We start from the raw sequence: 109,959 nt of genomic DNA on the forward strand, positions 1-109,959 counted from the left end.
GTCGGTGACAAGGTCACCGTCGAGATCGGCAAGCCCATCCACGAGCTGAAGGCCTCGGGTGCCATCACCCGCGGCCAGAAGCTCGAGACCGCCGCCGCAGGCGCCGTGCGCACGCTCGCCGCCGGGACTGCGGTCTTCCTCGCCCTTACGTCCGCCGCCGATGGTGCGCTTGTGCGCGCTATCCAGCTCTGAGAAAGGAGAGCAAGATGCAGACCTACCCGCTGACCCCGAGCCAGCAGGCCAGCACCACCGCGGCCGATGTGATCGCGTTCCTGAAGTCGCCGACGCTCGTCGCCCGCCGCTTCGCGGAGATCCTGCAGGCCCAGCAGTTCCTCGGCCTGTACCTGCTGCAGGGCCGGTACACGATTACGGGCGGCGCGATCGGCGTGCCGATCAACGAGGTCATCCGCGCCCAGCGTGGTGCCGAGATCGTCGCCCCCGGCGGTGAGTACAAGCTCACGCCCATGTCGCAGGAGGAGTACGAGTTCTACTCCGCCGTGAAGGAGGGTCTCGCCACCGAGATCACCGACGAGCAGGTCGGTCGGCTCCTGCGTCAGCCGGTCGACGACGCGTTCACGTTCCTGCAGACCGAGCTGGTCTTCTCCGCGAACGAGGCCGCGCTCGGCGCGGTCGCCTCGTCGGTGACGAACACGCTCGCCGCAGGCGCCGCGTGGACCACGGGCAAGCAGATCTACAAGGACGCCCTGCGAGTCAAGGCGGCCGTGCGTCGCCAGAAGCTCGGCTACGACGTCGACGTGGTCGTGCTGCCCAGCGAGCAGTACGCCGAGGTCATCCCCGAGCTGCTCGACATCCTCCCGAAGGACAGCGGCCAGGCGCTCACCGACGGCTTCCCCACCGTGGGCGGCCTGACGTGGATCCCCGACGACGGCGACGACATCGCCGACCCGCTGTTCGTGGACCGCCGTCGCCTCGGCGGCATCGCCCGCGAGCAGATCCCCTCGCCGGAGTACCGCGCCATCGGCGGCGACACCGGCGTCGAGATCGCGAGCATCCGCGAGCCGAAGGCGGACAAGACCCGCCTGCAGGCGCGCAACGTGCACGTGCCGATCGTCACGAACCCGCTCGCCGGGTTCTACCTGACCGGGACGGAGGCCCCGTGATGAGCACCCAGCACATCGTGAGCGCCGCCGCGGCGAAGGTCTCGATCGGTGCCGCCGGCGGCAACCGCATCGGCGTCATGCTGCGCCGGGGCGACATCGTCCCGCAGGGCGTCGCCGAGGAGCAGCTCGAGCGCCTGGTCGGCCGCGGCCTGATCGAAGCCGTCGAGGTCGAGGAGCCCTCCGCCGCGGAGACCGCCCCGACGCAGGAGACCGTCGAGATCCCCGAGGGCGACCCCTCCGAGGAGTGGACGGCCAAGCAGCTCGACGCGTACGCCGCCGCGAAGGGCATCGACCTGGGCAGCGGCAAGAACAAGGCCGAGAAGCTCGCGGCGATCGCCGCGGCTTCGGCCTGACAGAGAAAGGGGGCGGTGCCGTGATCACGCACGACAAGGTCGGCGCGGATGAGGATCTCGCTCGCGAGGTGCTCATCATCGCTCGCGACATCGCCCCCTGCCTCGACTCGTTCCCCGACGAGTCGGAGCAGCAGAAGGACGCCCTGGCGATCCTGCGCCGCGTCTACAAGGACATCACCGCGCGCGGCTCCCGGTTCATCAAGGGCCAGAGCATCGGCCCCGCCCGCGTCGAGTACACCGACCTCGGGTCGGCGTTCGACGGCCAGCCCCGCCGCGCCCTGCGGGCCCTGTGCGGGTCGGCCGCGTCCGCAGGTGCACCGGTGGGATCGTTCCCGACGGAGCGCCCGATCGCGCGCCTGTGGCCGGAGCGGTACTGATGGACTTCCCATTCGGCCACAAGGTGTATCGGTTGCGTGCTCGGCCGAAGACCGACCCGTACTCGGGGGAGCAGGTGCCGGGCGACTGGTCCGCGCCCGAGGAGTTGCCGATCGAGGGCGCGTTCGTCGCGCAGACCTCGACGTCGATGCTCGGCGACGCGACCCGCGAGCAGGCGCTCGAATCGAAGTCGCTGTACTGCGACGGCGCGCTCGATATCCGAAAGGGCGACCGGATCCGCGACGGCGAGGACGGCGCCCCGATCTACAGCATCGACGGCATCCCTCCGGCGGCGGACACGAACCCCTGGACGGGATGGACGCCGCCGAGGGAGATCCCGCTGACCCGCGGGGTCGGCTGAGCAAGGAGGCCCGCCATGGCCCGCAGCGGCGACACCGATGTCGAGTTCAATCCGCGCTTCTTCGAGACCGTGCTGCGCCAGCCGAAGGTCGAGCAGCTCACCGACGCTGCGGCCGAGCGCGCGCTGTCGAACATGAAGGCCAACGCCCCGGTCGACACCGCCGAGTACCGCGACGGGCTGCACATCGAGCACCGTGAGTCCCGGTTCCGGCGCGTCACGCGCGTCGTCGGCGACGACGAGAAAACGCTGCTGATCGAGTCCAAGCAGGGCGTGATGGCCCGCGGCCTGAAGGCGGCGAAGGGATGAGGGTCACGCCCCCGGATCTCGAGCTGTGGCTGACAGGGTACGTGAGAGCGCTCGCGGCCGGCGAAGGCCTGGTGGTCGACGTCTCGAACAAGGAGCCGCCGACCCTTTCGCTGCCGCTGAAGCGGCCGCTGATCGTGATCCGTGACGACTCCGGACCGCGTCTCTCCCACGTCACCTTCGACCGGTCGATCGGCGCATCCGTGCTCGCCGGGTCGAAGCAGGACGACAAGCCCGCGAACGACCTCGCCCGATGGCTGGCGGCGGTGCTGTTCGACCTCGACCTGCCGCTCGCGGATAACTCGCCGATCGCGGCGGTCGACCCGAGCGGGTGCAACGGCCCGTATGCCGTTGACGAAGAACTCGACGTGGCACGCCGATACCTCACGGCGCAGTACGTCGCGGCCGGCTCCTGGTGAGCCACCCCACAACCCACAAGCCCGCATCGCGGGAGAAGGAGGTACCGCTGTGGTAGCGGACAGCCAGGGGAACGACCTCACCGCGGTCGGCGTCCCCATCACCGGTATGGCGGCGTTCGCGCCGCTCGAGACCGCGAACGTGATCGCGAAGAACGCGCTGGGTGCGAGCCCGCTCGTGCTTCCGACCGCGGCGAAGCGCCTCGGCCTGTACAAGGTCGACGGCGGCCCGGCCCCCTCGCGCGAGAGCGGCGACGCGATCGAGTTCTTCCAGAAGGGCTACACGCTCGCCGGCGACGGCACGCGCGCGGTGGCGATCACGCTCGCCGAGCAGAACGCCGCGGTGCAGTCGCTCATCGAGGGAGCCACCCCCGACGCGAACGGCGTCATCGAGGTGTCCTCGAGCCTGCCCGACAACCGCTTCATCCTGTACGTCGTCACCCGCTACCGGAACGGCATGGAGAAGCGCCAGGAGGGCGTCGCCGCGGTCACGGCCGTCGAGCCCGACCAGCAGACCCGCGGCGAGGTTGAGGGCGCGGCGGTGACGTTCACCTGGCAGGAGGACGAGCTGTTCAACGGCGCCCCCTTCTGGCAGTGGGGTCCCGCGATCCCCGGTGCCGTCGAGGAGCCCGCGGGCTGACACAGACCGGCTGGCCGGGACGCTATCGGGTCGCCCCGGCCAGCCCCATAACCCGAACCCGAGAATCCCGATTGGAGGGCCACCATGGCCGCACGCAACACCACTCCCAAGCCCAACGCGGACGCCGCGCCCGAGTACGACTTCGACTCCTGGTCGGCGGAGGACGAGGCGAAGGCGATCGAGGCGCTCAAGCCCGACATCCGCCACATCATCGTCGAGGGCGACTTCATCGGCCGCTTCACCAACGGCCAGACGGTCCGGCTTCCGCTGAACCTCAGCGTCGACCAGATCGACGACCTCGCAGCCGAGTCCGACAACCCTGTCGACCAGCTCAAGAAGCTGCTCACCGACATCGCCGGCGCGGAGGCCGCGGCGGACTTCACCCGCCGCAACCTCACCGAGACCATGGCGATGGCCGCCCGGTTCTTCAACGTCTTCGAGCGCATCGCGAAGGCATCACTCCCGGAATGATGTCCGTCGCCCGGATCATCAAGGACAGGCCCCGCACCGTCGCACGCACTCTCCGGGAGACATACGGTGTGGGGCTGTCCGATCTGGGCGGCGCGCTCACGTGGGGAGAGGCCAAGCTCCTCCTCGAGGAGGCCGCATCCGACCCGTCCACGGCGCTTGGGGCCGAGCTCGCGAACTGGGCCTACCCGGCATCCCTCCCGGACCTGCTGGCGCTGATCGCGCAGATCGGGAACGAGAAGGCCGCGCGCAAGGTCATGCCCTGGGCGATGCCGTCGCCAAAGGCCAACGGATCCGGCGCGACCTCTGACGAGGTCGCCGCCGCGGTCGCGGATCTCGAGAGCGGGATCGTGTTCTCCACCTAGGAGGTGTCATGTCGTCCGAGGTTGGCTCCGGTCACGTCAGCATCTTCCCGGTGCTGACGGGCTTCAAGTCCCGCGTCACGCGGGAGACGAAGGCCGCGGGAGCTGCGGGCGCGAAGACCTTCGAGGGCGGCTTCCAGGGCGCCGGCGCTCGCGCGGGCCGCGCGCTCGGCAAGGACATGAAGGCCACGCTGGCCAGCGCCGCCGGAGACCTGGGCGCCGCCGAGACGAGGAAGCTCACCGCCTCGGTGGCCTCCGCCTCTGCCGCCCTGGCGAAGGCGCGGCTGAAGCAGCAGGACGACGCCGGCCGCGTGCGGGTGGCTGAGACCCGCCTCGCCGAGGCGATCGAGAAGTCCGGCGCGGGCTCTTCCCTGGCGGTTGCCGCGGAGGAGCGCCTCGCGGCCGTGCGTCGCGTGCACGCTGGATCCACCGAGGCCGCCGCGGACGCGACCGAGCGCCTGCGGGCCGCGCAGGAGGGTCTGCGCCGCGTGCAGCTCGGCGTGGACGAGACGGCCGCCAGCTCGAGCCGGAACCTGCGGGCACTGGCAGGGAGCCTCCGCGACGGATGGCGCGACGCCACGGCCGCACGCTCGGCGTTCTCTGGAGCTGCGGGTTCGATCGGCGGCATCCTTCGTGCGACCGCCGACATCACCGGCCTGACCAGGCTCGGTCGCCTCGCGCGACTGCAGGCGCAGCAGGCGGCCACCGCTTTCACGTCCCTGGCCACGATGGTCGGCGGGCGCCTCGCCTCCGCGTGGAACGCCTCGGCTCGATGGGTCTCGGGCGTCGGGGCGACCGTCCGCGGTGCGTTCGCTCCGATCGGACAGTACGCCCTGGCGGCGGGGACGCTCATGGCCTCCCCGTTCGTCAACCTGGGTCGTCGCGTCGGCACGTGGATGTCGCCGCTCACCTCGCAGGTGTCGGCCGCGTTCCGGACGATGACCGCGGCAGCCGGCCCGGCCGCCTCTCGGCTCGTGTCGAGCTTCGGTGCGGGGCTCGCCCGGATCGGATCGACGGCGTCTTCCGCGTTCCGGTCGGTCGTCACGTCGGCATCCCACGCCGGAGCGGCCGCGGGGCGGGCGCTCGGCGCAAGCGTCCAGGCGATCGGGACCGGTGCGGTCACCGTCGCGGCCGCCGGGATCGGCATCGCGTTCGCGAAGGGCTTCGGTCGTCTCACGGCGATCGACACGGCCCGCGCGAAGCTGACCGGTCTGGGCAACGACGCGAGCACCGTCCAGGCGATCATGGGCGATGCCCTCGCTTCGGTGCGGGGAACCTCCTTCGGGCTCGGTGAAGCCGCGACGGTGGCCGCGGCCGCTGTCGCCGCGAACATCAAGCCGGGCGAGGAGCTGCAGGGTCACCTGAAGCGGATCGCGAACAACGCCTCCGCGGCGGGCCTCTCCATGGAGGAGATGGGCTCGATCTTCAACCGAGCCGCCACCCAGGCCAACGGTGTCCAGAACGACGTCATCGCGCAGCTCGCCGACCGCGGGATCCCCATCTACCAGGCACTCGCCAAGCAGATGGGCGTCACCGCCGGCGAAGTGTTCAAGATGGCCTCCGAGGGCAAGGTCGACTTCGAGACCTTCTCGAAGGCCGCCGAGGCTGCCGCCGGCACCGTCGCCGCCGAGATGGGCAAGACCGTTCCGGGCGCGGCGAAGAACTTCTTCGCCGCGATGGGGCGCATCGGTGCGAACGCGCTCGAGGGCATCTACGGCAAGATCGGGCCGCTCCTCCAGGCGGCCACCAGCGCCCTCGGTCCGATCGAGGAGCGGGCGAAGGCGTTCGGCGGCGTGCTGCTGAACACGATCGGTCCCGCTCTGGACTGGCTCACCAACCTGTTCAACTCGATCGGCTCCGGGGCAGGGCTCGCCGGAAGTGGGCTGGAAGGCCTCACGGGCGTTCTCGCGCCGCTTGCCGGCGTCCTCGTCGCCGTCGGCGCGGGCGGACTTGGCGGTCTGCTCAGCCGCATCCCGCTGCTCACCACGATGCTCCCCGGTCTGACCGGGGCGCTGGGGATCCTGGGCGGGCCGCTCGGGATCGTCGCGGCCGGGCTCGCGGGCTTCGCCCTGTCCGGGGGCGACGCGGGGGCCATCGTCCAGACCCTCACTGGCGTGATCGGTCAGGTCGTCGCGGCTCTGCCAGGACTCGTCCAGCAGTTCGCGACGTTCGTCCCGCAGGTAGTGGCCTCGATCCTCTCGCAGGTGCCGGATCTGCTGGGAGCGGCTACGCAGATCGTCACGGCGCTGGTGTCCGGCATCGTCACGGCGTTGCCTGCTCTCGCCTCGGGCGCGGTGCAGATGGTCACCGGGCTGGTCACTGCGCTGGTGAGCATGCTGCCGTCGATCATCGACGGCGGGATGCAGCTGTTCATGGGCCTGATCCAGGCCCTGATCACGGTGCTCCCGGTGGTGGTGGGCGCCCTGTTGGGCGCGCTGCCGCAGATCGTGACGGCGCTCGTCAGCATGCTGCCGGTGCTGCTGACGGCCGCGATCGGCCTGTTCATGCAGCTGGTGCTCGCCTTGGTGCAGGTGCTCCCGCAACTGCTCACGACCCTCGTGGGCATGCTGCCGGAGATCCTCACGACGCTGATCGGGATGATCCCGGCCTTGCTCGGCACGGTCATCAACCTGTTCCTGCAGCTCGTGCTCGGTCTGCTGACGGTGCTCCCGCAGCTGCTCGTCGCGATCGTGGGGATGCTGCCGCAGATCATCTCGACGCTGATCGGGCTGGTCCCGACGCTGCTGACCGCGGCGGTCGAGCTGTTCAAGGCGCTGGTCCTGGCGATCCCGGAGATCATCCCTCAGCTCGTGCAGACGCTCAGCGACATGGGCCCGGAGATGGTCAACGCGATCATCGCCCTCGGGCCGGCGCTGCTGCAGGCGGGTAAGGACATCATCCAGTCGTTCATCGACGGCATCGGGTCGATGTTCTCCGCCGTTGGCGACGCGGTCGGTGGGGTCATGGACTTCGTCGGCGGGTTCTTCCCGCACTCGCCCGCCAAGCGCGGCCCGTTCTCGGGCAGCGGATGGCGCGCGGTGCGCACCGGTGGCGAGGCGCTCGCCGAGCAGTTCGGTGCGGGCTTCGATGATCCGCCGGACTTCGGGGACGCGCTGGTGCGTATGGCGAGCACCGCGTCGGCTCGGGCGCAGAAGGCGGTGGGGTCGGTGACCGCCACGGTCACCGCGCCTGCCGAGGCGCGCCGCGGTGGGCCCGCGGGCACCGCCGCGGCCGATCCGGCGAGCGGGCCGCAGGGGCCGCTAGTGCAGATCGACGCGCACGGTGCGGACGCGACGGAGATCGGGCAGGTCGCAGGCCACACGGTCGCCGACCTGCTGAACGCGAGAGGACAGTAACCGATGACGCTGCTCCGGCTGCTCTCCAACGAGCTCGACATCCGGCAGTCTCCGCAGGGGGAGAGCCGGGTCGAAGGGCTGTACGTGCGGCGCGACGCGTTCGACGGGTGGGACGACGGTGTCGCGATGCGATCCGACACCGTCGCCCGCCCGCAGGCGCACGGCGACTTCGACATGCCCGGATTCCTGGCCGGGCGGCTGATGCCGTTCAGCGGGTGGGCGATCGCCGAGCGTCCGGCATCGCTCGAGATGCTGCGGGATCGTTTCATCGGTCACGGAGCCGACGGCGCCAAGTTCCGGGTCACCGTGATCCGCAACGGCCGCGAGCTGTGGGCGGATGCGCGCCTCGCAGCCGGTCAGGTCCCCACGTTCAAGGACGTAGGCACCGGGCGCCGTGCGGCATGGAAGACGGCCTGGTGGTTCCCTGACCCGCGCAAATACGGGCACCTGCACACCTTCGGGCCAGCGGCCACGGTGCAGGCCTTCCACGAGGGCAACTTCCCTGCGCTCTCCGAGCTCGTCGTCACCGGTTCCGCCGCCGGCGGCTACACGATCACCGGTCCGGGCGGTCGGGAGATTGTCATCTCGCGGCCGCTCGTCAGCGGCACGCCGCACCGATTTGAGATGCGCACCGGTCGGCTGTACGTGGGCGGATCACGCGTGATCGGCGGGGTGGCCCGGGCGGAGCTGTTCACGATCCCTTCGGGGCTACCCGCGACGGAGATCAGCGTTTCGGCGGGGCTGCTGACCGTCGAGGTACACGACACCTACATCTGAGGAGGCGACGGCAATGGCGGAGGGCCCGTGGTCGTGCGTCATCTGGGATGCGCAGTCCGGCGACCGGCTGGAAGAGGTAGAGGCGTCTGCGGGATCGTGGCAGCGGGGGAGTGTGACACAGCAGACGCACTCCTTCCCGCTGAAATCGCTCGGCCTCTCGCGCTCAGACGCGCACGATCTGTTCGGGAAGGATCGGCCCCGCGATCGCGTGCTCGCGCATTGCTGGAACGGCGTGCCGGTCTACCACGGGCTGATCATCGACTCGAAGTACCACAAGACGACCGGGATGCTCGAGGTCATCCACAACGACGTCCGCGAGCTCGCGGCGGCGCGGTGGCTGTACGGCATCGGCGGGTATTTCCCGGCGCTGCGTTTCCACTGGACCGGGCTGTCCTGGCGGGGCATGGCTTCGAGGGTCGCGCGCATCATCTTCACCGACCCGATCTCCGCGGCCTGGCCGCTGCCGGTCACGATCCCCGCTGACGAGGCGGGATCCGAGGAGATGGACATCTGGGCGTGGCAGTTCCGCTCGGGCGAGTCCCTTCTCAAGGAGATCGAGGAGATGCCGGACGGTCCGGACCTCGACTTCCACCCGCGGGTGACGGGGACGCAGTTCGGGTGGGATCTGCGCATCGGCGCACCGACCCTGTCGGGCCCCACGTTCGAGGTGCCGATGCACGCCCCCGAGTCCCCGCTGACCGATGTCGTCGTGCACACGATCGGCGAGAAGTACACCGGAGTCTTCGGCATCGGTGAGGGCGAGGAGCGAGACCTGAAGGTCGGTGGCGCGGCCGCGTCCGTTTCCGCTGGCCTCGCGCGCGACACGAAGCTCACCGTGAAGTCCGGCAACAAGTCGGTGATCGACAACCGCTCGAGCGCCTACCTGAACTCGCGGCTCACCACGACCGACCAGTGGTCCTTCAACGTGAAGACCACGGCGGTTGACCCCGACGGAGGAATCGACCCGGCGCAGCTGCGCCTCGGCTCGATCATCCGCGTCGAGGAGCGCGACGACGTCTGGATCGACGACGGGTGGACCGAGCACCGCGTGCTCGGATTCTCCGGATCGCTCGACGACCCGCACACGATCAAGCTGACCTTGGAGACGATCTGATGGTTTCCCGCCCTCGCCCTGACCGACCTGAGGACGCGATCTGGCGGATCCTCGAACGTCTCGACCGGCTCGAAACCGCCGCGAACCTGCGCTCCGCGTCGGTGCACGACGGGCAGACCCGCTTCGTTGGCAACGAGTCGATCCTCGTCCAGGGCTCCGGCAAGGTCGAGGGCTGGTGGATCGTCACCGGCACGCAGCGCGTCACCGGGCGCCTCGAAGGATCCGGCACTCTCGACTGGACCGGACCCTGGGCGCTTTCCGGCGACGGAGATATCACCGGCAGCGTCGACATCACCGGCATCCTCCGGCTGCTATCCGACCTCAACGTCGAAGGCGGCGGCGAGATCAACGTCGGCGGGATCAAGCTGACCCCGCTCGGCGGAGGCCGCATCCAGGTCGGCGGCGATGGCGGCATCATCATCGACTCCGCATCGAAGTCGATCACGATCCCGGGCACGAACCCGATCACGATCAAGACCGAGGGTGGGGTCGCGAAGATCGACCTCGGCGTCGCCGACGTCATCTCTAACGGCGATCAGGCGGGGATCGTCGCGGGCAACTATTGGGTGGGCGCCGAGAACGGGTCAGCATTCGTCGGGCAGAGCGGCGGCAGCATGTTCGTCGTGATCGGCGGTCAGCCCAAGGTGCGGGGAACGCTCGCGCCAGGGTCCGGCGTGGGCGCCGTCACGGCTCTGGGAGTCGACGAGGCGGACAACCTGGTCCGCATGACCTCGCCCGTCTAGCCAGCGAGGACTTCGACGAGCGAACCGTCAGCCGCGAGCGTGCACGTGAAGGTGTAGTCGCGGGTCGTGCTCCCACCGGGGCCGCCCTTTGCGGCTGAGCCGTCGAGCTTCCACGTGACGATGAGTCCGCCGTCGGCGCTCTGCTCGGTCGCCCAGTCGGTCTCCCGCTCGGCGGGGTACTCGGCGTTCTGCCACTTCGAGGCCACGTAGTCCCGGCACGTCTCCTGGTCGGGAGTGACAGACGGAGCCGAGCCCGCCGCGGGCGTCGGCTCGGACGCTTCCGGAGTCGCGCTCTCAGTCGGCGTGGGCGTCGGCGTCTGCGCTCCCGCCGAGTTGGTCGTCTCGGCCGGGGCCGGCTGGCTCATGGCGTACGCCGCGCCTCCGCCGACCGCCGCGAGGGCGAGGACGCCGACGAGCGCGGCGGTGGTGCTGGACTTCATGACTGCTCCCTGGGGGTGGAGTGGGCGTAGCGGGTGTGTGCGGCCTGGCGAGTGAGGCCGAGGATGTCGCCGATCTGCTGCCAGGTGAGACCCATGCTGCGGGCGTCGTGCACGCGGTTCGCAAGGTCGGCGTCGACGAGCTTCGCGAAGGCGGCGTAGCTCGCCAGGACGGCTGCGGCGCTGGCGTCCATGTCGTCGGTGCGGAGGGCTGCTGCCCCATCGATGATGTGCTGTTCTGCGCTCATGCTGTCAAATCTATTTGACAGATACGGCTTTGTCAAGAACTTTTGACAACTAGAGAGAGGGTCCGCATGGCGACCTACACCTACCTCGGCACCCTGACCGATGTTGGCGTGCACGGGCTCGCCGACTTCATGCCGCGTCTGACCGTGCGCCCCGAGGTCGAGGCCTGGGGGCCGGACGGACTGGTGACGGACCAGCGCGTGGTCGTCCCCGTCACAGGGACCACGTTCTCGATGGAGCTGATTCCGTCGAGCGAGCTCGTCGGAACGAACGGCAAGGTCGGCGTGCAGTACATCCTCGAGGTCGTCCTCTACGGCGAGACGGCCAGCGGCGGCCGCTGGCGCGTCTGGCAGAACGAGTGGCGGTTCTCCGCACTCCCTGGAGGCGGTGCCATCACGCGCATGGGTGACGTGCCCGCGCTGGGCTTCTACGTCGGCCCGAACTGGCCGGCGACCCCGCTACCCGGGGCGTACTACGACCCATCGAGCGGGGACCTCGGCTACTACGCGATCGGAGTCAACTAATGGCGCTTCCCTGGTACGTGATCTGGCTCGCCAACCTCAGGGGGCCGAAGGGCGACAAGGGCGACCCGGGCTCGTTCGGCTTTCTGACGGGGGAGTATGTCGGCTGGGATGAGCCCTTCCATGCGGAGATGCTCGGCCCGGCATCGAACCGCGGCGCGCACATCCGCCTCCCCATGCCGCTGCCGAGCCCCGAGACCGTAAACAACGACGATGCCACCGAGGCGCTCGTGCTGAGCCCGACGAAGACGGGCGCGGCCGTGGCGGCAAGGGCCGCGGCGGTGGCGCGAGAGACACCGAACTACGCCAACGAGGCGACCGCGGGCAACCTGCGCGGGGTGATCTCAAAGCTCGAGCGCGGCGTGTCGAATGTGACGCTGTTGTGGATCACGGACTCGCTCGGGTCGGGGCTCAACAAGCCGCCGCACCTGAACTGCCTGTGGCTCGCTGACCAGTTCCCCGCGTACACCGTGCAGTACGTGTTCTGGGACGAGGTCTCCGAGATCGCTTACCAGGACCCGGTGACGGTGCAGACGGGCACGGGCCCCTACGTGCTGCGCGTGTACATCGCGTGCCGGTCCGGGGGCGTGCCGGAGTACGTGCTGGGTGGGCGCTATGCCGCGGCGATCGCGGCTGTGAGCCCGGATGCTGTGATCGTGCTGCAAGGTCACAACACAGGCGGCCCGCTCGAGACGGTCGACGCGCAGGCCCTGCAGCGGAACAAGTGGCTCGCGGTGACCGAGTCCGTCACAGCGACTCATCCGCTCGCGGGTGTCGTCCTGTTCTCGCAGAACCCGTCGCTCATAGTCGGTCGGGAGACATGGCAGGCGCACAAGGCGCAGGTCGTCGAGGCCGTGGCCGGCCTCCGCGGGTACGGGTTCATCGACGCGCACCAGGCGTTCACCGACACGCCGGACTGGCAGACGGTACTCATGACGCCCGCGACGGATCGCACGCATCCGAATGCCGCTGGCTACGCGTTGATGGGTGACCTCATCAACGCGGCGATGGCGTCGGCGCGCGGCGCCACGGCGACGCGCCTCGAACCGTCCGCGCTGCTCCGCTCCGCGAAGAACTACGTGGTTAACGCGGACTTCTCCGCGTGGACGGGGGCGAGCCCGGACAACTGGACGCCGACGAACGCGACCACGTCGAAGGACGTCGCCTCGTACGAGACCGGCGCGCACGCGATGAAGATCACCGGCACCGCTGTTTCGGGTGCCGCTCAGGTCTTCCAGATGCTCGGGGCGGCGAAGACGAAGGAGCTGCGCGGCTCGTACGTGACCCTCGCCGTACGGCTCACCCAGCCCGTCTCGAACGACCAGCAGGCAGCGGCAGGCATTTTCCAGATCGGAGCAGGCCAGGCCCGCACGGACGTGCACGCCACGTCGCGCGGTGGCTACCAGTGGGTCCTCGCGACTATGCGCATCGCGGAAGCTGCGACGGACATCTACATCCGCCTGTACTCACGCCTCGCGGGAACCGCGGGGGTGGAAGCATCCGTCGATCGTGTCTACCTCGTCAAGGGTGTCCTGCCGCTCGCCGGTTCCTGAACCACCGTCCGAAAGGAAATCCCCATCAGGATGACCCGCGAAGAGTTCTTGGCCTGGCAGCGCCAGTTCGCCTCCGCTGGGCGGTGGGGCCGCATCGAGTCGGGCGAGCTCGTCGTCGTCGCGTGCGGGTGTGGCGAGTCAGGGTGCGAGGGCTGGGCCGTCGTGACGCCGGCTGATGCCGCGGGATGGGATCCCGAGGTGGGCAGAGTGACCGACTGGGACGCGTATGACGCGGCGCTGGAAGAGGGGTGAAGCCGCGCAGTGCGCCCCGCTCAAGCCCCTCGAGTGCGTGCGCTGGATCGCTCGCCGCGACGCGGGCCTGCTCCAGCGGCTCGCCGAATACTGAACACCAGTCGGGAGGCCATCTACGGGTGGCCTCCCGACCTTCTGCAAGCCGTCCTCTTGGGCGGCTTTCGTCATGAGAGGGGGCCGTCATGGCCACGCAGCAGGAACGCGAAGCCGAGGTGCTGTCGCTGATGAAGCAGGCGAAGGATCCGAGCAACCCGTACGACGGCAGCGACGCGATGTCGCGGCCCGAGGGCGACCGAGGGGAGGAGGACTGATGGGCATCATATCCGGGGCGTGGTGGACGTCCGATCACTCGCCCCGCACCCGCAAGGTCGGCGGCGTCGTCCTCCACCACGCGGCCATGGTCAAGCAGCCCGGCATCCTGGTGCGCGCCGCGCTGCGCCTCTTCCGCGCCCTCGCGAACCTCCTCGGGCTGATGCAGCCCGGCGGCCGCCAGGTGTCGGCGCACGTCGGCATCGAGGACGGCCAGGTCGTGCAGGCGGTTCCGTTCGATCGGCGCGCGTGGTCGCTCGCTGACGCCTACTGGGACAGCTGGGCGGTCACGGCCGAGTGCATCAACTCGAGCGCGAACGGCTGGACCCTGTCGGCCGCGACGCACGAGTCGATCGCGCAGTACGTCGCCGAGATGGCGCGCCGCTTCGGCTTCTACCCGCACCGCAACGGCAACCCGAAGACGTGGACCGTGATCGGTCACCGCGAGGTGTACACGATCCACGGCGGCTCCTACGCGACGGCCTGCCCGGGCGGCATGGACCTGAACTGGATCACGAAGCGCGCACAGCAGATCCTCGGCGGCAAGGTCCCGGCGCCCGCGGCGCTGCCCGCCGCCGAGAAGCCGACGTGGGCCGGGTACCCGATCGAGGACATCCAGAAGCTTCTCGGCAAGCACGGCTTCCCGACCGAGGTCGACGAGATCTACGGGCCCGACACCACGCGCCAGGTGCGCGTCCTGCAGGAGGCATACGGCCTCGAGCCGGACGGCGACGTCGGGCCCGACACCTGGAAGGTGCTCAATGGCCCGGTGAAGACGAAGACGCCGAGCAAGCCCAAGCCGACGAGCTCGAAGGCGCCGGCGTTCCCCCTCCCCGAGGGCTGGTACTTCGGGCCCAAGGAGGGACCGATCCAGTCGGTCTCCGGCTACTACGGTCACCGGGCCGAGCTGAAGCAGTTCATGGCGCAGATGGAGCGGCGCGGCTGGGACTTCTCCGAGCACGGCATCGACGGCCTGTACGGCGACGAGCTGCGCGGCAACGTCATCGCGTTCCAGGAAGAGAAGGGGCTGACCGTCGACGGCTTGATCGGGCCCGAGACCTGGGCGGCCGCCTGGGAAGCGCCGGTCACGTGAGGGTGCTCGGCTGGCTCGCCGCGGCCACGGCGGTCGCCGTGGCGCTGACCGTGATCGCCTTCTCGGCCGTCTACCTGTGGGCGGTCGTGCAGCTCGGGATCGCGGTCGTCTTCCTGATCGGAGGTGCAGCCTCATGAGCGTAGAGCGCATCCGCGAGCACGCCGAGGAGGGCCTCAGCGGCGGAGCTGTCTGCGCGGGCCTGATGTACAAGTACCTCGGCCTCGCCGCGTACGGCGCCTGGGCGATGATCGTCGAGATCCCGACGTTCACGATCGTTGCGGGAGCATCCTTCGCCTTCGCATGGGCGGCCGCCGTCACCGCTCTCGCGTTGCTCGCGGCGGCCGCCGTCGCACGCACGTGGACGACCGGTCGGTATCGGTTCGAGCAGCTGGCGACCTGGCTGCTGATCATGGTGTTCCTCGGGTACAGCGGCGCGCTGCTCGGGCGCGGCGGCGGGGCCGCGCCCCTCGCTGCCATCCCAGCCATCTTGGTCGGCTTCCCGGCGATCCGTGTCTTCTCGCTCGCCCGTCGCCGGAAGGGGTCGCAGGATGCCGCTGGTTGACATCGCCTCGACACTGGCCGACGACGTGCCGAGCGTGCCGGGCGCGGTGTGGATCCTCGGCTCGACTCTGGTGACTGCGCTGCTGCTGTGGGTCGGCAGCTTCATCGCGAAGAAGACTCGCGAGCCGATCGACTACTCGACCGTCCTGACGCAGCTGGACAAGCTGACGAAGGCGGTCTACGGCGACCCGGAGAAGGACGAGCCGGGGCTGCTGTCTCGAGTGGCGAAGGCAGAACGCCGCGCCGACGCCGCCGGGCGCATCGTCAAGGCGACCGCCCAGCAGTGGCCGAAGAACGTCCCGCCCCCGCGCCTCAACCCGTCGGACATCGAGGAGCTCGAGGTCGACACGCTGCCGCCGCACTGGATCCGGGAGCGGGCGTCATGACGCCCCGCGTCTCGGCCGGTGAGGGCGACCGCTGGTTGTTCTGGTGCCCGGGGTGCGACCACGCCCACGTGATAACGGTGCCGCCGTGGACGTTCGACGGCGATCGCGAGCGGCCGACCGTCAGCCCGTCGGTCCTCGTCCAGGGCGTCCAGTGGGCCGCCGAGCACCCGTTCTACGACACGGCGCACGCCGGCGTCCCGGAGGGCGGCGCGATCATCTGCCACTCGTTCGTGCGCGACGGGCGGATCGAGTACCTCAACGACAGCACGCACGCACTCGCTGGCCAAACCGTCGACCTGCCGGACTGGCCGCCCCGATTCGAGGAGGAAGCATGACCATCACCACCCGCCTGGCGGACATCGCCTGGTGGCGCGCGGCTCTATGGCGCGCGCTCTACACGGCCGTCACCATCGCCGTACCCTACTTCGGCGGGTCGCTGCTCGCCGAGATCCCGTGGGCGGCTCTCGCCCTCGCGGCGGGCTTCGGCTTCGTCTCGTCTATGGTCACCTCGCTGGCAGGCCTCCCGGAGGCGGTCGGCACCGACCTGCCGTGGTGGCTGGCCGCGGTGGAGCGCGTCGTGAAGACGTTCTTCCAGGCCCTCGGCGGCGGCCTCACGGGCGCCGTTCTCCTGACCGACGTCGACTGGGCGTTCGTGCTGCAGTCGGCGCTCATCGCCGCCGGCCTGTCCCTTCTGCGCCTGGTCCTCGCAACCCTGCCGCAGGACCCCACCAAGGGCACGCCTCCTACGCGCACCGTGAACCAGACGATCGTGCTGCCCGACTCGGCGAATCCGACCGAGGTCGCAGAGCTCGTGGCGAGCATCACCGCGGACAGCACCCGATCGCCGCGCTAGTAACTCGACTGAAAGAACCGCCCTCCCTGGGTGAGCTACTGACACCGTCTGACGGTGGCTGGCTCCCTGGGGAGGGCGGCTTTTCGTGTTGGCTGGGGCTACCGAGTGACGGCCAGCGGCAGGGCTGGGGCGTCTTCCGGTGCTCGTTCGGGGGCGCTGCGGGGATGGACTGCGAAGAGGACGAACATCAACGCGAACCCGAGGCTGAATAGCGCGGTGAAGGGGCTCGCGTTGGCGATGGCGAACACCGGCAGCAGAGCGGTGGGGATCACGATCGCGATGGGGATGCCTCGGCTCGCGCTATCGACGAACACCAGCAGCAGGACGAGGAACGCAGCCTCGATCGCGATACCGACCAGGCCGAGGTTCGCATAGCCGTCCGCGAACAGGCTCGCGTTGGCCTGCACTTCCGGCTGCCCGAACGCGACGAGTCCGACGTGGAAGCCGGGGCTCATCGTGTACGGCGTGGTCACGAAGGGGCCGAGGAACGAGTAGTCCCACAGTGCCCACGGCTGGCCGTCGTAGACCTGGAGGAAGAACGGCACGAGGTGTCCGGCCATGATGAACACGCGGCTCACGAACAGGTCGACGATGCCGAGGGCGGGGGCGATGCGGTCGATGATGATCGCGCCCCACACGAGCAGGGTCGCGCCGACGAACACCGTGATCCCGGAGAACTGCTTCCGCTTGCGGAGGACGAAGGCGAGGGCGATGCACAGCGGGATCGAGATGAGGACCGTCTTGTACCCGGCGGTGGAGTAGAGGATCAGCTGTCCGATGACGCCGAGCGCGACGGGCATACACCGGCGGCGGAACACACCGATGGCCATCAGCAGCGGGTTGACGACGTTGCCCTGGTTGAAGATGAGGTAGCCGACCAGGGGGCCGCTGCTGGCGAGTCCGTCGCGGTAGTCGAGGCGGGTGTCGTACACGTCGAACACGTTGACGACGTTGAAGCTGATGCCGAACGAAACGTAGACGCTGACGTAGGTGGCGAGTGATACGAGGACGATGCCTGTCCAGAGCAGGCGGGAGTCGGTTCGGAGCCTCACAGGCACGATGGTGGGTGTCTGCCTGCGGCGGATGATGAGTGCGACGCCGGCCCAGATCGCGGCGCAGTAGCAGGCGAACAGGAACGTATCGCCGGGGTCGCGGGTGCTGTTGTACAGCGGCACGGTGGCGACGGGGACGACGACGGCTGCATAGAGGAACCAGACTGCGAAGCCGGAGAAGCGGTCGGTTCGGCGCGGCAGGAACAGCGCGGTGATGAGCAGCATCAGGTAGGTGGCGAACATCCACTCGGCGGCGGGCTCGTGGTAGACGTAGCCGAGATACCCGAAGCGGGGAGCCATGCGGTTCGCGTAGGCGTACTCGAGGCCACCGATGAACGCGGCGAGGGCGACGGCGAACAGCAGACCGCCGCCGAAGTGTCGAGCGATCGCGTTCGCGTCGGCCTTGGACGTCACAGCAGCCATGAGGGACAGACTATTCCCTCGCTCGTTCCTCGCCTCCGTGCGCAAGGTCCGTTCGGATCCTAGGCTGGGGCACATGAGCGAGTCCCTGCGCCCCGACGTCGCGCTCGGAGTCCGCCTGTCCGCCCGGATCGCCCGCGACCAGTTCACGGCAGACCCGCGCCCGGTGATCGACGAGCTGCTCGAGATGGCGGCGGGGCATCCGGAGGTGCTCGCGCGTGAGGCGGGCATTTGGGCGGGCGCTCACGAGAACTCCGAGCATCACCGGCCGATCGCGTCGGCGCTCGCGGGGATCCCGGGCGCCCGGCAGTGGATGGCGTTGGGCCGGAAGCGGGCCGGGATGGGGCATCGCACCATCGACCCTCGATAGCCGCCGCGGCCGCGGCGTGGCTCAATGTCGGTGGTTGGTGGCAGAGTCGAGTCGCTATGCCGACTCCGCCGCCTGCCGCCCTGCTCGACTTCGAACGCGCCCACCCGCGCCACTCCGGATGGAAGGAAGAGGCGATCCGTCGTGAGCTTGGCTTGTCGCCGGTGCGCTTCTACCAGCTGCTTGGCCGCGCCGCGGAGACGCTCGAGGCGATGGCCCACGACCCGGTGACCGCTCGACGGATCCGTGACCGCGGGCGCCGCGCGGCCTGACGACGAATATCGGACAGCGGCGTTTGCGGGGGTCCTCGTGGTCATCATGCGCTCGGGCGAGGTGCGCGAGATCCTCACCGATCTGGTGCGCCGCGCGCTCACGGTGGCATGAGCGTGCGCGGTGGGGAGCGCGGACCAACAGCGGGGGAGCGCGGATCCGTCGCCGCCGAGCTCGCGGTCGCGCTCCCCGCCGTGCTGCTTGTGCTCATCCTCGGGGTCGGCGCGCTGTTCGCCGCGTCCACCCAGGTGCGGTTGCAGGATGTCGCCGCCGACGGCGCGCGACTGGTCGCCCGCGGCGAGCCCGAGGCGCGCGCCTCCGCCGTCGTCGCCCAGCTCGATGGCGCGCGCACCGCCGTCTCGTGGCGGGGCGACCTCGTCTGCGTCACGGCGCACGCCACCGCGCGGGTGGCGGGTGTGGGGGTGCCCCTCAGTGCCGTCAGCTGCGCCCTCGGCGGAGGGCTCTGACGTGGCCGGCTCGGCGATCGCGGCCGGAGTGGCAGGAGCCGCCGCCGTGCTGATGCTCGGCCTCGCGGCCGCCGGGGGAGCGGCCGCCGAGAGCCAGCGCCTCGCCGGAGTCGCCGACGCGGCCGCGCTCGCCGCGGCCGACGCGGCGAGCGGGGCGAGCGCGGGCGACCCCTGCGCGCGCGCCGCCGAGGTCGCCGGCGCGCAGCGCGCAGCCGTGACCGCATGCGCGCTCGACGGGCTGATCGCGACGATCACGGTGTCGTCGACCTTCGCGGGGCTCGCGGCGGAGGCGAGGGCACGGGCGGGCCCGCCGCCTGACCCGGGGTGATCCGACGTCGAAGGAGCGCGAGCGGATCCACGGGACTCCTTATGTATTGTGTGCAACGACGAAAGGACACCCGTTGTCAACTGGCAAGAAGCTCGTCATCGTCGAGTCCCCGACGAAGATGAGGTCGATTCAGGGGTATCTCGGCGATGACTACGAGGTGCTCTCCTCGGTCGGTCACATCCGCGACCTCGCCGACAAGCGCGACATCCCCGAGAAGGATCGCGCCGCGTACGGCCGGTACTCGATCGACATCGACAACGGCTTCGACCCGTACTACGTGGTGTCCGACCGCAAGACCAAGACGGTCTCCGAGCTCAAGCGCGCGCTGAAGGGGGCGAGCGAAGTCCTGCTCGCCACCGATGAAGACCGCGAGGGCGAGGCCATCGCGTGGCACCTGCTGGAGACGCTGAAGCCGAAGGTGCCGGTCAAGCGCATGGTGTTCCACGAGATCACCAAGGACGCGATCCGCGCCGCCGTCGACAAGACCCGCGATCTCGACCTGGCGCTCGTCGACGCGCAGGAGACCCGTCGCATCCTCGACCGCCTGTACGGCTGGGACGTCTCGCCCGTGCTCTGGCGCAAGATCGGCACCGGCGCCGGCGGGCAGGCGCTGAGCGCCGGTCGCGTGCAGTCGGCCGCCACGCGTCTCATCGTCGAGCGCGAGCGCGAGCGCATGGCGTTCGTCGCCGCCGACTACTGGGGCATCTCGGCCACCGCGGCCCGCGACGAGCAGGGCTTCTCGGTGCGTCTTGTGCGCCTCGACGGCGCACCGCTCGCGACCGGTCGCGACTTCGACGACCGCGGTCAGCTCAAGCGCGCCGTCATCGTGCTCGACGAGACCGCCGCCCGCAAGCTGTCGTTCGCGATCGAGGCCGCCGGCGAGGCGAACGTCACGAAGGTCGAGGCGAAGCCCGGCAAGCGTCGCCCCTACGCGCCCTTCACGACGTCGACGCTGCAGCAGGAGGCGGGCCGCAAGCTCGGCCTCTCCGCCAAGAACGCGATGTCCGTCGCGCAGAGCCTGTACGAGCGCGGCTACATCACCTATATGCGCACCGACTCGACCAACCTCAGCGCTCAGGCCGTCAAGGCCGCTCGCGAGCAGGCCGTGTCGCTGTACGGCGAGCGCGCCGTGCCGCTGAAGCCCCGCGTCTACGCATCGAAGAGCAAGAACGCGCAGGAGGCCCACGAGGCGATCCGTCCCTCGGGCGACGTCTTCCGCACGCCCAAGCAGGTCGCGGGCGAGCTGGGTCGCGACGAGCAGCGCCTGTACGACCTCATCTGGAAGCGCACCGTCGCCAGCCAGATGGCCGATGCCGAGTTCGAGACCACGACCGTCACGCTCGAGGCCCAGGCCGACGGCAAGACCGCCGAGTTCACCGCGTCCGGCACCGTGTACACCTTCAAGGGCTTCCTCGAGGCGTATGAGGAGGGGCGCGACGAGCGTCGCCGCGACGCCGACGAGATCGAGAACCAGTCGCTGCCGCAGGTGGCAGCCGGCGACCGGGTCGCGCTCTCCGAGGCGGAGGCCAAGGGCCACTCGACCACCCCGCCGCCGCGCTTCACCGAGGCCAGCCTCGTCAAGGCGCTCGAGGAGAAGGGCATCGGCCGCCCGTCGACCTTCGCCAGCATCATCGGCGTGGTGCTCGATCGCGGGTACGCGACCAAGCGCGGGCAGGCCCTGGTGCCCTCGTGGCTGGCGTTCAGCGTGATCCGTCTCCTGGAGGAGCACTTCGCGACACTCGTCGACTACGACTTCACGGCCGAGCTCGAGGACGACCTCGACGCCATCGCCCGCGGCGAGCAGAAGCGCGTCGAGTGGCTGCGCTCCTTCTACTTCGGTGCGGACGACCACCCGGGCCTGCGCGGCATCGTCGAGAACCTCGGCGAGATCGACGCGCGCGCGTTGAACTCCACGCCGCTCACCGACACCGTCACGCTGCGCTTCGGAAAGTACGGCCCGTACCTCGATGTCGTCGATCCGGCCGACCCCGAGGGCAAGACCCGCATCGTCAACGTCCCTGAGGACCTCGCGCCCGATGAGCTCACTCCCGCCAAGGTGCAGGAGCTGATCGAGGCTCCGGTGGCCGGCGACCGCGTGCTGGGCGAGAACCCCGAGAACGGCAAGATCGTCGTCGTCAAGGACGGCCGCTTCGGCCCCTACGTGCAGGAGCAGGATCCGGTCGATCCCGAGGCCGTCGACGAGTCGACCGGCGAGGTCGAGGAGGCGCCGAAGAAGCGCGGCGCCAAGAAGGCCGCCGCGCCGAAGCCGCGCACCGCGTCGCTGTTCAAGTCGATGTCGGTCGACGACATCGACCTCGACACCGCGCTGAAGCTGCTCTCGCTCCCGCGCACGGTGGGCACCGACCCGGCCACCGGCGAGGAGATCACCGCGCAGAACGGCCGCTTCGGTCCGTACCTCAAGAAGGGCACCGACTCCCGCTCGCTCGAGAGCGAGAGCCAGATCTTCGACATCACTCTCGAGAAGGCGCTCGAGCTCTACGCGCAGCCGAAGTACGGTGCCCGCCGCGCCTCGTCCGCGCTCAAGGAGTTCGAGGCCGATCCGGTCAGCGGCAAGCCGATCCGGATCCGCGACGGCCGGTTCGGCGCCTACGTCACCGACGGCGAGACGAACGTGACGATCCCGCGCGGCACCACCGTAGAGGAGATCACCTTCGAGCGAGCCGTCGAGATGCTCGCCGAGAAGCGCGCCAAGGGCCCGGCTCCCAAGCGCGGCCGCGCCGCCGCCAAGAAGCCGGCGGCCAAGACCACCGCGTCGAAGACCACGGCGTCCAAGACCACCGCGGCGAAGAAGACGACCACCACGAAGAAGGCCCCGACCAAGGCTGTCTCCGCTGCGCGTTCCGAGGCCGCCAAGAAGGCCGCCGCCACGCGTGCGGCGAACCGTGCGGCGGCCGCGGCCGCCGAGGCCGCCGGCGAGTGAGCGCGGTCGCGTGAGCTCCGGGCTCTGGATCACGTTCGAGGGCGGCGACGGCTCGGGCAAGACCACCCAGGCGCGACTCCTGCAGGAGTGGTTCGAGGGCACTGGGCGCACCGTCGTGCGCACGCGCGAGCCGGGCGGCACGGAGGTGGGCGACCTGATCCGCGACATCGTCCTCCATCACCGCGGCGACATCGCGCCGCGCGCGGAGGCGCTGCTGTACGCGGCTGACCGCGCCCACCATGTGGCCACGCACGTGCGGCCGGCGCTCGAGCGCGGCGAGGTCGTGATCCAGGATCGCTACCTCGACTCGTCGGTGGCGTACCAGGGCGCGGGGCGGGTGCTGGATGCGGGGGAGATCCGCGACCTGTCGCTGTGGGCCGCCGACGGCGCCCTGCCGGATGTCACCGTGCTGCTCGACCTCGACCCGGCCGCTGCCCGCGCGAGACTCGACGCCGCCGACAAGCCCTTCGACCGCCTCGAGGCGGAGAAGGCCGACTTCCACACGCGCGTGCGCGACGCGTTCCTCGAGCTCGCCGCGGCCGAGCCTCAGCGCTTCCTCGTGCTCGACGCGACCCTGTCGATCGACGAGCTCTCCTCGGCCATCCGCGACCGGATCGCGCCCCTCGTCTGACCCGGTGCCCGGGGCCGGTGTCTCAGGCCGGTGTCGGAGGCCCGGGATAGGGTGGAGCGCATGACGACGGCCCCCACTGCTGAACTGCCGTGGGGCGACGTATGGGGACAGGACGCCGCGGTCGAGACGCTCAAGGCGGCCGCCGCCGACCCCGGGCAGCTGTCGCACGCGTATCTCATCACGGGTCCGCCGGGATCCGGTCGCGCGCCGCTGGCGCTGGCCTTCGCCGCCGCGCTCATCGCCAACAGTCCCGACGACGTCCACACGATGCGCCAGGTGCTGGCGCGCACCCACTCCGACCTCACCGCGCTGCGCACCGAGGGGTCGATCATCAAGATCGACGAGGCTCGCGCGATGGCGACGCGCTCCTATCTGTCCCCGTCGGCGGGCCGCTACCGGGTCATGGTCATGGAGGACGCCGACCGCATGACCGAGCGCACCTCCAACGTGCTGCTCAAGGCGCTCGAGGAGCCGCCCGAGCGCACCGTGTGGATCCTGTGCGCTCCGAGTGATGCCGATCTGCTGCCGACCATCCGCTCGCGCGTGCGCGTGCTGCGCCTGCGCGAGCCCGAGGTGGGGCAGGTCGCCGCGCTGATCACCGCGCGCACCGGCGTCGATCCGGAGGTCGCCGAGCAGGCGGCGCGTCACGCGCAGCGGCACATCGGCATGGCGCAGCGCCTCGCCACCGACGAGGCGTCGCGCCGCCGCCGCGACGAGACCCTGCGCGCCGTGCTGCGCGTGCGGGGCATCGGCGACGTCGTCGAGGTGGCCGGCCAGATCGTGTCCGCCGCCACCGACGACGCGAAGGCCCTCACCGCCGAGCGCGACGAGGCCGAGCGCGCCGCGCTGCTGCGCACCGTGGGCATCGCCGACGGCGCGCGCATCCCGCCCGCGGTCCGCAGCCAGCTGTCGGCGCTCGAGGACGACCAGAAACGCCGCGCCACTCGCAGCCTGCGCGACGGGCTCGACCGGGTGCTCACCGACCTGCAGTCGATGTTCCGCGACGTGGTGATGATCCAGTACGGACGCGACAGCGACCTCATCAACCTCGAACTCGAGCAGGATCTGCGCGAGCTGGCGGCCCGGTGGGAGCCCGCTCGCACCCTGGTCGTGCTCGACCATCTCGCCGCGACCCGCGACGCCCTCGAACAGAACGTGCAGCCCACGCTCGCGCTCGAGTCGCTGCTTGTGACGTTCCTCTCCGGAAGGATGCCGTGATCCGCTCTGTCCGTCGTGCCCTCGCCGCGTTGGCGATCCTGCTCACGGGTGCCCTGGCGCTCTCGGGCTGCCTGTACTCGCAGATTCCGCCGCGGGCTGAGGGAGGCGTCTCCACGCCCCGGCCGGTCGACGGGATCGACGAGGAGCTTGTGCCGTTCTACGGCCAGCAGGTGCAGTGGAGCGACAACGGCGCCGGCATGCTCACCGCGACGGTGAAGGCGCCGCTCGACTGGAACGACCCGGCCAAGGGAGAGCTCGAGCTCGCCGTGGTGCGCCAGCCGGCGACCGGCGGCGCCTCCCAGGGCTCGCTGCTCACGAACCCGGGTGGTCCCGGCGGGAGCGGCTACGACTTCATCGAGCAGTCGGTCGACTTCGCCGTCAGCGAGACGCTCCAGGAGAAGTACGACATCGTGGGCTTCGACCCGCGCGGCGTCGGTCGCTCCACGGCGGTCACCTGCCTCGACGCCGACGCGATGATGCAGTACCTCTACGCGCTGCCCTCGCACCCGCGGGGCACGGCGGAGTGGGAGGCCGAGGGCGCCGCCGACAACAAGCGCTTCGCCGACGCCTGCGAGGCGAACAGCGGCGGCATCCTGCCCTACATCACGACCGACCAGGCCGCGCGCGACCTCGACCTGCTGCGCGCGGTGCTCGGCGACGAGAAGCTCACGTACCTCGGCTACTCCTACGGCACCTTCCTCGGCGCGACGTACGCCAAGCTCTACCCCGAGAACGTCGGCCGGCTTGTGCTCGATGGCGCGATCGATCCGTCCGTCTCGGGCACCGACGTCGGCGTCACGCAGGGCGTGGGCTTCGAGGCCGCCCTGCGCACCTACATGCAGGCGTGCCTCGACGGCGCCGCAGACCAGGGAGGCGGCTGCCCGTTCTCGGGCACCGTCGATCAGGCCATGGGCGATCTGTCGGCGCTGCTCGCCTCGGTCGACCGGTCGCCGCTGCCCTCGCCCGACGGGCGCCAGCTGGGGGCCGACACGCTGCTCACCGGCATCATCGCGGCGCTGTACGCGCCCGAGAACTGGGTGTACCTCACCGACGCCTTCACGCTGGCGCTGCAGGGCGACCCGTCGACGGCTTTTATGCTCGCCGACTTCTACAACGGCGTCGAGGACGGCCAGTTCAGCGACAACTCGGCCGAGGCGTTCAACGCGTACAACTGCATGGACTACCCGGTCGACGAGTCGCAGGAGGCGCAGGATGCCGCGACCGCGCGCCTGCAGGCCGAGGCCCCGACGATCGCGCCCTACTGGGACGGGCCCGGCATCTGCGAGGTCTGGCCGCACGAGCCCACGGGCGTGCGCGAGAAGATCGCGGCCGAGGGCGCCGATCCGATCGTCGTGATCGGCACCACGGGCGATCCGGCGACCCCGTACGAATGGGCCGTCTCGCTCGCCGACCAGCTCTCGAGCGGTGTGCTCATGACCTTCGAGGGAGAGGGGCACACGGCCTACAACGGCCAGAGCGCCTGCGTCGACAACGCGGTGGATGCGTACTTCATCGACGGCACGGTTCCCGAAGACGGACTGACCTGTCAGCCGTGACGCTCCCGGCAGTCAGCACGGTTGGGAGCATCGCTCGCGGTCGGGTATGATTGTTCTTCGTGCCGCGCGAGTGGCACGAGTTGCCGCCTTAGCTCAGTTGGTAGAGCGATTCACTCGTAATGAATAGGTCGTCGGTTCGAATCCGACAGGTGGCTCGAAGGCCCCGGACTCCACTCCGGGGCCTTTTGCTTTGCCCAGGAAGAACGCGGAAGGGCCTCGGGATCGCAGGCGATCCCGAGGCCCTCACCGGACGCGTGGGCGGGTTACTGACCCAGCTCGTTCTCCAGGTCGGACTGCGCCTGGTCGAGAGCGTCCTGAACGGGCGTTCCGTTCTCGTAGATCTCGTTCAGCGTGACCGTGCGGAACTGGTTGTCGACCGTGGGCAGGTTCTGGTTCGCGAACGAATCGAAGTGTCCGATGCCGTCCTTCACCGAGTTGAGCACGTCGAACAGGTTCGTCTGGAAGTACTTGTTGAACTTGTTCTCGGGGTTCTTGGTGACCGCCTCGTCCTCCCACACCGCCATGTTGACGGGGTCGAATCCGAGCACCTCCCAGACCGCGACGTTGGCGTCGAGCGAGAGCTTCGCGTAGGCGAGGAACTCGGAGGCGAGCTCCTTGTTCTCGCTGGCCTCCATGACCGTCGTGCCCGTACCGCCACCGCCGATGGTCAGCACGTCGCTGCCCTCGACCTGCGGGGCGGGGGCGATGGCGATCTTGCCGTCGAGGTCGGGCATGTAGTCCACGAACCGCGAGGTGTACCAGGCGGGGTAGACGATGGCAGCGAAGTCGCCGTCGTTGATGGCGCCGTAGCCCTCTTCGTTGTCGGGGCTGCCGCCCGGGATCGGGGCGAGCGCGCCCGACTCCTTCATGCCCTGGAACATCTCGAGGGTCTTCACGACCTCCGGGTTGTTGACGTCGACGTCGCCCATGCCGCCGTCGGTGAACAGCTGCCCGCCGTTCTGGGCGATCGCCAGCGGCTCGGTGAAGAACACGTTCGTGCTCGCGACGCTGAAGGCCTTGCCGGTCTCCTGGTTGTACTTCGCGCCGGCTGCGCCGAAGTCGTCCCAGGTCTTGATCGAGGTGTAGTCGATCCCGGCGCCCTCGAGCAGCTCGGTGTTGTAGAACGCGACGAACGCTCCGACGTGGGTCGGGTAGCCGTAGATCTTGCCGTTGCGGCTGTAGAGGTCGAGGCGGGCCTGAACGATGTCGTCGACGTACGGCGCGGCGGCATCGGTGAGGTCTGTGAGCGGCGGCTTGTCACCCTTGACGAAGTTGCCGAACTTGCCGACTTCGATGTCGGCCAGGTCAGGAAGGCCCTGACCCGAGTTCACGGCCAGGAGCAGCTTGTCGTGCATGTCCTGGTAGGGGTAGACGGTGATGTCGAGGTCGACGGCCTTGTCGGGGTTCTCCTCGTTCCACTTCTTCGCCATCTCGTCGTAGACCTCGGCGTGGAGCTCGGCGAAGACCCACATGTCGAGCTTGGTCGCGCCCTCGGGGGCCTCGGCGCCCTCGACGACCTCGCCCTGCTGGTTGTCCTGGCTGCTGCAGCCGGCCAGGGCGCCGGCCGCCACTCCGACGGCGAGCGCTGCGGTGAGAATCCTTCGGATCTGCATGGTTATTCCTCTTTGTGTGTGGGGTACTGCACGGGTGGGGTACTGCGGATGAAGGGTCTGTGGGTGCTGATCAGCCCTTGACGGCTCCGGCGGTCATGCCTTCGACGAAGAACCGCTGGAACGCGAGGAACAGGATCAGGATCGGGATGAGGGAGAAGAACGAGCCGATGATCAGCAGCTCGTAGTTGTTGCCATAGGGCGTCAGCAGGGTGTTGAGTCCGATGGGCAGCAGGAACTTCTCGGGCGAGCGCAGCACGAGCAGCGGCCAGAGGAAGTTGTTCCAGATCGTCATGCCGTTGAGGATCGCCATCGCGGCGAAGGCGGGCTTGGTGATCGGGATGATGAGGCGGAAGAAGATGCCGAACTCCGTCAGGCCATCCATCCGGCCTGCCTCGAGGATCTCCTTCGGCACGCCCAGGAAGTACTGCCGGAAGAAGAAGATCGTCACCGCCTGCGCCAGGAACGGCAGCACGACGATCCAGTACTGGTCTGCCGCCTGGAGATCGTTCACCTGCACGTAGAGAGGCAGCATGAGCATCTCGAACGGAATGGTCATCAGGATGATCACGAGGATGAAGCCGAGGCTCTTCCCACGGAACTCGTACATGGCGAATCCGTACGCGACGAAGGCGCTGATGATCAGCGTGCCGACGACCTGCACGATCGTGAGCACGAAGGTGTTGAAGAACCAGCGGAAGTAGTTGCCCGAATCCGTGAACAGCATCACGTAGTTGTCGAAGCTGAGCTCGGAGAAGTCGATCGAGAAGGAGATGCCGTTGCGGATGACCTCGTTGCCGTCCTGGAACGTGCCGATGAAGATCGCCAGCACCGGGATCAACGAGACCAGGGCGATCGCGATCAGGAACGCCGCCTGGATGATGGTGACGGTGCGCCGCTTCAGCGTGCGCGGTCCGGGAGCAGGCGCTGTGCCGCCCGGGGTGATCAGCGCGCGCGTGGTGGTCATCGCGTGGCCTCCTTCCTGAACGTCCCCGTCGCCGTGAGCTGGGTGAGGTTGATGGCCAGCACGACGATGAGCAGCACGACCCCCACGGCAGAGGCGAAGCCGAGGTCGTTCTCCTGGATGCCCTTCCGGTAGAGGTAGCCGACGATGGTGAGGCCCTGGTTGTTGGGCGAGTTGTTGCCGGCGTAGAGCATGAAGCTCTCCAGGAACATCGCCAGGCCGCCGTAGACGCTGATCGTGGTGACGTAGACGATGGTCGGCTTCAGGTTGGGCAGCGTCACGTGGAAGAACTGCTGCACCTTGCTGGCACCGTCGATGGAGGCGGCCTCGTAGTACTCGGAGGAGATCGCCTGCATGCCGGCGAGGAAGTACATCGTGTTGACGCCCGTCCAGCGCCATACGGTCAGAAGAAGAAGGGCCATCAGCCCGGTGAGGTCCTCGCGCAGCCAGCGCACCGGTCCGAAGCCGAAGAAGTCCGCGATCTGGTTCATCAGCCCGGACTCCGTCTCGGAGAACATCAGGCGGAAGACGATGCCCGCGACGACGACCGACGTGAGGGCGGGGACGAAGAGCGACGACTTGAAGAAGTTCTTGACCCGGGGGCTGCCGATTTTGGAGTTGATGATCGCCGCGAGCACCATCGGGATCGGGATCAGCAGCACAAGCGTCAGCACCATGTAGCGGAGGCTGTTGAACATCGCCTTCCAGAACACCGGATCGCGCCAGAGGCGGTCGTAGTTCTCCGTGCCGATGAAGGTCGCCTGACCGTAGAGCACCTCCTGGAAGCTCATGATCACCGAGCGGCCGACCGGAACGAGCCAGAAGACAACCAGCGTGACGAGGAACGGCAGGATGAACAGGTAGGGCGCCAGCCGCTGGTTGTAGAGCAGCTTCTTCATTCCGTTCGGCCCGTCTCGTGGGCGCGCAGAAGAGCAATTCGCAGGCGGCCGATCGACTCGCCTGCGGCGCCGCGGGGGTCGCGATAGGGCATGGCACCTTCTTCCTTGAATCATGCCTGGGTGGGAGATCGTCTCCCCGAACGCGCGCTTCGGCTTGCGGGTGCCGGCGGCTGATCTGAGGCGCTACGGGGGGCCGTTCGCCTCGCCACATGCCCGTTCGTATCGGGTTTGCGTACTCGTCCTCGACAGGAAAGGATGGGCTCCCGTCAGAACGTTTACAACGTTGCGTTCTGGCGGCGGCATTTGTCAAGTCCAACGTTGGACATGACTGGACGAGGGGGCGCCGACGCCCCGGAGGAGAGAGCACGGCATGGCCGGCGAAACATGGCGCGACAACCGGATCGACATCGAAGAGCGGCTGGACGCGCTCATCGCAGAGCTGAGCCCGCAGGAGAAGATCGCGCAGCTCGGGGCGTACTGGGCCGATCAGCGCTCGTCGGGCGAGATCATCGCCCCGATGCAGGACGTCTTCTCGAACGGCCGGCCCCCGTTCGAGCACGCGGTGCGCGACGGGATCGGCCAGCTGACCCGGGTGTTCGGCACCTCGCCCGTGACGGCCGAGCAGGGCATGGCGCAGGTGCAGGCGGCGCAGCGTCATCTGATCGAGGCCACGCGCCTGGGCATTCCCGCGATCGTGCACGAGGAGTGCCTCACGGGCTTCACCACCCTCGGTGCGACGGTTTACCCGACAGCCCTCGCCTGGGCGGCCACGTTCGATCCGGACCTCGTGGCGGAGATGGCGCGCGCCATCGGCCGTGACATGGCCGCCGTCGGCGTGCACCAGGGACTCTCGCCCGTGCTCGACGTGGTCACCGACTACCGGTGGGGGCGCGTCGAGGAGACCCTCGGCGAGGATCCGTACGTGGTGGGCACCCTGGCGTCGGCGTATGTCGAGGGCCTCCAGGAGGCGGGCGTTATCGCGACCCTGAAGCACTTCGCCGGTCACGCCACCTCGCGCGGCGGACGCAATCACGCCCCGGTCTCGATGGGGGAGCGGGAGCTGCGGGATCTTGTGCTTCCCCCGTTCGAGATGGCCGTGCGCTCCGCGGGCGCCCGCAGCGTCATGAACTCGTACACCGAGACGGATCGTGTGCCGGCGGCGGCGGATCGGTGGCTGCTCACGGATCTGCTGCGCGGCGAATGGGGCTTCGAGGGCACGGTCGTGTCCGACTACTGGGCCGTCGCGTTCCTCAAGTCCAAGCACGGCGTGGCCGGCACGATGGCGGAAGCCGGTCGCCTGGCGCTCCACGCCGGGCTCGATGTCGAGCTCCCCGACAGCTCGGCGTTCCTCCACCTCCACGCCGACGATCCGGATCCGCAGCGCACGGAGGCGGACATCGACCAGGCGCTGCGGCGCGTGCTGCGCCAGAAGTTCGAGCTCGGTCTGCTCGATGAGGGGTGGGCGCCCGCAGAGCCGGCGCATCGCGACCTCGACAGCGCCGAGAACAGAGGCATCGCGCGACGTCTCGCCGAGACCTCCATCGTGCTGCTCGACAACTCCGGCGACGCGCTGCCGCTGGCCGCGGCCACCGCGCGGATCGCGCTGATCGGGCCCTGCGCCGACGATCCGAGCGCCATGATGGGCGCCTACTCCTATCCGGTGCACGTGCTGCCTCGTCACCCGCAGTTCGGGCTCGGCCTGGACGCCGAGTCGCTTCCCGAGGCGCTGCGCGCGGAGCTGCCGGGGGCCCAGGTCGTCGTCGAGCGCGGCTGCCCGCTGCAGGCGCCCGCGGATGAGAACGAGCTGGCGCGCGCGGAGGCGGCCGCGAAGGACGCGGATCTCGCGGTCGTGATCGTGGGCGACCACGCGGGCATGTTCGGCAAGGGCACCTCCGGCGAGGGATCCGACGCCCCGTCGCTCGATCTTCCGGGTGAGCAAGGGCGGCTCGTCGAGCGGATCCTCGCGACCGGCACCCCCGTTGTGCTCGTGGTGCTCTCGGGGCGGCCGTACGCGATCGGACGCTTCGTCGGCCGCGCGGGGGCGATCGTGCAGGCCTTTATGCCGGGCGTGGAGGGCGCGGGCGCTCTCGCGCGTGTGCTCGCGGGCACCGTCAACCCCAGCGGCCACCTCCCGGTGCAGGTGCCCCACGGTGCCGCGGCGCTGCCGCACACGTACCTCGCGCCGCCGCTCGGTCAGGACGGAGACCGGATCAGCAATCTCTCGATCGCCCCGGCGTTCCCCTTCGGTCACGGCCTCTCGTACACCCGCTTCGAGGTCACAGGCCTCGATCTGGACCGGACCGAGATGGCCACCGATGCGACCGTGACCGCGACCGTCACCGTCGCGAACACCGGGGATCGCCCGGGGGAGACGGTCGTCCAGCTCTACTCCGCGGATCCGGTCGCGCAGGTCACTCGTCCCGTGCGTCAGCTCGTCGGGTATGCCCGCGTGCGCCTCGACGCGGGGCAGAGCACCCGCGTGGCGTTCCGGCTCCACGCCGACCGCTTCTCGTTCACCGGGCTCTCGCGCCGGCGGATCGTGGAGCCCGGCGAGATCGTGCTCTCCGCGGGACTGTCCGTGGGTGACCTGCCCCATACCGCGACCGTCGTCCTGACCGGCCCCGTGCGCGAGGTCGTCGACCCCGTGCTTCTCACCGAAGTCGCCTGACGCGGCACCGACCAAACCACTACTCGAACAAGGAGCCTCCATGCCCTCTGCCCGTATGACCATCGATCCGCACTTCGCCATCGGACGGATCCGCCGACGCCTCTTCGGAGGGTTCGTGGAGCACCTCGGGCGGCACATCTACGACGGGATCTACGAACCCGGCCACGAGACGGCGGATGCCGAGGGCTTCCGCCAGGACGTGATCGAGCTGGTGCGCGAGCTCGGCGTGTCCACGATCCGCTACCCCGGCGGCAACTTCGTCTCGGGGTTCCGTTGGGAGGACTCGGTGGGCCCGCGCGAGCAGCGGCCTCGCCGGCTCGATCTCGCGTGGCACTCGACCGAGACCAACGAGGTGGGTCTGCACGAGTTCTCGTCCTGGCTCGAGAAGGTCGGAAGCGACCTCATGATGGCCGTCAACCTCGGCACGCGCGGAACCCTCGAGGCGCTCGACCTGCTCGAGTACGCGAACGTCCCGGGCGGCACCGAACTGAGTGAGCGCCGTCGCGCGAACGGGCGGGAGGAGCCCTTCGCCATCGAGATGTGGTGCCTCGGCAACGAGATGGACGGGCCGTGGCAGCTCGGTCATCGCTCGGCCGACGACTACGGGAAGATCGCGGCGCAGACCGCCAAGGGCATGCGTCAGATCGACCCCGACCTGAAGCTCGTGGTCTGCGGATCCTCCGGCGCGCAGATGCCCACCTTCGGGGAGTGGGAGCGCGTGGTGCTCGGCCACACCTACGACGACGTCGACTACATCTCCTGCCACGCCTACTACCAGGAGAAGGACGGCGACACCGGCTCCTTCCTCGCCTCCGGCGTGGACATGGATCGCTTCATCGAGTCGGTCGTCGCCACGGCGGATCATGTGGGCGCCGTGCGCGGCAGCTCGAAGCGGATCGACATCTCGTTCGACGAGTGGAACGTCTGGTACATCGACCGGTACGAGGGGGTCGACAAGATCACGGGGATCGGCAACTGGCCCGTCGCCCCGCGGATCCTCGAGGACAGCTATTCGGTGCTGGATGCGGTCGTCTTCGGCGGTCTGATGATCTCGCTGCTCAAGCACGCCGACCGTGTGACGAGCGCGTCGCTCGCCCAGCTGGTGAACGTCATCGCTCCGATCATGACCGAGCCGGGCGGGCCGGCGTGGCGGCAGACGACGTTCTACCCCTTCTCGCTCACCTCGCGCCTGGCGCAGGGGGAGGCGCTCGAGGTCAAGCTCGATGTTCCGACCTACGAGACCGCCCGCTACGGCGAGGTGCCGCTGGTGGATGCCGTGGCGACGCACGATGCCGCGAACGGCACCGCCGCGGTGTTCCTCGTCAACCGCAGCACCACCGAGTCGATCAGCGTCGAGGTCGACGTGGTCAGCCTGGGCGAAGTGTCGGTGCGGGAGACCCACGTGCTCACCGACGCGGACATCCACGCCCGCAACACCCTCGAGGACCGGGAGCGGGTGGCCCCGGCACCGAGCGACACCGTGGCGCTCGACGGCGGCGTGCTGCGCCTCACTCTGCCGCCGGTCTCGTGGACGGCCGTCGCCCTGGGATGACGTCTACAACGTAGTAAATTGCATCTGGACATCCCTCGCGTGCTGTGCGAATAATGAACGCGATGCGATTTACGACGCTGTAAATCCCGGTGCCGGCTCTTCCGGGGTGGCGAGATCCTCGCCACCCCGGGGGTATTCCGCGTGCCATCGAATGAGAGGAATCAATGATGATCGACACTCGAAAATCGGCGGGATCCGCGCGCGGGATGAGGCGTGGCGCCGTCGCCGCTCTCACCGCCGCGGCCATGAGCGCGTGCGCGCTGATCGCCGCGCAGCCCGCCGCGGCGGCCGTCTCCGGCGACAGCTGGGTCAGCGAGCCGGGCGACGGCATCTACCGCTTCACGGTGCCGAACTCCGCGGTGCTGGATGCGGTCGGAACGGCGCCGGCGACCGTGCGCGTGGAGGGCAACTTCGGGCCGGGGCATGACTCGTCGCTGCTCAACCTCGACCGCAACGGCACCAACTGGGTGGCCACGCTGGGCCCGCTGGAGCCGGGACTGTACTCCTTCCACTACGAGGCGACCATTGCGGGCACCGAGGAGGAGATCCACTTCGGCAACCCGGCCGCCCCGCAGGTCGTCACGTCCCAGCCCGACCTCAGCACCTTCTTCGTCGACGGGGAGGAAGCGGCCTGGCTGGCCGACGCCACCGGGGGCGGGCAGGTCTCCACGCTCGACTACTGGAGCAATGCGGCCGAGGCCCAGCGCTCCGCGCAGGTCTGGACGCCGCCGGCATACGACGCCGACCGCGCCGAGGAGTACCCGGTGCTGTTCCTGCTCTCCGACAGCGGCCAGTCCCACAAGGAGTGGAACGAGCTCGGCCGCGCCACGCAGATCCTCGACAACCTCGCCCTGGAGGGGCGCATCGAGCCGATGGTCGTGGTGATGGCCGACAGCGAGACCCAGAAGGTCAAGCAGGAGATCCTGAACAATCTGGCCCCGGCGGTGAGCGCCGACTACAACGTGTCCTCCGACGCGGAGGACCGGGCGATCGCCGGCATCGGCCGCGGCGCGACCCAGGCCATCGAGCTGCTGGTGTCCGACACGGGGGCCTTCGCCCACGTCGGCGCCTTCTCGGGTTCGTTCACCGGGAAGATCAGCAAGGGCAAGGCGAAGCAGATCAACTCCCGCACCGACCTCGTGCGCCTGTACACGGGCAACGTGACCGACGACTCGTACAACGCCACCGTGGCGCTGGCCGCGCAGCTCGAGGAGGCGGGCGTCGAGTTCGAGTCCGACGGCTCCAACCCCGACCACGGCGATGTCTGGGAGACGTGGCAGGAGGCGCTGCGCGACTTCAGCACCCGGATCTTCCAGGACGTCGACGACCACGGCATGTCCGAGGGGCACATCGCGCTCGAGGCCGAGCACGTGCTCCCCGCGCCGGGGACCACGCCGACCCCCTGGATCGAGGACAACGGGGTCGTCACCTTCGAGACCACCAAGTTCGCCGACGCCAAGAACGTCAACGTGTGGGCCAACTGGGGTCCCTCCGGCAACTGGCTGCGCATCCCCATGGTGCGCGAGGGCGACCGCTGGACCCTCACCGTGGGCGCCCTTCCGGGCGGCTCGTACTACTACCGCCTGACGGGCGACCGCGTGGATGCGAAGGACTCGGGCAACCCGACCGTCGTCAACTCCGAGCCCAACTGGAGCACGTTCTACGTCGATGGCGAGGGACTGCGCGCGGAGTACACCAAGGACGTCGCGCCCGAGCAGCGCGGCGCCGTCGCGGTGATGGACTACAGCAGCATCGCGGGCACCACGCGCCAGGCCTACGTCTGGACGCCCCCGGGCTACGACGCGGACCGCGCCGAGGCGTACCCGGTGCTGTACCTGCAGCACGGCGGTGGGCAGACGTGGAGCGACTGGATCCAGGTGGGCCGTGCCGCGCAGATCCTCGACAACCACTACGCCAAGGGCACGATCACCCCGATGGTGGTCGTGATGGCCAACGGCAACGGCGTGGACTTCCCCCGGGAGATCACGGAGCGGATCACCACGGCCGCGGAGGCCGCGTACAACGTGAGCTCGGAGGGCGCGCAGCGCGCGGTCGCCGGACTCTCGATGGGCTCGGGCCACGCGCTCAGCACGCTCTGGGCGCACCCCGGTGAGTTCGGGTACGTCGGCGCGTTCTCGGCGTTCGGCAACGTGCCGGCGGGTGCCGACATCGCGGCGATCAACAACGGCACCAAGCTGCTGTCGATCTACACCGGCGACTTCCAGGACTTCACGTACCAGAACACGCTGTCGCTGATCGGGTCGCTCAAGGCCCGCGGGGTGAACCACGAGTTCAACACCCCGATCCCCGGCCCGCACAGCTGGGACGTGTGGCAGAAGGCGCTGATCGACTTCCTGCCGAAGCTGTTCCCCGCAGGCTGAGCAGCGGAGACCGAATGAGGGAAGGCCGGGGCGATCGCCCCGGCCTTCTCTCGTGCTCAGGAGCGGCTGTCGGCGGGCCGCCCCGCGAAGCCGGTCGACTCGCGTCGCATGATCCGGAAGCTCGGCTTGATGGTGCGCGGCGGGCGACGCTCGCCCTTCTCCTCGATGCGCTCGATGAGCAGCGCGACGGCGGTCTTGGCGATCTCCTTGCTGCCCGCGTCGACGCTCGACATCGACGGCATCGAGAACTTGGCCTCGTCGATGTCGTCGAAGCCGATCACCGCCACGTCCTCGGGCACGCGCAGTCGCGCCTCGCCGAGGGCGCGGAGCGCGCCGAGCCCGAGGGCGTCGTTGAGCGCGAAGACCGCGTCGAAGGGCGTCCCCTCCGCGACGAGTCGATGGATCGCCGCCGCGCCCGCCGCGCGCGTCCAGTGCTCGGCGGACCGGATCAGGCGCGGATCGACATCCATGCCGGCTCCGGCGAAGGCCTCTCGGTAGCCGGCGAGGCGCAGAGAAGCGGAGCTCGTGCCGGATCCGGGTTCCTCCTCGGCTCCGAGGATGGCGATGCGGCGTCGGCCGATGTCGATGAGGTGCTCCACGGCCGCGCGTGCGGAGGAGACGTTGTGCATCGTGACGTGGTCGGTCGGGCCGTCGAAGATGCGCTCGCCGAGCAGGACGATCGGGAACTGCGTGCTCAGCGCATCGACGTCCTCCTGACCGAGCGCATACGGGCTGAACAGGAGGCCATCGGTCATGCGTGCGCGACCGCCGCTGACGGCACGCAGCTCGCGCTCGCGATCGCCGCTGGTCTGCTCGACGAGCACCCCGAGTCCCTGGGCGTCGGCCGCGCGGATGACGGCGTCGGCCAGCTCGGCGAAGTAGTTCTCGCTCAGGGCGGGCACCGCGAGACCGATCACACCCGTGCGACCCGATCGCAGTCCGCGGGCCGACAGGTTGGGGCGGTAGCCGAGCTCCGCGATCGCGGCCTGCACGCGCTCGCGCAGGGGCGCGCTCACATGCGGATAGTCGTGGATGACATTCGAGACCGTCTTGATCGATACGCTCGCGAGCCTCGCGACGTCGTGCAGCGTCGGGTCCATCAAGCCACCAATCGGCTGAGTCACTTCGGGCGGATCTATCCACTCTAGCCGCGCGGTCGCGCGCCTCGATGTCACGCCGGACGTCGGTGTCCACCGGCCTCGCCGGCGTCGCGGGTGGCAGGATCCCGCCGATCGCCGTCCGCCCGCCGCCTCGCGACGCTCATGTCCCGCGCACCACGATGGATCCATGACCGACGCTCTGACCGCCACGACAGACACCTCCGACGCGATCGCGTATTTCGCGCGCAAGCTGCGCCACGAGACCGATCCGTCCGACGTGGCCGCCGCGCGCGCGGCGGGGGAGCCGATCACGCTCATCGATGTGCGAAGCCGGGCCTCCTACGACCAGGGGCACGTGCCCAACGCGATCCACCTCCCCGGCGGGGAGCTCGCCGAGCGGCACGCCGAGCTCGCCGGACTGCCGAACCTCGTCGTCTACTGCTGGGGTCCCGCCTGCAACGGCGCGACCCGGGCCGCGCTCGCGCTGAGCCAGCTGGGCTACCCCGTGAAGGAGATGATCGGCGGCTTCGAGTACTGGGCCCGCGAGGGGTTCGCGATCAAGACGGCGGACGGGCGCACCCGCCGGCCGATCGACCCCCTGACCGCACCGCTGGGCTGAGCGCCGGTCGGCGGCGGCCTGACAGAATGAACGGGTGAATCCCGCCCCCCTCCCGCTCGCCGCATGAATCCGGCGCTGCTGGTCGGGGCGGTCGCCGAGATCCTCACCTGGGTCGGCCTCGGGGCCGCCGCGGTGTTCGGCGCCGGCGCGCTCGTCGCGAAGCTCGCCGACGGCACCTGGGTGCCGATCCGGGCCGTCCTGCTCGACGATGTCGGGCAGCAGGGCAGCCTGCGCTGGTTCGGCGACGACGGCGTGCACACCGCGCCGCTGACCGACGAGCTGCGCGAGGCCGCCGACGGCGACGAGGTCGATGCCTTCCACCGCGTGGGCTCGGCGAGTGACGTGCGCCTGCACCACCGGTCGCCCCTGCCTCGTCTGCTGGGCGGCGTCGCGCTGGCCTGCGGTGGCGTGGGCGTGCTCGCCGTGGTCGTTCAGGTCGTGGCGATGGTGACCACCGGCTGACGCAGGATCGTCCTGCGCTTCTCGGGGGCCACGCGGCGGGGGTCGCTGAGATAGATCTCGTGGTGGAGGCCGGTCAGCGCGAGGCCCTGCGACGGGATGACCTCCGTGTGCATCCGCTCGAGCAGCGGCGCCTCGTCGTCGAAGGATCCGACGTGCAGGGTCTGCACGCAGCGACCCTCCGAGAGCGTCTCCAGGCGCACCGATCCGGGATCGACCGCCGCGAACAGCTCAGGCGGGATCCAATCGGGAGTCAGGATCAGCAGCGTCCAGCTCCAGAGGGACTTGTCGCGGGCGTCGGTGAAGGAGGCGTAGTCGTCGGCCCACCACAGCCCCTCCAGCGGCGGCACGACGTAGTCGCGCGCGAGCTCGCGCTTCGACGCGAACTTCAGCCGGTACGCGACGGGATACAGCTGCTCGACCGCGGCGGCGAAGACCGGGGTGTTCGGATCGCCGTGGCCGTCGATCATCAGATACCGCTGGTCCGGGACGTCGAGCACGCGGAACTCGCCCCGCTTCGCGCGATACGCGTCGAGCGTCTTCTGGAAGTCGACCTTGTTGGACACGCGGCCATTCTCGTCCTCTTTCCGCGGGCGTACGCTCGGAACATGACCCGGGCACTGCTGATCGTCGACGTCCAGAACGACTTCACCGAGGGCGGCGCGCTCGGCGTGACCGGAGGCGACGCCACGGCGGCCGGCATCACGCGCCTCCTGGAGGAGCATGCGGGAGACTACGACGCGATCATCGCGTCGCGCGACTGGCATGACCCCGACAGCGACAACGGCGGGCACATCTCCGACGCGCCCGACTTCGTCGACAGCTGGCCCGCGCACTGCATCGCCGGCACCGACGGCGCGGAGTACGACACGAACCTCGATACCTCCGCCATCACGCACCACGTCAAGAAGGGGCAGGGCAAGCCGGCCTACTCGATGTTCGAGGGTGTGACGGACGACGGATCCACCGTGGCCGCCGTGCTCATCGAGCGCGGGATCGAGACGGTCGATGTCGTGGGCATCGCGACCGACCACTGCGTGCGCGCCACGGCGCTGGATGCCCTCGAGCACGGACAGCACGTGCGCATCCTCACCGCGCTCGTCGCGGGCGTCGCCCCCGAGCCCAGCGAGGCCGCGCTCGCGGAGCTCGCGCACGCCGGCGCCGAGCTCGCCTGAGCGCGGGCGCACGGAGCTCAGCCGAGCGACGCGATCTTGCGGAGGAACACCGCGCGCTCCTTGTCGTTGCCGGTGAGAGCAGCAGCCTTCTCGAGCTCGGCGCGGGCCTCGTCCCGCCTCCCGAGCCGGAGGAGCAGCTCGGCGCGCACCCCGGGCAGCTGCGCGTAGCCCGCCAGTGACCCGCCCAGCTCGTCGACGATCCGCAGGGCGGTCGCGGGCCCCTCGGCCATCGACACGGCGACGGCGCGGTTCAGCTCGACGACGGGCGACGGCGCGATGCGACCGAGCGCCTCGTAGAGCAGCGCGATCCGCTCCCAATCGGTGTCGTCGATCGACGGCGCCACGTCGTGGCACTCAGCGATGGCCGCCTGCAGGGCGTAGGGGCCGCGCCCTCGGCCCAGCGCGTCGCAGGAGGCCAGCGCGTTCCTGCCGAGCGCGATCAGCCCGCGGTCCCAGCGCGTGCGATCCTGATCCGCCAGGAGGATCGGATCCCCGGATGCATCCAGGCGGGCGGGGAAGCGCGCGGCGCTGAGCGCCATGAGCGCGACCAGACCGTGCGCTTCGGGCTCCTTCGGAGCGAGGCCCGCGAGCACGCGCGCCAGGCGCAGGGCCTCGCGGCTGAGGTCGGTGCGCATCCACCGTTCCCCCGCGCTCGCCGCGTAGCCCTCGTTGAAGATCAGATACAGCACACTCAGCACGGCCGAGAGGCGAGCGGGGTACTCGTCGGGCGGCGGCACCTCGAAGGGCACGGCCGCCGCCGCGAGGGTCTTCTTGGCCCGCACGATCCGCTGCTGCACGGTGGCCACCGGCACGAGGAACGCCCGCGCGATCTCCTCCGTGGACAGACCGCCGACGACGCGCAGGGTGAGCGCGATCGACGCCTCCCGGGAGAGCACGGGGTGGCAGGCGACGAAGACGAGCCGGAGCACGTCGTCCTGGATGGCATCCGGGTCCCACGAGGGCTCGGTCGTCTCGTCGAGCTCGCGGGCGAGCACCGCGTAGCGGTCGTCCGCCGTCGCGGCCCGTCGCCAGTGGTCGATCGCCCGCCGCTTGCCGACGGCCACGAGCCACGCGCCCGGATTCGCCGGCACACCGGTCGACGGCCACGACGACAGCGCCTCGGCGAGCGCCTCCTGCGCGACGTCCTCGGCGAGGGCGAAGTCGCGCGTCACGCGCGTGAGAGAGGCGACGATGCGCGCCGCCTCGATGCGCCACACGGCCTCGACCGCGCGCCGCGCGGAGGCGGCGGCGGCCGAGGCCGTGTCGGCGGTCATCTCAGGCCTCGGAGCGGCCGGAGTCGGGGGAGTTCTTCGCCGCGAGCTCCTCGCGCCAGCCCTCCTCCTTCTGCACCCACTCGTTGTCGGACGGGAAGTCCGACTCGTCGGTGACGCGCCGGATCTCGAGCTTGTTGCCCGGGGTGAGCGGAGCGCGCTTCGCCCACTCGGCGGCCTCCTCGATCGTCGGCACCTCCAGCACCCAGAAGCCGTTGAACAGCTCCTTCGTCTCGCCGTAGGGGCCGTCGGTGACGACGGGCGCCGTCTGCGTGAAGTCGACCACGAGACCCGGCTCGGGGGCGAGGCCATCGCCGCCCACCATCACCCCGGCCTTCATCATCGACTCGTTGTAGGCGCCCATCCTGGCGATGACCTCCTCGAAGGGGATCTCGTTGTAGGCCGCGACGGCCTCGTCGGTGGCGCGCATGATCAGCATGTACTTGGGCATCTCGGACTCCTTGTCAGGTGGGGCCGCCATCCGGCCCCGTCATCTACGCGTCGGATGAGAAGGCCCGGGATCGACAAGGTCGCCGGAAATCTCCGTCCGCTTTTTTGCCGGGTGTGCGACGCGAGCCGAGTCGCCCGGGCCTTCCCGCGAAAGCTCAGTTCAGAGGGGGCGTGTCCTCGGGGATCACGCCGTTGGCGTAGAGGTCGGTGGCGAGGTCGCGCAGGGCCCGCAACGCGACGCGCTGGGGGAGCGGGCCGTACGAGATGCGCGCGATGCCGAGCGCCTCGTACTCGGCGGCCGTCAGGGCCCCGGGCAGGCCGATGACGCTGACCTTGCGCTCGCCGATGCCCTCGACCAGCGCCCGGGTGAGGTCGCGATCGAGCGGAGCGGGCACGAACACGAGCGACGCTCCGGCCTCGAGGAAAGCCCGTCCGCGCGTGATCGCCTCCTGCAGGCGCTCCTCGATGGGGCCCGTCCCGCGCACGAAGGCATCCGTGCGGGCGTTCAGCTGGAAGGCCACGCCCTCCGCCTCGGCGGCCTTCACGATGGCCTCGACGCGCGCGACCGCGTCGGAGAGCGGAACCATGCGGTCCTCGACATTGGCGCCGACCACGCCCACCCCGATCGCGAGACGGGTGGTCTCGGCCGGGTCGTCGTAGCCGTTGTCGAGGTCGGCCGTCACCGGCAGATCCGTTGCGGCGACGATCTCCGCGACCGCGGCGAGCATCCGGTCGAGCGGGATCTCGCCGTCGGCGAAGCCGTGGCTCGCCGCGATCGAGTGTCCCGCCGTGGCGAGAGCCTTCGTGCCGGGAAGGTCGGCGACGACCTTGGCGCTGATGGCGTCCCAGACGTTGACGACGCGGAGGATCTCCGGCGCCTCGTGCAGCGCCTTGAGGGAGAGGGCGCGATCCTGTGTGGTGGTCATGGTCAGACGTTATCCCTGCCCGCCGACGTCAGGACAGGATCCGTCGATGAACTTCCTGCACGGATTTGGCGCCGTGTCCATGCCCTCGGCACAGGGGACGGGTGGGCGTATCTTCCGCCCATGGGAATCCTCATCTACGACAGCGTCGAGCCGCCCATCGAGATCGAGGATCGCGCGCTGTCTCATCTCAAGGTCGTCGTGCTCTCGAAGCTGAGGCGCGGGGAGAGCTTCGCGGTCTCGTGGAAGCACCCGCCCGGCAAGGCCGGCGGACGCTCGACCATCTGGCTGAACCCGGCCATCCCGCTGAGGTTCATCTTCGACGAGGACGAGCCGCCCGAGCTGAACCAGCGATGGCTTACCCGGATGTCCGAATCCGCGCACGCGCTCGGCGGCATCATGCTCACCCCCGAGGAGATCGAAGGCGAGAGCTGACGGCACGCAGCCCGCGTCGCCGGATGCCCTGTGGTGGGCCCAGTGGGGCTCGAACCCACGACCCGCGGATTAAAAGTCCGATGCTCTGCCAACTGAGCTATAGGCCCGCATCCACTCTAGATGCCCCGGGACGTGCGGCCGCGCCGCGCTCGCGCAGGCTTAGCCTTGAGGGATGACCGACGACTTCCACAAGCCCGTGAAGCGCCCGTCGGAGACCTTCGACCGGCTCTTCGAGGCGCCGGATCCCGCCGAGCTGTCGCGCGCCGCGCATTCCACCGCGGCGGTGCTGCTCTCCCGCGTGCGCGAGGAGCAGGATCCGGAGGCGGTCGACCGCCTCATCGCCTTCACGAAGCTGCACGGCATCGACGACATCGCCGAGCTCTGGTCGCGCTCCTCCGCGACCAGCCTGCCCGGATCGCTGTGGCGTCTGTACCTGCTGCAGGTCTCGATCCACGACGACCCGGCCACCGCGGCCCTGCTCTATGACCGAGGGCGCGTCGAGCTCGAGTCGTCCGACGCCGCCGTTGCGGGCGCGCCCACGCCGGCGGGCCCGACCGAGCTCGTCGCGCTGATCGACGCGATCCTTCGGGGCGCGTTCCAGGGCGACTTCGCCGTCGCGCTCGACCGCGCCGCGGCCTTCTGCCGCGTGGAGGCCTCCGGCGCCACGCACCTGGCCGACGACTACGAGCCCACCGAGCCGGAGCGCGCGAGCGAGCTCACCCGCCGCGCCCTGCGCCTGTCGACCTACGCGCGCGACCTCACGGTCTGTGCTCGCCTCTGGCGGCGCGACTCTCTCACCTGACGGGGCCCCGGGAATACCCGGCCGCCGGGCTTGTTAAACTGGGTACGCCGGGCCGCAGCAAACCCCGGGCTCCAATATTCGCCGCTCCGAGCGGCCTTGCGCCGAGAGGCGTTTCTGCGGCTCGGCGTTTCTCTTTTCCGGGGGCGCCGACGGTTGCAACCCGACTGCAAGACTTGCAAGCATCTTGCAACGGTGCGCAAGATATGGGCATGTCGAAGCGTCTGTCCGAGGTGGCTCAGAAGGTCGGAGTGAGCGAGGCGACGGTCAGTCGTGTGCTCAATCGCAAGCCGGGTGTATCGGAGGCGACCCGCGCCGCCGTGCTCACGGCGCTCGATGTGCTCGGCTACGAGCGGCCCGTGAAGCTGCGCGGCGACCGCGGGCGTCTGGTCGGCCTGGTGCTGCCCGAGCTCATCAACCCGATCTTCCCGGCCTTCGCCGAGGTGGTCGGCGGTGCGCTGGCTCAGCAGGGGTACACCCCGGTGCTGTGCACGCGCAGCGCGGGCGGCGTCTCGGAGGCCGAGTACGTCGACATGCTCCTCGGGCATCAGGTGTCTGGGGTGATCTTCGCCGGCGGCTTCTATGCCGAGCGCAACAAGGATCACGACCACTACGCGCTGCTGCGGGATCGCGGCCTGCCCACCGTGGTCGTCAACGGCGCGATCGAGGAGCTCGGCCTGCCCGGGGTCTCCTGCGACGACCTCATCGCCATGCGGCTCGCGCTGGGGCACATCGCCGCGCTCGGCCACACCCGCATCGGTCTCCTGCTCGGTCCGGGCGACCACGTGCCGTCCGAGCGCAAACTCGCGGCCGCTCGTGCGTGGGCGGCGGACAACGGCGTCGAGATCCCCGACGACATGGTCGTGCACGCGCAGTACTCGCTCGAGAGCGGCCAGGCGCTCGCCGGTCGCCTCCTCGCCGCGGGCGCCACGTCCATCGTCTGCGCGAGCGATCCGCTCGCGCTCGGCGCCGTGCGCGCGGCCCGTCGCGCGGGACTCAGCGTCCCGCGAGACGTGTCGATCGTCGGCTTCGACGACTCGGCGCTGATGAACCTCACCGACCCGTCGCTCACGACCGTGCGTCAGCCGATCGAGGCGATGGGCCGAGCGGTGGTGGAGATCCTCGCCGCCATGGTGGCGGGGGAGCCCGCGCCCCAGGAGGAGCTGCTGTTCGAACCCGAGCTGGTGGTGCGGGGATCCACCGCGGGGGCGCCGATGCGCTGACCCCACCCGACGGAAGGTCTCGTTTCCGTCACGCAAGAATCAACTTCTTGCGTTGATCCTGTCGAGTGCTTACGCTCAGTCATCGTGATGATGTCTGAGTCTCCTTCGCATGCCTCCGAGTGGTGGCGCCACGCGGTGATCTACCAGGTCTATCCGCGCAGCTTCGCCGACGCGGACGGCGACGGCACCGGCGACCTCGCCGGCGTGCGCTCCCGCCTGCCTTACCTCGCGAGCCTCGGCATCGACGCGATCTGGTTCACCCCGTGGTACGTCTCGCCGTTGGCGGACGGCGGGTACGACGTCGCCGACTACCGGGCGATCGACCCGCAGTTCGGCACGCTCGCCGACGCCGAGCAGCTGATCCGCGAGGCCCTCGACCTCGGCATCCGCACGATCGTCGACGTGGTGCCCAACCACGTCAGCGCCCAGCACCGCTGGTTCCAGGAGGCGCTGGCCGCCGGCCCGGGATCTCCCGAGCGGGAGCGCTTCTGGTTCCACCCGGGCAAGGGGCCGGATGGCGACGAGATGCCGACGAACTGGGTCTCCGACTTTCAGGGCACCACCTGGACCCGCACGACGAACCCCGACGGCACCCCGGGCGAGTGGTACCTGCACCTGTTCTCGCCCGAGCAGCCCGACCTGAACTGGGACCACCCCGACGTGCGCCGCGAGCACGAGGAGATCCTGCGCTTCTGGTTCGACCGCGGCGCCGCGGGCATCCGGATCGACTCCGCCGCCCTGCTGGTGAAGGACCGCACCCTGCCCGAGGTGCCCGCGGAGCCGGGCCCGGGTGGTCATCCGCACGCCGACCGCGACGAGCTGCACGACATCTATCGCGCCTGGCGCGCCATCGCCGACGAGTACCCCGAGCCGCGCGTGCTGATCGGCGAGGTGTGGCTGCCCGACGTGGAGCGCTTCACGCGGTTCCTCCGTCCGGACGAGATGCACACCGCCTTCAACTTCGACTTCATGGCGCGCCCCTGGGACGCCGAGCAGCTGCGCGAGTCGATCCGGGCGACGCTGGCCTCCCACGCGCCGGTCGCCGCGACCCCGACGTGGGTGCTCTCGAACCACGACGTCACCCGGCCCGTCACGCGCTACGGGCGCGAGGACAGTTCCTTCGCCTTCACGAAGAAGCGCTTCGGCACCCCCACCGACCTCGACCTCGGCACCCGCCGTGCCCGCGCGGCGGCCGTGCTGGTGGCCGCGCTGCCGGGCGCCATGTACGTGTACGAGGGCGACGAGCTGGGGCTGCCCGAGGTGGAGGACCTGCCGCGCGAGGCGATCCAGGATCCGATGCACTTCCGATCCGAGGGAGTGGACCCGGGTCGCGACGGATGCCGCGTGCCGCTGCCGTGGACCCGCGGCGGCAGCAGCTTCGGCTTCGGAGCCGACGGCGCCGCCGCGCCCTGGCTGCCGCAGCCCGCCGGCTGGGGCGAGCTGTCCGTCGAGGCGCAGGAGCAGGATCCGGCCTCGATGCTCGCGCTCTACCGCGCGGTGACCGCTCGCCGCCGCGCCGAGGCCTCGCTCGCCGACGCGCCCCTCGTCTGGCGGGAGGACGCCGGATCCGACGTGCTCGCCTTCACCCGCGGCGACGTCGCGGTGATCGCGAACCTCGGCGAGCAGCCGGTCGCCGTGACCGGGGAGATCCTGCTCGCCTCCGCCCCCGACGGCGGCCCCGCCCTCCCACGCGACACCGCCGTCTGGGTGCGCGTCACCCCCTGACCTTCCGTCCCACACCGATCCCCCATCCGGTCGCGCGACGTCGCCGACCGCTCTCACCGAGGAGAAGAGATGCACACCATCCGACGCCCGCTCGCGCTCGCCGCGGCGGGATCCATCGCCCTGGCACTGACAGCCTGCAGTGCCGGCACGGGCGGCGCCGACGACGGCGGCTCGGCCGACGGCAAGACGACCCTGCGCGTCGTCTCGCTGCTGCCCGGATCCGAGCAGGCCGCCATCGACGCCTTCAACGCGCAGGTCGAGGAGTTCGAGGCCGCGCACCCCGACATCGACGTGGTGCCCGAGGAGTACGAGTGGAAGGCCACGACCTTCGCGGCCCAGCTCGCGGGCGGCACGCTGCCCGATGTGTTCGAGATCCCCTTCACCGACGCGAAGACCCTGATCGAGAACGGCCAGCTCGCCGACATGGACGAGCAGTTCCACACCCTCGAGTACGCGGACCGGTTCAACCCGGCGGTGCTCGAGGCGGGCTCGGGCGAGGACGGCAAGGTCTACGCCGTGCCCGCCAAGAACGTCTACGGCGTGGGCCTGCACTACAACCGCGCCCTGTTCGAGTCGGCGGGGCTCGACCCCGACGTCCCCCCGACGACGTGGGACGAGGTCGCCGAGTACGCGAAGAAGATCGCCGATGCGAACCCCGGCGTCGCCGGCTACATGCAGATGTCGCAGAACAACACGGGCGGCTGGCAGCTCACGGTCGCCTCGTACGCACGCGGCGGCCGGATGCAGGAGGTCGCGGACGACGGAACGGTCACCTCGACCCTCCACAACGACGGCACCGTCGAGGCGCTGGAGTGGCTGAAGGAGCGCCGCTGGGAGGACAACTCGCTCGGCGCGAACTTCCTGCTCGACTGGGGCAGCATCAACGAGGCCTTCGCGGCCGGCCAGGTCGCGATGTTCACCTCGGGCTCGGACGTCTACACCTCGATGGTGCAGACCAACGCGCTCGACCCGGCCGTCTACGGCCTGACGGCGCTCCCGCTCGACGGTGACGACGCGGGCGTCCTCTCCGGCGGCACTCTCGCCGGCGTGCCGGCGAACGCGTCCGACGAGGTCAAGGACGCCGCGATCCAGTGGATCGACTTCTTCTACACGGCCAAGCTTGTCGACGAGGAGCGCGCCGTCGCCGACGCCGAGACGCTCGCCGCCGACAACCAGCCGATCGGCACCCCTGTGCTGCCCATGTTCGACCAGGCGCAGTACGAGCAGAACCAGGAGTGGATCGCCGACTACATCAACGTGCCGCTCGACCAGATGACGGGCTACACCGACAAGATGTTCGACCTGCCGCTCGTGGGCGAGTTCTCGCACAAGACGCAGGAGATCTACGCCCTCCTCGACCCGGTCGTGCAGGCCGTGCTCACCGACGAGAACGCCGACATCGACGCGCTGCTGAAGGCCGCCGACGAGCAGGCGCAGCAGTTGCTCGACGCGGAGTGACCGCCGCATCGTGAGCACCTCGTCTCCGGCGTCCCGTCGCCGCGGAGCCCGCTCGTGGCTCCGCGGCGACGGGGTGCACTCCCTCGTCTTCCTCCTGCCGCTCCTTCTGGTCTTCGGCGTCTTCTCGTGGTTCCCGATCCTGCGGTCCGTGGTGATGAGCCTGCAGAAGACCAACCTCGTCGCACCGCCCGAGTGGGTCGGCATCGACAACTTCGCCTACGTGCTCAACGACCCGCTGCTGCCGGTGGCCGTGGGCAACACCCTGTGGTTCGCGTTCCTCGCGCTGCTCATCGGCTTCCCCGTGCCGCTCATCGCGGGCGTGCTGATGAGCGAGGTGCGCCGTCTGCGGGGCCTCTACTCCGCGCTGGCGTACCTGCCCGTGGTGGTGCCGCCGGTCGTCTCGGTGCTGCTGTGGAAGGTGTTCTACAACGGCAGCCCCACCGGCGTCTTCAACACGATCCTCGGATGGGTGGGCCTCGGCCCCTTCCCCTGGCTGCAGGATCCGGACACCGCCATGCCGTCGCTGGTGCTCGCGGCGACCTGGGCCGGTGCGGGCGGCACGATCATCATCTACCTGGCCGCCCTGCTGTCGGTGCCGGCCGAGCTGTACGATGCGGCCGAGGTGGACGGCGCCGGGGTGTGGCGCAAGATCTGGCACGTGACGCTGCCGCAGCTGCGCGGAGTCGTCTTCATCACGCTGATCCTGCAGATCATCGCCACGGCGCAGGTGTTCCTCGAGCCGTACCTGTTCACCGGCGGCGGCCCCGCGAACGCGACGCTGACGATCCTGCTGCTGATCTACCGCTACGCGTTCGAGAACTCGCTCGGCGGCAACTACGGTGCCGCGACGGCACTGTCGCTCATGCTCGCCGCGGTGCTCGCCCTGTTCAGCGCCCTCTACTTCCGCCTCACCAAGTCCTGGAGCCAGTCATGACCGCCGTCGTCGCCCCGCCCCGCGGATCGATCCGCCGGCGGCGCCCCGCCTCGGACGAGGAGCGCGGCGCCGTCTCGGAGGCCGACTGGCGGCGCCCGTCGGTGCGATGGACGCTCGGCACCTCGCACGTGCTGCTGCTGGTGCTGCTCGTCGTCGCCGGCCTCGGCCCGATGCTGCTGCTGGCGAAGTTCGCGATCACGCCCACCGCCGACATCCTGCGCGAGCCGCTCGCCGTCTTCCCGAACGGCTTCGCGTGGGAGAACCTCGGCAAGGCGTGGAACGACGTGCAGATCAGCCGGTACTTCCTCAACACCGTGTGGCTCGCGCTGGGATCGTGGGCCTCCCAGATGCTCGTGGCCACCACGGGCGGCTACGTGCTGAGCGTGCTGCGTCCCCGGTACGGCCGCATCGTCGAGGGCCTGGTGCTGTCGACCATGTTCATCCCGTCGATCGTGCTGCTGGTGCCGCTGTACCTGACGATCCTGGATCCGCCGCTGCTGGGTCAGTCGATGATCAACAGCTTCTGGGCCGTGTGGCTGCCCGCCGGAGCCAGCGCGTTCAACGTGCTGCTCGTGCGCCGCTTCTTCGACACGCTCCCGAGGGAGGTGTTCGAGGCTGCGCGCATGGACGGTGCGGGTCCGTACCGCATCTTCCTGCTGATGGTCCTGCCCATGTCGAAGCCGATCCTCGGAGTGGTGTCGGTGTTCGCCATCATCGCCAGCTGGAAGGACTTCCTCTGGCCGCTGCTGGTGCTGAAGGATCCGTCGATCCAGCCGCTCTCGGTGCGGCTGCCGGCCATCGCGGGATCGACCGAGCTGGGGGTGTTCCTCGCGGCGCTCGCGATCGCGACGCTGATCCCGGTCGCGCTGTTCCTGCTGTTCCAGCGCACCTTCCTCGCGAGCGCGGGGCTGGGGGGCGCCGTCAAGGGCTGAGCGGCGACGCCGTCGGTCTAGGCTCGACTCGCCGTCACCGTCTCGTGCCTGGAGGAAACAATGACCTGGCGCTTCGCCCTTCTCGTGGCCCCCGTCGACGCCGCGGACACCCGCACCGACTTCTCCGGCACCCTGTCGGTGATCGATCCGGATGCGCCCGCGCTGAGCGTGGGCGAGCTGAGCACGCAGCGCGGCGACGGCATCTTCGAGACCATCGGCGTCGTCGACGGCCACCCGCAGGAGGTGCAGGCGCACCTCGAACGTCTCGCGCATTCAGCCCGCCTCTGCGACCTCCCGGCGCCGAACCTGTCGCAGTGGCGGGCGGCCGTCGACCGCGCCGCGGCGGAATGCCCGGCGGGGGAGAGCGCGATCAAGCTCCTGCTCAGCCGCGGCGTCGAACGCGTCGCGACGGGCCTCGAGGGCCCGACGGCCTGGGTCACGGCCTCGCCCGCCGCCGACTTCACGCGGGCGCGTGCCGAGGGCATCCGGGTCGCCACCCTCGATCGCGGCCTCGATTCGGGCGCCGCCGTGCGCGCGCCCTGGCTGCTGCTGGGGGCCAAGACCCTCTCGTACGCGGTCAACATGGCCGCGCTGCGCGAGGCGCACCGTCGAGGCGCGGATGACGCGATCTTCCTCGCGAGCGACGGCTACGTGCTCGAGGCGCCCACGGCCTCGGTCATCCTGCGTCGCGACGATCGCTTCATCACGCCCGAGCCCACGGGCGGCATCCTGCAGGGAACCACCCAGCTCAGCCTCTTCGACTGGCTCGAGGAGAACGGCCACTCCACCGACTACGAGCACGTGCCCGCCGGATCGCTCGCCGACGCCGACGGCCTGTGGCTCGTCTCGAGCGTGCGCCTGGCCGCGCCGGTCACACACCTCGACGGTCGGGAGATGCCGGTCGACGCCGAGCTCACCGCCGCGATGAACGCCTACCTGCTGAGCCCGCGCGACTAGAGCTTCGCGGCCCTGCCGCCGGAGATCCCCACGGCCAGCGGGGGCACCGCCATGCCCAGCGCCCGCGACGGGGCGAGTGCCGTGAGCTCGACGATGAGGGCCGGATCCGCGCCGCGCGCGAGCAGACGGTTCACCGCATCCGAGACGGACGAGGTGGATCCCGCGATCGCGCCATCCGCCGTGAGCGCGAGACCGTCTCGCACCGTCACCGGCGAGCCGGCGAGGGTGTAGGCGCCGTCGCCGAGCCCCGCCGCCGCCATCGCGTCCGAGACGAGCAGGGCGCGGCCCGCGCACTCCCGCAGGGCGAGGTCGATCACCCGGTCGTCGAGGTGCTCGCCGTCGCCGATCAGCTCGACCGAGAGCCGCGCGTCGCTGAGCGCGACGCCGACCGGCCCGGGGGAGCGATGGTGCAGCGGCGGCATCCCGTTGAAGAGGTGCGTCACGACGGACGCGCCACGGTCGACCGCCTGTGCCACGACGTCGGTCGAGGCCTCGGTATGGCCGATGGCGACGCGCACGCCGGCCGCCACGAGCGCGGGGATGACCTCGAGGGCGCCCGGGAGCTCGGGTGCCAGGGTGATCATGCGCACGGTCCCGTCGCCCGCCTCCAGCAGACGGTCGATCTCGGGGCGCGACGGCGCTCGCAGCAGCGCCGGATTGTGGGCGCCGCGGCGCCCCTCGCTGAGGAACGGCCCCTCCAGGTGGAGGCCCGCGAGCAGGCCCTCGCGCACCATCGGCGCGAGCTCGGCGAGGCGCAGGCCGGTGTCGTCCACGGTGCCGGTGGCGAGCGAGGCGACGAGCGACGTGGAGCCGCGCGAGGCGTGCCACGCGATCGCGAGGGACGGATCCGAGCCGACGGTCGCGAAGTCGAGACCGCAGGCGCCGTGGACGTGGACGTCGACGAAGCCGGGCACGATCGCATCGACGCGGTGGCGCGCCGTGGACAGCACACCCGAACCGCGCTCGACCACGCGCCCGTGCGACACCCGCACCCAGCCGGGACCGTCCGATCCGGATCCGTCGATCACCCGATCCGCCGCGATCACTGTCATGCGGCCATCCTGCCGTACGAACGCGAAACGACCCCGCCTGAGGGCGGGGTCGTGCGCGCTGCGGGGGCGTGGATCACCCGAAGCGGCCGGAGACGTAGTCCTCGGTGGCCTGCACCGACGGCGACGTGAAGATCTTCTCCGTCTCGTCGAACTCGATGAGCTTGCCCGGCTTGCCGGTGCCGGCGATGTTGAAGAACGCGGTCTTGTCGCTCACGCGCGAGGCCTGCTGCATGTTGTGCGTCACGATGACCACGGTGTAGTCGTTCTTGAGCTCGTTGATGAGCTCCTCGACCGCGAAGGTCGAGATCGGGTCGAGGGCCGAGCAGGGCTCGTCCATCAGGATCACCTCGGGCGAGACGGCGATCGTGCGGGCGATGCACAGACGCTGCTGCTGACCGCCCGACAGGCCCGAACCGGGACGATCGAGGCGGTCCTTGACCTCGTTCCAGAGGTTGGCGCCGCGCAGCGACTTCTCGACGAGGTCGTCGGCGTCGCCCTTCGAGATGCGCTTGTTGTTCAGGGTGACGCCGGCCAGCACGTTCTCGCGGATCGACATGGTGGGGAACGGGTTCGGGCGCTGGAAGACCATGCCCACCTGGCGGCGCACCATCACCGGATCCACGCCGGTGCCGTACAGGTCCTCGCCGTCGAGCAGCACCTCGCCCTGCACGCGCGCGCCCGGGATGACCTCGTGCATGCGGTTCAGGGTGCGCAGGAAGGTCGACTTGCCGCAGCCCGACGGGCCGATGAAGGCCGTGACGGTGCGGGGCTGGATCTCGATGTTCACGCCCTCGACGGCGAGGAAGTCGCCGTAGTAGACGTTCAGGTCGTTGACTTCGATGCTCTTCGACATCAGGTTCTCTTTCGCAGTCTCTGGGGTTCGGGTCAGCGGCCGGTCATCTTCGGCGCGAAGATCTTGGCGATCACACGCGCGCCGAGGTTGAGCACCATGACGATGAAGATGAGGGTCAGGGCCGCGGCCCATGCACGGTCGAGGTACGCCTGGACGTCCACACCGGGCTGGTCGTAGCTGATGAACGCGAACACGGGCAGCGTCATCATCGGGTCGTCGAACAGGTTCACGTTGAGGTTCGGCGTGATGCCGGCGGTGAGCACAAGGGGCGCCGTCTCGCCGATGACGCGCGAGATCGACAGCATGATGGTCGTCGTGATGCCGGTGACGGCCGTGGGCAGCACGACCTTCACGATCGTCAGCCAGCGCGGCACGCCGAGCGCGTACGACGCCTCGCGCAGCTCGTTGGGCACGATGCGCAGCATCTCCTCGGTTCCGCGCACGACGACCGGGATCATCAGCACGCTGAGCGCGAGCGCGCCCATGAAGCCGAACGAGACGCCCGGACCGAGGATGAGCGAGAACACCGCGTAGATGAACAGACCCGCGACGATCGAGGGGATGCCCGTCATGACGTCGACGAGGAAGGTGATGATCTTCGCGATGCGGCCGTTGGCGCCGTACTCGACGAGATAGATCGCGGTCATGATGCCGATCGGCACCGAGATCAGGGCGGCCACCAGCGTGATGAGCACCGTGCCCCAGATGGCGTGCACGGCGCCGCCGCCGGCGCCGACGATGTTGCGCATCGAGAAGCTGAAGAACTCGCCGTCCATGCGGGTGAGGCCGTTGACGACCACCGTGAACAGCAGCGAGACGAGCGGGATGAGCGCGAGCACGAAGGCGCTCGCGACGAGCGCCGTCATCAGGCGGTCGGTGGCGTGGCGGCGGCTCTCGGCGATGCTCGAGACGACCGTGATCGCGATCAGGTAGATCACCATGCCCAGCAGGAGCGTGCCGGCGATGTTGAACTCCGCGAGGTCACCCGAGGTGTTCAGCAGCGCGAAGAGCACCCCCGAGACGAACATCGAGAACGCGAGAAGGATCCACGGCATGCTCTTGGGCAGGTGCCCCGAGGTCAGCTGGGAGATCGGGCGGGAGGGCGCGACGGCGGTCATCAGTTGGCTCCGGAGAACTCGGCTCGGCGGGCCACGATCCAGCGCGCGAGGAAGTTGACGGCGAAGGTCACCACGAACAGGATCAGACCCGCCGCGACCAGGGTGGCGGTGCCGTCGCCGTGCGCCTCGGGGAAGCGCAGCGCGATGGTGGCGGGGATCGTCGACGGGTTGACCGTGCTCAGCAGCTGGAAGGTCACGAGCGACGACGGCGCGAGCACCATCGCGACGGCCATGGTCTCGCCGAGCGCGCGGCCGAGGCCGAGCATGGCGCCGGACACGATGCCGGAGCGGGCGAAGGGGAGCACCGCCATCCGGATCATCTCCCAGCGGGTCGCGCCGAGGGCCAAGGCGGCCTCCTCGTGCAGCTTCGGGGTCTGCAGGAAGATCTCACGGCAGATGGCCGTCATGATCGGCAGGATCATCACGGCCAGAACGAGGGCGGCGGTCAGGATCGTCTTGCCCGAGCCCGACGGCGCGGTGCCCTCGTCGACGGCGAAGATCGGGATCCAGCCGAGGTTCTGGTTCAGCCACTTGTAGAACGGCACGAGCACGGGGGCGAAGGTGAGCGCGCCCCACAGGCCGAACACGACCGACGGCACGGCCGCGAGCAGGTCGATGACGTAGCCGATGACGCCGGCGAGCTTGCGCGGCGCGTAGTGCGAGATGAACAGGGCGATTCCGAGCGCGATCGGCGTCGCGACGACGAGCGCGATCGCCGCGGCCCAGACGGTTCCGAAGACGATGGGGCCCACCCACGTCCAGAACGACTCGCCCTTGAGGATGTTGTTGTCGGTCGTGTCGGACTGGAACGCCGGCAGCGACTGGATCACGAGGAACAGCGCGACCGCGGCCAGCGTGACCAGGATGACGATGCCCGATCCGAGCGCGGTGCCCGAGAAGATGCGGTCGCCGAGGCGCTTGACGGCCTTCGGTGGCGTGCCCGGCGCTGCGGCGGCGGTGGCCGGCGGCTCGGTCATGGTCGTGGTCATGCGGGGGTCCCACTCCTCAGAGGCTCGGGTTCAGCAAGGGAAACGCGGGTGGTGCGGGCCGGCCCCTGCCGGGGCCGTGACGGGCCGGAGCCCTCGCGCTCCTCGAGGATGAGGATCCCACGAGGGGAGCGCGAGGGCACCGGCTTCGTCGTTCAGGCGATCAGGATCACTCCGTGACGATCGCGTCGATCGCGGTCGCGACCTTCTCGATCAGGCCGGCCGAGAGGGGAGCGGCACCGGCGGCCTCGGCGGCGACCTGCTGGCCCTCCTCCGAGGTGACGTACTGCAGGTAGCCCTTGACCAGGGAGGCGACCTCGGCGTCCTCGTACTCGACGCAGCCGATCAGGTACGAGACGAGCGCGATCGGGTACGAGCCGGCGGGAGCGGCGGCCGGGTCGACGGCGAAGGCGAGGTCGTGAGCGGCACGGCCCTCCTCGAGCGGCGAAGCCTCGACGAGCGCCGCGGCGGCCTCGGCCGAGTACGGGATGAACTCGTCGCCGTTCTTCACGGCCACGGAGCCGAGGTCCGAGGTGCGCGACGCGTCGGCGAAGCCGATGTAGCCCTCGCCGGCCTTGATCGCGTCGACGACACCCGAGGTGCCGTCGGCGCCCTCACCCGACTGCAGCGGCCACTCGTCGGAGGGCTCGTAGGTCCAGACCGACGGCGCCGTGGCGGCGAGGTAGCTCTGGAAGGTCTCCTGCGTGCCCGAGGCGTCGGCGCGGTGGACGGGCGTGATGATCGTGTCGGGCAGCTCGACGCCCTCGTTCAGCGCGGCGATCGCCGGGTCGTTCCAGGTCGTGATCTTGCCCGAGAAGATCTTGGCGATCGTGTCGGCGTCGAGGTTGAGCTCCTTGATGTCGCCCAGGTTGAAGGCGACCGCGATGGGCGAGATGTAGTTCGGCACCTCGACGATGTCGTCCGAGGCGCAGGCGCCGAAGCCGCCCTCCTCGATCTCCTCGATCTTGAACGCACGGTCGGAGCCGATGAAGTCGGAGGCGCCCGCCTTGAAGTTGTCGCGGCCGACACCCGAGCCGGTGGCCTCGTAGAGCACGTTGGCGTCGGCGTTCGCGGTCTGGAAGCCGGCGACCCAGGCCTCCTGGGCCGAACCCTGCGAGGAGGCGCCCGTGGCGTCGATCGTGCCGGAGAGCGAGGTGGTCTCGGCTCCGTTGTCGGCCGGGGCGCTGTCGGCGGGAGCGGCGGTCTCGTTGGCTGCGCAGCCGGCGAGCGTGAAGGCGGCGACGGCGCCGAGAGCGGCGATGGTCGAGAAGCGGGTGATCTTCACTGTGTGTCCGTTTCGATTCGGGATTCTTGGGACGTGCCGACCTCGACGTGGGGCACACGAGGAACGTAGGAGGGGCTGGTGAAGAGACTGCGCTGTGGCGGTTAACAGAAGGTGAACGCCCTGTCTCGATCACGCATAAAGCCCGGAATACCGCGCATTTCGCGCGGATTCCGGGCTTGCTGAGCGAGAGCCGAGAACGGCCGGATCAGAGCTTCGGGGCGTGGGTCTCGATCGCGACGATGCCGGATCCGGGATTCGTCGCCGAGATGTGCACAACGCTGAAGGCGCCGGGCTCGAGCGCGGCGGCGTCCGAGAGGTACGACCCGCGCAGGGTGCCGGTGGCGAGCGCGAGCTCCTCGAGGATCTCGGGCAGCACCGGCCCGTGGCTGCACAGCACCGCGGGCTTGCCTGCGCGCACGCGGCGCCCGACCACGGCGCGCACGTCGGAGGTGCCGTCCTCCCAGGCGTCCTGGCTGAGGAGGTCGGTCTCGCGCACGCGGGTGCCGAGCGCGTCCGCCAGCGGCGCGACGGTCTGCAGGCACCGCACCGCGGTCGAGGAGACGATGCGTCGCACGCCGAACGCGCGCAGGGCGCCCACGACCGATTTCGCCTGCGCCTTGCCTCGCGGGTGCAGCGGGCGCAGCATGTCGCGGCCCTTCCAGTCGTCGCGGGGGACGGCCTTGCCATGACGCAGGGCGATGACCGGGAAGGTGTGCAGCACGCCGTCTTCGACGAGCTTCTCGAAGTGCTCCAGGATCTCGATGTCGACGGGGTAGCTCAGGCGTGTGTGCGCCTTCTTGAGGCTGACCCATTCGAGGCCCGAGATCTCGTCGTTCGGAACGAACGCGCTCTCGCGGATCGCTTGGTCGGTCGCGGGGGCCGACCAGTAGTGCACGATCTTCTGCTTGCCGCTGGGCAGGTGGTAGCGCGAGATCCCGAGCTGCGGCCCGAGCGCTGTGCGGATGCCGGTCTCCTCGAAGATCTCCCGCACGGCGGTCTCGGCGAGCATCTCGCCGGGCTCCACCTTGCCCTTGGGCAGGGTGATGTCGCGGTACTTGGTGCGATGGATCAGCAGCACCCGCAGCCCGCCCTGCGCCGTGACGCGCCAGACGACGCCGCCCGCGGCGTAGACAGCCAGATCCGCCTTCATCGGATCGCGCGCGCCTGCCTGCGACGCTTCACGCTCGACATCCGGCGATCCTGCAGGTCGATGAGCGGCTTGCCGTGCTCATCGACGCTGTGGCGCGTCCACACGCCGCCCTCGCCCAGGTGCCAGGATGCGACCCGCTCGTCCATGGCCAGATCGAACAGCGCGAGCAGCTCGCTCACGTGCTTGGCGGAGGTCACCCGCACCAGGGCCTCGACACGCCGGTCGAGGTTGCGGTGCATCATGTCGGCCGAGCCGATGTAGACCTCCGGCTCGCCGCCGTTGCCGAAGGCGAAGATGCGCGAGTGCTCCAGGTAGCGCCCGAGAATGGAGCGCACCGTGATGTTGTCGCTCACGCCCGGCAGGTCGGTGCGCAGCGAGCAGATGCCGCGCACCCAGACGTCGACCTTCGCGCCCGCCGCGCTTGCGCGGTACAGGGCGTCGATGATCTGCTCGTCGACCATCGAGTTGACCTTGATGCGCACGTGGCCGCCCTTGCCGTCGAGGGCGTTCTGCGCCTCGCGGTCGATGAGCCGCAGCAGGCCCTTGCGCAGGTGGAGGGGAGCGACGAGCAGGCGCTTGAACTTCTTCTCGATCGCGTAGCCCGACAGCTCGTTGAACAGGCGGGTGAGGTCGCGGCCCACCTGCGCGTCGGCGGTGAAGAGGCTGAGGTCCTCGTAGAGGCGCGACGTCTTGGGGTTGTAGTTGCCGGTGCCGACGTGGCTGTAGGTGCGCAGCTCGTCCTTCTCCTCGCGGATGACGAGCGTCAGCTTGCTGTGCGTCTTGAGGCCGACGAGGCCGTAGACGACGTGCACGCCCGCCTTCTCGAGCTTGCGCGCCCAGACGATGTTGTTGGCCTCGTCGAAGCGCGCCTTGATCTCGACCAGGGCGAGCACCTGCTTGCCGGACTCGGCCGCGTCGATCAGCGCCTCCACGATGGGGCTGTCGCCCGAGGTGCGGTACAGGGTCTGCTTGATCGCCAGCACGTGCGGGTCGCGGGCGGCCTGCTCCAGGAACGCCTGCACCGAGGTCGCGAACGACTCGTACGGGTGGTGCACGAGCACGTCGGACTTGCGGATGGCCGCGAAGATGTCGGCGCGAGACTCCTGGTCGACCGGCTGGAACGCCAGCGCGGTCGTGGGCACGTGCGGTGCGTAGCGCAGCTCGGGCCGCCGGATGCCCGCCACCTCGAACAGGGCGCGCAGGTCGAGCAGCCCCGGCACGCGGTAGACCTCCTGCTCGGTGATGTCGAGCTCCTTGATGAGGAGGTCGAGCGTCACCGCATCCATGTCCTCGCCGATCTCGAGGCGGATCGGCGGGCCGAACCGGCGGCGCAGCAGCTCGGCCTCGAGCGCCTGGATGAGGTTCTCGGTCTCGTCCTCCTCGATCACCATGTCCTCGTTGCGCGTGAGGCGGAAGGTGTGGTGATCCAGGATCTGCATGCCCGGGAAGAGGTCGTCCAGGTGCTGGGCGATGAGCTCCTCCAGCGGCAGGAACCGCGTGCGTGTGCCGTCTCCCGGCACCGCGACGAAGCGCGGCATCATCTGCGGCACCTTCAGGCGCGCGAACTCCTGGCGGCCCGTGCGCGCGTTGCGGATCCGGATCGCGAGATTCAGCGACAGTCCCGAGATGTAGGGGAAGGGGTGAGCCGGATCGACCGCGAGCGGCATCAGGATCGGGAACACCTTCGCCTGGAAGTAGTCGTACATGCCCGAGCGCTCGGTGTCGTCGAGGTCGTCCCATCCGACCACCTCGATGCCGGCCTCGGACAGTGCCGGGCGCACGCTCTCGCTCCATGCGGTGGCGTGGCGCACCTGCAGCGCGTGCGCCGCGGCGGAGATCGCGGCCAGCGCTTCGGACGGCGAGGTGCCGACGTTGGTCGGCACCGCGAGACCGGTCACGATGCGGCGCTTGAGGCCGGCCACCCGCACCATGAAGAACTCGTCGAGGTTGCTCGCGAAGATGGCGAGGAAGTTGGCGCGCTCCAGCAGCGGGGTCTTCGGATCCTCCGCCAGCTCCAGCACACGCTGGTTGAACGCGAGCCAGCTCAGCTCACGGTCGAGGTAGCGGTTCTCGGGCAGCTGGGCGTCGGGCGCTTCGACGGCATCATCGAAGTCGTCGTCCTCGGCGTCGCTGATGCCGGAGTCCACGATGGCGGAGTCGATCATGCGGCCATCCTGCCATTCGCCGGTGACGCGCACGTTAACCGGATGCGCGTCACGCGTCGGCCGGGGCCTGCTCATCCTCGTAGACGTTGAACCGGTAGCCGACGTTGCGCACGGTGCCGATCAGCTGCTCGAGGTCGCCGAGCTTGGCGCGCAGGCGCCGCACGTGCACGTCGACCGTCCGGGTGCCGCCGAAGTAGTCGTATCCCCACACCTCGCTCAGCAGCTGCTCGCGGGTGAACACCCGCGAGGGGTGCGTCGCGAAGAAGTGCAGCAGCTGGAACTCCTTGTAGGTGAGATCGAGCGGCCGGCCGTGCACCTTCGCGGAGTAGGACGACTCGTCGATGGTGACCCCGGAGGTCTGGATCCGCGTGCTCACCTGCTCGGTCGAGCGGCGGCCGACCGCGAGACGCACGCGCGCGTCGAGTTCGGCAGGGCCCGCGGTCGCGAGAATGACGTCGTCGATGCCCCAGTCGCTCGACACGGCGGTCAGGCCGCCCTCGGTGACGATCGCGATGAGCGGCGAGTCGAGACCGGTTGTGTTCAGGATCTTGCAGAGCGACTTCGCGGCGACGAGATCGCCTCGCGCGTCGACGAAGACGACATCCGCGCTCGGCGCGTTGACGAGCTGGGCGGGCTCGGCGGGGATCTGACGCACGCGGTGGCTCAGCAGTTCGAGCGCGGGCAGGACGGGCCCTCCGCCGGGGGCGGAGCTCAGAACAAGCAGCTGTGCCATGCAGTCCTTCCGGGCTGACGCGATGGCCCCATCATAGGGTTTGCCGGGATCGCGCTCCGACAGGGACAATGTGCCCATGACGATCCCTGAGCTCGCCCCGCGCCGCCGGTTCACGGCGATCGTGGCCACATCGGCCTTCGCGCTGCTCGTGGCCATCGCGATCGCGGTGCTCGTGCCGGTCGAGCTGCGGTCGCTGTGGTTCGGCCTCGCGGGCGGCGCGACGGTGATCTGCGCGTTCGTCGCGCATCTCGTCGACGGCCGGGCGGAAGGGTTCATCTTCCGCGTGAGCATCGCCGCGCTCGGCGGCATCACGGTCCTCGGGATCGTGGCGCTCATCTCGATGCTGACCTCGGTCACCGCCGTCCCCGTCTGAGTCGCTCGACGTCGAACGACCCGCACCGCCGGGCGCGTCCCCGCCCGCGATAGACTCGCCACATGGGTATGGATCTCGTCGCGCTCGAACTCTTCTTCGTGGGGCTGCTGGGCCTCGCGTCGCTGGCCATCGCCTTCATCTCGGGCGCGGTCGTCTGGAACCTCTTCCGCGGCCAGCGCTGAGGGTCGCGGCATGATCGAGCTGCCGACCGACCTCCCCGCCGATCTGGTGCCGCTGGCGTGGCTCCTCGGCGTGTGGGAGGGCACGGGCGTGATCGACTATCACGTCGGCGACACGCACTACGAGGGCGAGTTCACCCACCGCGTCAGCTTCAGCCATGACGGCGGGCCGTTCCTGAACTACTCGGCCACCGCCTACACGGCGTCGGTTGACGGCGCGCCCTCCCGCCGCCTCAACTCCGAGACCGGCTTCTGGCGCCTCGCGCGTCCGTCCCTCGCCTCCGAGCCCGGCCCCGGTCTGCTGCCCGGACTCGGCGACGAGATCGCGCGCACGGCCGACGACGTCGAGCTGCTGCGCAACGCCGACGAGGGCTTCGACGTCGAGGTCTCGCTCGTGCATTCCGACGGGGTCAGCGAGCTGTACCTCGGTCAGGTCAAGGGGCCGCGCGTCGACATCGCGACCGATGCCGTGGTGCGCACAGCGAACGCGCGGCACTACGCCGCCGCCACCCGCATCTACGGCCTGGTCGACGGGCATCTGCTGTGGGCCTGGGACATCGCGGCGCTCGGGCGCGAGCTCGGCTCGCACGCGTCGGCCCGCCTGGCGAAGGTCTCCTGATGAGCGACCGGCCGTTCTTCGCCGATCGGCCGGGCGCCGTGCTCGGCGACGACGGCATCGCCCACTTCGGCGACCCGGTGCGCGAGCAGCGCCGCCTGGAGCGGGGCGAAGCCATCGCCCCCCGCGACGACCGCGCCGTGATCGAGGTGTCCGGTCCGGATCGCCTCTCCTGGCTCGATTCGATCACCTCGCAGTTCGTCGCGAACCTGCAGCCGGGCGACTCCACCGAGCTGCTGGTGCTGGATCCGCACGGCCGCGTCGAGCACGTCGCGGCGGTCTTCGAGGACGGCGCCTCGGTCTGGCTGATCGCCGACGCCGGCGATGCCGCGGGGCTCGCGAAGTGGCTCACGATGATGCGCTTCCGCTCGCAGGTGACGGTGGCGGTGCGCGATGACCTGGCCGTGCTCGGGTTCTTCGAGCACGGATCCGCCGAGCGCCTGGTCGCGCAGGTGGCTCATCGCCCGCACGCGACCGAGCGGGTGCCCGACGGGATGCCGCTTGTCTGGGCGGATCCGTGGCGGAGCGTGACCGCGGGCGGCTGGCAGTACGCCGCGACGGCGTCGCACCCCGGGGCCGACTACGCATGGGTCGAGGCGATCGTCGAGCGCGCCGCGCTGCCCCAGCTCGCAGGCGCCGAACTCGCCGGACTGCTCGCGGTCGAGGCGCTGCGTGTGGCCGCCTGGCGTCCGCGCTGGGCGCGCGAGATCGATGACCGCGCCATTCCGCACGAATACGACTGGCTGCGCACCGCCGTGCACCTGAACAAGGGCTGTTATCGCGGGCAGGAGACCGTCGCCAAGGTGCACAACCTGGGCCACCCGCCGCGCCGCCTGACGCTGCTTCACCTCGACGGCAGCGACAGCGTGCTGCCCGAGCCGGGGGCGCTCGTGGTCGATGCGACCGGCGAGGGCGAGCCGTCCGAGGTCGGCCACGTCACCACCATCGTGCGGCACCACGAGCTCGGCCCCGTCGCGCTCGCCGTGCTCGCCCGTCGGGTGCCCGCGGATGCGACCCTGGAGATCCGCTTCGGCGAGTCGCGGGTCGCCGCAGCGCAGGAGGTCATCGTGCCGGCGGACGCCGGTGCCACGGCCGAGGTGCCTCGTCTGACGCGCCTGTCGCGCCGACCCGTGCGCCAGGAGCCGGCCGCGCCGGATCCGGCCGTCTGATCGGGATCCGACGGATCCGGATCCGGGGGATGATCAGCGGATGACCGATTCGCAGCCGATCACGCAGGCCGTCGACGTCGGCTGGCGCAGCCGCTTCTCGCCGCGCCCGGGGCTCGAGCGCCTGCGCGACTCCTGGGTGCCCGTCGCGCAGATCGTGGTGGCGGCCACCGTCGCGTACCTGATCGGGGTGCACGTGCTCGGGCACGCCGCGCCCCTGATCGCGATCACGGTGGCGATCTCGAGCCTCGGGCTCGCGCGCGACGCCCGACCCCTGCGGGTGGTCGAGACGGTGATCGGCATGCTGACGGGGATCCTCGTCGCGGAGGCGCTGCGCCTGCTCACGGGCACCGGCACGTGGCAGCTCGCCGTCGCGCTGGGGGTGACGCTGCTGGTGGCGCGGTTCCTGTCTCCCACGCCCGGTTTCGCGATCGCCGCCGCCATCCAGGCCACGATCGCCATGGTGCTGCCGGCGAGCCAGATCCCGTTCACCCGCCTGCTCGACGGCATCGCGGGCGGGGTGCTGGCGGTGCTGGTGACCGCACTGCTGCCGCGCGATCCGCAGGCGCACGCCGTGCGCGACGCGAAGGCGTACTTCGCGGCGTTCGACGCCGCGGCGGCACGGCTGGTGGCGGCGCTGCGTCGGGGTGACCGGCTCCGGGCCGAGAGCGGCCTCGAGAAGGCCCGGGCGCTCGAGGCCGTCGGCACCGTGTGGCGCGACTCGCTCGAGTCGGGCAGGTCGATCGCGCGTGTCTCGCCGTTCCTGCAGGGGCGACGAGCGGAGCTCGAGCGCCACGCGCTGATCCTGAACCAGATGGACCTGGTCACCCGAAGCCTGCGTGTGGTCGCGCGGCGGGTGGTCTACCTGACCGATGACCGCCAGCCGCTGCCTGTGGTGGCCGACACGCTCGCCGACATCGCCGCGGCCGCCGCGCTGGTCGGCGCATCGATCGACGACCCGGCGCAGCGCCCGGCGGCGCGCGATGCCGTGCGTGCCATCGCCCAGCGTCTCGATCCGGCCGCTCTTCTGCCGGGCGCCCCGCTCGGACAGCACGCCCTGCTGTCGGCCCTGCGGCCGATGGTCGTGGATCTCCTCATCGCCACCGGCATGTCGCCCGCGGAGGCCCGCGCGGTCATCCCGCGCATCTGATGCGATGAGTGACTCTCCCACGCTCGAGCAGCTTGTCGATGCATGGCGGGCTGATCCGCCGAGGCCAGCCGCTGCTGACGGGCTCGTGGACCTGCTCAAGCAGCGTTTTCTCGCGTACGAAGTTCCGGTGAGCCTCATCCCGCGGTCCGACTACGAGATGGATGACGACGTCGTAGAAGACGACGTCTGGAAGCTCCTTCTGATCACGGACCCTGCGACGGTCACCGGCCTCGTCTCTCCGGCAGCGTTCGACAGAGAGGATTGGCCGCCGTCTGCGGAGGGCTGGCCGCCGTCACTGGCCGAGGACTGGGCGGAAGTCTTCGGGAACTTCCGGGGTGAGCTGCTGGCGGTTGAGGAGGTCGGCTACCGCCTGTTCACGTCGCTTGTCGGGAAGGGCATGGCGCTGGGAATCGTGCTCGAGTCCCGTGACGGCGAGATCGTGGATGGATTCAAGATCTATGGTCCGTCGGACCTGCTCGCGGACGTGCTGATCGGCCACATCGGCTGGGAGAAGCACCGAGCGACCGAGGAGAATCCCTACGGCGTTGCTGTCGGCGACATCGGCGACGAGGACTTCGCTCGCTATCTGAGAATGGCGAACGCTGAAGGTCTCCTTCACGCCGCCACCGGCAGCGCACGTTGACTCAGGAAGTCACGAGTCTCGAAGAGGCAGCGCCGGTCTTCCTCGAAGGTCAGAACTCCCTCGGCCGGCGAACTCAGACCAGGGCGCGCACGTTGCGGTAGCCGTCGGGAAGCACGTCGGGGCCCTCGGCGTCGAAGACCCGGGTGGTGCCCGGCGCCGCCGACCAGGCCGCCCAACCGGGGTCGTGTGCCACCGCCTGGGCCACTGCGGCGCCGTGCAGCGCGTCGGCGAGGCGCTGTGGCGGGTGGTCGCCCGCGAGCGCAGGCACGTGCGCTTCGGCGAGGCAGTCGAACCAGAAAGGCACATCGAGGCAGTGCAGCGCCCAGCGACGTGCGGGAGAGGGCCACGAGAAGCGATACACCCAGGTGGGAGCCGCCGCCCGCGCCTTCGCGACCCGCACCACGGTCGAGCGGAAGATCATGTCGCTCGCGTAGTGGCCGAGCAGGGCGGCGGGACCGAGGCGCCGCTGCGGCCGATTGTCGGCGAGGTACATGCGCAGGCGACGCAGGGGCATCCCTACGACGGCGAGCGCGAGGGCCGACGGGATGAGGCGCACCCGCTTCTCGTACGAGTCGGTGACGAAGGTGAACTCGTCGTCGGTGGATCCGATCACCAGGGGCTTGTCGGCGCCGACACCCGCGGCGATCGACGCGATCGTCGGGCGGGTGAGCAGGTCGCCGTCGATCACGGGGCCGATGCGCAGAGCGCCCTGCAGGGTGGCCCGGAGGGCAGCCAGCCGGTCGCGAGTCTCCGGTCGGGCGGCGACCTGCTGCTGATCGCGGATCTGACGCTCCGTGAGCGAGGCGAATCCCTCGCGGGTGTGCGGCACGCCGGCCAGCTGGGCGAGACGGCGGGACGTGCGCTCCGCGTCGTGCTGCGTCAGATCGGAGAGGGCGGCCGACATCGCCCACGCTGACGAGAAGAGATGCTGCGCCGCGGGCATGCCGAGCAGCGTCAGCACCGCCCCGCCGCCGGCCGACTGGCCGGCGAGGGTCACGCGGGCGGGGTCCCCGCCGAACGCGGCGATGTTGCGCTGGATCCACTCCAGCGCCGCCAGCCAGTCGCGCACGCCGCGGTTGGACGGCGCACCGGGCACGTGCCCGAAGCCGTCGAAGCCGAGGCGATACGAGATGCTCACCGTCACGACGCCGTCGCGATTGAACGCGCGCCCGTCGTACCAGGGCGAGGCGGGCGATCCGCTGATGAAGGCACCGCCGTGGATCCAGGCGACCACCGGCAGGCCGGCATCCGGATCGCCGGGGGCCGGTGTGAAGACGTCGACGTTGAGGGTCGACCTGCCGGGAATGGACGGCTCGGGGATGAGGGTCTTGCCGGGGTCGCCGCGCTGAGCCGTGGCGCCGTGTTCGACGGCGTCGCGGATGCCCTCCCACGGCTCGGGCGGCACCGGTGCGCCGAAGCGCAGGGCGCCCACGGGCGGCTGCGCGAAGGGGATCCCGAGGAAGGCGGCCGATCGATCCGCTGCTCCCGGGTCGCCGCGCCACACACCGCGCACCCGCCCGGCCTCGATCGCGACGATCGGAGATCCCACTTCTGTCGCCATCGGCGTCCTCTCGTCCAGGGGCGTCAGGATCGAGTCTCGCAGCCACCGCAGCGGAAGGGCGGATGGCGAGGCTAGAGCGGCCGCACCGTCTCCCACGGCACGGTGAGCTCGCCGAGACGCCATCGGGCCTTGCCTCCCTGCACGGGCATGCCGGACGCGCGGAGCGCGGCGACCGCGGCCATCCAGCGCTGGGTGGCGCCGAAGGTGCCCAGGGGAGCGGCGCGGTCCCACTCCCGGTCGAGGGCGACGAGCAGGTCGTGGATGCGCTCGCCCGGCACATTGCGGTGGATGAGCGCCTTCGGCAGGCGCTCGGCCACGATGCTCGGGCGCTCGAGGTCGGCCAGTCGCAGCGAGATCGTGAGGCGCAGGGGCTCGCCGGAGGCGGCGACATCGACCCAGCTGCACACGCGGCCGATCTCGTCGCAGGTGCCCTCCACGAGCACGCCCCCGGGTGCCAGGCGCGCGGTCATCCGGCCCCACGCCCCCGCCACGGCCTCCTCGTCGTACTGCCGCAGCACGTTGAAGGCCCGGATCACCGCCGGCCGCCGCCCGCTCGGCAGAGGCACCTCGAACCCGCCGCGCGCGAACGACACCCGCGCGTCGCGCGCGAACGTCGTCCGTCCCGCGCGGGTCTCGGCCAGCTGCTCGTTGGCGCGTGCGACCCGGTCCGGATCGATCTCGAGCCCGCGCAGCTCGACATCCGGACGCACCCGGCGCAGGCGGGCCTCCAGCTCGAGCGTGGTCACGCCGTTCGCGCCGTACCCGAGGTCGACGACGAGCGGATCCGCCGCGCGCCGGAACTCGGGCAGGTGAGCGATCCACCGATCGACGCGGCGCAGGCGGTTCGTGCCGGTGGTGCCGCGGGTGGCGTGACCCTCGTGCGCTGGCATGACTCCATTGTGTCGTGCGCGGCTCGGTAGGCTGGTGCGCATGGCACACACCCTGATCCTGCTCCGCCACGGCCAGAGCGAGTGGAACGAGCTGAACCTGTTCACCGGGTGGGTCGATGTCCGACTCACCGAGCTCGGCCGCGCCGAGGCCGCCCGCGGCGGCGAGCTGCTCAAGGAGCAGGGCGTGCTGCCCGACGTGCTCCACACGTCGGTGCTCAGCCGCGCCATCCAGACCGCCAACCTCGCGCTCGACGCGGCCGACCGCCTGTGGATCCCCGTGAAGCGCTCGTGGCGCCTCAACGAGCGTCACTACGGCGCCCTGCAGGGCAAGGACAAGGCGCAGACCCTGGCCGAGTTCGGCGAGGAGAAGTTCATGGAGTGGCGCCGCTCGTTCGACGTGCCGCCGCCCGTGATCGACCCGGCCGACGAGTACGCGCAGACCGATGACCCCCGCTACGTGGGCATCGACGGCGAGATCCCCGGCACCGAGTCGCTGAAGATCGTCATCGACCGCATGCTGCCCTATTGGGAGTCGGAGATCGTCCCCGACCTCCAGGCGGGCAAGACCGTGCTCGTCACGGCGCACGGCAACTCGCTGCGCGCGCTCGTGAAGCACCTCGACGGCATCTCCGACGAGGACATCGCGAACCTCAACATCCCCACGGGCATCCCCCTCGTCTACGAGCTCGACGACGACATGAAGCCCCTGGGCCCCGGCCGCTACCTCGACCCGGAGGCCGCCGCCGCCGGTGCCGCCGCCGTGGCCAGCCAGGGCGCCAAGAAGTAACCCGAGGCTCAGGCCTCCACGACGAAGGCGCCTCCCGGATCCGTCCGGGAGGCGCCTTCCGTCGTGCGCGGCGGGCGCGACTCAGACGGGGGGAGCCTCGGCGTGGATGCGCGCGTCGAGCGCGGCATCGGCATCCCAGGCGCCGGTGTGCAGGTACACCGTCTTCTTCGCGATGGAGACCGCGTGGTCGGCGAAGCGCTCGTGGTAGCGGCTGGCGAGCGTGGCGTCGATGACGGCGCCCGAGTCGCCCTGGAAGGTGTCGCTGAGCACCTTCTCGAAGACTCCGGCGTGCAGCTCGTCGACGTCGTCGTCGCTGTTGCGGATGGCGTCGGCGATCGGCAGCGCCGTCTCGGCGGTCGGCGCGGCCAGCAGCTTCGTCAGCTCGCGAGCGATCTCGACATCCAGCTCGCCCATGCGCTTGAAGGTGTCCTTGAGGCCCTTCGGGATGGCGCGCTCGGGGTAGCGGGTGCGGGCCAGCTGGGCGATGTGCTCGGCCATGTCGCCCATCCGCTCGAGCGAGGCGGTGACGCGAAGCGCCGTGACCACCACACGCAGGTCGCGCGCGACCGGCTGCTGCATCGCGAGCAGCTGGATGGCCTGCTCGTCGAGCGAGCGGGTGAGCTCGTCGATCTTCTTGTCGTCGGCGATGACCTCCTCGGCCAGCGCCACGTCGCCCTTCCCGAAGGCGCGCGTGGCCTTGTCGATCGAGACGGTGACCAGCTCGCTGATCTCGATGACGCGCGCCTGCACGTCCTCGAGAGCCTGGTGGAAGATATCGCGCATCGTGGACCTTTCGTCGGTGTCGCGGATCGCGGCAGATCGTCCGCGGGCACGCTCTTCGTGATTCTCATGTCCGTTGGTTAACGGATGGTGAAGCGACGGGGAACAGTGCTCGGCGCACCCCCGTCCTCACAGGGATCCGTCAATCCCGGCATTGCTGTGACTTTACGCTGGGCACATGGCGCCCACGCAGCTCGCGCTGCTCTCCCTCCTCCTCGGTGTGCTCATCGGCACCGGTGTGTGTGTGATCGTGTTCGTCGCGATCCGTGCGCGCGAGCGTGCAGAGCGCGAGCGCGCCGGCCTCGTCCCGGCCGGGATCACGCAGGTGCTCGACGCGATGGACGACCCGGCCGCGCTCGTGGACGCGTCCGGTCTGGTGGTCGCCACATCGCCGACCGCCGCGTGGCTCGGCATCGAGCCGCAGGCGACCCTGCCGCAGGAGGGCCTGCGCGAGCTGGTGCGCGCCGCGCGATCCGGTTCCACGGAGACCGAGAACCTGCGCCTGCAGCGCGGCGGGATGTCGTCGGAGTCGCGTCTGGTCGCCGCACGCGCCACCCGCGTCAGCGCGCGTCACACGCTGCTGCTGCTGCGCGACCTCACCGAGCAGGAGCGTCTCGAGGAGATGCGCCACGACTTCATCGCCAACACCAGCCACGAGCTGAAGACGCCCGTGGGCGCGATCATGCTGCTCGCGGAGGCGATCGAGATGGCCGCGGACGACGCGGCGCAGGTGCGCGCCTTCACCCCGCGCCTGTCGGCCGAGGCGGAGCGCCTCGGCACGCTCACGGGCCGCATCATGAACCTCTCGCGCCTGCAGGCCGCCGAGGAGCTCACCTCGGTCGGTCACGTGGCCATCGACGAGGTGGTCACCTCCGCGGTCGAAGCCCACGTCGTGCAGGCCGAGTCGGCCGGCGTGGAACTGACGCGCGGTGGCGACCGCGGGCTCTACGTGCGCGGTGATCAGCAGATCCTGAAGGAGGCGATCGGCAACCTCGTCGCCAACGCGATCGCCTACTCGCCCCGCGGTTCGCACGTGGGCATCGGCGTGCACAGGTCGGGCGACGTCGTCGAGATCGCGGTCACCGACCAGGGCATCGGCATCACCGAGGCCGACCAGCAGCGTGTCTTCGAGCGCTTCTACCGGGCGGATCAGGCGCGCTCGCGACGCACGGGCGGATCCGGCCTCGGTCTGTCGATCGTCAAGCACGCGGTCTCGCGCCACGGCGGCGAGATCAAGCTGTGGTCGCAGCCGCACCGCGGCTCGACGTTCACCGTGCGCCTGCCGTTGAGCGACCCGCCCGCGCTCGAGTCCCCAGATGCCAAGGCGGCGAAGGCCCGCGCAGACAAGCTCAAGAAGATCAAGAAGCAGAATCCCGCGGAGATCCCCGCCGCGAGAGCGAAGAAGTGAAGAAAGGCCGCGAATGACAACGCGTGTGCTCCTGGTCGAGGATGAGCCCGACCTCGCCGAACCCCTCGCCTACCTGCTGCGCCGAGAGGGATACGAGGTGGAGATCGCCGAGGACGGCCCTGCGGCCCTCGGCGCCTTCCGTGAGCGAGGAGCGGATCTGATCCTGCTCGACCTCATGCTGCCGGGAATGCCGGGCACGGAGATCTGCCGCCAGGTGCGCGCGACCTCGTCGGTGCCGATCATCATGCTCACCGCCAAGGACTCTGAGGTCGACATCGTGGTGGGCCTCGAGCTCGGCGCGGACGACTACGTCACCAAGCCCTACTCGGCGCGTGAGCTGCTGGCGCGCATGCGCGCCGTGCTGCGCCGAACGGCGGATGCGGAAGCCGAGCTCGACGAACGCATCCTCGAGGGCGGGCGCGTGACGCTCGATGTCGACCGGCACACCGTGGCCGTGGACGGCCAGCAGATCAACATGCCGCTCAAGGAGTTCGAACTGCTCGAGGTGCTGATGCGCAACGCGGGCCGTGTGCTCACCCGCGGGCAGCTGATCGACCGCGTCTGGGGATCCGACTACTTCGGCGACACGAAGACGCTCGACGTGCACATCAAGCGCATCCGCTCGCGTATCGAGCTGACGCCGTCCGAGCCGGTGATGCTCGTCACGGTGCGCGGTCTGGGCTACCGCTTCGAGGGCTGACCGGCTGCCGTCGACGGCATGGAGAAGGCCCCGGGGATCGGAATCCTCGGGGCCTTCTCTCGCGTCAGCGGGGGAGGGGCTCAGTGGCCGCCCTCCTCCTCGTCGCCCTCGACCGGGGCGAGGTGCTCGCAGTCGGCCTCGTCGTAGCCGCCGGGCACGAGGTCCTTGAAGTGGGCGAGGCAGCCGTTCAGCACCGGCACCTCGGCGAGGACGCCCTCGACGTCGCCCGACTGGAAGTACACGGGCAGCGTGCTGCCGGCCTCGGAGTTGATGCCCTCGAGAAGGATCGGGTCCTGCGAGCCGGCGCCCAGGCTGAGCGCCTCGCCGGCCTCCAGGTCGAGCGTCGCGGTCTGGCCGTCGCCCCACTCGAGGCTCAGCTCGGCGTCTTCGTCGGAGGTGTTCACGACCGCGGCCGCGAGGTTGCCGTCGGTTCCGTGGGCGTCGGCGATGATCACCGCGTTGCGCACGATGATCGGCGCGGCGCCGCTCTCCGGCGCCTCCACGTTGACGCCGTCCGACGGCGAGTACGGGATCGTCGTGGCCTGGTGGGTGATGCCGGCGCAGCCGGTCAGGGCGAGGGCGGCGGTGGCGCCGAGCGCGAGAGACGCGAGAATACGGGAGTTCACGGAACCTCCAGGTCGAGCGGTCCCGCGCAGGTGCGGGCCCTGCCTGCCATTCTAGGGGGTTCCGCGAAGACGCCCGAAGGCGCGTGTCGCTCCCGCACTCGGGTGCCCGCGAACCTTAGTGCATACCCGGCTGTGGTAGCATTGAAGTCGCCGAAAGGATACTTTTCTATGCTTTTTGAGGTTGGCGAGACCGTCGTCTACCCCCACCACGGGGCCGCGACGATCACCGAAGTCAAGACCCGTGTCATCAAGGGCGAGGAGAAGATCTACCTCAAGCTGAACGTCACGCAGGGCGACCTGGTCATCGAGGTCCCTGCAGAGAACGTCGACCTCGTCGGCGTCCGCGACGTCATCGGCCAGGAGGGTCTCGACAAGGTCTTCGAGGTCCTGCGTGCCCCCTTCACCGAGGAGCCGACCAACTGGTCGCGTCGCTACAAGGCGAACCTCGAGAAGCTCGCCTCGGGCGACGTGATCAAGGTCAGCGAGGTCGTCCGCGATCTGTGGCGTCGTGACCAGGATCGCGGTCTCTCGGCCGGTGAGAAGCGCATGCTCGCGAAGGCCCGTCAGATCCTGATCTCCGAGCTCGCGCTCGCAGAGAAGACGGACGAGGAGAAGGCCGCGTCGGTTCTCGACGAGGTCCTCGCGTCCTGACAGTCGCGTTTTCGACGGCCCCGATCCTGCTGCAGGATCGGGGCCGTTCCCTTTCCCGCGGGTAGCGTTGCAGGCGTGACTGTCACCCCCACGCCGCGCGTCGCGGTCATCGTCGTCGCCGCCGGATCCGGCACTCGTCTCGGGCAGGATGCGCCGAAGGCCTTTGTGGGCCTCGGGGCGCACACGATCCTCCGTCACAGCCTGCGCGCGGTCTTCGCCGCCCCCGAGGCGCAGGTCGTTGTCGTGGCCCCGGCAGGGCGCGAGGGCGAGGCACTCACCGATGCCCGAGAGGCGGCGGGCAGTCGCGTCGACCTCGTCTCCGTGGTGACGGGCGGCGAGACCCGGCAGGCGTCGGTGGCAGCGGGCCTTGCGAGGCTGTGGCCCTCGGTCGAGGTGGTGCTCGTGCACGATGCGGCTCGCGCCCTGACCCCCGCCGTCGTCTTCGAGCGGGTCATCGAGGCGGTCGACCGCACCGGCTGGGGCGTCATCCCCGGGCTGCCGGTGATCGACACCATCAAGCGCGTGGACGGGCAGGAGATCGTCGAGGCGGTCGACCGCTCGCAGCTCGCGGCCGCGCAGACGCCGCAGGGCTTCCGCCGCGATGTGCTCGAGACGTCGTACGCCGTCGCCCGCGAGGAGTTCACCGACGATGCGGCGCTCGTCGCCGCGGCGGGGCATCGCGTGGCGCTGGTCGAGGGCGACGCGCTGTCGTTCAAGATCACCACGCCGGCCGACCTCGACCGAGCGCGGTCGCTCGCCGCCCCGGTCGCGCCGGTGTCCGGAGGGGCCCTCCCGGATCGGGGGCTGATGCCGCGAGTCGGCGTCGGCACCGACGTGCATGCCTTCGGCGAGGGAGGCGTCCTCTGGCTCGCGGGCATCGAGTGGCCGGGGGAGGCGGCCCTGTCGGGCCACTCCGACGGCGATGCCGTGTCCCATGCGATCGTCGATGCGCTGCTGTCGGCGGCGGGCCTCGGTGACATCGGCACGCACTTCGGCACCGCTCGTCCCGAGTACGCGGGCGCCCACGCCGAGGTCTTCCTCGCGCACACCCGGGCGCTGCTCGGCGAGGCCGGCTTCGACATCGTGAACGTCGCCGTGCAGGTGCAGTCGAATCGGCCGAAGTTCGCGCCGCGTCGCGCGGAGGCGGAAGCGGTGCTGTCGGCCGCGCTGGGCGGAGCCCCCGTCTCGGTGGCCGCGACGACGACCGACGGGCTCGGTTTCACCGGTGCCGGCGAGGGTGTGCAGGCCTTCGCCGTGGCGTTCATCCGGCCCGTCTGAGTCGGCGGTCAGCGCGGCGGATTCGGGGCTCTCGTCTCACCCACCGGCGGCTTCGAGGGCGCGGTGGTCCGCGGAAACAGGTATCGAAAAGGTTTCTTCTCGGAACGATCGTTCTCTGCTAGGCAACCGGGCATGCCGACGAATATGGTCGCGGTGGCAACATTCCCGCAGCGCAAAGGAGCGCCATGCGCAGGTCGCGCCTGTTCACAGCATTGGGGGCCGTCACCGGCTCCCTCGGACTCGTCCTCACCGGCATCGTCGCGGCCGCACCGGCCGCGGGCGCGCCCGTCGTGGAGACCATAGATTTCGACGACGGCTCGCTCGGCAGCTGGAGCCAATCGGGTGACGCCGTGCTCAGCTACGTCGACGTCCCGGGCGGCAAGGCTCTCCAGGTCGCCGGCCGCGCGAGCGACTACACCGGCATCCAGTCCGCTGCGGCGGCGCTGAAGGCCGGCAGCACGTACCAGCTGTCGATCAAGGTGAAGCTCGCCGAGGGCACTCCCGATACGCAGGCACGTTTTGTGCTCAAGCCCGCCTATTCGTGGGGCGGCAATGCGACCGTCACCGCGACGGAGTGGACCACCCTCACGGCCGAGTACACCCCGACCGAGGACGGTCAGGTCTACATCGGCACGGGCGACATCGCCGGGCTCACCGAGTACACCTACCTGCTCGACGACCTCGTGATCACGGCGGACTCCGGCACGGTCACGCCGCCTCCGTCCGGAAGCCTGCCCCCGGGATCCGTGGTGATCGACACCGACTTCGAGGACGGCCTCGACGGATGGGGCCCGCGCGACGCCGGTCAGGGCGCGCCCACGGTCACGCTCAGCGAGGTCGCCCACGGAGGCGCGCAGGCGGCTCTCGTGTCCGACCGCGCCAACGACGGCGCCGGCCTGCTCCACGACGTGACGGGTCTGCTGCCGGCCGAGACGACGTTCGAGATCTCGGTTGCCCTGCGGTTCGCCGACGGACAGCCGACCGACAGCATCGTGCTCTCGCTCGCCGAGACGAACGACGGCACCACGACCTACAAGAACCTGACGACGTTCGAGGCGGTCACGGGCACGGGCTGGACCGAGTACACGGCCACCTTCCCGGGCACCGACGCCGAAGCGGCGCAGCTGTACTTCGAGACGGAGTACAACGGGGGCAACACGAACCCGTTCCTGGTCGACGACATCGTGGTCTCGGTTCCGTCGCCCGCCACGGTCGAGGACCTGCCGTCGCTCGCGGGGACGATGGGCGACACCAACCTGGGTGTGGCGATCGACTCGCGGGAGACGACCGGATCCGCCTCCGAGCTGCTGCTCAAGCACTTCACGCAGATCACGCCCGAGAACCACATGAAGCCCGAGGCCTGGTACGACGCGAACCGCGACTTCGCGCCGCACGCGGATGCGGTGGCCCTGCTGGACTACGCGCAGGAGAACGACCTCGACCTCTACGGGCATGTGCTCGTGTGGCACAGCCAGACTCCGGAGTGGTTCTTCCAAGACGCATCGGGCAGCCCGCTCGGCACCGACGAGGCGAGCAAGCAGGTGCTGCGCGACCGCATGAAGACGCACATCGACGCGGTCGCCGACTGGATCGCCTCGGAGTACGGCGCGTTCGGCTCCGAGACCAACCCGCTCACGGCGTTCGACGTCGTCAACGAGGTCGTCGCGGACGGGGCCGAGAACGCCGATGGCCTGCGCCGCAGCGAGTGGTTCCGCATCCTGGGCGAGGAGTTCATCGATCTCGCCTTCGAGTACGCGGAGGAGGCGTTCAACGTCCGCAACGCGGACGCCGGCGTCGAGCGCCCGGTGAAGCTCTTCATCAACGACTACAACACCGAGCAGGACGGCAAGCAGGATCGCTACGCCGCGCTCGTCGAGCGCCTCATCGCACGTGGTGTGCCGCTTGATGGCGTGGGCCACCAGTTCCATGTGAGCCTCGCGCTGCCGGTCTCGGCGCTCGACGGCGCTCTCGACCGCTTCGCCGGCTACGGTCTCGAGCAGGCGGTCACCGAGTTCGACGTCACAACGGGCACCCCCGTGACCGAGGCGAAGCTCATCGACCAGGGCTACTACTTCCGGGACGCCTTCGCCGCCTTCCGTGAGCACGAGCTGTTCTCGGTCACGGTCTGGGGCCTCACCGACGGCCGCAGCTGGCGCGTCGACAGCGGCGCCCCGCTCCTGTTCGACGATTCCTTCCAGGCCAAGCCGGCGTACTTCGGCGCGGCCGGCGGCGAACTGCCGGCCACGCTGCGTGCCGCGAACGTGTTCGGCACCGAGGTGGCGCTCGACCCCGAGGCGGACGAGTGGTCGCGCGTGCCGGCGAACGATCTCGGCGAGGGATCGTCGTTCCGGGCCCTGTGGTCGGCGGGCACGCTCTCCGTGCGGGTGGATGTGCCCGGTGGCACGGCAGACACCACCGTGGAGCTGCAGCTGGGCGACCAGACCTATACGGTCGCGGGCGACGGCACCGGAGACATCCCGGTGGCTGCCGACCTGACCTCCGAGGGTCTGCGCCTGGCTGCCGAGGTGCCGCTCGGCGACGCCGGCGAGAAGGACGTGCTCGACTTCGACGCGCGCATCGTGAGTGGCGGATCGTGGAACTCGCCCGGATCGCTCGGCGCGCTCACGCTGATCGAGCCGCTGTCCTTCGTCGAGATCCCGGAGACGGCGAAGGCCCCGGCCATCGACGGCGCGATCGACAACAAGCTCTGGGAGGCCGCGAACGTCGTCACTACCACCAAGCAGGTCGAGGGCACGGGTGGCGCGACCGCCGACGTGCGCACGCTCTGGAAGGGCGACACGCTCTACGTGCTCGCCGAGGTGGCCGACCCGACGGTCGACGTCTCGGGCAGCGACCCGTGGATCCAGGACTCGGTCGAGATCTACGTCGACGGCGGCAACGCCAAGAACGGCGCCTACCGGGCCGACGACATGCAGATCCGCATCTCGGCGGAGAACGTGACCTCGTTCGGAACCGGCGACCAGGCCGCTCAGCAGGCGCGGCTCACGTCGGCGACCGCCGCGGTCGAGGGCGGCTACGTCGTCGAGGCGGCGATCTCGCTCCTCGAGTTCGGCGGCCTGGGCACGTTCCACGGTCTGGACTTCCAGGTCAACGACGGCACCGCGGGCGCTCGCACCGGCATCCGCAACTGGGCCGACCCGACCGGCGCCGGCTACCAGTCGACCGCTCACTGGGGCGTCGGCGAGCTCGTCGCCGCGGATGCTCCCGGCAACGGGAACGGCAACGGCAACGGCAACGGCAACGGGAATGGGAACGGGAACGGGAACGGGAACGGTCACGGCCACGGCCACGGCAAGGCGGTGGTGAAGGTCAGCGACACCACGGTGAACCCGGGCGACGAGATCACGGTCTCCGGCGCGGGCTTCGTGCCGGGCGAGAAGGTGCGCATCGAGCTGCACTCCACGCCCGTCGTGCTGGACGTCGTCACGGCCGCGGCCGACGGCACGCTGACCGCCGTCGTCACCGTCCCGGCCGACGCCCCGGCGGGTGCGCACTCGATCGTCCTGATCGGCTCCGCCTCCACCGCCCGCATCGCCATCACGATCGGCGCCCTTGCCGCCACCGGGTCGGAGGGTGTGCTGCTGTACTCGATGCTCGGTGCGGCAGCGCTGCTGGCGGGCACCGCCCTGCTGGTCGCTGCGCGCCGGCGTCGCGAGGCGGCTCAGCCGGCCTGATCCTCCCCGGACGCCGAACGGCGGGCCGTCCCGTGCGGGGCGGTCCGCCGTTGGTGTCAGCTCCGGTCAGACGGTCCGGATCAGACGGCGCGGGTCATAAACGTCGACAGCGGATCGGGGCGGTAGGGCGGGAAGGCCTCGCACTCGACGAATCCCTCGCTGGAATAGAGCGACCTCGCCGGATCGAACGCGTCGCCGCTGCCCGTCTCGAGCCAGAGCGAGTCCAGGCCGAGTGTCTCCGCCTCCGTGATGATCCGGCGCAGCAGGGCACGGGCGACGCCGCGGCCGAGGTGCGCCTCGGCGGTGCGGAACGACTTCAGCTCGCCCCGCGACGCGTCGATCTGGCGCAGCGCGGCGATGCCCGCGACCTCGCCGCCGATCCAGGCGCTCCACAGCGTGATCTCCGGCGCCCGCAGCGCGTCGATGTCGAGGGCGTGCGTGCTCTCGGGCGGGGAGTCCGCGTGCATCTGCGCGTGGTGGTGGGCGACGAGCGCACGCGTCTGCGCGCCCGTCAGGTCGTCGATCCGGATCTCGATGCTCACCTCGGCATTCTCTCGTGCCCGATAACCGCGTCATGACAGGGGTTTCCTCAGACGTCGCCCCATAGGCTGGGGAGGTGACCGTACGCCTCTACGACTCCCGCGCGCAGACGCTGCGCGACTTCGTGCCCCTCGTGCCCGGAGCGGTGTCGATGTACGTGTGCGGTCCCACCGTGCAGTCGGGCCCGCACATCGGGCACCTGCGGGGCGCGCTCGCCTTCGACCTGCTGCGACGCTGGCTGACGCACCGCGTCGGCCCAGTCACCTTCGTGCGCAACGTCACCGACATCGATGACAAGACGCTCGCCAATGCGACGCCCGAGGAGCCCTGGTGGGCGCTGGCGTACCGCATCGAGCGCGAGTTCACGACGGCGTACGAGAAGATCGGCATCGAGGCGCCCACCTACGAACCCCGCGCCACGGCGTCCATCCCGCAGATGCAGGAGATCATCCAGCGTCTGATCGAGCGCGGCCACGCCTATGCGGCCGCCGGCGACGTGTACTTCGATGTGCGCTCGTGGTCGTCGTACGGCGCGCTCACCAACCAGTCGGTCGACGCCATGGAGCCGGCCGCGGATGCCGATCCGCGCGGCAAGCGGGACCCCCGCGACTTCGCGCTGTGGAAGGGCGCCAAGCCGGATGAGCCCGCCTCCGCCACGTGGGAGTCGCCGTGGGGCGCCGGTCGCCCGGGATGGCACATCGAGTGCTCGGCGATGTCGCGTCGCTACCTCGGCGACGCCTTCGACATCCACGGCGGCGGTCTCGACCTGCGCTTCCCGCATCATGAGAACGAGCTCGCTCAGTCGACGGCCGCGGGCTTCGACTTCGCGAGCTTCTGGGTGCACAACGGGCTCGTGACCGTCGAGGGTCAGAAGATGTCGAAGTCGCTCGGCAACTTCGTGCTCGCCCATGACCTGCTCGCCCAGCGCCCCGGTCCGGTCGTGCGCTATGCGCTCGCCGCCGCGCACTACCGCTCGAACCTCGACGTCTCCGAGGGCGCCCTCGACGAGGCGGCCGCCGCCCTCGGGCGCATCACGGGCTTCCTCGAGCGCGCCGCGCGCGTTGTGCCCGGGAACGACCGCCTGCGGGCAGAGCACGACGCCATGCCCGATCACCATCCTCTCGGGGCGCACGCCCAGGACCTGCAGCTCGCCGCCGCGGAGGGCGCGCTTCCCGATGCCTTCGCCGACGCGATGGACGACGACCTCGGCGTGCCCCAGGCGCTCGCCGTCGTGCATGACTGGGTGCGGCGCGGAAACGTCGCGCTCGACGAACGCGACAACGCCACGGCAGAGCGCGCCTTCCATGCGGTCTCCGCGATGGTGGCCGTGCTGGGCCTCGACTTCGCCGACGAGCCGGCCGCAGACGGCGGGCCCCGCGCCGCGCTCGCGGCCCTCGTCGAGGAGCTCATCTCGCAGCGCGCCGAGGCGCGCGCATCCAAGGACTGGGCGAGTGCCGACCGGATCCGCGACCTGTTCGCGACCGCCGGAGTCGTCCTCGAAGACACCGCAGACGGAACTGTTTGGAGCATCAATGGCTAGCAAGAAGGGCCCCCAGAAGGGCACCGGCGGACACGGTCGCAAGGCCCTCTCGGGCAAGGGACCGACCCCCAAGGCCGAAGACCGCACGTACCACGTCGCGCACAAGCGCAAGCAGGCCGCCGAGCGCCTCGCCGCCAAGCGCGGCCAGTCGCAGCGCCCCTCTCGCGCCCCGCGCGCGAAGGGCGGCGACGACATCGAGTTCGTGACCGGCCGCAACTCGGTGCTCGAGGCGCTGCGCACGAAGATCCCCGCGATCGCGTTCTACATCGCGCAGCGTGTGGAGATGGATGACCGCGTCAAGGAGATGCTCGTCATCGCCAAGAACCGCGAGATCCCCGTGCTCGAGGTCACCCGTCCCGAGCTCGACCGCATGGCCGGCTTCGACGGCGTGCACCAGGGCGTCGCGCTCAAGGTGCCGCCGTACGAGTACGCCCACCCGCACGACCTGCTCGAGCAGGTCATCGACCAGGGCAAGACGCCGCTGTTCGTCGCGCTCGACGGCGTGACCGATGCGCGCAACCTGGGGGCGATCATCCGCTCGACCGCCGCGTTCGGCGGCCACGGCGTGATCATCCCGCAGCGTCGCTCGGCGGGCATGAACTCGGGCGCGTGGAAGACCAGCGCGGGCGCCGCGGCGCGCATCCCCGTCGCCATGGCCACGAACCTCACCGCCATGCTGAAGGACTTCAAGAAGCAGGGTGTGTTCGTGCTCGGCCTGGACGGCGGCGGCGACGTCTCGCTCCCGGCTCTCGAGCTCGCCGACCGACCGGTCGTTGTGGTCGTCGGCTCCGAGGGCAAGGGGCTCTCGCGCCTGGTGACCGAGAACTGCGACCAGATCGTCTCGATCCCGATCTCCGCGGCCACCGAGTCGCTCAACGCCGGCATCGCGGCCTCGGTCGCGCTCTACCAGATCGCGACGCTGCGCCAGTCCGCAGAGTAATCTGCGAGCTGACCGCGCTCCCGCGGCACCGTCCGAGGAAAGGCAGACCATGGCACGCATCGCCGTCATCGGAGGCACCGGCTACGCCGGAGGCCACATCGTGCAGGAGGCGGCCAAGCGCGGCCACACCGTCGTCTCGGTGGCCCGCAAGGTGCCCACGGAGCGCGTTCCGGGCGTCACGTACATCGAGGGCTCTCTGCTCGATGTCCCCGGGCTCCTGAAGGAGCTCGAGGGCGTGCAGACGATCGTCTCGTGCGTCGCGCCGCGCGGTGACATGGAGGGTCAGGTGCGCCCGTCGCTCGCCGAGCTGGCCGCGGAGGTGCCTGAGGGCGTGCGCCTGGGCGTCATCGGCGGCGCCGGCGGCAGCCTCGTGGCCGAGGGCGGCCCGCGTCTCATCGACGCGGGGGGCTTCCCCGACGAGTTCAAGCCCGAGGCGTTCGAGATGATCGGCGTGCTCGAAGACCTCGAAGCGACCCCGGCGTCGGTCGACTGGTTCTTCGTGCACCCGGCGGCGGGGTTCGGAGCCTTCGCGCCGGGCGAGCGCACGGGGCGCTACCGCACCGGCGGCGACATCCTGGTGACCGACGAGAACGGCGCCTCCATGCTCTCCGGCGCCGACTTCGCGATCGCGGTGGTCGACGAGATCGAGACGCCGAAGCACCACCGCACGCGCTTCACCGTCGGCTACTGACGCCGTCAGACCAGATCGCGCCAGTCGACCTCGGGTGACTGCGGCAGCGGCGCGGTGATCGTCTCGGTGAGGGGCCCCATGATCGTGGCCTCGTCGCGTCGGTGGCGCAGCACGTTGCCCATGTAGCTGCTCAGCACCTCGGCCAGCGGCACGGATGCGTCGCGCTGCTCCTGCAGGAACCAGCGGTGCTCGAGCACCTCGTGGTACACCTCGGCGGGCTCGAGCTTCGCACGCAGCTCGTAGGGGATGGCGCGCACCACGGGCTCGAACGCCTGCGTGAGCCACTCGTGTGCGGCGAGCTCCTCCTCGTCCTCCGAGCGGCCCGTGTGGAGCCGGAACTCGTCGAGGTCGTTGAGCAGACGACGGGCCTGGTTCTCCTCGACGTCCAGACCCGTGAGCCGGATGAGCCGGCGGGCGTGGTGTCCCGCGTCCACGACCTTCGGCTGGATCGAGACGCGGCTTCCGCCGCCCTCGGTCTCGATCGACATCTCGTCGATGTCGAAGCCCAGGTCGTTGAGCAGGCGCACGCGTTCGGTGATACGCCACGCCTCGCGCGAGGAGAACGTCTGCTCGTCGTGCAGGGCGCCCCACAGCGACCGGTAGGCGGCGACGATCCCGTCGGCGACCGCCACCGGGTCCACCCCCTCCACCCGGCCGTGGGCCGCGAGATCCAGCAGCTCGCCCGCGATGTTCGTGCGCGCGAGGTCGAGGTCGTGATCGCGCTGGCCCTCGCTGAGTCCACCCTCGTGCAGCTCGCCCGTCTCGGCGTCGACGAGGTAGGCGGCGAAGGATCCGGCATCGCGGCGGAAGAGCGTGTTCGAGAGCGACACGTCGCCCCAGTAGAAGCCCACGTTGTGCAGGCGCACGAGCAGCAGCGCGAGAGCGTCGACGAGGCGGGTGGCGGTCTCGGGCCGAAGCGCGTGGGTGAACAGCGCGCGATACGGCATCGAGAAGCTCAGGTGGGCCGTGACGAGGGCCGCGCGCAGGGGAGTGCCGTCCTGCGCCGTGCGGCCCGCGACGACGGCGACGCGCTTGACGCAGGGCACATCGAGCTTGGCGAGTGCGCCCAGCATCTCGTACTCGCGCTGGGCCATCGCATCGGTGGTCTCCTTCACCGCGATGACGCGCCCCGACATCTCGCTGAAGCGCACGATGTGGCGGGAGATGCCCTTGGGCAGCTTCACGATCGCGCTCGCGGGCCAGGCCTCGAGCGGGGTCGACCACGGCAGCGTCAGAAGCTGCGGGTCGGTCTCGGCGGCGGTGATGCGGAGGGAGTCGGGCATGTGGGCAAACCTACGGGAAAAGCGAGACGGCGCGAACGGATCCGAGGATCCATCCGCGCCGTCCGCGTGAGGTGCGCGTCAGGAGGCGACAGCACCCGTCAGGCGCTCGCCGGTCTCGATGTCGAAGACGTGCACGTGGTCCGGAACCGGCGCGAGCGTGATGCGGTCGCCGGCGTTCGGGTGGATGCGGCCGTCGACGCGAGCGACGATGTCCGTGCGGACGCCCTCGATGTCCGAGTGGCCGTAGAGGTAGCCGTCGGCGCCGAGCTCCTCGACGAGGTCGACGACGATCTCGAGGCCCTGGCCGTCGGCCGGGGCGACGATGATGTCCTCGGGGCGGACGCCCACGGTGACCTGCTTGCCGTGAGCCTTGGCGAGAGCCGAGGCCTCGACGCCCACGGTCTTGTTGCCGAAGCGGATGCCGCCCTCGACGACGTCGGCCGGGAACAGGTTCATGGCCGGCGAGCCGATGAAGCCCGCGACGAAGACGTTGTTCGGGCGCTCGTACAGCTCGCGCGGGGTGCCGACCTGCTGCAGGAGGCCGTCCTTGAGCACCGCGATGCGGTCGCCCATGGTGAGCGCCTCGGTCTGGTCGTGCGTGACGTAGACGGTCGTGACGCCGAGGCGGCGCTGCAGCCCGGCGATCTGCGTACGGGTCTGGACGCGGAGCTTGGCGTCGAGGTTCGACAGCGGCTCGTCCATGAGGAACACCTGCGGCTCGCGCACGATCGCGCGACCCATGGCGACGCGCTGACGCTGACCACCCGAGAGGGCCTTCGGCTTGCGGGCCAGGTAGGGCTCGAGGTCGAGGATCTTGGCGGCCTCAAGCACGCGCTTGGCGCGCTCATCCTTGGAGACACCGGCGATCTTCAGGGCGAAGCCCATGTTCTCGGCGACCGTCATGTGCGGGTACAGCGCGTAGTTCTGGAACACCATCGCGATGTCGCGGTCCTTCGGCGGGACGTCCGTGACGTCGCGGTCGCCGATGAGGATGCGGCCGTCGTTGACCTCCTCGAGGCCCGCGAGCATGCGGAGCGAGGTGGACTTACCGCAACCGGAGGGACCGACGAGGACCAGGAACTCGCCGTCGGCGATGTCGAGGTCCAGCTTGTCGACCGCGGGGCGGGTGCCGCCCGGGTAGAGACGCGTCGCAGCGTCGAAAGTGACAGAAGCCATTATCTGTTTCTCCTTCACCGGCAGGTACGTGCCGGACGATCCGTAGTGATGGAGCGACGTACAACCGCCGCTAGACCCGCCTTTGGGTCGGGATCAGTATGCCATGCCCGCAGAGGGGGTCCGTCCATCGGCGTGTCGGGCGGCCCGACGGGCGGTGACGCACAGGCGGAATGCCCGTCCTGTCTGATTTCTCCCAGCCGTTCGACCTAGCATCGGAGACGTTGTGGTCGCTCTCTGCGGCTATCCGATCCACGTTCCAAGAGGTTGCATGTCGAGCGACGAGACGGGCGCTTCGCCCGATCCGCGCGACCGTCGCGAAGCGGTGCGCGTGAAGGCCCAGCAGGTCAAGGCGCGTCAGGCGCGCAATCGTGTGCTCCGCCGCGCCGCCATCGTGCTGGCGATCCTGGTCGTGGTCGGCGGAGGCGCCCTCTACAGCTGGTTCGCGGTCTTCCAGCCCGCACTGTCGAAGCCCACGCTCCAGCCGGCGAACTTCACGGCCGACGACGGCGTGGTCGTCGACGACACGATCCAGCGGGCACTCGCCACGGAGACTCCCCAGGCGACGCCCGCGCCGACCGAGACCGCGCCGGCCGAGGAGCCGATCTCGATCCACGTGTACGTCGACTACCTCTCTGAGGCGGCCGGCGAGTTCCAGCGCGTCAACGCGGATCAGCTCGAGGAGTGGCGGTCGCAGGGCGCCGTGCGGGTCGTCTACCACCCCGTCGCCATGCTGACCTCGAAGTCGAACGGCACGAAGTACTCGCAGCGCGCCGCCGGCGCCGTGGCGTGTGTCGTCGACCACGCCCCCGAGGCGTTCGCGAAGTTCAACCATGAGCTGCTCACGAACCAGCCGGCCCCCGACAGCGACGGCTTCAGCGACGCCGAGCTCGCCGACCGCGCCATCGCGACGGGCGCGCGCGACACCAAGACGGTGCGCTCGTGCATCGAGAACGAGGACTTCGTCGCCTGGGCGCGCGAGGCCACCGAGCGCGCGCTGAACGAGCCGCTGCCGGGCACGAAGAACACCCTCGACGGCGTGCCGACGATCCTGGTCGACGGCCAGCCCTACGTGGGCGCGCTGGATGTGCCCGAGGAGTTCGCCGCCTTCCTGCTCGCGATCGACAGCGAGTCGTACCTCGAGTCGGCCACCCCGACGCCCGAGCCGACGGAGGCCCCCGCGGGCTGATGCATGGGGGCCCGGCGCGGCTCGGTATGCTCGTCTGGTCCCGTTCGCGGGACGACGCCGGCTTAGCTCAGTTGGTAGAGCACCTGTCTTGTAAACAGGGGGTCATCGGTTCGAACCCGGTAGCCGGCACCACAGAAAGCCGCGCCTAGGGGCGATTCCCCTCGGGGTCGGGGATCTCATCCGGCCGGTACCGCGGCAGGCGGGAGGCGGGGACGATCGCCAGCGCACTGACGCCGGCGAGGATGAGCAGCCCGAGACGCAGCGCGGCGAGGCGGGACTGCTCGTTGACCTCCACGGCGGCGTCGATCTCGGCGTCGGAGGCGTCGGTCTGGCTGAGCACCTCGCGCAGCTCGGCGTTGCTGATGAAGTTGACGTCGTTGACGTCGACCTGGGCGGCCAGCGTCGGCGGAAGCTCGGGGTGCTCGGCGACGGCACGGCCGACGCTCAGCGCGAGCAGCGACACCATGAGCGCGCCCGCCAGCGCCGTTCCGACCGCGGACGCGAGGTTCTGCGTGGTGCCGCGGAGCGATCCGACATCTCCGGCCAGGGTGGCCGGGGAGGCCGTCACGAGCACGTTGAAGACCAGGGTGACGAGGGCTCCCTGTCCGATGCCGAAGACGATGAGACCCGCGATCGTCGGAAGCGTCTCCCAGTTGTTGGTGACCACGAACGACAGCCACACGAGGGCGGCGGTGGTGAGGATGAAGCCGAACACCCCGATGGTGCGGGGCGGGTACTTCTTGTAGAACCGGACGACGAGCGTGGCGGTGATGAACACCGTCAGGTTGAACGGCATCATCGCCAGCGACGTGTCGAACGGGGTGCGTCCCTGCACGATCTGGATGTAGAGCGGCACGGTGAAGTTCACGCACGCCTCGAGCGCGACCACGATGAACATCGCGTAGACGGCCGCCCGTTCGCGCGGTGAGTCGATGATCGAGAGATCGATGAGCGGCACCTTGCCGGATGCCTTCCGGCGGCGCGTCCAGACGAAGAAGAGCTGGCCGAGCACCACGCCGGCGACGATGAACAGCGGTGCGGGTGAGAGCCCGGCGAGCGCGAACGGCGCCGAGTCGGTGGCGGCCAGTGCGCCCCATCCGTTGAGGTTGTTGAAGCCGAGCGTGAGCAGCACGATCGCCGCACCGATCAGGGAGGACGCGACCAGGTCGATCCGGATCGTCGGGTCGCCCTTGTCGCCGCGCAGGCTGAAGCTGAACGCGAAGACCAGTGCCGCCAGCACCAGCACCACGATGAACACCGGCCGCCAGCCGACGAGGGTGCCGAGGGTGCCGCCGATCAGGAAGGCGCTGACGCCGGAGATCGCTCGCGCAGAGCCGAGCGCGCCGATCGCGGTCGCCTGCTGCGCGCCACGATAGTTCTCGGCGATGAGGGCCACGAGGGAGGGCACGATGATCGCCGCGGCCGCACCTGCCAGGGCCTGTCCGGCGATGGCCCAGCCCGCGCTGGGGGAGAGGATCATCAGCAGAGCGGATCCCGCGAACAGCACAACGACGATGCGGAAGATGAGCACCCAGCCGACCCGCTGCCCGAGTTTCGCCCCGGTCATCACGAGCGCGGCGACCGCGAGCCCGTAGACGACGATCGTGGAGCTGGCGACGGTGGGAGGCACGCCGAAGTCCTCCACGATGCCGCCGAGCGAGATCGGCAGCGCCGCCACGTTGAAGGACATCAGCACCTGGGCCAGGAAGAGACTGACCATCGGCAGCCAGGACGCTTTGTGTTCGGTGGGGGAGGTGGCGGGAGCTGCGGCAGTCATGTTCACCCTCGTGGTTGTGGCCGAAAGACGCGGGACAGGTCAGGAACGGAAGGGGGCGGCGGGCGCGGATGCGAACAGGTTCAGTCCGAGCGCGCGGGAGAGGTATCCGATGGCGCGCTGCGAGCGCACCGAGTTGCCCGCGGCATCGAGCCGCGGCGAGAAGGCGCCGATCGCGCCCTTGCCGGGAACGACCGCGACGATGCCGCCCGAGACGCCCGACTTGGCGGGCAGGCCGATCTCGAACAGCCACTCGCCGGAGCGCTCGTACAGGCCCGTGGCCGCGACGACCGCGAGCGCGTCTCTGCACACCTCGGCGTCGACGACGCGGCGGCCCGTGATCGGGTTCACCCCGCCGTCGGCGAGGGTCGCACCCATCACGGCGAGGTCGTGCGCGGTGACATCCAGGGCGCACTGCCGCGTGTAGACGTCGACGATCTCGTCGGGGTCGACGCTCAGGCGACCGTAGCTGCGCAGCAGTCGTCCGATCGCGCGGTTGCGGTCGTTGGTCGCCGCCTCCGAGCGGTACACCTCGCCGTTCAAGCTCAGCGGACGTCCCGCGAAGGCCGACAGGCCCTCCCGGACGCGCTCCCACTGCTCCGCCGTCGTGGAGCCCGGCATCAGCGCCGTCGTGGCGATCGCGCCGGCGTTCACCATGGGGTTCATCGGGTGGCCGTCGTTCAGCTCGAGCGCGATCAGGGAGTTGAAGGGCAGGCCGGTGTTGTTCACCCCGACGATCTCGCGCACCGGCGCGTGCCCGACCTCCTGGATCACCAGCGCATAGACGAACAGCTTCGAGATCGACTGGATCGAGAACGCATGGGTCGCATCGCCGGCGTCGTGGATCCCCCCGTCGACCTCGATCACCGCCAGGCCGAACAAGTCGGGGTCGGTCTCGGCCAGGACGGGGATGTAGTCGGCGACCGTGCCTTCGGGGTCCGTGGCATAGGAGCGGTGGGCGTCGCGCACAAGGCGGTCGACCTGATCCCAGCCGGGCATGGCGCCGGTGGACGCCTCCTGCGCGACCTCGCGATAGTCCCGGCTCACCGCAGCGCCCTCCTGCCGATGCCAGGGCAGTTCGATCTGCGGGTCGAGCGCTCGCCCGCACTCGTCTTCATCCGCGCGGGGAAAGGGCATCCGGTCCGCATGATTCATGCCTACCGCAGATGACGGTCTCTGCGGTCGATGAATCTCCGGCAACGGGTTCGCCGACCGGGCCTCATCCGCGGAACGTGGACTGACAGAATGGGCGCCGGAGTTCGCGAGGGGAGTTCGGTCGGGATGAAGCGATGGCGTCGTATTGTCCTGTGGATCGTCGGTGTCGTCGCCGTCCTCGCCGTCGCGGGCGTGGTCTTCTGGAACGTCAGCCCCTGGCCGGGTGTCTGGCTCCTTCGATCCGCGCCTGATCCGGCGGGCCTCAGTAACGCTGAGACGGCAGGCAAGTACGTTCCGGCTGACATCCATGCCGACCTGGATCTCGTCTACGACGATTCCTCGGCGGAGGGACGGCTCGACGTCTTCCGGCCGGAGGACGCCGACGAGTCGTTGCCCACCGTCCTGTGGGTGCACGGCGGTGCGTTCATCGCCGGGCAGAAGGAGCCGTTGCGGAACTACCTGCAGGTGCTCGCGTCGCACGGCTTCACCGTCGTCAACATCGAGTACACGCATGCGCCCGAGGCCACCTATCCCACACCGATCCGACAGGTCGACCGCGCGATCGAGTACGTCGTCGCCCACGCCGAGGAGCTGGGGGCGGACCCCGAGCGTCTCGTCCTCGCCGGTGACTCCGCCGGGGCCCACATCGCGGCACAGTCGGCGATGGCGATCGCCCAGCCCGACTACGCCGAAGCCGCCGAGCTGTCGACGTCGATCCGCCCGGATCAGCTCCGCGGAGTTGTGCTGTTCAGCGGCCCCTATGACCCGACGACCGTCGACTACGACAACGACACGTTCGGATTCTTCATGCGAACCGTGATGTGGTCGTACTCCGGGACGAAGTCCTTCCTCGAAGACGAGAAGTTTCGATACACCGCGCTTCCGCAGCACGTCGACGCAGACTACCCGCCGACTCTCGTATCCACCGGCCCGGCCGACCCGCTGCTGAAGCAGAACCTCGAATGGGTGGACGCGCTGGACGGAGCGGGCGTGGACGTGACGGAGCTCTTCTTCGACCCCGCCACCACACCCGACACCGTCGGACACGAGTATCAGCTGGCGCTGGACACTCCGCAGGCCAAGCAGGCGCTGATCGCACAGGTGGCGTTCGTGCGCGACGTCACCCGTGCCGAGATGCGCGCCGGGGTGTCGGATGGGTGGCGCTGACTCTGCCCCATCGCTGCCGTCCCACGATCACGACTGCGGCACGAGGCGGCTCAGGCGCTCCGACATCAGCAGGCCGAGCAGCATCAGCACGGCGAGGAACAGGGGGAGGATCCACATCCCCGACCACGCCGAGAGCACGCCGAAGAGCGGCGGGGCGAGCGTGGATCCGGTGTACGCGGCGGCCATCTGGACGCCGATGATCGCCTGCGAGTTGCGTCGGCCGAAGCTCGTGGGCGTCGAGTGGATGATCGCGGGGTAGATCGGCGCGCAGCCGAGTCCTGTGATCACCAGGCCGATGAGGGGCAGGGCCGTCGTCTGAACGGGCAGCCCGAGCAGGAGGACGCCGAGTCCGACGGCCAGGAACCCGCCGCGGATCATCCAGCGGTCGCCGATGCGATCGGCGACGAAGCCCGCCAGGAAGCGTCCCGCGGTGATGCCCAGCAGGAAGAGCGAGGCGAAGGCCGCCGCGGTTGCGGCATCCACACCCCGGTCGGTGACGAGATAGGTCGAGGCCCACAGGATGACCGTGCTCTCCAGGGCGCAGTAGGCGAAGAACGCCGTGAGGATCAGCCACACCCCGCGGATGCGGAGCGCCTGTGCGAGGGGCACGTGCGCCGCGCCCTTGCCGGGCGCCTCGTCCTCCGCCTCGTGATGGTGCGCCGGAACGAGCGGGTTGACCTTCCTCCACAGCGGGATGCTGAACAGCAGCGCGACCGTGAGAACGGCCTGGAGCACGGCCACGGTGATGTAGGCGCTCGACCAACCCGCGCCCGCGGTGAGCGCGAAGCTCATGATGAAGGGGCTGATGGAGGCGCCGAGTCCCCAGCACGCGTGCAGCCAGTTCATGTGCCGCGCGGCGTAGTGCACCGCGACGTAGTTGTTGAGCGCCGCATCGACGGCACCGGCGCCGAGACCGTAGGGGATGGCCCACAGGCACAGCATCCAGAACGCGCCGCTGAAGGAGAACCCGGCCAGCGCGGCCGCGGTCAGCGCGACGCTGACGGCGGTCACCACCCCGACGCCGAACCGACGCGTGAGCCGCTCGGACGCGAGGCTCGAGAGGATGGTTCCGCCCGCGATGATCATCGTGATGATGCCCGCCGAGGCGATCGGCACACCGAGATCCTGGTGCATCACGGGCCAGCCGGCCCCGACGAGCGAGTCGGGAAGGCCGAGGCTGACGAAGGCGATGTAGATGATCGCGAGCAGGAGGGAGTACACGGGAGCGTGCCTTTCGGGGCGGCGCGGGACGCCGTCGGTGCAGGATCGGGGAGAGAGCAGCTGATCGACCCGGTCCCGGATCCCGCTGCCCCTCAACGCTACGCGTCCGGTCCGGGTTCCCAGCGCAGCACGTCGCCGGGCTGGCAGTCGAGCACGCGGCAGATCGCATCGAGGGTCGTGAAGCGCACCGCCTTCGCGCGACCGTTCTTGAGCACGGCGAGGTTCGCGGGAGTGATGCCGATCCGCTCCGCCAGTGTTCCCACGGCCATCTTGCGGCGGGCGAGCATCACGTCGACGTCGACGATGATCGGCATCAGATGACCTCGTCGAGCTCGGATCGCAGGGTGCGCGCCTCCGTCTCGCGCTCCATTGCCTGCTGCAGAAGGCGCCGCATCACGAGCACAAGCAGCGCGACGCCGCCGGTCACCAGGGCGGCGCCGCAGATCAGCGCGACGATGCCCGGCGCGGGCTCTCCCGGGGCGAGCAGCACCGCGAGCACCGCCGTCAGGACGGCATCGAATGCGACGGCTCCGATGATGGTGTCGACCCAGCGGAACGCCGCGGGCGAGAAGACGGATCCGCGTCGCACCATCGCGAGCAGCCGGAGCACGCACACCGCGCACACCTGAAGCCCCAGGATCCAGAGCGCGGTGATCGTGATCAGCGCGATCCTGCCCCAGAGGGCCTCGCCGTCGAGATCCGCCCATACCAGGGGCAGCAGCACGACCTGCACCACTACGGAGCCCGCCAGGCAGAGGGCGATCACCACCTGCAGCGTGCGAACCAGATACCTGCCCACGGCAAACCTCCCTCGCTGAAGAACATTCGAAATCTATCGTCTAACGATAGGTATCGCAAGGGGGACGTTGGTCGACAGCTCTGCGGAGGGCCCCGCGAGCGGCCCGCGAACGTCCCCGCCGCGAGCTCCGATCCGGTGCCCGACGTAGGCTCGGGGAGTGAACGCAACCGAAGCGCCCCGTCGTCGTGGAGCCCTCGCGGTGGGCGCCGCGGTCGCGGTCGGCGTGCTGACCGCGCTCCAGTCGCGCATCAACGGGCAGCTCGGTGTGGAGCTGAACAGCGGCACGCTCGCCGCCGTGATCTCGTTCGGGTCGGGACTGCTGCTGGTGGTTCTGCTGGCCGCGCTGCTGCCGTCCGGTCGAGCCGGCGTCGCGCGCCTGTGGGTCGGGATCCGCACGCACGACATCCCCTGGTGGCTCCTCATCGGAGGCGCGGCCGGTGCCTTCACGGTCGCCACGCAGGGCGCGGTGGTGGGCATCATCGGCACCGCGCTCTTCACCGTGGGCATGGTCGCGGGCCAGACGCTGAGCGGGCTCATCCTCGATCGCGTCGGATACAGCCCCGCCGGGGTCACGGCGGTCACGGTGCCGCGTGTGCTGGGTGTGACGCTGGCCCTCGCCGCCGTCGTGGTGTCGATGACGGGCGGGGCGGTCGGCGACGCGCCGCTGTGGATGCTCATCCTGCCCGTGCTCGTCGGCGCCGGCGTCGCGTGGCAGCAGGCGACCAACGGACGCCTTCAGAAACGCGCCGGATCGCCGCTTGCCGCGACGTTCGTGAACTTCGTCGTCGGCACCGCGCTGCTGGCCGGGCTCGCGTTCGCGCAGGTGCCGCAGACGGATGTCGCGCCGCCGCCGGCCTCGCCCCTGCTCTACACCGGCGGGGCGATCGGCGTTCTCTACATCTTCACGTCGGCCGCGCTCGCGCCTCGGATCGGGGTGCTTCTGCTCTCGCTGGGGTCGGTGCTGGGCATGCTGATCGGATCGCTGGTGCTCGATCTGGTGTGGCCGCCCGCCGTGCCGCCGTCGCCCATCCGCTCGGCGATCACCGTGGCGATCGCGTCGGCGGGTGTGGTGATCGCCGTGCTCGGCGGGGCCCGTCGCCGGCGTTAGGCCTTCTCGGCCTTGCGCGCCTTCTTTTCGGCCTTGCGCGCCTTCTTCTCCGCGTCCTTCTCCGCCTTACGCGCCTTCTTCGCGGCCTTGCGCGCCTTCTTCTGGGCCTTCTCAGACTCGCGCGCCTGCTTCGCGTCCTTCGCGTCCTTCGCGTCCTCGTCGCCCGCGTCCTCGCTCGGCATGGCCGACAGATAGCGCTCGCCGTCGATCGTCTTGCCGCGCACGGGGCGCGAGCGATCGGGCCTGCCGCCGACATAGAGCCAGCCGAGCAGCAGCTCACCCTTCTTCAGGCCGTGGGCCTTGCTGACGGCTTTGGCGCGCGTGTAGTCGCCCGTGCGCCAGATGACTCCCCATCCCGCTTCGTCGAGCAGCAGGCTCAGCGCGTGGGCGACCCCGGCCGCGGTGGCCTCCTGCTCCCATGCGGGAAGCGAGGTCGACTTGATGGTCGCGACCACTGCGATCAGCAGCGGGGCGCGCAGCGGCTTGGTGTTGACGCCGTCCTCACCCTGAGCCCGGGCGATCGCCTTGCCGAGGACGAGGCGATCGTCGCCGCGCAGCTCGATGAGCCGCCACGGCTTGAGCTCCTTGTGGTCGGCGACACGGCCCGCCGCCGAGATCAGCTCGACCAGCTCCTTGTGCGTCGGCGCCTCATCGGTGACCTGGGACAGCGAGCGGCGCGACCGCATCGCCTCCAGCGCCGACATCAGGCCTCGTCGGGAGTGAACGACAGCGACAGCGAGTTCATGCAGTAGCGGTCGCCGGTGGGCGTGCCGAAGCCGTCGGGGAAGACGTGGCCCAGGTGCGATCCGCAGTTGGCGCAGCGCACCTCGGTGCGCTGCATGCCGTGGCTCGAGTCGTCGAGCAGCTGCACGGCCTCGGGGCGGATCGACTCGTAGAAGCTCGGCCATCCGCAGTGCGAGTCGAACTTGGTGCCGCTCTTGAAGAGCTCGCTGCCGCACGCGGCGCAGGCGTAGAGACCCGCGCGCTCCTCGTCGAGCAGCTCGCCGGTCCACGGGCGCTCGGTGCCGGACTCACGCAGCACCGCGAACTGCTCGGGCGTGAGCTCGCTGCGCCACTCGTCCTCGGACTTGTTCACGTTGTACGACATACGTCCTCCTGGGGTTCGGGTACCAGATTACGTGCGCGCGGGAGGGGGCGGATCGAGTGTGACGAACCCACAGAATGGACATATGCAGCCGGCGCCGATCGACGAGGACAGCCCTGCCCACGTCGCCGAGCGGTTCGCCCGGTTCGCGCGCGACGAGGCCGCCGGACGGTCGGATGTCTACGGGGCCTGGGCGCAGCGGGTCGCGGTCGACGAGACGATCGCCGCGATCCTCTCCCGCATCCCCGCTCCGCACCGCCAGCCGCCGCTTGTGTTCGCGGTGACGCGGATGCTCGGGGCGCATCCGGGAGGCGCGGACGAGTGGGCCGCGTTCATCCAGTCAAACGCGGATGCGGTGGTCGCTGAATGCTCGGCCCGCAGTCTGCAGACCAACGAGCCGCAGCGATGTGCCGCCCTGCTGCCGGCGCTCCACCGCATCGCGGGCCCGATCGCCCTGCTGGAGCTGGGGGCTTCGGGCGGCCTCTGCCTGTATCCGGATCGCTACGCGTACCGCTATCGCGGGCACGACCGTCTTGTCGAGCTGGGGGAGTCGGCGGTGGTGCTCGACGTCGACGTGCGCGGCGCCGTGCCCGACGTCTCCCTGCCGCAGATCGTGTGGCGCGCGGGCATCGACCTGCAGCCGCTCGATGTGCGCGAGGCGGATGACCGCGCCTGGCTCGAGGGGCTGGTCTGGCCCGAGGAGCGGGAGCGCGCGTCGCGGATCGCGGCGGCGGTCGACGTCGCGGCCGCCGACCCGCCCCTCCTCGTGGCGGGAGACGCCGCCGATGTCGAGCTCGTGCGCGCGGTGGCGGCGCAGGCGCCGCGGGGAGCGACGCTGGTCGTGACGACCCCGGGCGTGCTTCCCTACGTGCCGCGTGCGCGTCGCGAGGCCCTCGTCGGTGCACTCTCCGGCGATCCGGCGATCCGCTGGATCACTCTCGACCAGCCGGCGCTGCACGATGCCTGGCGGCCCCCGGTCGAGGCGGCGACCTGGCCGGGCGGCTTCGCGCTTGCGCTGGACGGGCGTGTGCTTGCGGCGGCGGATCCGCTCGGATCCTGGATCCGTCCACTCTGAGCCGTACGGATGCAGTCCCCGCGGCCGCGTTCCTGAGGTGCGGCAGTGTGTCTGTGCGCTCCGCGGAGCGCCTCACCAGCCAGGGGGATCGAGCCGCATACCGTCGGATCATGCCCCTTGCCGACCGCGATCGCGCGATCCTCGCCTTCGAGGCGCGCTGGCGCGTGCACGGCGGGCCGAAGGAGGAGGCGATCCGCTCCGAGCTCGCGCTGTCGCCGGCACGCTACTACCAGCTGCTCGGCCGCCTGATCGACTCGGGCGATGCGCTCGCCGAGGATCCGCTGCTGGTCGGCCGCCTACGGCGCCGTCGCGACGAGCGAGACGCCTCCCGGTCGCGGATCGCCGGCTGATCCGGCAGCGCTCCCTCATCCGGAGCGCGTGACCAGGGGATCCCCGGGGCCCGCCGGTACGATCAGTGCGTGCCGAACTCCTACCCCCGGGATCGCTTCGACGACGTCCCCCGCCAGCCTGCCCGCGTCGGCGCCCACCGCGCCGAGATGCCGCGTTCCTCGCGCGGAGTCACGTGGCTGTGGGCGGCGCTCGCGACCGTCGTGCTCACGATCGCCGGGATCGTCGGCTTCCTCGTGCTCTCGCAGCGCGTCGATGTGCTGCCCGATCCGCCCGCGGCCACACCGACCGTCGCCCCGGTGATCGACACGACGTACACCGTGTGGGTGCTCAACGGCACGAGCACCGGAGGTGTCGCCGAGCAGGTGGGGTCCGAGCTCATCGAGGCCGGATGGCCGCAGGATCTGGTCGTGCCGACCGAGACCGATGAGACCGACTTCGCGAAGACCACGGTGTACTTCTCCAAGCCCGAGGACGAAGCGGCGGCATACGGCGTCGCCGAGGCGATCGGCGGGGCGCTGGTCCAGCAGAGCGACAAGTACGCCAGCGATCAGAAGGAGCTGCGGGTGGTCGTCGGCCTGGATCGTGTTTCGGCGGGGTAACGAGTTCTTTCCGGCGTGTCAATAAACGCTCACGACGTCTGTGAGCCCCGGAATCACGCGGATACGCTCTCCCGGTACTCCCCTCGATCGTGAGGGCTCAGCAGCAGGAGATTCGCATGACTCAGGGCACCGTCAAATGGTTCAACGCCGAGAAGGGCTTCGGGTTCATCACCCTCGCCGACGGCAGCCAGGACGTCTTCGTCCACTACTCGAACATCGAGATGTCGGGCTTCCGCGTGCTGGACGAGGGCCAGTCGGTCGAGTTCAGCATCGGCACCGGTCAGAAGGGCCCGCAGGCGGAGGCCGTGCGTCCCGTCTGATCCGCGCAGACATCCGGAAGGCGCCCCGCGATCTCGCATCGCGGGGCGCCTTCGTGTCGTGTGACGGCCGGTTCCCGTGCGGCTTGCACTCGATGGGGGTGAGTGCCAGAATCGTTCTGGCACTCCCGAGAGGTGAGTGCTAAAGACCACCCCCTACGTCCGGGAGGGACGAAAACCACCATGGCAAAGATCATCGCTTTCGACGAGGAGGCCCGTCGCGGCCTCGAGCGCGGCCTCAACACGCTCGCCGACGCCGTCAAGGTGACGCTCGGCCCGCGCGGTCGCAACGTCGTGCTCGAGAAGAAGTGGGGCGCCCCCACGATCACGAACGACGGTGTCTCCATCGCCAAGGAGATCGAGCTCGACGACCCGTACGAGAAGATCGGCGCGGAGCTCGTCAAGGAGGTCGCCAAGAAGACCGACGACGTCGCCGGTGACGGCACCACCACCGCGACCGTCCTCGCCCAGGCGCTCGTGCGCGAGGGCCTGCGCAACGTCGCGGCCGGCGCCGACCCCATCTCGCTCAAGCGCGGCATCGAGAAGGCCGTCAAGGCCCTCTCCGACGAGCTGCTCGCCCAGGCCAAGGAGGTCGAGTCGAAGGAGCAGATCGCTGCGACCGCGTCGATCTCGGCCGCTGACCCGGCCATCGGCGAGCTCATCGCCGAGGCCATCGACAAGGTCGGCAAGGAGGGCGTCGTCACGGTCGAGGAGTCGAACACCTTCGGCACCGAGCTCGAGCTCACCGAGGGCATGCGCTTCGACAAGGGCTACCTCAACCCCTACTTCGTCACGGACCCGGAGCGCCAGGAGGCCGTCTTCGAGGACCCGTACATCCTCATCGCGAACCAGAAGATCTCGAACATCAAGGACCTTCTGCCCGTCGTCGACAAGGTGATCCAGTCGGGCAAGGAGCTCGTCATCATCGCCGAGGACGTCGAGGGCGAGGCTCTCGCGACGCTCGTGCTCAACAAGATCCGCGGCATCTTCAAGTCGGTCGCCGTCAAGGCCCCGGGCTTCGGTGACCGTCGCAAGGCTCAGCTGCAGGACATCGCCATCCTCACGGGCGGCCAGGTCATCACCGAGGAGGTCGGCCTCAAGCTCGAGAACACCGAGCTCGATCTGCTCGGCCGCGCCCGCAAGGTGATCATCACCAAGGACGAGACGACGATCATCGAGGGTGCCGGCGACGCCGACCAGATCGAGGGTCGCGTCACGCAGATCCGTCGCGAGATCGACAACACCGACTCGGACTACGACCGCGAGAAGCTGCAGGAGCGCCTCGCCAAGCTCGCCGGCGGCGTCGCCGTCATCAAGGCGGGCGCGGCCACCGAGGTCGAGCTCAAGGAGCGCAAGCACCGCATCGAGGACGCCGTCCGCAACGCGAAGGCCGCCGTCGAGGAGGGCATCGTCGCCGGTGGTGGCGTCGCCCTCATCCAGGCCGCCAAGTCGGTGTACGGTCGTGGCCTCGACCTCACGGGTGACGAGGCGACCGGTGCGCAGATCGTCAAGGTCGCCATCGAGGCTCCGCTGAAGCAGATCGCCCTCAACGCCGGTCTCGAGCCGGGCGTCGTCGCCAACAAGGTCGCGGACCTCGAGGTCGGCTTCGGCCTCAACGCCGCCACCGGCGAGTACGGCGACCTGTTCGCCCAGGGCATCATCGACCCGGCCAAGGTGACCCGCTCGGCGCTCCAGAACGCCGCGTCGATCGCCGGTCTGTTCCTCACGACCGAGGCCGTCGTCGCCGACAAGCCGGAGAAGTCCGCGCCGGTCGCGGGCGACCCGACGGGCGGCATGGACTTCTGAGCCAGAGGTTCTGACCTGCAGGTCTGATTAACAGAAGGGCCCCTCTCCTCCGGGAGAGGGGCCCTTCTGCGTTGTCTCCGCCGAGACGCGGGCAGAACCACCCGCCGGGCGGCCGACGGCGTCACGCGCCCTGCCCGTAGCATCACGGGCACCGGACACGCTCCACGTCCGTCGGACAACGACGAAAGGAACATCCGCATGATCCCCCGCAGCAGACTGCTTCCCCTCGCCCTGGCGAGCATCGCCACGCTCTCGCTCGCCGCCTGCGCCTCGGGTGGGGCGGGCGACGCTCCCGAAGAGACGAGCGGATCGGCCGAGGCCACCGCCGGTCCCGCGTGCGAGCCGGCCACCGAGCCCGTCGGCGAGGTCGGCTCCGAGCTCTCCCTGAAACTTGGCTCCGCGCTGCCGCTCACAGGTGGCTTCGCCTTCGTCGGCCCGCCCGAGGTCGCGGGCATCGACTACGCGCTCTCGCTCATCAACGACTACTCCTCGACCACTGGCCTCACCGCCGAGGTCGAGCACGGTGATTCCGGAGATCTCGACAACAAGGCGTTCGAGACGGAGATCCCGCGTCTGCTCTCGGAGGACGTCTCGGCGATCATCGGCGCCGCGTCCTCCGGGGTGTCGCTGCAGTTCATCGATCAGCTCATCAGCGCGGGCGTGGTGCAGGTGTCGCCGGCCAACACCTCCGACGCGTTCACGACCTACGACGACGACTGCCTCTACTTCCGCACCGCGCCGTCCGATGTACTGCAAGGCGCGGTGCACGGCAACTTCATCGCCGAGCTCGGCGCGCAGAGCCTCGGCCTCATCGTCATGAACGACGCCTATGGCACGGGCATCGCGAAGTACATCACCGAGGCGTTCACCGCGGCGGGCGGCGAGGTGGTGGCGGCCCCGACGTTCAACCCGGGGGACACGGTCTTCGACTCGCAGATCCAGGAGGTGCTCGCCGAGAAGCCCGACGCCATCTCGATCCTGGCGTTCGCGGAGACCAAGACGATCCTCCCGTCGCTGATCGAGCAGGGTTTTGCGCCGGAGGACATCTTCCTCGTCGACGCGAACATGGCGGTGTACACCGAGGACTTCGAGCCGGGGCTCATCCAGGGCGTTCGGGGCACCTATCCCGGGCCGGCTCCGGACGAGGTCGAGGAGTTCCGCGCGGGGCTCGACGCCTTCCTCGCAGGTGCCGGTGACGAGGCGCTCACCGACTACACCTACGCTCCCGAGGCCTTCGACGCCGCCACCCTTCTGGCGCTCGCCTCGCTTGCGGCCGGGTCGACCGATCCGGAGGCGATCGCCGGGCGTATGCAGGAGGTCTCGGGTGGCGTCCCTGGCGGCGAGAAGTGCACCGACTACGCCGCGTGCGCGGACATCATCCTCTCCGGCGGCCAGGCCGACTACGACGGTGTTTCGAGCCCGGTCACGTTCGACGAGGTGGGTGACCCCACCGAGGGACGCATCAACATCTACGAGTACCAGGAAGACGGCACGTACGTGCCGTACGAGGGCTGACCGCACGCGATCGTAGGAGAGGGCTCCTCCCGACTCGGGAGGAGCCCTCTCCGCGCGTGTCAGCGGAACATCCCCGCCATCGACCGCTCGGCGTCGGCGTACTGATGCCCGACGGTGCCGAGGGAACGGCCGAGGCCGTCGAGCGTGTGGTCGATCTGCGCCTGCAGGCCGTTCCACTGCGCCTTCGCCTCCTGGAAGGCCACCGAGCTCGCGCCCGTCCACGCGGTCTCGAGCGGTGCGAGCTGCGCGTTCAGCGCGGCGGTGACGGCGCGCACCTGCTCGACGGTGGTCAGGATGCTTCCCGAGCCTGCGGCGATCGCATCGGTGTCGACAGTGAAAACGGCCATGTCGGATCTCCCTGTGTTGGTGGCTGGTGACCTCACGCTAGGGAGCCGGCACACGCCCCGGCGGTGCCGTCGCGGATCCGGGAGAAACGGGGAGCCGGGGCGCGGCTGGGGACGAGGGTCAGAGCGCGGAGTCGTCGACGTGGGGCGCCAGCGGCAGCGCGACGCGGAACGTCGCGCCCCCACCCGGGGTCTCGAGCACCGTCACGGTGCCGTGCAGTGTCTCGACGATCGAGGCGACGATCGACAGGCCGAGACCCGATCCGCCGGTCTCGCGGGCGCGCGAGGTGTCGGCGCGCCAGAAGCGCTCGAAGATCTGCCCGCGGATCTCCTCCGGCACCCCTTCACCGTGATCGACCACTGCGATCCAGCCCATGCCGGCCTCGGCGTCGACGCCGACCTCGATCTCGATGGGCGAGCCGTCGGGGCTGTAGCGGCGGGCGTTGCCGAGCAGGTTGGAGACGACCTGCCGCACGCGGTGCTCCTCGGCGAGCACGATCGGCGGCACGGCGACGGGGCGCATCTGCTGCGGCACGGTGAAGTCGAGCGTGGGCACGGGCGCGGCGCTGTGCGAGGCCCCCTGCGGCACCACATCGATGGCGGCGGTATCGGGGTCACCGGGCGCCTTCGGCTTGCGGCGCAGCAGCGACGTGAGTCCCTCGGTCGCGGCCGTGAGGCTGCGCGCCAGCCGGTGCTGATGCTCGTCCGAGGGCTCGGCCGTATCCGTCGACGCTGTGGTCTCGGGCGCCGGGGTGAGCCGGATCGGGCCGGTCAGCGCCTCGATCGTGGTGTCGACCGCGCTGATGACGCGTCCGGGCTCGGCGACTCCGACGTCGAGTGCGGCGTCGTGCGCGATGGGGCGCAGGTCGAGGGGCTGCAGGTCGACCTCGCGCTTCTCATCGAGGCGAGCGAGGGCGAGCAGGTCCTCGACCAGGGCGCCCATCCGGATCGCCTCCTTCTCGATGCGCTCCATCGCGCGGGCGGTCTCCTCCGGCTCCTGGATGGCGCCCATCCGGTACAGCTCGGCGTAGCCGCGCACGCTGACCAGCGGTGTGCGCAGCTCGTGGCTGGCGTCGCCGACGAAGCGGCGCATCTTGCGGACGGTGGCGTCGCGCTCGGCGATGGCGTCGTCGATCCGGTCGAGCATCGTGTTGATGGCCGACTTCAGCCGGCCGATCTCGGTGCGCGGCTCGATGTCGGTCAGACGCTGGCTGAAGTCGCCCGCGGCGATGTTCATGGCGGTCGCCTCGACCTGCCCGAAACGCCGGAAGGTGAGCGTGACCGCGCCGCGGGTGAGCACCGCGCCGGCGAAGATCGTCACGATCGACACCAGAAGGAAGATGCCGAGGTAAGTGCCCACGACATCGTCGACCTCGCTCATCGGGCGCGCGACCACCTGCGTGTAGATGTTGTTGCTGGTGGGGAACTGCACCACCGAGAGCGCGGCGTGAAAGACGTCGCCCTCGCCGTGGCTGCCGGGCAGCTCGATGATCGAGCCCTGGTTCGCGTACGCGTAGTCGAGCGGGATCTCGGCGTCGAACCGGGGTCGCGGCTCGCCCGGAGCCGCGCCGCCTGCGGTCGCGAGCAGCGTGCCGTCCGGTCCGTAGATCGCGACGAAGTACTCGGTCGGGGCCGGATTCGCCTTGGGGGTGAACACGGGACCGTCGCCGTAGTCGGCGATGTTGAACAGCCGCTCGCCGACCGCGGATGCGGCGAGCTGGTGCAGCGAGGAGTCGATGTTCTCGCTCAGCGCCCGGGTCAGGATCGGCACGGTGCCGATGCCCGCGCCGAGCAGGCCGAGGGTGAGCACGGCGACGGTGACGCCCGTCACCTTGGCGCGCAGGCTGATCCGGCGCCACCAGCGCGTCAGCGCGTCGGGTCCCTTGGTGGAGTCGACTCCCGCCAAGGTGGGTCAGCCCGCCTTGTCGACCTTCAGCATGTAGCCGAAGCCTCGCTTCGTCTGGATGAGGGACTCCGACGCGTGCGGATCGATCTTGCGGCGCAGGTACGAGATGTAGCTCTCGACGATGCCCGCGTCGCCGTTGAAGTCGTACTCCCACACGTGGTCGAGGATCTGCGCCTTCGAGAGCACGCGGTTCGGGTTGAGCATCAGGTAGCGCAGCAGCTTGAACTCGGTGGGGCTGAGGTCGATCTGCACGTCGCCGACGTACACGTCGTGCGTGTCCTGATCCATCGTGAGCTCGCCGGCCCGGATGACCTGCTCGTCCTCGGTGTCCTGCATCGTGCGTCGCAGGATGGCCTGGATGCGCGCGACGATCTCGTCCAGGCTGAAGGGCTTGGTGACGTAGTCGTCGCCGCCCGCGTTGAGCCCCTTGATCTTGTCTTCGGTGTCGTCCTTCGCCGTCAGGAAGAGGATCGGGGCCGTGAAGCCGTGATCGCGCAGGCGCGTGGTGACGCTGAAGCCGTTCATGTCGGGCAGCATCACATCGAGCACGATCAGATCGGGCTCCTCCTCGAGCACCGCCGAGATGGTGGCGGCGCCGTTGCCCACGGTCTTCACCTGGAAACCCGCGAACCGGAGGCTCTGCGACAGCAGGTCACGGATGTTCGGCTCGTCGTCGACGACCAGGATGCGAGGTGCGCTCATGGCCCCATTATGGCGACCCGATGTGACATTCGCTCGGATATCGGTCCGGATCGGCCCAAAGCGAACATCGGGAATGCGCGGGCCCGACCGGTCTCGGCGGCACGTGCTCAGTCGTGCACCCACACCTCGGTGCCCACCTGGGCGAAGCGGTAGAGCTCGTTGGCCGCCCACTCGGTCATGTTCACGCAGCCATGGCTCATCCGCGCCCCGGCACCGAAGTTGCTGTGCCAGTAGGTGCCGTGGAAGCCCTGGTCGCCGTTGAAGAAGCTCACCCACTTCACGTTGCGCGTGCAGTAGCCGTAGCCGTAGTTCCCGCCGCAGTCGCCCATGTTCTGCATCGACCGCTGCACGTACACGCGGAAGTGCCCGGTGCGGGTCTCGTGGGCGCCACCGGTGCCGATGGCAACCGGATACGAGGCGACCAGCCCCCCGTTCTCGTACATCATCACCCGGCCCGCGCTCTTGTCGACCTCGATCGTGCGCAGCAGCGTCTGCGCCTCGTGGGGGATCACCTGGCCCTGCAGTTCGAAGCGGAAGTCGCCGCCCTGCACGGACTGCGCGACCTGGGCGGCCACGCCGTCGGTCGAGGCCAGGCCGAAGCCGTCCTGGCCCGCCTGCAGCGTCTTGAGAACGGTGCCGGACGAGTTCACGACGACCTGCGACGGCTGCGGCGTGCGGTTCAGCTGCCCCGGCAGCGCCTGCACCACGGCGTCGATCTTCGCCGCATCGGCCGTGACGGCGAAGCCACCGGCCGCCGGATCTCCGGTGACCGTGGTCCAGGACGCGATCGTCGCGAGGTCGAGCGGCACCGAGCCGCCGCCCTCCACGAAGAACCCGGCGCCCTCCGCCTGGGCGTTGAGCTCGCCGGCGAATGCCTGAGCAGCCTCGGTCGTGAGCGCGGGCGGCTGCTCGGTCGCGGTCGGTTCTGCGGCGATCGCACCCCGCGCGTTGTACGCGCTGGTGAGAGCGGCGGACAGAGAGCCGACATCCACGCCGCGCCCGTTCTGCCCGGGCTTCTCGGCGTACACCCCCGCGTCCGCATCGAAGACCACCTGGGCATCCACCGGATCGGCGTAGAGATCGGGGGCCGCCTGACGCAGCGCCGCGTCGGCCGCGTTCGGATCGACGGCGAGCTCCACGCCGATGGGCTCAGGATGCCACTCCATCACCTTCCACGACGGATGGGCCGCCAGGGCCTGAGCCGCGAGCGCCTCGGCGTCGATCTCGATGCCGAGATCGGCGAGCGGCAGGGCGACTTCGCCGATCGTCGCGTCGGCATCGGCGAAGCGGGCGGCGATCGCGTCACGCGCGGCCGCCTCGGTCATCCACTCGACGGGCACGCCGGCGACGACGACACCGGGAGCGATGAACAGCGTGGACGCGTAGCCGACGGCGCCGGCCGCCAGCAGCAGGGGGATGCCTGCGCCCAGGGCGATGCGCAGACCGCGGCGGCGCGGCTGCGAACGCTCGGTCGAGGCGACGTCCGGATCGGACGCGATCGGTGCGGTGGCAGTGGTCACATCCGATATTGTCCGGTTCGCCGGATTCCCTTCACACCCCCTTTTCGGGGGACCTGAGGAACTCCAGGAGGAACCTGTCGCTAAGCCGCCAGGCGCTCTGCACGTTTCGACTCGTCGCGAGCTCCTCGCTCAACGACCGCAGGGAACCTGTCGGCTACGCCGCCAGGCGCTCTGCATCCAGGATCGTGTAGCTGTAGCCCTGCTCCGCGAGGAAGCGCTGACGGTTCTGCGCGAAGTCCTGGTCGACCGTGTCGCGCGCGATGATCGTGTAGAAGCTCGCCGTGTGATCCGACTGCTTCGGGCGCAGCAGACGACCCAGTCGCTGGGCCTCCTCCTGACGCGAGCCGAAGGATCCGGACACCTGGATGGCAACCGAGGCCTCGGGCAGGTCGACCGAGAAGTTCGCGACCTTCGAGACCACCAGCACCTCGACCTCGCCGCTGCGGAACGCGTTGAACAGCTGCTCGCGCTCGTTGACCGGCGTCGCGCCCGTGATCTTCGGGGCGTTCAGCCCCTCCGACAGCTCGTCGAGCTGCTCGAGGTACTGGCCGATCACGAGGATCTGCTCGCCCTTGTGCTTGGCGATGAGCTCGCGCACGACGTCGAGCTTCGCGGGAGCCGTCGCGGCGAGGCGATAGCGGTCCTCGTCCGCGCTCGCCGCGTACTCGAGGCGCTCGGACGGCGGCAGGTCGACGCGCACCTCGTAGCAGGCGGCGGGCGAGATGAAGCCCTGGGCCTCGATCTCCTTCCACGGGGCATCGAACCGCTTGGGGCCGATGAGGCTGAACACGTCGCCCTCGCGGCCGTCCTCGCGCACGAGAGTCGCCGTGAGGCCGAGGCGGCGGCGGGCCTGCAGGTCGGCGGTGAGCTTGAACACCGGGGCGGGCAGCAGGTGCACCTCGTCGTAGACGATGAGCCCCCAGTCGAGCGCGTCGAGCAGCGCGAGGTGCGGGTACTCGCCCTTCCGGCGCGCGGTGAGGATCTGGTAGGTCGCGATCGTGACCGGCTTAACCTCCTTCACCTGCCCCGAGTACTCGCCGATCTCCTCGGCGGTGAGGGTCGTGCGCTTGATGAGCTCGTCGCGCCACTGCCGCGCGGACACCGCGTTGGTGACCAGGATGAGCGTGGTCGTCTTGGTCGCGGCCATGGACGCCGCGCCCACGAGCGTCTTGCCCGCACCGCAGGGGAGCACCACCACGCCGGATCCGCCCTCGCGGAACTTCTCGACGGCCTCGGCCTGGTAGGGGCGCAGGTTCCAGCCGTCCTCTTCCAGCGCGATGGGGTGCGGCGTGCCGTCGCGGTACCCGGCGAGATCCTCCGCCGGCCAGCCGATCTTCAGCAGCTCCTGCTTGATGTGACCGCGGGCCCAGGCGTCGATCACGTAGGTGTCGGGCGTCGGCTGCGCGATGAGCAGGGGCGCGATGCGCTTGTTGCGCGACACCTCGGCGAGCACGGCCTTGTCGGTGGAGGTGAGCAGCAGCTCGCCCTCCTCGCCGCGCCGGATCGTGAGGCGGCCATACCGGTTCACGGTCTCCTGGATGTCGACCGACACCGACGGCGGCACGGGGAAGCGCGACCACCGGTCGAGGGTCTGCACCATGTCGTCGGCGGTGTGTCCGGCCGCGCGTGCGTTCCACAGGCCGAGCCGGGTGATCCGGTAGGTGTGGATGTGCTCGGGTGCGCGCTCCAGCTCGGCGAAGATCGCGAGCTCGTGGCGCGCGGTCTCGGCGTCGGCGTGCGCGACTTCGAGCAGGACGGTGCGGTCGCTCTGGACGATCAGGGGGCCATCAGCCATAACGAACGAGTCTACCTGGGCCCCGCGCCGCAGGGGCCGGGCGGGCCCTCGGGCGGGTCAGGCCGAGGCTGTCGCCTGCAGGCACTCACGGATGTGTGCGGGGCCTACGGAAAGACGTCGAGAGCTCCCCGTTGTTCGAGGGAATCGGCGCGGATCCGCTGTTCGAACGGCAGATCCACCGGGCATGATCGCCCCGCACCTCCTGCGCGAGGCGCAAGCAATCCGACTGAGTGGATCGAGCGACTTCATGCCGAGAAGCGAAGCGCTGAGAGAGGACGAGCAATGCTGAAGGGCAGGATGCTCGGCATCGCCATCACGGTGTTCCTCGTCTCGCTGCCGATGCTGACGGGCTGCGACGGGGTGGCGCCGGGATCCGCACAAGCCCAGCGCTTCGTAGGCGAAGCAGAGTATGCCGTGCTTTACGACTCGGCTGTGGACGAGTTCTCCGAGGAGATGCCTGGTGGGGTCGTGTTCCCGGCGGACCCGCCCGCCGTAGAGGACGGTGCCCAGATCGAGCGGAGCGTCGCCACCGCTGTGGTGCACCTCTACTGGAGATGCTCGTGGCAGCGCGTCTACCTTGCGACACGAGATCTCGTGCAGAAGGAAGAAGCGATGAGACAGCTTGAGCGGTTCGCCGAAACCGCATGGGCGCAGTCGTACTATGACGACTCATCAGGAGCGTGGTCCGGCGCCCTCGAGAGCGCATCCTTTGGGGACGCAGGCATGCTGAGAGATTTTTACATCTCCGATTGCGAGAGCCGAACAGGGCCGCTGGCCTGAGGCGGTCGGCCTCTCGGCCTCGACCGTTCTTGTCGATCGTTCGTTGCCCGCGGGTGTGACATTCCGGCTCGGCACGTCAGGCGGGACGCACGCCCGTGATGCTCTTCACCGGCAGGGTGCGCTCGACGTCGGCCGCGCGATCGCGACCGCGCAGGCGTCCACCGCCCAGGCCGGTGGCCTCGAGCAGGAAGGTGCGCGTGGTGCCGTCGGGCAGGGACACGTCGACCTCGAGCACCGACTTCGTGCGCACCGCGGTGTCGAGCTCGCGCTCCAGCCAGGCGGCGTCCGCGTCGCCGCTCTGCGCGCTGCGCATCGCCTCGATCAACGGCGCGTACTTCTTCTCCGGATCCGTCGGGGGCGCGGACGGGGCGAACCTGCGGCGGTCGAGGGTCTCGGATCCGCCGTCGGAGTCGAGCGCGACGACGGGATACTTGGCATCGGCCAGCGCCCAGTAGACCGATTCGCGGGAGGCACGGGTGCGCAGCATCCGGCCGTCTTGGATGAGGCCGAGGGCACGCAGCGCCTGGTCGACCGCGATGGTCTCGAGCAGCGCATGGTCGGGGCTGGAGACGATCGTGTGCCCGCTGTCGGGCTCGAGCGACACCCGCACGAGGCCGTGCCGCTCGGCGGTGCGCTGCACGAGGTACTGAAGCGGCTGCGGCACCCCGGTGAGCGACAGGCCCGCAAGGAACTCCAGCATGCTCTCGGCCGTCTCGCCGGAGGAGAGCGCGGTGCCGATTGAGGCCTCGGTGAAGCGGTAGGTCGACGCCTGGGCGTGGGATTCGCGGGCGGCGATGCTCTGCAGCCGCACGTCGAGCTCGGGGGCGAGGGGGCCGGGCGAGATCGCCGTCAGGTCGTTCTGCAGGAACACCTTGTCGACCTCGTGCGGCATCAGCGCCACCAGAGGAGCCGGATCGGCGTCGCCGCCGGTGCGCAGGGGCGTCGCCCAGGCCGGCTCGGCGTCCCCGTGCTCGGTGGAGAGGCCCGCGAGGCGCAGCAGGCGGCGCCAGCGGGCGGCGCGCTCGGCCCAGCCCTCCGCGAGCGGATAGGCGTCGTCCCAGAGGGCGGGGTCGATCCATCCGCCCTCGGCGGTGCGCAATCCGGCGGGCAGCGCCTCGCGCAGCGCCGTGGCGAGCGATGCCCAGCGCGCGCCGCTGGACGTGCGCACCCACGCCGCGCCGGCGGGTGTGACGAGCCACGTGCGCTCGGCCGCCGCGAGCAGGCCCGTGGCCTCGGCCAGGGCGACGAGGTCATCGGCCTCGTCGGCGTCGCGCACGATCTCCTCCGCAGCCATGCGTCGCTTGTCGGCGGCGCCGACCGCGCCGGTGCCGACGCGGGCGAGCGGCGTGCGCAGCGCGATGAGCAGCACGTCGGCGATCGCCGAGGTGGTGGTGAAGGCGCGCTCGGCGGCGTGGGCCGCGGCGAGGTCGTCGGCGGGCGCAGGGGTGCTCTCGGGAGTGCGGCTCGGCGCCGCGTCGCCCAGGGCGGCGCGCACGGCGGCGAACGGGGTGCCATCCGGAGCCGTCAAGCCCAGGCGCTCGGGCCCCGAGCCGCGGGCGAGATCGGCGAGCACGTCGCGGGGGAGCTCCGCGACCGCCCGCGCGACGGACTCCGGCGCCAGAAGGGCCTCGGCCGCGTCGAAGAAGTCGTGCCAGTTGGCCGTGCCCGACACACGGCGGCGGGCGAACAGGGCAGCCAGTTCGCCGTCGGAGGCGGCGGGGAGCCGCTCCGCCAGAGCGCGTGTGTCGAGGGTGTTCACGGCGCTGTGGATCGCAGGGGCGGCGGTCAGGACCGGCCGGCCTTGCCCTTCCGCGTCCACGTCATGATGAGCAGCACCAGGATGAGCAGGAACGCCACCGGAAGGCCGAAGAGCGGGAAGACACCGATCACGGGCCAGACGCCCACGCCGTAGTCCTCGTGCTGCATGCCCATCGCCGTCGAGGTGATGATCGCCGCGAAGCACAGCACCGACACGATCGCGATGCCCAGCGCCATGAAGGCCAGGATGCGGTCGACGCGGCGCACCGGCGGGTCGACGGGGCTGTTCGTGCTCATCCTCCCCAGCGTAGTCGCACGCGCGCGGGGGCTAGGCTTGAGCGGCGGGATCGTTCTGGTCCCGCTTGCGTTTTTCTCCCCATCATCACGAGGTTTGTGCAATGCCCACCGGCAAGGTCAGGTTCTACGACGAGGACAAGGGCTTCGGCTTCATCAGCGGCGATGACGGACAGGACGTCTTCCTGCACGCCACCGCGCTGCCCGCCGGCGCGCCCGCCCCGAAGCAGGGCGCGCGCGTCGAGTACGGCGTGGCCGACGGACGCAAGGGCCTGCAGGCGCTGTCCGTGCGGCTCCTCGAGGCGCCGCCGAGCCTTGTCAAGGCCAAGCGCAAGCCCGCCGACGACATGGCGGTCATCGTCGAAGACCTGGTGAAGCTGCTCGACGGCGTCGGCGCCGACCTGCGTCGCGGCCACTACCCCTCGAACGCGCATGCCCGGAAGGTCGCGGCGGTGCTGCGCAAGATCGCGGATGAGATCGATGTCTGACGTGCAGGATCCCGCCGATCAGGCGGGAGTGACCGAGGAGGCCGGCATGACGGACGAACAGGATCAGACGGGGGAGCGCGTCGACGAGACGCCGGAGCCCGAGGTCGAGGCCGTCGAGACGCCGGAAGCTGAGCGGCCGGAGCCCGAGCAGCCGGAGCCCGAGACGGCCGAGACGCCCGAGCAGCCGGCGCCCGAGACGGCCGAGACGCTCGAGCCCGAGCCGCTCCCCGAGCCCGACCAGCGTCTGCTCGACGCGCACGACCTGGCGCTCGCCGCGCTGCACGAGATCACGCCCGCCTCGAGCGTGGGCCCCGCCGCCGGCTACTCGGTCGAGCGGGACGGCGTGGTCTCGCTGCGCTTCGAGAACACCCTGCTGGGCTATCCCGGATGGTTCTGGACGGTTTCGCTCGCCGTGGTCGAGGGATCCGACCCCACCGTGCTCGAGGCCGAGCTGCTGCCCGGCGACGGTGCGCTGCTCGCCCCCGATTGGGTGCCGTGGGCCGTGCGCCTGAAGGACTATCAGGTCGCCCAGGCTGCCGCGGCGGCCGAAGCCGCTGCGGCGAAGGCCGAGGCCGGCGAGGCCGCTGAGTCCGACGAGGACGAGGACGACGACCGCTTCGACGACGACCTCGCCGACGAGCGCGAGTCGATCCTGCATGCCGGTGATGTCGACGGCGTCGACATCGACGCCCACGACCCGGACGAGCAGGATGACGACCCGGACGAGCAGGATGACGACTCGGACGACGAGGACTCGGACGATGATGACGACGACTCCGACGAGGACGACGACTCCGACGTGGACGACGACTCGGACGACGACGAGGACGACGAGGACGACGACTCGGACGACGAGGACGACGACTCGGACGACGACGACGACGAAGACGACTCGGACGACGAAGACGACGACTGATCCGCACGCACACGAGCACGGCGCCCCGGAAGATCCGGGGCGCCGTTGCCGTGTCTGGGGTCAGACTCCGGCCGGTTCGCGATCCCGCAGCACGGCCGGCTCGGTGTGGAGCACGTCGAGCGGCATGGTGCGCGTGTCGATGAGCGGGTTCTCGTCCTGGCCCTGGACGAGTTCGGCGGCCTCGGCCGGGCTCTCGACGGCGGGCACCGATCCGATCAGCGGCCGCTGCGCGGTCTCGCGCATGGCGAGCACCGCCAGGCCGGCCACGGCGCCGAAGAACATGATGTAGAACGCCGGCATAAACGTGTTGCCCGTCTGCTGGATCAGCCACTCGCTGAACAGCGGCGTGGTGCCGCCGAACATCGAGACCGCGAGGTTGTAGGCGATCGCCATCGCGCCGAAGCGGGAGGCGGTCGGGAACATGGCGGGCAGCGCCGCGGCCGAGGGCGCGAGCCACAGCGCGACCGGGACGGTCGTCAGCAGCAGAGCGAGCAGGATCGCCCACAGCTCGCCGAGCTGCATGATCGCGAAGGCGGGCACCATCAGCACCAGCGTCGAGGCGGAGGCGATCAGGAACACGGGCTTGCGGCCGATCCGGTCGGAGAGCCGGCCGATCAGCGGAAGGCTCGCCGCCAGGACGATGAGCACGGGCACGGTCGCCATTGCCGCTGTGAGGTTCGACACCCCGACCTCGGTCTCGAGGTAGGTCGGCATATAGCTGGTCAGCGCGTAGCCGGACGAGTTGATCGCGGCCACGATCGCCATGGCGATCAGCAGCTGGCGCCAGTAGTGGCGGATGATCCCGATGACGCCGTGGCGGGCGAGCGGATCGGCGTCGCCGGCTGTGGTCTCGCCGCTGGTCTCGGCGACCTCGTAGGCGGGGGTCTCGGGGATGCGCAGGCGGAACCAGATGGCGACGATGCCGAGCGGCAGCGCGATGAGGAAGGGGATGCGCCAGCCGTACGCGATCATGGCGCCCGCGCCCGAGATCGCCTCGGTGATCAGCGTCGTGATCGCGACGGTGGAGGCGCCGGCGGCGAAGCCGACGTACGAGCCGACATCGAGCCACGACGACCAGTACCCGCGGCGGCGGTCGGACGAGAACTCGGCGACGTAGGTCGTCGCTCCGGCGTACTCGCCGCCCGTCGAGAAGCCCTGCACCATCTTCAGGAGGTACAGCGGCACCAGCGCCCACAGGCCGATCTGCGCGGCCGTGGGCAGCACTCCGATCAGCGTGGTGGCCGTCGCCATCATCGCCATCGTGAAGAAGAGCACCTTCTGGCGTCCGATCCGGTCGCCGATGGGGCCGAGCACGAACCCGCCGAGCGGTCGCATGAGGAACGACACCGCGAAGCCGAAGAGCGTCACCAGCAGGCCGGCCTCCCGCGGGAGGCCCTCCGTGAACACCGAGGTCATCGTCACGGCGAGGTAGCCGTAGATGCCGAAGTCGAACCACTCCATGAAGTTGCCGACGACCGTGCCCGAGATCGCGGTGCGGATCCGCGAGCGCTTGACGACCAGCACGTCGTCCACGCGCAGCCTGCGCCGTTGCGGGCGAGGCCTCCCGCGCCCCTTCGCAGGGCTCGTGAGCGCCGCCGATGGCGGCTGCTGATCAAGGGGGTTTCGGCTGCTCCGGGTCACAGTCATCACTCGTCTCGTATGTGTCAGTGCGTTGCGTACGACGCGCTCCCTGGGGCGGCGGGAGCCGTCAAAGCCCTGACCATACGCCGATTCGCTCACAGAGATCCGGGGCGAGCGCCGATTTGACACCCTCGCGGATCCGCGGCACGCGCGGGCGCGGTAGCGAGCGGTCCTGGATGTCCCTTCCGAATCTGCGGCGACCGTCGATCGGAACGACGAAGCGCCCCCGGCCGGAGCC

112 protein-coding genes, 3 tRNA genes and 2 pseudogenes (1 of these 117 only partly in view) are annotated in these 109,959 nt (G+C 70.0%); 75 read left to right on the top strand and 42 right to left on the bottom strand.

From position 1 onward, the window contains the following. The 14 genes from J5V96_RS09385 to J5V96_RS09450 all read left to right on the top strand — a co-directional run. Window positions 1–192, top strand: the 3' portion of a protein-coding gene (locus J5V96_RS09385; protein ID WP_208503103.1) for a capsid cement protein. It extends 171 nt beyond the left edge of the window; only the last 192 of its 363 coding nucleotides appear in the window; the start codon falls outside the window, past its left edge; the stop codon is at window positions 190–192. 14 nt (window positions 193–206) lie between these two features. Further along, a complete protein-coding gene (locus J5V96_RS09390) occupies window positions 207–1,121 on the top strand; it encodes a phage major capsid protein (protein ID WP_208503105.1) in 915 nt (304 codons plus the stop codon). Further along, window positions 1,121–1,474: a hypothetical protein gene (locus J5V96_RS09395; protein WP_208503107.1), complete on the top strand. Its 354-nt coding sequence runs from the start codon at window positions 1,121–1,123 to the stop codon at window positions 1,472–1,474. The genes J5V96_RS09390 and J5V96_RS09395 overlap by 1 nt, the downstream gene beginning before the upstream one ends. 20 nt (window positions 1,475–1,494) lie before the next feature. Further along, complete coding sequence (locus J5V96_RS09400) at window positions 1,495–1,851, top strand: hypothetical protein (protein WP_208503109.1); 357 nt, start codon at window positions 1,495–1,497, stop codon at window positions 1,849–1,851. After that, window positions 1,851–2,210: a hypothetical protein gene (locus J5V96_RS09405; protein WP_208503112.1), complete on the top strand. Its 360-nt coding sequence runs from the start codon at window positions 1,851–1,853 to the stop codon at window positions 2,208–2,210. Before J5V96_RS09400 ends, J5V96_RS09405 begins: the two co-directional genes overlap by 1 nt. A gap of 15 nt (window positions 2,211–2,225) precedes the next feature. Further along, window positions 2,226–2,516, top strand: a complete 291-nt coding sequence (locus J5V96_RS09410) for an HK97 gp10 family phage protein (RefSeq protein WP_208503114.1) — start codon at window positions 2,226–2,228, stop codon at window positions 2,514–2,516. Further along, window positions 2,513–2,932: a hypothetical protein gene (locus J5V96_RS09415; protein WP_208503116.1), complete on the top strand. Its 420-nt coding sequence runs from the start codon at window positions 2,513–2,515 to the stop codon at window positions 2,930–2,932. Before J5V96_RS09410 ends, J5V96_RS09415 begins: the two co-directional genes overlap by 4 nt. Window positions 2,933–2,981: 49 nt before the next feature. Continuing rightward, a complete protein-coding gene (locus tag J5V96_RS09420) occupies window positions 2,982–3,569 on the top strand; it encodes a hypothetical protein (protein ID WP_208503118.1) in 588 nt (195 codons plus the stop codon). Between the two features lie 84 nt (window positions 3,570–3,653). Continuing rightward, a complete protein-coding gene (locus J5V96_RS09425; protein ID WP_208503120.1) occupies window positions 3,654–4,040 on the top strand; it encodes a hypothetical protein in 387 nt (128 codons plus the stop codon). Continuing rightward, a complete protein-coding gene (locus J5V96_RS09430) occupies window positions 4,037–4,402 on the top strand; it encodes a hypothetical protein (protein ID WP_236014677.1) in 366 nt (121 codons plus the stop codon). The genes J5V96_RS09425 and J5V96_RS09430 overlap by 4 nt, the downstream gene beginning before the upstream one ends. Before the next feature lie 8 nt (window positions 4,403–4,410). Next, window positions 4,411–7,755: a phage tail protein gene (locus tag J5V96_RS09435; protein ID WP_208503122.1), complete on the top strand. Its 3,345-nt coding sequence runs from the start codon at window positions 4,411–4,413 to the stop codon at window positions 7,753–7,755. A 3-nt stretch (window positions 7,756–7,758) separates the two neighbouring features. After that, the gene (locus tag J5V96_RS09440; protein WP_208503124.1) at window positions 7,759–8,532 is read left to right on the top strand and encodes a hypothetical protein; all 774 of its coding nucleotides are present in this window, start codon (window positions 7,759–7,761) and stop codon (window positions 8,530–8,532) included. A gap of 112 nt (window positions 8,533–8,644) precedes the next feature. Continuing rightward, window positions 8,645–9,646, top strand: a complete 1,002-nt coding sequence (locus J5V96_RS09445; RefSeq protein ID WP_208503126.1) for a hypothetical protein — start codon at window positions 8,645–8,647, stop codon at window positions 9,644–9,646. Next, a complete protein-coding gene (locus J5V96_RS09450; protein ID WP_208503128.1) occupies window positions 9,646–10,389 on the top strand; it encodes a hypothetical protein in 744 nt (247 codons plus the stop codon). The genes J5V96_RS09445 and J5V96_RS09450 overlap by 1 nt, the downstream gene beginning before the upstream one ends. On the opposite strand, the gene J5V96_RS09455 is transcribed toward J5V96_RS09450, so the two are convergent. After that, a complete protein-coding gene (locus J5V96_RS09455) occupies window positions 10,386–10,829 on the bottom strand; it encodes a hypothetical protein (RefSeq protein WP_208503130.1) in 444 nt (147 codons plus the stop codon). The two genes, J5V96_RS09450 and J5V96_RS09455, sit on opposite strands and share 4 nt — an antisense overlap. Beyond that, window positions 10,826–11,074: a hypothetical protein gene (locus J5V96_RS09460; protein ID WP_208503132.1), complete on the bottom strand. Its 249-nt coding sequence runs from the start codon at window positions 11,072–11,074 to the stop codon at window positions 10,826–10,828. Before J5V96_RS09460 ends, J5V96_RS09455 begins: the two co-directional genes overlap by 4 nt. A 66-nt stretch (window positions 11,075–11,140) precedes the next feature. Between J5V96_RS09460 and J5V96_RS09465 the strand changes: the two genes are divergently transcribed. The 10 genes from J5V96_RS09465 (at window position 11,141) to J5V96_RS09505 (ending at window position 16,600) form a co-directional block, all read left to right on the top strand. Next, the gene (locus tag J5V96_RS09465; RefSeq protein ID WP_208503134.1) at window positions 11,141–11,596 is read left to right on the top strand and encodes a hypothetical protein; all 456 of its coding nucleotides are present in this window, start codon (window positions 11,141–11,143) and stop codon (window positions 11,594–11,596) included. Next, window positions 11,596–13,146: an SGNH/GDSL hydrolase family protein gene (locus J5V96_RS09470; protein WP_208503137.1), complete on the top strand. Its 1,551-nt coding sequence runs from the start codon at window positions 11,596–11,598 to the stop codon at window positions 13,144–13,146. The genes J5V96_RS09465 and J5V96_RS09470 overlap by 1 nt, the downstream gene beginning before the upstream one ends. Before the next feature lie 30 nt (window positions 13,147–13,176). Then, window positions 13,177–13,398 (top strand): hypothetical protein, encoded by a 222-nt coding sequence (locus tag J5V96_RS09475; protein WP_208503139.1) that lies wholly within the window; start codon window positions 13,177–13,179, stop codon window positions 13,396–13,398. A gap of 182 nt (window positions 13,399–13,580) precedes the next feature. Next, window positions 13,581–13,709: a hypothetical protein gene (locus J5V96_RS17265; protein ID WP_268927545.1), complete on the top strand. Its 129-nt coding sequence runs from the start codon at window positions 13,581–13,583 to the stop codon at window positions 13,707–13,709. Next, window positions 13,709–14,800, top strand: a complete 1,092-nt coding sequence (locus J5V96_RS09480; protein ID WP_208503141.1) for a peptidoglycan recognition protein family protein — start codon at window positions 13,709–13,711, stop codon at window positions 14,798–14,800. The genes J5V96_RS17265 and J5V96_RS09480 overlap by 1 nt, the downstream gene beginning before the upstream one ends. After that, the gene (locus J5V96_RS09485) at window positions 14,797–14,937 is read left to right on the top strand and encodes a hypothetical protein (protein ID WP_208503143.1); all 141 of its coding nucleotides are present in this window, start codon (window positions 14,797–14,799) and stop codon (window positions 14,935–14,937) included. Before J5V96_RS09480 ends, J5V96_RS09485 begins: the two co-directional genes overlap by 4 nt. Further along, on the top strand, window positions 14,934–15,362 hold the full coding sequence (locus tag J5V96_RS09490) for a hypothetical protein (RefSeq protein WP_208503145.1): 429 nt from the start codon (window positions 14,934–14,936) through the stop codon (window positions 15,360–15,362). The genes J5V96_RS09485 and J5V96_RS09490 overlap by 4 nt, the downstream gene beginning before the upstream one ends. Next, window positions 15,349–15,747, top strand: coding sequence for a hypothetical protein (locus J5V96_RS09495; protein WP_208503147.1), 399 nt, complete (start codon window positions 15,349–15,351; stop codon window positions 15,745–15,747). The genes J5V96_RS09490 and J5V96_RS09495 overlap by 14 nt, the downstream gene beginning before the upstream one ends. Further along, a complete protein-coding gene (locus J5V96_RS09500; protein WP_208503149.1) occupies window positions 15,744–16,082 on the top strand; it encodes a ubiquitination-like system serine protease family protein in 339 nt (112 codons plus the stop codon). Before J5V96_RS09495 ends, J5V96_RS09500 begins: the two co-directional genes overlap by 4 nt. After that, the gene (locus tag J5V96_RS09505; protein ID WP_208503151.1) at window positions 16,079–16,600 is read left to right on the top strand and encodes a holin; all 522 of its coding nucleotides are present in this window, start codon (window positions 16,079–16,081) and stop codon (window positions 16,598–16,600) included. Before J5V96_RS09500 ends, J5V96_RS09505 begins: the two co-directional genes overlap by 4 nt. Window positions 16,601–16,698: 98 nt before the next feature. Here J5V96_RS09505 and J5V96_RS09510 read toward each other — a convergent pair whose 3' ends face one another. Next, window positions 16,699–18,075 (bottom strand): oligosaccharide repeat unit polymerase, encoded by a 1,377-nt coding sequence (locus tag J5V96_RS09510; RefSeq protein ID WP_208503152.1) that lies wholly within the window; start codon window positions 18,073–18,075, stop codon window positions 16,699–16,701. A gap of 73 nt (window positions 18,076–18,148) precedes the next feature. Between J5V96_RS09510 and J5V96_RS09515 the strand changes: the two genes are divergently transcribed. The 10 genes and pseudogenes from J5V96_RS09515 (at window position 18,149) to J5V96_RS09560 (ending at window position 26,005) form a co-directional block, all read left to right on the top strand. Further along, window positions 18,149–18,442, top strand: coding sequence for a hypothetical protein (locus tag J5V96_RS09515; RefSeq protein ID WP_208503154.1), 294 nt, complete (start codon window positions 18,149–18,151; stop codon window positions 18,440–18,442). 56 nt (window positions 18,443–18,498) lie between these two features. Beyond that, window positions 18,499–18,711 (top strand): DUF3263 domain-containing protein, encoded by a 213-nt coding sequence (locus tag J5V96_RS09520; protein WP_208503156.1) that lies wholly within the window; start codon window positions 18,499–18,501, stop codon window positions 18,709–18,711. Window positions 18,712–18,730: 19 nt separating this feature from the next. Further along, window positions 18,731–18,823, top strand: a pseudogene (locus J5V96_RS09525) (DUF4244 domain-containing protein); the annotation flags it as partial. Next, window positions 18,820–19,176, top strand: coding sequence for a TadE family protein (locus tag J5V96_RS09530; protein ID WP_208503158.1), 357 nt, complete (start codon window positions 18,820–18,822; stop codon window positions 19,174–19,176). The pseudogene J5V96_RS09525 and the gene J5V96_RS09530, both read left to right, overlap by 4 nt. Window position 19,177: 1 nt before the next feature. Continuing rightward, a complete protein-coding gene (locus J5V96_RS09535; RefSeq protein ID WP_208503160.1) occupies window positions 19,178–19,504 on the top strand; it encodes a helicase in 327 nt (108 codons plus the stop codon). A gap of 73 nt (window positions 19,505–19,577) precedes the next feature. Next, window positions 19,578–22,445, top strand: a complete 2,868-nt coding sequence (topA, locus tag J5V96_RS09540; RefSeq protein ID WP_208503161.1) for a type I DNA topoisomerase — start codon at window positions 19,578–19,580, stop codon at window positions 22,443–22,445. A gap of 10 nt (window positions 22,446–22,455) precedes the next feature. Further along, on the top strand, window positions 22,456–23,076 hold the full coding sequence (gene tmk, locus J5V96_RS09545; RefSeq protein WP_208503163.1) for a dTMP kinase: 621 nt from the start codon (window positions 22,456–22,458) through the stop codon (window positions 23,074–23,076). Between the two features lie 60 nt (window positions 23,077–23,136). Continuing rightward, window positions 23,137–24,294 (top strand): DNA polymerase III subunit delta', encoded by a 1,158-nt coding sequence (locus J5V96_RS09550; protein WP_208503164.1) that lies wholly within the window; start codon window positions 23,137–23,139, stop codon window positions 24,292–24,294. Then, window positions 24,291–25,850 (top strand): alpha/beta hydrolase, encoded by a 1,560-nt coding sequence (locus J5V96_RS09555; protein ID WP_208503166.1) that lies wholly within the window; start codon window positions 24,291–24,293, stop codon window positions 25,848–25,850. The genes J5V96_RS09550 and J5V96_RS09555 overlap by 4 nt, the downstream gene beginning before the upstream one ends. An 82-nt stretch (window positions 25,851–25,932) precedes the next feature. Further along, a tRNA-Thr gene (locus J5V96_RS09560) sits at window positions 25,933–26,005 on the top strand. A 108-nt stretch (window positions 26,006–26,113) separates the two neighbouring features. On the opposite strand, the gene J5V96_RS09565 is transcribed toward J5V96_RS09560, so the two are convergent. The 3 genes from J5V96_RS09565 to J5V96_RS09575 all read right to left on the bottom strand — a co-directional run bounded on the left by J5V96_RS09565 (window position 26,114) and on the right by J5V96_RS09575 (window position 29,323). Further along, window positions 26,114–27,463 (bottom strand): ABC transporter substrate-binding protein, encoded by a 1,350-nt coding sequence (locus tag J5V96_RS09565; protein WP_208503168.1) that lies wholly within the window; start codon window positions 27,461–27,463, stop codon window positions 26,114–26,116. Window positions 27,464–27,533: 70 nt separating this feature from the next. Beyond that, a complete protein-coding gene (locus J5V96_RS09570; RefSeq protein ID WP_208503170.1) occupies window positions 27,534–28,427 on the bottom strand; it encodes a carbohydrate ABC transporter permease in 894 nt (297 codons plus the stop codon). Beyond that, window positions 28,424–29,323: a carbohydrate ABC transporter permease gene (locus tag J5V96_RS09575; protein ID WP_208503172.1), complete on the bottom strand. Its 900-nt coding sequence runs from the start codon at window positions 29,321–29,323 to the stop codon at window positions 28,424–28,426. Before J5V96_RS09575 ends, J5V96_RS09570 begins: the two co-directional genes overlap by 4 nt. 370 nt (window positions 29,324–29,693) lie before the next feature. Between J5V96_RS09575 and J5V96_RS09580 the strand changes: the two genes are divergently transcribed. The 3 genes from J5V96_RS09580 (at window position 29,694) to J5V96_RS09590 (ending at window position 35,924) form a co-directional block, all read left to right on the top strand. Continuing rightward, window positions 29,694–31,991, top strand: coding sequence for a glycoside hydrolase family 3 protein (locus tag J5V96_RS09580; RefSeq protein WP_208503174.1), 2,298 nt, complete (start codon window positions 29,694–29,696; stop codon window positions 31,989–31,991). A gap of 40 nt (window positions 31,992–32,031) precedes the next feature. Continuing rightward, window positions 32,032–33,543 carry an arabinosylfuranosidase ArfA gene (gene arfA / locus J5V96_RS09585; RefSeq protein ID WP_208503176.1) on the top strand — a complete coding sequence of 504 codons (1,512 nt, stop codon included), beginning with the start codon at window positions 32,032–32,034 and terminating at the stop codon, window positions 33,541–33,543. A gap of 167 nt (window positions 33,544–33,710) precedes the next feature. After that, complete coding sequence (locus tag J5V96_RS09590) at window positions 33,711–35,924, top strand: alpha/beta hydrolase-fold protein (protein WP_208503178.1); 2,214 nt, start codon at window positions 33,711–33,713, stop codon at window positions 35,922–35,924. A 56-nt stretch (window positions 35,925–35,980) separates the two neighbouring features. On the opposite strand, the gene J5V96_RS09595 is transcribed toward J5V96_RS09590, so the two are convergent. After that, window positions 35,981–37,024: a LacI family DNA-binding transcriptional regulator gene (locus J5V96_RS09595; RefSeq protein ID WP_208503180.1), complete on the bottom strand. Its 1,044-nt coding sequence runs from the start codon at window positions 37,022–37,024 to the stop codon at window positions 35,981–35,983. A gap of 187 nt (window positions 37,025–37,211) precedes the next feature. On the opposite strand from J5V96_RS09595, the gene J5V96_RS09600 reads away from it, so the two are divergent. Together J5V96_RS09600 and J5V96_RS09605 are read left to right on the top strand one after the other, a co-directional pair. After that, window positions 37,212–37,643, top strand: coding sequence for a rhodanese-like domain-containing protein (locus J5V96_RS09600; protein ID WP_208503182.1), 432 nt, complete (start codon window positions 37,212–37,214; stop codon window positions 37,641–37,643). Window positions 37,644–37,706: 63 nt separating this feature from the next. Continuing rightward, the gene (locus J5V96_RS09605; RefSeq protein ID WP_208503184.1) at window positions 37,707–38,105 is read left to right on the top strand and encodes a hypothetical protein; all 399 of its coding nucleotides are present in this window, start codon (window positions 37,707–37,709) and stop codon (window positions 38,103–38,105) included. Here J5V96_RS09605 and J5V96_RS09610 read toward each other — a convergent pair. After that, window positions 38,075–38,668: a GyrI-like domain-containing protein gene (locus J5V96_RS09610; RefSeq protein WP_307793576.1), complete on the bottom strand. Its 594-nt coding sequence runs from the start codon at window positions 38,666–38,668 to the stop codon at window positions 38,075–38,077. The genes J5V96_RS09605 and J5V96_RS09610 overlap by 31 nt on opposite strands. 42 nt (window positions 38,669–38,710) lie before the next feature. Here J5V96_RS09610 and J5V96_RS09615 point away from each other — a divergent pair, with 42 nt between their 5' ends. Continuing rightward, complete coding sequence (locus tag J5V96_RS09615) at window positions 38,711–39,277, top strand: isochorismatase family protein (protein WP_208503188.1); 567 nt, start codon at window positions 38,711–38,713, stop codon at window positions 39,275–39,277. Between the two features lie 17 nt (window positions 39,278–39,294). Here the strand turns inward: J5V96_RS09615 and J5V96_RS09620 are convergent, their stop codons facing one another. The 3 genes from J5V96_RS09620 to J5V96_RS09630 all read right to left on the bottom strand — a co-directional run bounded on the left by J5V96_RS09620 (window position 39,295) and on the right by J5V96_RS09630 (window position 41,924). Continuing rightward, window positions 39,295–40,551 carry an RNA polymerase sigma factor gene (locus J5V96_RS09620; protein ID WP_208503190.1) on the bottom strand — a complete coding sequence of 419 codons (1,257 nt, stop codon included), beginning with the start codon at window positions 40,549–40,551 and terminating at the stop codon, window positions 39,295–39,297. Between the two features lies 1 nt (window position 40,552). Next, the gene (locus J5V96_RS09625; RefSeq protein ID WP_208503192.1) at window positions 40,553–40,999 is read right to left on the bottom strand and encodes a YciI family protein; all 447 of its coding nucleotides are present in this window, start codon (window positions 40,997–40,999) and stop codon (window positions 40,553–40,555) included. A 154-nt stretch (window positions 41,000–41,153) separates the two neighbouring features. After that, a complete protein-coding gene (locus J5V96_RS09630; RefSeq protein ID WP_208503194.1) occupies window positions 41,154–41,924 on the bottom strand; it encodes an isocitrate lyase/PEP mutase family protein in 771 nt (256 codons plus the stop codon). 120 nt (window positions 41,925–42,044) lie between these two features. On the opposite strand from J5V96_RS09630, the gene J5V96_RS09635 reads away from it, so the two are divergent. Beyond that, on the top strand, window positions 42,045–42,356 hold the full coding sequence (locus tag J5V96_RS09635) for a DUF7882 family protein (protein ID WP_208503196.1): 312 nt from the start codon (window positions 42,045–42,047) through the stop codon (window positions 42,354–42,356). A gap of 31 nt (window positions 42,357–42,387) precedes the next feature. Here J5V96_RS09635 and J5V96_RS09640 read toward each other — a convergent pair. Further along, window positions 42,388–42,463 (bottom strand) — tRNA-Lys (locus tag J5V96_RS09640). Between the two features lie 65 nt (window positions 42,464–42,528). On the opposite strand from J5V96_RS09640, the gene J5V96_RS09645 reads away from it, so the two are divergent. The 7 genes from J5V96_RS09645 to J5V96_RS09675 all read left to right on the top strand — a co-directional run bounded on the left by J5V96_RS09645 (window position 42,529) and on the right by J5V96_RS09675 (window position 50,384). Further along, on the top strand, window positions 42,529–43,158 hold the full coding sequence (locus J5V96_RS09645) for a DNA-directed RNA polymerase subunit beta (RefSeq protein WP_208503198.1): 630 nt from the start codon (window positions 42,529–42,531) through the stop codon (window positions 43,156–43,158). A gap of 209 nt (window positions 43,159–43,367) precedes the next feature. After that, the gene (locus J5V96_RS09650) at window positions 43,368–44,378 is read left to right on the top strand and encodes a LacI family DNA-binding transcriptional regulator (protein ID WP_208503200.1); all 1,011 of its coding nucleotides are present in this window, start codon (window positions 43,368–43,370) and stop codon (window positions 44,376–44,378) included. Window positions 44,379–44,465: 87 nt separating this feature from the next. Further along, on the top strand, window positions 44,466–46,103 hold the full coding sequence (locus J5V96_RS09655; RefSeq protein ID WP_208503424.1) for a glycoside hydrolase family 13 protein: 1,638 nt from the start codon (window positions 44,466–44,468) through the stop codon (window positions 46,101–46,103). A 69-nt stretch (window positions 46,104–46,172) separates the two neighbouring features. Beyond that, window positions 46,173–47,561, top strand: a complete 1,389-nt coding sequence (locus J5V96_RS09660; RefSeq protein WP_208503202.1) for an ABC transporter substrate-binding protein — start codon at window positions 46,173–46,175, stop codon at window positions 47,559–47,561. 10 nt (window positions 47,562–47,571) lie between these two features. Then, the gene (locus tag J5V96_RS09665) at window positions 47,572–48,495 is read left to right on the top strand and encodes a carbohydrate ABC transporter permease (RefSeq protein ID WP_208503204.1); all 924 of its coding nucleotides are present in this window, start codon (window positions 47,572–47,574) and stop codon (window positions 48,493–48,495) included. Beyond that, on the top strand, window positions 48,492–49,427 hold the full coding sequence (locus J5V96_RS09670) for a carbohydrate ABC transporter permease (RefSeq protein WP_208503206.1): 936 nt from the start codon (window positions 48,492–48,494) through the stop codon (window positions 49,425–49,427). Before J5V96_RS09665 ends, J5V96_RS09670 begins: the two co-directional genes overlap by 4 nt. Before the next feature lie 60 nt (window positions 49,428–49,487). Next, complete coding sequence (locus J5V96_RS09675) at window positions 49,488–50,384, top strand: aminodeoxychorismate lyase (protein WP_208503208.1); 897 nt, start codon at window positions 49,488–49,490, stop codon at window positions 50,382–50,384. On the opposite strand, the gene J5V96_RS09680 is transcribed toward J5V96_RS09675, so the two are convergent. The 8 genes from J5V96_RS09680 to J5V96_RS09715 form a co-directional block, all read right to left on the bottom strand. Beyond that, window positions 50,381–51,436 (bottom strand): N-acetylglucosamine-6-phosphate deacetylase, encoded by a 1,056-nt coding sequence (locus J5V96_RS09680; protein WP_208503210.1) that lies wholly within the window; start codon window positions 51,434–51,436, stop codon window positions 50,381–50,383. The genes J5V96_RS09675 and J5V96_RS09680 overlap by 4 nt on opposite strands. A gap of 73 nt (window positions 51,437–51,509) precedes the next feature. After that, entirely contained in the window at window positions 51,510–52,289 is a 780-nt protein-coding gene (pstB, locus tag J5V96_RS09685) for a phosphate ABC transporter ATP-binding protein PstB (protein WP_208503212.1), read from the bottom strand. Between the two features lie 32 nt (window positions 52,290–52,321). After that, window positions 52,322–53,407 (bottom strand): phosphate ABC transporter permease PstA, encoded by a 1,086-nt coding sequence (pstA, locus tag J5V96_RS09690; RefSeq protein ID WP_208503214.1) that lies wholly within the window; start codon window positions 53,405–53,407, stop codon window positions 52,322–52,324. Beyond that, window positions 53,407–54,396 carry a phosphate ABC transporter permease subunit PstC gene (pstC, locus tag J5V96_RS09695; RefSeq protein WP_236014678.1) on the bottom strand — a complete coding sequence of 330 codons (990 nt, stop codon included), beginning with the start codon at window positions 54,394–54,396 and terminating at the stop codon, window positions 53,407–53,409. The genes pstA and pstC overlap by 1 nt, the downstream gene beginning before the upstream one ends. A 166-nt stretch (window positions 54,397–54,562) precedes the next feature. Further along, entirely contained in the window at window positions 54,563–55,678 is a 1,116-nt protein-coding gene (locus J5V96_RS09700) for a phosphate ABC transporter substrate-binding protein PstS (protein ID WP_208503216.1), read from the bottom strand. Between the two features lie 205 nt (window positions 55,679–55,883). After that, complete coding sequence (locus tag J5V96_RS09705) at window positions 55,884–56,828, bottom strand: NUDIX hydrolase (protein WP_208503218.1); 945 nt, start codon at window positions 56,826–56,828, stop codon at window positions 55,884–55,886. Beyond that, window positions 56,825–58,993: an RNA degradosome polyphosphate kinase gene (locus J5V96_RS09710; RefSeq protein WP_208503220.1), complete on the bottom strand. Its 2,169-nt coding sequence runs from the start codon at window positions 58,991–58,993 to the stop codon at window positions 56,825–56,827. Before J5V96_RS09710 ends, J5V96_RS09705 begins: the two co-directional genes overlap by 4 nt. A 49-nt stretch (window positions 58,994–59,042) precedes the next feature. Then, entirely contained in the window at window positions 59,043–59,726 is a 684-nt protein-coding gene (locus tag J5V96_RS09715; RefSeq protein ID WP_208503223.1) for a winged helix-turn-helix transcriptional regulator, read from the bottom strand. 76 nt (window positions 59,727–59,802) lie between these two features. Between J5V96_RS09715 and J5V96_RS09720 the strand changes: the two genes are divergently transcribed. The 5 genes from J5V96_RS09720 to J5V96_RS09740 all read left to right on the top strand — a co-directional run bounded on the left by J5V96_RS09720 (window position 59,803) and on the right by J5V96_RS09740 (window position 63,853). Then, window positions 59,803–60,099 carry a hypothetical protein gene (locus J5V96_RS09720; RefSeq protein WP_208503225.1) on the top strand — a complete coding sequence of 99 codons (297 nt, stop codon included), beginning with the start codon at window positions 59,803–59,805 and terminating at the stop codon, window positions 60,097–60,099. A 192-nt stretch (window positions 60,100–60,291) separates the two neighbouring features. Then, entirely contained in the window at window positions 60,292–60,897 is a 606-nt protein-coding gene (locus tag J5V96_RS09725; protein WP_208503227.1) for a nitrobindin family protein, read from the top strand. After that, on the top strand, window positions 60,897–62,063 hold the full coding sequence (gene ygfZ, locus J5V96_RS09730; protein ID WP_208503229.1) for a CAF17-like 4Fe-4S cluster assembly/insertion protein YgfZ: 1,167 nt from the start codon (window positions 60,897–60,899) through the stop codon (window positions 62,061–62,063). The genes J5V96_RS09725 and ygfZ overlap by 1 nt, the downstream gene beginning before the upstream one ends. Before the next feature lie 40 nt (window positions 62,064–62,103). Continuing rightward, window positions 62,104–63,210: an FUSC family protein gene (locus J5V96_RS09735; protein ID WP_208503230.1), complete on the top strand. Its 1,107-nt coding sequence runs from the start codon at window positions 62,104–62,106 to the stop codon at window positions 63,208–63,210. Between the two features lie 4 nt (window positions 63,211–63,214). Beyond that, a complete protein-coding gene (locus J5V96_RS09740) occupies window positions 63,215–63,853 on the top strand; it encodes a hypothetical protein (RefSeq protein WP_208503232.1) in 639 nt (212 codons plus the stop codon). Window positions 63,854–63,926: 73 nt separating this feature from the next. Here the strand turns inward: J5V96_RS09740 and J5V96_RS09745 are convergent, their stop codons facing one another. Together J5V96_RS09745 and J5V96_RS09750 are read right to left on the bottom strand one after the other, a co-directional pair. Further along, entirely contained in the window at window positions 63,927–65,414 is a 1,488-nt protein-coding gene (locus J5V96_RS09745; RefSeq protein ID WP_208503234.1) for a carboxylesterase/lipase family protein, read from the bottom strand. A gap of 71 nt (window positions 65,415–65,485) precedes the next feature. After that, window positions 65,486–66,304, bottom strand: coding sequence for a class I SAM-dependent methyltransferase (locus tag J5V96_RS09750; protein WP_208503236.1), 819 nt, complete (start codon window positions 66,302–66,304; stop codon window positions 65,486–65,488). 40 nt (window positions 66,305–66,344) lie between these two features. Between J5V96_RS09750 and J5V96_RS09755 the strand changes: the two genes are divergently transcribed. Then, the gene (locus J5V96_RS09755) at window positions 66,345–67,091 is read left to right on the top strand and encodes a phosphoglyceromutase (protein ID WP_208503238.1); all 747 of its coding nucleotides are present in this window, start codon (window positions 66,345–66,347) and stop codon (window positions 67,089–67,091) included. 81 nt (window positions 67,092–67,172) lie between these two features. Here the strand turns inward: J5V96_RS09755 and phoU are convergent, their stop codons facing one another. Beyond that, window positions 67,173–67,874 (bottom strand): phosphate signaling complex protein PhoU, encoded by a 702-nt coding sequence (gene phoU / locus J5V96_RS09760; RefSeq protein WP_208503240.1) that lies wholly within the window; start codon window positions 67,872–67,874, stop codon window positions 67,173–67,175. A gap of 175 nt (window positions 67,875–68,049) precedes the next feature. Here phoU and J5V96_RS09765 point away from each other — a divergent pair, with 175 nt between their 5' ends. Further along, complete coding sequence (locus J5V96_RS09765) at window positions 68,050–69,279, top strand: sensor histidine kinase (protein ID WP_208503242.1); 1,230 nt, start codon at window positions 68,050–68,052, stop codon at window positions 69,277–69,279. A 13-nt stretch (window positions 69,280–69,292) separates the two neighbouring features. Beyond that, window positions 69,293–69,979 carry a response regulator gene (locus tag J5V96_RS09770; protein WP_208503244.1) on the top strand — a complete coding sequence of 229 codons (687 nt, stop codon included), beginning with the start codon at window positions 69,293–69,295 and terminating at the stop codon, window positions 69,977–69,979. An 80-nt stretch (window positions 69,980–70,059) separates the two neighbouring features. Here the strand turns inward: J5V96_RS09770 and J5V96_RS09775 are convergent, their stop codons facing one another. Then, a complete protein-coding gene (locus J5V96_RS09775) occupies window positions 70,060–70,605 on the bottom strand; it encodes a DNA modification methylase (protein WP_208503246.1) in 546 nt (181 codons plus the stop codon). Window positions 70,606–70,773: 168 nt separating this feature from the next. On the opposite strand from J5V96_RS09775, the gene J5V96_RS09780 reads away from it, so the two are divergent. The 3 genes from J5V96_RS09780 (at window position 70,774) to J5V96_RS09790 (ending at window position 76,229) form a co-directional block, all read left to right on the top strand. Next, window positions 70,774–71,256, top strand: coding sequence for a CarD family transcriptional regulator (locus J5V96_RS09780; RefSeq protein ID WP_208503247.1), 483 nt, complete (start codon window positions 70,774–70,776; stop codon window positions 71,254–71,256). A gap of 75 nt (window positions 71,257–71,331) precedes the next feature. Then, the gene (ispD, locus tag J5V96_RS09785) at window positions 71,332–72,534 is read left to right on the top strand and encodes a 2-C-methyl-D-erythritol 4-phosphate cytidylyltransferase (RefSeq protein WP_208503248.1); all 1,203 of its coding nucleotides are present in this window, start codon (window positions 71,332–71,334) and stop codon (window positions 72,532–72,534) included. Between the two features lie 185 nt (window positions 72,535–72,719). Continuing rightward, window positions 72,720–76,229 (top strand): endo-1,4-beta-xylanase, encoded by a 3,510-nt coding sequence (locus tag J5V96_RS09790; RefSeq protein ID WP_208503250.1) that lies wholly within the window; start codon window positions 72,720–72,722, stop codon window positions 76,227–76,229. 80 nt (window positions 76,230–76,309) lie between these two features. On the opposite strand, the gene J5V96_RS09795 is transcribed toward J5V96_RS09790, so the two are convergent. After that, window positions 76,310–76,771, bottom strand: a complete 462-nt coding sequence (locus J5V96_RS09795; protein ID WP_307793577.1) for a GNAT family N-acetyltransferase — start codon at window positions 76,769–76,771, stop codon at window positions 76,310–76,312. Between the two features lie 74 nt (window positions 76,772–76,845). Between J5V96_RS09795 and cysS the strand changes: the two genes are divergently transcribed. Genes cysS through J5V96_RS09810 form a run of 3 tightly spaced genes read left to right on the top strand, consistent with a single transcriptional unit; the run spans window position 76,846 to window position 79,940 of the window. Beyond that, complete coding sequence (gene cysS / locus J5V96_RS09800; protein ID WP_208503252.1) at window positions 76,846–78,309, top strand: cysteine--tRNA ligase; 1,464 nt, start codon at window positions 76,846–76,848, stop codon at window positions 78,307–78,309. Further along, window positions 78,302–79,249: a 23S rRNA (guanosine(2251)-2'-O)-methyltransferase RlmB gene (gene rlmB / locus J5V96_RS09805; protein WP_208503254.1), complete on the top strand. Its 948-nt coding sequence runs from the start codon at window positions 78,302–78,304 to the stop codon at window positions 79,247–79,249. Before cysS ends, rlmB begins: the two co-directional genes overlap by 8 nt. A 49-nt stretch (window positions 79,250–79,298) precedes the next feature. Further along, window positions 79,299–79,940, top strand: coding sequence for an NAD(P)-dependent oxidoreductase (locus J5V96_RS09810; RefSeq protein ID WP_208503255.1), 642 nt, complete (start codon window positions 79,299–79,301; stop codon window positions 79,938–79,940). Window positions 79,941–79,945: 5 nt separating this feature from the next. On the opposite strand, the gene J5V96_RS09815 is transcribed toward J5V96_RS09810, so the two are convergent. Beyond that, window positions 79,946–81,223: a DUF4032 domain-containing protein gene (locus tag J5V96_RS09815; protein WP_208503257.1), complete on the bottom strand. Its 1,278-nt coding sequence runs from the start codon at window positions 81,221–81,223 to the stop codon at window positions 79,946–79,948. Between the two features lie 78 nt (window positions 81,224–81,301). Next, entirely contained in the window at window positions 81,302–82,399 is a 1,098-nt protein-coding gene (locus tag J5V96_RS09820) for an ABC transporter ATP-binding protein (protein WP_208503260.1), read from the bottom strand. 268 nt (window positions 82,400–82,667) lie between these two features. Here J5V96_RS09820 and J5V96_RS09825 point away from each other — a divergent pair, with 268 nt between their 5' ends. Further along, window positions 82,668–83,585, top strand: coding sequence for a DsbA family protein (locus J5V96_RS09825; protein ID WP_208503262.1), 918 nt, complete (start codon window positions 82,668–82,670; stop codon window positions 83,583–83,585). Between the two features lie 56 nt (window positions 83,586–83,641). After that, window positions 83,642–83,717 (top strand) — tRNA-Thr (locus J5V96_RS09830). A 13-nt stretch (window positions 83,718–83,730) separates the two neighbouring features. Here the strand turns inward: J5V96_RS09830 and J5V96_RS09835 are convergent. Together J5V96_RS09835 and glsA are read right to left on the bottom strand one after the other, a co-directional pair. Beyond that, window positions 83,731–85,362 carry an MFS transporter gene (locus J5V96_RS09835; protein ID WP_236014679.1) on the bottom strand — a complete coding sequence of 544 codons (1,632 nt, stop codon included), beginning with the start codon at window positions 85,360–85,362 and terminating at the stop codon, window positions 83,731–83,733. 39 nt (window positions 85,363–85,401) lie between these two features. Then, window positions 85,402–86,358, bottom strand: coding sequence for a glutaminase A (gene glsA, locus J5V96_RS09840; protein ID WP_208503428.1), 957 nt, complete (start codon window positions 86,356–86,358; stop codon window positions 85,402–85,404). Window positions 86,359–86,640: 282 nt separating this feature from the next. Here glsA and J5V96_RS09845 point away from each other — a divergent pair, with 282 nt between their 5' ends. Next, window positions 86,641–87,681 carry an alpha/beta hydrolase gene (locus tag J5V96_RS09845; RefSeq protein ID WP_208503263.1) on the top strand — a complete coding sequence of 347 codons (1,041 nt, stop codon included), beginning with the start codon at window positions 86,641–86,643 and terminating at the stop codon, window positions 87,679–87,681. 27 nt (window positions 87,682–87,708) lie between these two features. Here the strand turns inward: J5V96_RS09845 and J5V96_RS09850 are convergent, their stop codons facing one another. The 3 genes from J5V96_RS09850 to J5V96_RS09860 all read right to left on the bottom strand — a co-directional run bounded on the left by J5V96_RS09850 (window position 87,709) and on the right by J5V96_RS09860 (window position 89,701). Beyond that, the gene (locus tag J5V96_RS09850; protein WP_208503265.1) at window positions 87,709–88,902 is read right to left on the bottom strand and encodes an MFS transporter; all 1,194 of its coding nucleotides are present in this window, start codon (window positions 88,900–88,902) and stop codon (window positions 87,709–87,711) included. Between the two features lie 98 nt (window positions 88,903–89,000). Further along, window positions 89,001–89,216, bottom strand: coding sequence for a helix-turn-helix domain-containing protein (locus J5V96_RS09855; RefSeq protein ID WP_208503267.1), 216 nt, complete (start codon window positions 89,214–89,216; stop codon window positions 89,001–89,003). Then, window positions 89,216–89,701: a DUF2975 domain-containing protein gene (locus J5V96_RS09860; protein WP_208503268.1), complete on the bottom strand. Its 486-nt coding sequence runs from the start codon at window positions 89,699–89,701 to the stop codon at window positions 89,216–89,218. The genes J5V96_RS09855 and J5V96_RS09860 overlap by 1 nt, the downstream gene beginning before the upstream one ends. A gap of 157 nt (window positions 89,702–89,858) precedes the next feature. Here J5V96_RS09860 and J5V96_RS17405 point away from each other — a divergent pair, with 157 nt between their 5' ends. Continuing rightward, complete coding sequence (locus J5V96_RS17405) at window positions 89,859–90,809, top strand: DMT family transporter (RefSeq protein ID WP_208503270.1); 951 nt, start codon at window positions 89,859–89,861, stop codon at window positions 90,807–90,809. 176 nt (window positions 90,810–90,985) lie between these two features. Here J5V96_RS17405 and J5V96_RS09870 read toward each other — a convergent pair. Then, window positions 90,986–91,513, bottom strand: a pseudogene (locus J5V96_RS09870) (nitroreductase family protein); the annotation flags it as partial. Then, complete coding sequence (gene msrB, locus J5V96_RS09875) at window positions 91,513–91,917, bottom strand: peptide-methionine (R)-S-oxide reductase MsrB (RefSeq protein WP_208503272.1); 405 nt, start codon at window positions 91,915–91,917, stop codon at window positions 91,513–91,515. The pseudogene J5V96_RS09870 and the gene msrB, both read right to left, overlap by 1 nt. 82 nt (window positions 91,918–91,999) lie before the next feature. Here msrB and J5V96_RS09880 point away from each other — a divergent pair, with 82 nt between their 5' ends. The 6 genes from J5V96_RS09880 to J5V96_RS09905 all read left to right on the top strand — a co-directional run bounded on the left by J5V96_RS09880 (window position 92,000) and on the right by J5V96_RS09905 (window position 97,577). Continuing rightward, a complete protein-coding gene (locus J5V96_RS09880) occupies window positions 92,000–92,989 on the top strand; it encodes a DUF2332 domain-containing protein (protein WP_208503274.1) in 990 nt (329 codons plus the stop codon). A 110-nt stretch (window positions 92,990–93,099) separates the two neighbouring features. Further along, window positions 93,100–93,339 (top strand): DUF3263 domain-containing protein, encoded by a 240-nt coding sequence (locus J5V96_RS09885; RefSeq protein ID WP_208503276.1) that lies wholly within the window; start codon window positions 93,100–93,102, stop codon window positions 93,337–93,339. A gap of 69 nt (window positions 93,340–93,408) precedes the next feature. Continuing rightward, on the top strand, window positions 93,409–93,939 hold the full coding sequence (locus J5V96_RS09890; protein WP_208503279.1) for a LytR C-terminal domain-containing protein: 531 nt from the start codon (window positions 93,409–93,411) through the stop codon (window positions 93,937–93,939). Between the two features lie 116 nt (window positions 93,940–94,055). Continuing rightward, window positions 94,056–94,259: a cold-shock protein gene (locus J5V96_RS09895; protein WP_208503281.1), complete on the top strand. Its 204-nt coding sequence runs from the start codon at window positions 94,056–94,058 to the stop codon at window positions 94,257–94,259. Window positions 94,260–94,439: 180 nt separating this feature from the next. Further along, on the top strand, window positions 94,440–96,062 hold the full coding sequence (gene groL, locus J5V96_RS09900; RefSeq protein ID WP_208503283.1) for a chaperonin GroEL: 1,623 nt from the start codon (window positions 94,440–94,442) through the stop codon (window positions 96,060–96,062). 198 nt (window positions 96,063–96,260) lie between these two features. Continuing rightward, entirely contained in the window at window positions 96,261–97,577 is a 1,317-nt protein-coding gene (locus J5V96_RS09905; RefSeq protein WP_208503285.1) for an ABC transporter substrate-binding protein, read from the top strand. A 59-nt stretch (window positions 97,578–97,636) separates the two neighbouring features. Here J5V96_RS09905 and J5V96_RS09910 read toward each other — a convergent pair whose 3' ends face one another. The 5 genes from J5V96_RS09910 to J5V96_RS09930 form a co-directional block, all read right to left on the bottom strand. Then, window positions 97,637–97,924: a WXG100 family type VII secretion target gene (locus J5V96_RS09910; RefSeq protein WP_208503287.1), complete on the bottom strand. Its 288-nt coding sequence runs from the start codon at window positions 97,922–97,924 to the stop codon at window positions 97,637–97,639. 118 nt (window positions 97,925–98,042) lie between these two features. Next, the gene (locus J5V96_RS09915) at window positions 98,043–99,827 is read right to left on the bottom strand and encodes a sensor histidine kinase (protein ID WP_208503290.1); all 1,785 of its coding nucleotides are present in this window, start codon (window positions 99,825–99,827) and stop codon (window positions 98,043–98,045) included. A 6-nt stretch (window positions 99,828–99,833) separates the two neighbouring features. Beyond that, window positions 99,834–100,529, bottom strand: coding sequence for a response regulator transcription factor (locus tag J5V96_RS09920; RefSeq protein ID WP_208503292.1), 696 nt, complete (start codon window positions 100,527–100,529; stop codon window positions 99,834–99,836). Window positions 100,530–100,636: 107 nt separating this feature from the next. Further along, on the bottom strand, window positions 100,637–102,049 hold the full coding sequence (locus J5V96_RS17280) for a L,D-transpeptidase family protein (RefSeq protein ID WP_208503294.1): 1,413 nt from the start codon (window positions 102,047–102,049) through the stop codon (window positions 100,637–100,639). 154 nt (window positions 102,050–102,203) lie between these two features. Then, entirely contained in the window at window positions 102,204–103,844 is a 1,641-nt protein-coding gene (locus tag J5V96_RS09930; RefSeq protein WP_208503295.1) for a DNA repair helicase XPB, read from the bottom strand. Window positions 103,845–104,126: 282 nt separating this feature from the next. On the opposite strand from J5V96_RS09930, the gene J5V96_RS09935 reads away from it, so the two are divergent. After that, window positions 104,127–104,624, top strand: a complete 498-nt coding sequence (locus J5V96_RS09935; RefSeq protein ID WP_208503297.1) for a hypothetical protein — start codon at window positions 104,127–104,129, stop codon at window positions 104,622–104,624. 76 nt (window positions 104,625–104,700) lie between these two features. Here the strand turns inward: J5V96_RS09935 and J5V96_RS09940 are convergent, their stop codons facing one another. Next, window positions 104,701–106,383, bottom strand: a complete 1,683-nt coding sequence (locus J5V96_RS09940; protein WP_208503299.1) for a helicase-associated domain-containing protein — start codon at window positions 106,381–106,383, stop codon at window positions 104,701–104,703. A gap of 26 nt (window positions 106,384–106,409) precedes the next feature. After that, on the bottom strand, window positions 106,410–106,679 hold the full coding sequence (locus J5V96_RS09945; protein ID WP_208503301.1) for a multidrug ABC transporter ATPase: 270 nt from the start codon (window positions 106,677–106,679) through the stop codon (window positions 106,410–106,412). 101 nt (window positions 106,680–106,780) lie between these two features. Here J5V96_RS09945 and J5V96_RS09950 point away from each other — a divergent pair, with 101 nt between their 5' ends. Both J5V96_RS09950 and J5V96_RS17410 read left to right on the top strand, forming a co-directional pair. After that, window positions 106,781–107,164, top strand: coding sequence for a cold-shock protein (locus tag J5V96_RS09950; protein WP_208503303.1), 384 nt, complete (start codon window positions 106,781–106,783; stop codon window positions 107,162–107,164). Further along, entirely contained in the window at window positions 107,157–108,080 is a 924-nt protein-coding gene (locus J5V96_RS17410; protein ID WP_307793579.1) for a DUF3027 domain-containing protein, read from the top strand. The genes J5V96_RS09950 and J5V96_RS17410 overlap by 8 nt, the downstream gene beginning before the upstream one ends. Window positions 108,081–108,140: 60 nt before the next feature. Here the strand turns inward: J5V96_RS17410 and J5V96_RS09960 are convergent, their stop codons facing one another. Continuing rightward, window positions 108,141–109,613: an MFS transporter gene (locus J5V96_RS09960; protein ID WP_208503305.1), complete on the bottom strand. Its 1,473-nt coding sequence runs from the start codon at window positions 109,611–109,613 to the stop codon at window positions 108,141–108,143. Between the last annotated feature and the right edge of the window lie 346 nt (window positions 109,614–109,959).

The sequence above is a fragment of the Microbacterium stercoris genome, from assembly GCF_017592545.1.
In the GTDB taxonomy this organism is placed as follows: Bacteria; Actinomycetota; Actinomycetes; order Actinomycetales; family Microbacteriaceae; genus Microbacterium; species Microbacterium stercoris.

What these genes read in the sequence shown, in the direction of transcription:
- J5V96_RS09390 (WP_208503105.1), top strand. Translation starts at nt 207, where the DNA reads ATGCAGACCTACCCGCTGACCCCGAGCCAGCAGGCCAGCACCACCGCG.
- J5V96_RS09395 (WP_208503107.1), top strand. Translation starts at nt 1,121, where the DNA reads ATGAGCACCCAGCACATCGTGAGCGCCGCCGCGGCGAAGGTCTCGATC.
- J5V96_RS09405 (WP_208503112.1), top strand. Translation starts at nt 1,851, where the DNA reads ATGGACTTCCCATTCGGCCACAAGGTGTATCGGTTGCGTGCTCGGCCG.
- J5V96_RS09410 (WP_208503114.1), top strand. Translation starts at nt 2,226, where the DNA reads ATGGCCCGCAGCGGCGACACCGATGTCGAGTTCAATCCGCGCTTCTTC.
- J5V96_RS09415 (WP_208503116.1), top strand. Translation starts at nt 2,513, where the DNA reads ATGAGGGTCACGCCCCCGGATCTCGAGCTGTGGCTGACAGGGTACGTG.
- J5V96_RS09425 (WP_208503120.1), top strand. Translation starts at nt 3,654, where the DNA reads ATGGCCGCACGCAACACCACTCCCAAGCCCAACGCGGACGCCGCGCCC.
- J5V96_RS09430 (WP_236014677.1), top strand. Translation starts at nt 4,037, where the DNA reads ATGATGTCCGTCGCCCGGATCATCAAGGACAGGCCCCGCACCGTCGCA.
- J5V96_RS09435 (WP_208503122.1), top strand. Translation starts at nt 4,411, where the DNA reads ATGTCGTCCGAGGTTGGCTCCGGTCACGTCAGCATCTTCCCGGTGCTG.
- J5V96_RS09440 (WP_208503124.1), top strand. Translation starts at nt 7,759, where the DNA reads ATGACGCTGCTCCGGCTGCTCTCCAACGAGCTCGACATCCGGCAGTCT.
- J5V96_RS09450 (WP_208503128.1), top strand. Translation starts at nt 9,646, where the DNA reads ATGGTTTCCCGCCCTCGCCCTGACCGACCTGAGGACGCGATCTGGCGG.
- J5V96_RS09455 (WP_208503130.1), bottom strand. Translation starts at nt 10,829, where the DNA reads ATGAAGTCCAGCACCACCGCCGCGCTCGTCGGCGTCCTCGCCCTCGCG.
- J5V96_RS09460 (WP_208503132.1), bottom strand. Translation starts at nt 11,074, where the DNA reads ATGAGCGCAGAACAGCACATCATCGATGGGGCAGCAGCCCTCCGCACC.
- J5V96_RS09465 (WP_208503134.1), top strand. Translation starts at nt 11,141, where the DNA reads ATGGCGACCTACACCTACCTCGGCACCCTGACCGATGTTGGCGTGCAC.
- J5V96_RS09470 (WP_208503137.1), top strand. Translation starts at nt 11,596, where the DNA reads ATGGCGCTTCCCTGGTACGTGATCTGGCTCGCCAACCTCAGGGGGCCG.
- J5V96_RS09475 (WP_208503139.1), top strand. Translation starts at nt 13,177, where the DNA reads ATGACCCGCGAAGAGTTCTTGGCCTGGCAGCGCCAGTTCGCCTCCGCT.
- J5V96_RS17265 (WP_268927545.1), top strand. Translation starts at nt 13,581, where the DNA reads ATGGCCACGCAGCAGGAACGCGAAGCCGAGGTGCTGTCGCTGATGAAG.
- J5V96_RS09480 (WP_208503141.1), top strand. Translation starts at nt 13,709, where the DNA reads ATGGGCATCATATCCGGGGCGTGGTGGACGTCCGATCACTCGCCCCGC.
- J5V96_RS09490 (WP_208503145.1), top strand. Translation starts at nt 14,934, where the DNA reads ATGAGCGTAGAGCGCATCCGCGAGCACGCCGAGGAGGGCCTCAGCGGC.
- J5V96_RS09495 (WP_208503147.1), top strand. Translation starts at nt 15,349, where the DNA reads ATGCCGCTGGTTGACATCGCCTCGACACTGGCCGACGACGTGCCGAGC.
- J5V96_RS09500 (WP_208503149.1), top strand. Translation starts at nt 15,744, where the DNA reads ATGACGCCCCGCGTCTCGGCCGGTGAGGGCGACCGCTGGTTGTTCTGG.
- J5V96_RS09505 (WP_208503151.1), top strand. Translation starts at nt 16,079, where the DNA reads ATGACCATCACCACCCGCCTGGCGGACATCGCCTGGTGGCGCGCGGCT.
- J5V96_RS09510 (WP_208503152.1), bottom strand. Translation starts at nt 18,075, where the DNA reads ATGGCTGCTGTGACGTCCAAGGCCGACGCGAACGCGATCGCTCGACAC.
- J5V96_RS09515 (WP_208503154.1), top strand. Translation starts at nt 18,149, where the DNA reads ATGAGCGAGTCCCTGCGCCCCGACGTCGCGCTCGGAGTCCGCCTGTCC.
- J5V96_RS09520 (WP_208503156.1), top strand. Translation starts at nt 18,499, where the DNA reads ATGCCGACTCCGCCGCCTGCCGCCCTGCTCGACTTCGAACGCGCCCAC.
- J5V96_RS09530 (WP_208503158.1), top strand. Translation starts at nt 18,820, where the DNA reads ATGAGCGTGCGCGGTGGGGAGCGCGGACCAACAGCGGGGGAGCGCGGA.
- J5V96_RS09550 (WP_208503164.1), top strand. Translation starts at nt 23,137, where the DNA reads ATGACGACGGCCCCCACTGCTGAACTGCCGTGGGGCGACGTATGGGGA.
- J5V96_RS09565 (WP_208503168.1), bottom strand. Translation starts at nt 27,463, where the DNA reads ATGCAGATCCGAAGGATTCTCACCGCAGCGCTCGCCGTCGGAGTGGCG.
- J5V96_RS09570 (WP_208503170.1), bottom strand. Translation starts at nt 28,427, where the DNA reads ATGACCACCACGCGCGCGCTGATCACCCCGGGCGGCACAGCGCCTGCT.
- J5V96_RS09575 (WP_208503172.1), bottom strand. Translation starts at nt 29,323, where the DNA reads ATGAAGAAGCTGCTCTACAACCAGCGGCTGGCGCCCTACCTGTTCATC.
- J5V96_RS09580 (WP_208503174.1), top strand. Translation starts at nt 29,694, where the DNA reads ATGGCCGGCGAAACATGGCGCGACAACCGGATCGACATCGAAGAGCGG.
- arfA (WP_208503176.1), top strand. Translation starts at nt 32,032, where the DNA reads ATGCCCTCTGCCCGTATGACCATCGATCCGCACTTCGCCATCGGACGG.
- J5V96_RS09590 (WP_208503178.1), top strand. Translation starts at nt 33,711, where the DNA reads ATGATCGACACTCGAAAATCGGCGGGATCCGCGCGCGGGATGAGGCGT.
- J5V96_RS09595 (WP_208503180.1), bottom strand. Translation starts at nt 37,024, where the DNA reads ATGGACCCGACGCTGCACGACGTCGCGAGGCTCGCGAGCGTATCGATC.
- J5V96_RS09600 (WP_208503182.1), top strand. Translation starts at nt 37,212, where the DNA reads ATGACCGACGCTCTGACCGCCACGACAGACACCTCCGACGCGATCGCG.
- J5V96_RS09605 (WP_208503184.1), top strand. Translation starts at nt 37,707, where the DNA reads ATGAATCCGGCGCTGCTGGTCGGGGCGGTCGCCGAGATCCTCACCTGG.
- J5V96_RS09615 (WP_208503188.1), top strand. Translation starts at nt 38,711, where the DNA reads ATGACCCGGGCACTGCTGATCGTCGACGTCCAGAACGACTTCACCGAG.
- J5V96_RS09620 (WP_208503190.1), bottom strand. Translation starts at nt 40,551, where the DNA reads ATGACCGCCGACACGGCCTCGGCCGCCGCCGCCTCCGCGCGGCGCGCG.
- J5V96_RS09625 (WP_208503192.1), bottom strand. Translation starts at nt 40,999, where the DNA reads ATGCCCAAGTACATGCTGATCATGCGCGCCACCGACGAGGCCGTCGCG.
- J5V96_RS09630 (WP_208503194.1), bottom strand. Translation starts at nt 41,924, where the DNA reads ATGACCACCACACAGGATCGCGCCCTCTCCCTCAAGGCGCTGCACGAG.
- J5V96_RS09635 (WP_208503196.1), top strand. Translation starts at nt 42,045, where the DNA reads ATGGGAATCCTCATCTACGACAGCGTCGAGCCGCCCATCGAGATCGAG.
- J5V96_RS09645 (WP_208503198.1), top strand. Translation starts at nt 42,529, where the DNA reads ATGACCGACGACTTCCACAAGCCCGTGAAGCGCCCGTCGGAGACCTTC.
- J5V96_RS09650 (WP_208503200.1), top strand. Translation starts at nt 43,368, where the DNA reads ATGTCGAAGCGTCTGTCCGAGGTGGCTCAGAAGGTCGGAGTGAGCGAG.
- J5V96_RS09655 (WP_208503424.1), top strand. Translation starts at nt 44,466, where the DNA reads ATGATGTCTGAGTCTCCTTCGCATGCCTCCGAGTGGTGGCGCCACGCG.
- J5V96_RS09660 (WP_208503202.1), top strand. Translation starts at nt 46,173, where the DNA reads ATGCACACCATCCGACGCCCGCTCGCGCTCGCCGCGGCGGGATCCATC.
- J5V96_RS09670 (WP_208503206.1), top strand. Translation starts at nt 48,492, where the DNA reads ATGACCGCCGTCGTCGCCCCGCCCCGCGGATCGATCCGCCGGCGGCGC.
- J5V96_RS09675 (WP_208503208.1), top strand. Translation starts at nt 49,488, where the DNA reads ATGACCTGGCGCTTCGCCCTTCTCGTGGCCCCCGTCGACGCCGCGGAC.
- J5V96_RS09680 (WP_208503210.1), bottom strand. Translation starts at nt 51,436, where the DNA reads ATGACAGTGATCGCGGCGGATCGGGTGATCGACGGATCCGGATCGGAC.
- pstB (WP_208503212.1), bottom strand. Translation starts at nt 52,289, where the DNA reads ATGTCGAAGAGCATCGAAGTCAACGACCTGAACGTCTACTACGGCGAC.
- pstA (WP_208503214.1), bottom strand. Translation starts at nt 53,407, where the DNA reads ATGACCGCCGTCGCGCCCTCCCGCCCGATCTCCCAGCTGACCTCGGGG.
- pstC (WP_236014678.1), bottom strand. Translation starts at nt 54,396, where the DNA reads ATGACCACGACCATGACCGAGCCGCCGGCCACCGCCGCCGCAGCGCCG.
- J5V96_RS09705 (WP_208503218.1), bottom strand. Translation starts at nt 56,828, where the DNA reads ATGAAGGCGGATCTGGCTGTCTACGCCGCGGGCGGCGTCGTCTGGCGC.
- J5V96_RS09710 (WP_208503220.1), bottom strand. Translation starts at nt 58,993, where the DNA reads ATGATCGACTCCGCCATCGTGGACTCCGGCATCAGCGACGCCGAGGAC.
- J5V96_RS09715 (WP_208503223.1), bottom strand. Translation starts at nt 59,726, where the DNA reads ATGGCACAGCTGCTTGTTCTGAGCTCCGCCCCCGGCGGAGGGCCCGTC.
- J5V96_RS09720 (WP_208503225.1), top strand. Translation starts at nt 59,803, where the DNA reads ATGACGATCCCTGAGCTCGCCCCGCGCCGCCGGTTCACGGCGATCGTG.
- J5V96_RS09725 (WP_208503227.1), top strand. Translation starts at nt 60,292, where the DNA reads ATGATCGAGCTGCCGACCGACCTCCCCGCCGATCTGGTGCCGCTGGCG.
- ygfZ (WP_208503229.1), top strand. Translation starts at nt 60,897, where the DNA reads ATGAGCGACCGGCCGTTCTTCGCCGATCGGCCGGGCGCCGTGCTCGGC.
- J5V96_RS09735 (WP_208503230.1), top strand. Translation starts at nt 62,104, where the DNA reads ATGACCGATTCGCAGCCGATCACGCAGGCCGTCGACGTCGGCTGGCGC.
- J5V96_RS09740 (WP_208503232.1), top strand. Translation starts at nt 63,215, where the DNA reads ATGAGTGACTCTCCCACGCTCGAGCAGCTTGTCGATGCATGGCGGGCT.
- J5V96_RS09745 (WP_208503234.1), bottom strand. Translation starts at nt 65,414, where the DNA reads ATGGCGACAGAAGTGGGATCTCCGATCGTCGCGATCGAGGCCGGGCGG.
- J5V96_RS09750 (WP_208503236.1), bottom strand. Translation starts at nt 66,304, where the DNA reads ATGCCAGCGCACGAGGGTCACGCCACCCGCGGCACCACCGGCACGAAC.
- J5V96_RS09755 (WP_208503238.1), top strand. Translation starts at nt 66,345, where the DNA reads ATGGCACACACCCTGATCCTGCTCCGCCACGGCCAGAGCGAGTGGAAC.
- phoU (WP_208503240.1), bottom strand. Translation starts at nt 67,874, where the DNA reads ATGCGCGATATCTTCCACCAGGCTCTCGAGGACGTGCAGGCGCGCGTC.
- J5V96_RS09765 (WP_208503242.1), top strand. Translation starts at nt 68,050, where the DNA reads ATGGCGCCCACGCAGCTCGCGCTGCTCTCCCTCCTCCTCGGTGTGCTC.
- J5V96_RS09770 (WP_208503244.1), top strand. Translation starts at nt 69,293, where the DNA reads ATGACAACGCGTGTGCTCCTGGTCGAGGATGAGCCCGACCTCGCCGAA.
- J5V96_RS09780 (WP_208503247.1), top strand. Translation starts at nt 70,774, where the DNA reads ATGCTTTTTGAGGTTGGCGAGACCGTCGTCTACCCCCACCACGGGGCC.
- J5V96_RS09790 (WP_208503250.1), top strand. Translation starts at nt 72,720, where the DNA reads ATGCGCAGGTCGCGCCTGTTCACAGCATTGGGGGCCGTCACCGGCTCC.
- rlmB (WP_208503254.1), top strand. Translation starts at nt 78,302, where the DNA reads ATGGCTAGCAAGAAGGGCCCCCAGAAGGGCACCGGCGGACACGGTCGC.
- J5V96_RS09810 (WP_208503255.1), top strand. Translation starts at nt 79,299, where the DNA reads ATGGCACGCATCGCCGTCATCGGAGGCACCGGCTACGCCGGAGGCCAC.
- J5V96_RS09815 (WP_208503257.1), bottom strand. Translation starts at nt 81,223, where the DNA reads ATGCCCGACTCCCTCCGCATCACCGCCGCCGAGACCGACCCGCAGCTT.
- J5V96_RS09820 (WP_208503260.1), bottom strand. Translation starts at nt 82,399, where the DNA reads ATGGCTTCTGTCACTTTCGACGCTGCGACGCGTCTCTACCCGGGCGGC.
- J5V96_RS09825 (WP_208503262.1), top strand. Translation starts at nt 82,668, where the DNA reads ATGTCGAGCGACGAGACGGGCGCTTCGCCCGATCCGCGCGACCGTCGC.
- J5V96_RS09835 (WP_236014679.1), bottom strand. Translation starts at nt 85,362, where the DNA reads ATGACTGCCGCAGCTCCCGCCACCTCCCCCACCGAACACAAAGCGTCC.
- glsA (WP_208503428.1), bottom strand. Translation starts at nt 86,358, where the DNA reads ATGCCCGGCTGGGATCAGGTCGACCGCCTTGTGCGCGACGCCCACCGC.
- J5V96_RS09845 (WP_208503263.1), top strand. Translation starts at nt 86,641, where the DNA reads ATGAAGCGATGGCGTCGTATTGTCCTGTGGATCGTCGGTGTCGTCGCC.
- J5V96_RS09855 (WP_208503267.1), bottom strand. Translation starts at nt 89,216, where the DNA reads ATGCCGATCATCGTCGACGTCGACGTGATGCTCGCCCGCCGCAAGATG.
- msrB (WP_208503272.1), bottom strand. Translation starts at nt 91,917, where the DNA reads ATGTCGTACAACGTGAACAAGTCCGAGGACGAGTGGCGCAGCGAGCTC.
- J5V96_RS09880 (WP_208503274.1), top strand. Translation starts at nt 92,000, where the DNA reads ATGCAGCCGGCGCCGATCGACGAGGACAGCCCTGCCCACGTCGCCGAG.
- J5V96_RS09885 (WP_208503276.1), top strand. Translation starts at nt 93,100, where the DNA reads ATGCCCCTTGCCGACCGCGATCGCGCGATCCTCGCCTTCGAGGCGCGC.
- J5V96_RS09895 (WP_208503281.1), top strand. Translation starts at nt 94,056, where the DNA reads ATGACTCAGGGCACCGTCAAATGGTTCAACGCCGAGAAGGGCTTCGGG.
- groL (WP_208503283.1), top strand. Translation starts at nt 94,440, where the DNA reads ATGGCAAAGATCATCGCTTTCGACGAGGAGGCCCGTCGCGGCCTCGAG.
- J5V96_RS09905 (WP_208503285.1), top strand. Translation starts at nt 96,261, where the DNA reads ATGATCCCCCGCAGCAGACTGCTTCCCCTCGCCCTGGCGAGCATCGCC.
- J5V96_RS09910 (WP_208503287.1), bottom strand. Translation starts at nt 97,924, where the DNA reads ATGGCCGTTTTCACTGTCGACACCGATGCGATCGCCGCAGGCTCGGGA.
- J5V96_RS09920 (WP_208503292.1), bottom strand. Translation starts at nt 100,529, where the DNA reads ATGAGCGCACCTCGCATCCTGGTCGTCGACGACGAGCCGAACATCCGT.
- J5V96_RS09930 (WP_208503295.1), bottom strand. Translation starts at nt 103,844, where the DNA reads ATGGCTGATGGCCCCCTGATCGTCCAGAGCGACCGCACCGTCCTGCTC.
- J5V96_RS09935 (WP_208503297.1), top strand. Translation starts at nt 104,127, where the DNA reads ATGCTGAAGGGCAGGATGCTCGGCATCGCCATCACGGTGTTCCTCGTC.
- J5V96_RS09945 (WP_208503301.1), bottom strand. Translation starts at nt 106,679, where the DNA reads ATGAGCACGAACAGCCCCGTCGACCCGCCGGTGCGCCGCGTCGACCGC.
- J5V96_RS09950 (WP_208503303.1), top strand. Translation starts at nt 106,781, where the DNA reads ATGCCCACCGGCAAGGTCAGGTTCTACGACGAGGACAAGGGCTTCGGC.
- J5V96_RS17410 (WP_307793579.1), top strand. Translation starts at nt 107,157, where the DNA reads ATGTCTGACGTGCAGGATCCCGCCGATCAGGCGGGAGTGACCGAGGAG.